Origin of the sequence: Pseudomonas fluorescens (assembly GCF_902497995.1) — a bacterium.
GTDB lineage: Bacteria > Pseudomonadota > Gammaproteobacteria > Pseudomonadales > Pseudomonadaceae > Aquipseudomonas > Aquipseudomonas fluorescens_BK.
Genome location: NZ_CABVII010000003.1, coordinates 173,015 through 284,614, shown reverse-complemented (window position 1 = coordinate 284,614; position 111,600 = coordinate 173,015). Strand labels below are relative to the sequence as shown.

Genomic DNA, 111,600 nt, shown 5'->3' with positions numbered 1-111,600 from the left:
TCGGCGGTGGCGGTTTTCAGGGCGGTGAAGCCGGTGCGGGAGCCGTGAGCCGCGATGTCCACCGCCACCCGACGCCCCTGAACGGTTTCGCCGACCACACGCAGTTCGTTGGTTTTGTTCGGGACTTCGCGGTGAACCTTGTGCAAACCCTGCTCGCGCATCAAGCCTTCGACCAGTGCCGGGCCCAGTGCTGCGCCGATCGTATTGGAACCCTGGATGCGCAGCACCGAACCCTGGTCGGGTATCGGCAGATCACCGGCCGACGCCGCCAGCGGCAGGCTCGCGCAGAGCACCCACAGGAACAACACGCGCAGCGTCATGCCGGCACCCTACAAGACAAGGAAAGTGCCGGGAGAATAAGTCAGTGAGGTGTCCGAAAGATGACAGATCAAAAAATCGCAACCTGCGCCGTGCCCCATCAATGACGCGTAGAATTGCCGCTTGAAGCAGAATTGAGGTTGCAGTGGTGGATTTACAGCGGGGCTTCGTCCTGACCCGGCATTGGCGCGACACACCGGCCGGTACGGAAGTCGAGTTCTGGCTGGCGACCGATACCGGTCCCCAGCGTATCCGCCTGCCGTATCAACCCTCGGTGGCGTTCATCCCGGCGGCCCAGCGCGAGCAGGCCGAGGCGCTGTTGCGCGGCGAAAAAAACGTCGAACTGCGACCCCTGGCCTTGCAGGATTTCGAGCATCGCCCGGTGCTCGGTCTGTATTGCCGGCAGCATGGGCAGCTGATGCGCCTGGAAACCGCGTTGCGCAAGGCCGGCGTCGATGTGTTCGAAGCCGACGTGCGCCCGCCGGAGCGCTACATGATGGAGCGGTTCATCACGGCGCCGGTGGTCTTTGGCGGCACGCCCAATGCCGAGGGCCTGCTGCTCGACGCGCAGATGAAACCCGACCCGGACTACCGACCCAGGCTCAGGCTGGTGTCCCTGGACATCGAAACCACCGCCCGCGGCGAGTTGTATTCCATCGCCCTGGAAGGCTGTGGCGAGCGTCAGGTCTATATGTTAGGCCCGCCCCACGGCGGCGACCGCGAGGTGGATTTCCAGCTCGAATACTGTGACTCGCGAACCCTGCTGCTGAAAAAACTCAACGAATGGTTCGCCCGCCATGATCCCGACGCGATCATCGGCTGGAACCTCGTGCAGTTCGACCTGCGCGTGCTGCACGAGCACGCCCGGCGCCTGGCGGTGCCATTGAAACTGGGGCGTGGCGGCGAGGAAATGCAGTGGCGCGAACACGGCAGCCGCAACCATTACTTCGCCTCGGCCGCCGGGCGATTGATCATCGATGGCATCGAATCCCTGCGCTCGGCGACCTGGAACTTTGCGTCATTCAGCCTGGAAAACGTCGCGCAAACCCTGCTCGGCGAAGGCAAGGCGATCAGCACGCCGTATCAGCGCATGGACGAAATCAACCGCATGTTCGCCGAGGACAAACCGGCCCTGGCCACGTACAACCTCAAGGACTGCGAACTGGTGACGCGGATCTTCGCCAGGACCGAACTGCTGACCTTCCTGTTGGAACGGGCCAGCGTCACCGGTTTGCCGGCGGATCGCAGCGGTGGCTCCGTGGCGGCGTTCACCCACCTGTACATGCCGCTGATGCATCGCCAGGGGTTCGTCGCGCCGAACCTTGGGACCAAGCCTGCGCAGGCCAGTCCCGGCGGTTTCGTCATGGATTCGCAACCGGGGTTGTACGAGTCGGTGCTGGTGCTGGACTATAAAAGCCTGTATCCGTCGATCATCCGTACCTTCCTCATCGACCCGGTGGGCCTGATCGAGGGCCTCAAGCATCCCGCCGACAGCGAGTCGGTGCCGGGCTTTCGCGGCGCCCGTTTTTCCAGAACCCGGCATTGCCTGCCAGCGATCGTCGCCCGCGTCGCCGAAGGCCGGGAAACCGCCAAGCGCGAACACAACGCGCCGCTGTCCCAGGCCTTGAAGATCATCATGAACGCCTTCTACGGCGTGCTCGGTTCCAGTGGTTGCCGCTTCTTCGATACGCGCCTGGCGTCGTCCATCACCCTGCGCGGCCACGAAATCATGCTGCGCACCCGAAAGCTGATCGAAGCCCAGGGCCACACGGTGATCTACGGCGACACCGACTCGACCTTCGTCTGGCTGCGCCGCGCCCACGGTCAGCAGGAAGCGGCGCAGATCGGCCACGCCCTGGTGGACCACGTCAACCAGTGGTGGCGCGAACATGTGCGGCAGCAATTCGGGCTGGAAAGTGCCCTGGAGTTGCAGTTCGAAACCCACTACAAACGCTTTCTGATGCCGACCATTCGCGGCGCCGAGGAGGGCAGCAAGAAGCGTTATGCCGGGCTGGTGACCCGCGCCGACGGCAGCGACGAAATGGTCTACAAGGGCCTGGAAACCGTGCGCACCGACTGGTCGCCGCTGGCCCGGCAATTCCAGCAGGAGCTGTACCTGCGCATCTTCAATCGCCAGCCGTATCAGGATTACGTGCGCGACTACGTGCGCAAGACCCTGGCCGGTGAGTTCGATGACCGGCTGATCTACCGCAAGCGCCTGCGTCGCACCCTCGACGACTACCAACGCAACGTGCCGCCCCATGTCCGCGCGGCGCGTATCGCCGACGACTATAACGACCGTCAGGGCCGGCCGCGGCAGTACCAGAACGGGGGCTGGATCAGCTACGTGATCAGCGTCGCCGGGCCCGAGCCGCTGGAGATCCGCAGCGCACCCATCGATTACGACCACTACGTCACCCGGCAATTGCAACCGGTGGCGGATGCGATCCTGCCCTTCGTCGACGACGACTTCTCGACCTTGATTGGCGGGCAATTAGGCCTGTTTTGAGTCCAGCAGCGTTAACGTCCACTCATCAGGAATGCCGTGGAAATACCGATCCAGTGCCCGGCTGAACAGATCGTCTTCGGTATCGACCTGGGCGAACAGGGTCATCGAGGAGTGAAACTTGAGGTCGTCGGGATGGCCGAAAATCGCCGCAATCGGGCGCTGCTCGATGTCCATGACCCATTGCGTGCAGTTACGCAGTCGAGCGCTCAACACCGGGTGCTCGAGGTAGGCCAACGCTTCCGCTGCGGATCGAATCGCGAAATGACGGGACATCTCACTGTCGCCAAGTCCCGTGAATTGCGGAAAGATGAACCACATCCAGTGACTGCGCTTGCGGCCAGCCATCAGCTCATCCTGAACCCGTTCGAACACCGGGTTCTGCGCCTGAATGAAGCGTTGCAGGTCGAACCTGTCGAGTGGATCGGTGCTTCTCATGCGCAAACCCTCTGACACAACCGCGACGGCTCAGACCATGGCCAATCGCTGCTTTCGTTGCGGCGCGTGAAACGCGTGGTCCAGCGCCTCCAGGTCCCCCGCTTCAAGCCGCAGTTGCGCGGCTTGTGCATTCAGTTGCACATGTTCGGGGCTGACCGCCTTGGGGATGGCGATCACACCGTCCTGGCGCAGAATCCATGCCAGCGCGATTTGGGCCGGCGTCGCGTCGTGACGGGCGGCAACGTGCATGAGCGCCGGGTGGGCCAGCATCTCCCCACCCTGGCCGATTGGACAGTAGGCCATGACGGGCAGGCGATGCTGCTGGCACCAGGGCAGCAGATCGAATTCTATGCCGCGCTCTTCCAGATTGTAGAGCACTTGATTAGTGGCGCAGGCCGGCGCGGCCAGCTCGTGCAGATCATCCAGGTCGCAATTGGACACGCCCCAGCGACCGATCTTGCCGGCCTCGCGCAGGCGTTCGAAGGCCTCGACGGTTTCCTCCAGGGGATACTGGCCGCGCCAGTGCAGCAGGTACAGATCAATGTAGTCGGTGCCCAGCCGTTGCAGACTGCGCTCGCACGCCTGGGGGATGCCGTTGCGGCTGGCGTTGTGCGGGTACACCTTGCTGACCAGAAACACCTGGTCGCGCCTGCCCGTGATGGCTTCGCCCACCACTTGCTCGGCACCGCCTTCGCCGTACATTTCAGCGGTGTCGATCAGGGTCATGCCCAACTCGATGCCCTGGCGCAACGCCGCCACCTCCTGGCTGCGCCGCGAAGGATCCTCCCCCATGCGCCAGGTGCCTTGGCCGATGACCGGTACGTTGACGCCTGCCAGATCGAGGGTGCGCATGCACATCTCCTTTTTTTCGATCGATGGGTACTCTTCGGTTGGCAGCACAACAGCGCGGTGGTTCCGTCAAAAAATCAAAAGATCGCAGCCAGTTTATCCGGCATATCGCGGTGTACGCTGCCCTTGCTTCGGGCGGCGTTCCGACGAAGGACGTGAACGATAACGCGTGCTGCCAGAAAGACGCGCCCCTGTAGGCGTACGGCGCGAGCTGCCGCAGGCTGCGATCTTTTGATTCACCTGTCCATCGAACAGCGTTTACGGACCATCGGTACTGCACTTTTTCCGGATTCCCGGCTCTATCCATGGCCAGCCTGCGGCGATCCCCACCGCAAGCCCATGTCCAAGTCCAAGCACCCATGGTTCCAGTGTTACCCCTCATCACGCTGCACATCCGCCGGAACAGCCTGCTGCTGGCCTGTGTGTCGATGCTCTGCTTCTCCGGATGCAGCCAGCAACAGGGCGGCGACATCATCGACCAGTTCCGCGAAGGCAAACCCCAGGAATTCCTCCAGACCAGCGTCGACCGCATGGCCACCCTGGCGATGCGCGACAACCTCGACAGCCTCTACCTGCTCATGAGCAAGCTCTACCTGCGCAACCCCGAGGAGTTGAAAAAGTCCGGCTTCCTCGACGCCCGCACCGCCGGGCAGCAAGTGCGCATGGCCATCGAAATGCAACAGCCGCTACCGACCCTGGGCGGCAAAAAAGACCTGGCGGCACTGAGCTTCGCCATGAGCCCTGAATTCCTCGGCGACCGGGTCGGTGCCTTCATCTATGCCATCGGCAGCATGCTGGTGACCGCCCACGGCAATCGTCTCGAGTTCTACATGACCGATGCGATCAACCCGACCTTCGTCAACAACGCCGCGCGCAACATCGAGAAAGCCACCTGGATCCTCAGTCAGCGGCAGAACAAGCAGGGCGAGCCCTTGCTGTTTTCCAACGAGATCTCGGAGGAGGGCAGCAACCTGAGTTTTGCCGTGGAATTCGGCAAGATCGTCGCGCGCCTGGACCTGTTGACCCAGATGCTCGACGAGCGCTACCGGCGGATCGGCCTGAATTACGCCCAGAGCCTGCTGTTCCTCAATTTCCTGCCCGTACAGTGAGTGGCTGCTTGCACCGATAGCTCAACCCCCCCCATGACCTGTAGGAGCCAGGCTTGCCGGCGAACCAGGCGCCGCGGTGTATCTGTTGCTCCGCGTTATCGTTCTTCGCGAGCAAGCTTCGCTCCTACAGGGATGTCAGCGCACATCGGCATAACGATAGACCTCATCGATATAACTGGTTATAAGAAAAATCGCTATGCTGCGGGCCAGTTTATTCATGCGATTTTTGTGGGCGTGTTAATGGAATTCGTTAACTTCGGGTTGGTGGTCGCAGGTTTAGTGGTGGGTTTCATCGTCGGCATGACCGGCGTGGGCGGCGGCTCATTGATGACGCCGATCCTGCTGTGGTTCGGGGTCAATCCGGCGACGGCGGTGGGCACGGATCTCCTGTACGCCGCCATTACCAAATCCAGCGGCGTTCTGGTTCATAAAAAGAACAACAACATCGATTGGTCAATCACCGGCTGGCTGACCCTCGGCAGTGTGCCGGCGGTGCTGATGACGCTGTGGTTCCTGAGCACCCTGCAGACATCCCCCGATGCCATGAACGCCGTGATCAAACAGGCCTTGGGCTTTGTCCTGTTTGCCACCGCGCTGGCGATTTTCTTCAAGAAGCGCTTGCTCGATTTCGCCCACAAACGCGCCGGCGGCAACTACAACCCCAGTGGCCCGCGCCTGAACGGGCTGACCGTGCTGACTGGCCTGGTGCTCGGCACCATGGTCGCCCTGACCTCCATCGGTGCCGGCGCCCTGGGAACCGTAGCCCTGTTCATTCTTTATCCCATGCTGCCAACCCGCCGCCTGGTAGGCACGGAAATCGCCCACGCCGTACCCCTGACCCTGGTCGCCGGCCTCGGTCACGCGAGTATGGGCAACATGGATTGGCACGTACTGGGCTACTTGCTGGTCGGTTCGCTGCCAGGCATTTACCTGGGCAGTCACCTGACTGGCCGCATCTCCGACGAAATGTTGCGTCCTTGCCTGGCGACGATGCTGGCGCTGATCGGCTACAAACTGGCGTTCTGATGTTCGCCGCAGGCTTCATTCACTCGCGGGTGAAAATCTCCAGCAGGTGCCCGTCCGGGTCATCGAAGTAAACCCGCCGGCCACCGCCATGATCATTGATCTCGTCCGGTCGCTGCTTGCCGGGATCAGCCCACCAGGGTTGCTTTCGCCCTTGCAGACGGGCGAAGGCCGCATCGAACTCCTCGTCACCGAGCAAAAACGCATAGTGCTGAGAAGCGATCGGCGGGTCGTTGTTGTAGAAATCCAGCGACACGCCGTTGTCGAGTTTAACGACCAGCATCGGCCCGAAGGGTTCAGGGGCGGGCAGGCCGAGGATGTCTGCCAGGTAGTTGGCCGACGTCTGCTTGTCGCGGCACCAGACGATGGTGTGGTTCAGCTGAGCGCTCATGGCAGGGGCCCTCGCGGCGTTTCAGGTGTCGAGTACTGAACCATGAGATTAGTCCAGCCTGTTGCGCAATGACTGCCCTGACCTAAGCTTGGGGCAGGGCGAAACATAATTGCGAAGCGTCCCCGGAACGAACGCCGCGATGCGCAATCATTAGAGCGTGGATATCAAAAGGAGATGCGCATGCTCATCAGGTCATTGACCCTGGCTACCCTGCTGGCTTTCGCCGGTACCTTGTTCGCCGCCGATGGCGACTCACCGCTGGACATGGACAAGGGCAGGGCCCGGCCGTTGATCGTCATCGCTCCGAGTACGGTCGATCCCGCGTGGGTCAGCTTGAAAAAGGCACTGGATGAGCCGGCCAACCGCAAGGGTTTCGACGATCGCAACATGGTCCTGTATACCGTGCTCAATCTGATGGGCCAGCGCGAGGGCAAAGACCTGGGGCCACAAGAAACGGCGGCATTGATCCGTTCGCTCAAATTGGGCGCCGGCGCGAAGACCAAGGTGATTCTGGTCGGCAAGGACGGCGAAAAGAAACTGGAACAGTCGGATGCGGTCGACCTGCAGGCGATTTTCAAAACCATCGATGAATTGCCGGCGACAGAGAAAGAGGCAACGGTGCCGACGCCACCGCCACCGGTGACCGAACCCGCCCCGGCCAAGGGCGCCAAGGCGACAAAACCGAGCAAACCGGCCAAACCCGCCAAGCCGCCAGAAATGCCGGACGATTGAATCCGCGCAGAAACTTTATGGCAAATGAATTCCCTGTGGGAGCGAGCCTGCTCGCGAAAGCGGCGTGTTAGTCATTCCCGATTACGGATTGATCCGATGCCGTTTAGTTACAACGGTTTCGGTCACATCACAACGGCTAACAATAAAAGTAGTTGCAGTGTATGCCCATGAAAATGAGGCAGGGCAAGGGCCTTCAATTGCGTCGGAAATTTCCTGCAAACCCTGGCGCATTCCATGAACTGGTGCTCTGGGGGCCGTGGCGATAACCTTCTCCAGCCGCTGCAAAATCAGCGGCCGGATGTGGAAGTCCGAGCTTCAAGAAAGAGAAAGCAGCGTCCATGAAACGCATGTCGGCATTTTTTATGTCAACATTGCCGGCTTATGGCGGCTGTGCGCGGGGCACTTTCAAGTGCACCGGGTTTTTCTCTTTTCCTGGTCTTCCACACCTGCGTACAGCTGCCACCCTCATGTGGAAGTGAGTTGGGTAGTCCCCTAGAACTTAAAGAGAAGTTTCATTCAATGAAGACAGACAAACCAAATACCTTAGAAATTCCGTCCGATTCCGATCCCGTCGACCCCGTCCCACTTTCCAACATCACCGAACCCGCCATCAGCGCTCGCCTGCGTAACCCCAATCACGCCGACCCGGTCAGCCACATCTTCACCATCGTCCCCGGCGTCGATACTGCAACACTGCTGTGCCACGCCTGCGAAACCCTCGCGTCGCTGAACGTCCTCGTCACGGACCTGGCTTGCAAACTGGAAAGCTCCAACCGCAACGTGGCGCTGTCGATTCAGCAATTGGCTGTCGTGGGCGAGTTATTGGTGAATCGGGCACTGGACAATATCGATCCACCCGAAGGCGCGGCGGCTGTTTAGTCAACAGGCGCACCAATGAAAATGGGCGACCTCAAGGGGTCGCCCATTTTGATGACTGCTACAGGTCGGGGTTTTGAGCTACTTGCTCAGTGCGCTCAATACCCTATGCGCCACTTTCACCCGCTCCGCGTTCGGATAGTTCTTGTTGGCCAGAATCACGATGCCGATATCCTTCGAGGGCACATACGCGACATAGGCACCGAAGCCACCCGTTGAGCCGGTTTTATTGACCAGCACAGCGTCCGGTTGAGGTTGCAGCGGATTCAGCAACTGGACGCTGTGAGCTTCCATCGCCATCTGCGTCGAGTTGCCGTCGAGCAACTGATCGAGCGTGACCGGGTAGCTGTAAAGTTCCCAGCCCAATCCCTGGGTCATGTCACCGACTTTGTAATAACCCGTGTGCGTGGTGGCGATTGCCCGTTGCAGCGGCGCTTCAAGCCCTGCCGGTTTCATGTTCACCTGAACATAGCGAAGCAGATCCGCCGCGCTGGTTTTCACCCCATACGCCTCCGAATCCAGCGCCCCCGGCCCGACCCGCACCGGTTTGTCTTCCTTGTCATACCCCTGGGCATAAAGCCCCATCTGATCCAGCGGTACCTTGAGGTAGGTGTTCTTCAGCCCGAGTTTCGGCAGCAGGGTTTTTTCCATCACCTCATCAAACGGCGCGCCCAGGCTTTTGGCCGCAAGATAGCCAAACAGCCCCAGGCTCGGGTTCGAATACTGCCGATGGCTACCGGCGGTGTAGGTCGGTTTCCATTGTTTGAAATAGCCGAGCATCTTGTCCGGCGCATCGGCCTCGTCGGGGAATTGCAGCGGCAGTCCACCGGCGGTGTAGGTGCCGAGTTGTAATACGCTGATGTGATCGAGCGCACTGCCGCGCAGCGCTGGCAGAACGTTGCTGGCCTTGTCTGACAGGGACAGTTTGCCTGTCGCCTGGGCGTAGGCGGCGAGGGTGGCAGTGAAGGTTTTACTCACCGAACCGATCTCGAACAGGGTGTCTTCGGTGACGGCTTTGCCGTTTTCCTTCGAGGCCACGCCGTAGTTAAAGTAATGCGCCTGGCCGTTGGCGGTGATCGCGACTGCGACACCGGGGATCTGTTGTTGCTGCATCACCGGTTCGATGGCGGTGTTCACGATGGATTCGATGCGGTTGTCAGCCATGCAGTGACCGGCGCCGAGGAAAAGTACGAAAGCACTGTAGGACGTGAGCTTGTGCAGATTTTTTTTAAGCATGACTGAGACGCTTTCCATGAGTTTCAATGATGTTAACCGCTTCTCTGCGAGCGGCTTTTGAATTCGAGCCACAGATGGGTGGGCCCAGTTTATGTAGAGTGGCCAGGGTCGGCAACCGAGCATGATTCGGGCGAGTGATTAGAAAAATGGGGATTGGGCATGATCCGGCCGTGTTCAAGGATTGGCTGTTACAAGCGGCCCAAGATGAACTGGCGTGAATCCGGATCCTGTGGGAGCGGGCTTGCTCGCGAATGCGGCCTGACATTCACCGATGATGTCGACTGACACTCCGCTTTCGCGAGCAAGCCCGCTCACAGGGCTTGTGGTGTTTTTGGATCGTTAGCGCACCAGGCTCGGCCGCTTGTTATCGAACGTCCAGCCCGGAATCAAAAACTGCATCGCCACGCTGTCATCCCGCGCGCCCAGCCCCATGCCTTTGTACAGCTCATGGGCCTTGGCCAGTTGATCCATATCCAGCTCAACCCCCAGCCCCGGTTTCTTCGGCACCTGCACGCAACCGTCGACGATTTGCAGCGGGGCCTTCGTCAGGCGCTGGCCGTCCTGCCAGATCCAGTGGGTGTCGATCGCGGTAATCTCACCCGGCGCGGCCGCGGCAACATGGGTGAACATCGCCAGGGAAATATCGAAATGGTTGTTGGAGTGCGAGCCCCAGGTCAGGCCCCACTCATGGCACATCTGCGCCACGCGAACCGAGCCTTGCATGGTCCAGAAATGCGGGTCGGCCAAGGGGATGTCCACCGATTGCAGCTGGATCGCATGGCCCATTTCCCGCCAGTCGGTGGCGATCATGTTGGTGGCGGTTTTCAGGCCGGTGGCGCGGCGGAATTCGGCCATGACTTCGCGGCCCGAATAACCATTTTCTGCGCCACAAGGGTCTTCGGCATAGGCGAGGACGTGATGCTGATCCCGGCACAGACGGATCGCTTCTTTCAGCGACCAGGCGCCGTTCGGATCGAGAGTGATGCGCGCATCGGGGAAGCGTTCCGCCAGGGCGGTCACCGCTTCGATTTCTGCATCGCCGCTGAGCACGCCGCCCTTGAGCTTGAAGTCCTTGAAGCCATAGCGGGCGTGGGCGGCTTCGGCCAGGCGCACCACGGAATCGGCGCTCATGGCGGGCTCGTGGCGCACGCGGAACCAGTCGTTGTCGGCATCCGGTTCGCTGCGGTAGGCGAGGTCGGTCTGGTGGCGATCACCGACATAAAACAGATAGCCGAGCATCTTCACTTCGTCGCGCTGCTGGCCTTCGCCGAGCAGGGCCGCGACCGGCACGTCCAGATGCTGACCCAATAGATCCAGCAGCGCTGCTTCCAGGCCGGTGACCGCGTGAATGGTGATGCGCAGGTCGAACGTCTGCAGGCCCCGGCCGCCGGCATCACGGTCGGCGAAGGTCTGGCGCACCTGATTGAGGATTTTCTGATACGTACCGATCGGGCTGCCAACCACCAGGCTGCGCGCGTCTTCGAGGGTCTGGCGAATGCGCTCGCCCCCCGGCACTTCACCGACGCCGGTGTGGCCGGCGTTGTCCTTGAGAATGACGATGTTGCGGGTGAAAAACGGCCCGTGGGCGCCACTCAGGTTGAGCAACATGCCATCGTGCCCGGCCACTGGAACCACCTGCATGCTGGTGATGATCGGGGCTTTGGCGCTGTCTTGTGCGTTCATTGTCTTGTCCTTAACCAGGATTCAGGCGTGGTTGGAAGCGGGTGTGCCCACTGCGACGGCAGGTGCGGATTTGGGTGTATTACGTGCGGCAAAGACGATGATCGCGGCGATGATCGATGTGGCGGCTAAACCGTAGAGTCCGCCCTGAATCGACCCGGTGTGTTCTTCCAGCAGGCCGAACGTGGTCGGTGCCACGAAACCACCGAGGTTGCCCACCGAGTTGATCAGCGCGATGACGCCCGCAGCGATGCGTGCATCCAGGTACGCCTGGGGAATCGGCCAGAACAGCGACGAAGCCGATTTGAAACCCAGCGCAGCAAAGCAGATCGCAACGAAAGCGAAGATCGGCCCGCCGGTGGTGGACATGAACATCCCGGCCGCAGCGACCAGCAGGGCGGCAGCCACCCAGGCTTGCTGATGTTTCCATTTGGCCGACAGCGAAGCGAAGGCGTACATGCCGACGATCGACAGCAACCAGGGGATCGAGTTGAACAGCCCGACCTGAATGTCGCTGAGGTCGCCCATCTTCTTGATGATGCTCGGCAGCCAGAAGGTCGCGGCATAGATGGTCAGCTGGATGAAGAAGTAGATCAGGCAGAACAGGATGATCTGGCGATCCTTGAGCAGCTTGCCCAGGGATGGCTTGATCGGCGTCGCCGCTTCGCGGGCCAGTTGTTCGTCGTCGATGGCCTTGACCAGCGCGTCCTGCTCGGGGCGGGTCAGCCATTTGGCATCGTGGGGTCTGGAATCGAGCCAGAACCACACGAACACGCACAGGCAGACCGAAAACATGCCTTCGATGAAGTACATCCATTGCCAGCCGTGCAGGCCCAAACCGTTGATCTGCAGGAGCAACCCGGACAGCGGGCCGGAGATCAGCGAAGCGATCGCGGAACCGCTGAGGAAGATCGCAATGGCCTTGCCGCGCTCGACACCGGGCAACCAGCGCGTGAAGTAGTAGATCACCCCGGGAAAGAACCCCGCTTCAGCCACCCCCAGCAGGAATCGCAGGATGTAGAAGTGGGTTTCGTTCTGGATGAAGGCCATGCAGGTAGCCACGATGCCCCAGGTCAGCATGATGCGGGTCAGCCAGATTCGCGCGCCGACTTTTTGCAGGAGGATGTTGGAGGGCACTTCGAACAACGCGTAACCGATGAAGAACAGACCGGCACCCAGGCCATAGGCGGCAGCACCGATCCCCAGGTCATGTTCCATGTGGGCGCGGACGAAGCCGATGTTCACGCGGTCAATGTAATTGACGATGAACATGATCACGAACAGCGGCAGCACGTGCCGTTTCACTTTTGAGATGGCGGACTTCAGGACCGAATCGGCGCCGTCGTGCATCCCGGGTATGGATGTACTCATTTGTTTTCTCCCACTGATTATTTTTATGCGGGGTGTGACTGGGTGTTGCTGTGTTGATAGACATCATACAAATAGATTTTTTTATCCTGCAAGCGCAAAAACTCGATTAAACGGCTATTTTGCCTGGGGCGATGATGATTTGGCTGTTCCGGCTGACTTGGTCTGTGTTTGCGCTTTTTCATAAAGTTGTTGAGTGTTGTCATACAAGTTAAGCGCTTTTTCTGAAGATTCCACTTCACCAGGGTGCTACGATCCCCTTAGCCCCGCTTTCGGATAACCGCCATGCACGAAGACCTCGACGCGCCTGCGCGCAAGCGCACGCACAATCTGGCCCATGACCTGGTCGCCAAGCTGACCCAGGGCATCCTGCTCGGTCAGATGTTGCCCGGGGACAAGCTGCCGTCGGAGAACACCATTGTTCAGGAGCACGGGGTCAGTCGCACCGTGGTGCGCGAGGCCATCTCGAAGTTGCAGGCGTCCGGGCTGGTGGAAACCCGCCACGGCATCGGCACCTTCGTGCTGGAGCGTGCGCCGGACCAGGGGCTGCGACTGAATGTCGACACCGCGCTGGGGGTGCGCGGCATTCTGGAATTGCGCATGGGCCTGGAAACCCAGGCGGCTGCGCTGGCCGCTGTCCGACGCACTGATCGGCAAGTGGCGCAGATGCGTGAAGCACTGGACGATTATCAAAACCTGCTCGCCAACAACGACAGCTGCGTCGAAGCCGACAAACGCTTTCATCTGCTGATCGCCGAAGCCACCGGCAATCTGTGCTTCAGCGAAATCATGCAGCAGCTGGGCCGCGCGATGATTCCCCGGACCCGGGTCAACGCCGCCGAACGCGGCGCGGCGGATTTGAGCAAGCTCGGACAGCTGGCCAACCTTGAGCACGAGGCGATACTCAACGCCATCAAGCGCCAGGACCCGGATGCGGCGCGGGCAGCGATGTGGCTGCACCTGACCAATAGCCGCGACCGGTTTCTGGCGGATCGCGGATAACCGTCTGTCTACTCGACAGCACCTCGGTCATGGCATTGCTTCCAACCAATACGGCCCAGATTTGCTGGACCTCACCTGTGAGGTGCGTCATGGCTAATGAATCAACATTCCAGGGGGGAACACCCAATACCGACCCCACCAGGCCCATGCCCGGTACCGATGAGCCCGACATGGACCAGGATGCACCACCCGGCATGGACCCGACCCGGGACCCGACCGGCTCGGACACTGATCGACCTGAAGACTGGATGGATCCGACAGCGGGGGAAGAGGTGCCTCCGGCGGATGAGCCCACTCCGCTGTCCGATGACAGGCGATAACCGGAACCCGGCCAGTGTGCCGGGTTTTTTGTCTACGGCGGGTCAACCGCGTCATCGTTCTTCTCGGGCAAGCCTCGCCCCTACAGGGTTTGTGTCGACCGCATTACTTGGATTAACACAAACCCTGTAGGAGCGAGGCTTGCCCGCGAAGGCGTCAGATGCATCACCACTACTTAGCGATCAAACACTGGCCCCTTGAATCACCACTACCCGCCGCTCCAGATTCAACGCCAGCACACTGACCAGCACAATCGCCGAACCGACAACCACCATCAATGTGGGCTGCTCCGCCAACGCAAAAGACGCAATGCCCATGGCCGTCGGTGGAATCAGATACAGCGTCATCGTCGCCCGGCTCAAATCCACATGAGCCAACACATACGCCCAGGCCAGATACGCCAGAGCACTCGGAAACACGCTCAATCCGATCACCGCCCACTGCACATCAACCGGTGCCGCGGCCACCTGGCTCGCCAACCCCGGCAGATAAACCAGCAGCAACAACGTCCCGAACCAAACCGTGTAACACACCAGCGTCAACCCGTCGTAGCGCCGGGCATGGTACTTCTGCAACGCAAAGTAAAAGCTCCAGGACAGCGCCGCCAGCAGGATCAGCAAACCGTGGCTATCCATGCTGCCCAGTCCGTTGTCGCCTGCGACCACAATCACCACGCCGAGCAAACCCAGAACGACACAGCCCCAGCGCCAGACCGTCACCCGGTCCTTGAACACGAAGCGCGCCAGGAGCGTGCTGAACAGGGGCGTCGATTGCGCCAACACACTGGACGCGCCGGCGCTGACACCCTGCTGGCCGAAATTCAACGCGACGTGATGCAGGCTCACCGCAAAAAAACCGAGGACAACCAACAGCGGCAGATCGCGAAGGCTCGGCAGGCTGATGCCTCTGATCATCGCGACTGCGCCCATGAACACCGATGCCAGCAAAAACCGCAGCAATGCCAGGTGGCCAGGATCATAGGCTTGCAAGCCGATGTGAATACCGGTCGGGGAATACCCCCAGCAGGCGATGACAAACACCATCGCCAGGACAATTTTGACGGGGGAAGGGGAAACAGCTGTGAGCGCTGGCATGGTCGGACACCTGGGGGCATATGCACCGAGTATCGGAATCCGGATCATTCGCCACAACTGACTTATACTGAGTCAACTGTTCACTTTTGGTGATGTATGGAGCTGGCGCAGATTCGCATGTTCAAGACCGTCGCCGACGTCGGCAGCATTGCCCGCGCTGCCGAGCTGTTGCATTGCGTGCCGTCGAATATCACGGCACGGATCAAGGCGCTGGAGGCGGAGCTGGGTGTCGCGCTGTTTCTGCGTGAGGGCCGAGGGTTGCGAATCAGCCCCTCGGGACAGACCTTCCTCGCCTATGCCGCGAAGATTCTCGCGCTCACGGCTGAGGCCAAGCGGGCGCTCGATCCCGCCGCGGAGCCGTCCGGTCCATTGCGCATCGGTGCCATCGAGTCCTCGGCCACAGGGCGCTTGCCGCGCTTGCTGGCCAAATTCCACAAGCGTTTCCCGAAGGTGGCGCTGGAACTGACCACCGGCCCCTGGAGCCAGCTGCTCGATGACACCTTCAACCATCGGCTTGACGGCGCGATAGTTGCCGTAGATGTCGAACGCTCGCAACTCAAGCGCACGCCGATGTACCGCGAGGAGTTGCTGCTGATTGCGTCGACGTCCCTGGGGCCGGTGCGTGATATCGCCGATTTGCAGGACAAGACCGTGTTCATGTGGCCACAAGGCTGCCCTTACCGGGCGGCACTGGAGCATTGGTTGTTACGTCAGGGGCAGGCGTTGCCGATCGTCAGCCTGGCCAGTTACGGCGCGATCGTCGGCTGCGTCAGCGCTGGGGCCGGCGTGGCGCTGGTGCCTAAAGGCGTTTTCGATCAATTCGCCAAAGGCGCCGGTTGCGCGGGCTATGAATTCCCCGACCTGACGGCCATCGACAACCTGTTTTACTGGCATGAAAACGCCGGGGTTCACCCGGCGCGAGAGGCGTTTGTGGCGATGTTGCGCGAGGAGTTCGCCTGAATCTTGGGAGCGGGCTTGCCCGCGATGGCGATGTATCGGCCAGCATAGATGTTGAATGTGACGACCCCATCGCGGGCAAGCCCGCTCCCACAGGGGTGTGCGTTTTTGATCATCACGACATACGAGGGTAATCGCTGCCCGCAGGGCTCATTGATCCGGATCTATGCTTGATGAACAAACGGATGGCACTCGCGCGAACCGTGGCGGACTAAGCATCAGGACGCGCCATTGTTTCCCTGCTGACTGACATGGATCGGACATGAACGAAGAGACTCTGCAAAACAAATCACTGGTGATCCTGTTGGGCCTGGTCACCGCCGCCTTCATCTGGATTTTGCTGCCGTTCTACGCTGCGGTGTTCTGGGCAGTCATCCTTGGCATCCTCTTCGCCCCGCTGCAGCGTCGACTGCAACTGAAGTTCGGCTGGCAACGCAACCTGACGGCGCTGCTGACCCTGGGCATCTGCCTGGTGATCGCGATTCTGCCGGTGATCATCCTGGGTTTCCTGCTGGTTCAAGAAGGGGCCGCGGTCTACAAGAGCATCGAAAGCGGCGAGCTGGACATCGCCGGGTACGTGACGCATTTCAAACACAGCCTGCCGCCGTACTTCCAGCACTTGCTCGATCGGTTCGGGGTAGGCGAGTTAGAGGGGCTGCGAGAGAAAATCATCAAGAGTGCGGTGACAGGCAATGAATTTATCGCCGCCCAGGCGTTCAGTTTCGGTCAGGGCACTTTCGATTTTCTGGTGAGTTTTTTCATCATGCTCTACCTGCTGTTTTTCTTCCTGCGCGACGGTGCCGAACTGGCACGCAAGGTTCGCGCTGCCGTACCGCTGCAGGAGCACCAGAAACGTCGTTTGCAACTCAAGTTCAACCGCGTGGTGCGGGCGACAGTGAAGGGCAACCTGCTGGTGGCGATTACGCAGGGTGCATTGGGTGGTTTGATTTTCTGGTTTCTGGACATCCCGAGCGCGTTGCTGTGGGCGGTGCTGATGGCATTCCTGTCGCTGTTGCCAGCGGTAGGCGCGGGGATCGTCTGGGCGCCGGTGGCGGCCTTTTTCCTGTTCACCGGGGCGATCTGGCAGGGCGTGGTGTTGGGCCTGTTCGGGATCTTCGTGATCGGCCTGGTGGATAACGTGCTGCGACCGATTCTGGTGGGCAAGGATACGAAGATGCCGGACTATCTGATTCTGATCTCGACCCTTGGCGGCCTGGCGATCTTCGGCCTCAATGGCTTCGTTATCGGACCGCTGATCGCCGCGCTGTTCATGTCCAGCTGGGCCATCTTCATCGAAACCAAGCCACGGGTGCAGTTGCCTTAGGCGCTGAGCTGACCCTGGCCGATGCGTTGCGACAGTGCCCGGGCGGCCGGCAACGAAGTCAGCGGCCCACTGATCGGTTCGCCGTCCCGCACCAGGTACCAACAGGCGAGCAATCCCAGCGCTCTGAGCGGTGCGGGAACGGCGCTGCCGATAACGGACATGATCTGAACCTGAGACATAAGTACCTCCATCAATCTATGGAGCTACCTTACGGACTCGCCGCCGGAACGGACAATCAACGCTTTCGATAGTCGTCATTGATGCCAATGAGTCTGGCGTTCAGTCTGCGATCCACTGCGTTACCAGCGGCCATAACCGTGGGGATGGCCGTAGTAGCCGCGCGGGGGGCCGTAGTAGCCACGGGGCGGACCGTAATAAACCGGTGGCGGGCCGTAGTAGACCGGTTGTTGCACGTAGACCGGTGCCGGCTGGTAATAAACCGGAGGAGGTTGTTGCATGTACACCGGTTGTGGCTGAACGTAAACCGGCTGCTGCACATAGACCGGCCGGTTGCTGTTGATGATGGCCGAACCGACGATGGCCGAGCCGACGATCGCACCGAATACCGCCGGACCCTGCCAACCGTGACCGCCGCCAGCCTCTGCTGGCCCTGCGATGGCAAAGGCACCGATCAGCAAGGCCACTGTGGTGATTTTACGGATCATGATAATTCCTCGGCTCTTCGACCCGGCGCCTGGCTCTGCAATAGACCCAAGGATTGTCGCGGGGATACTTCTAAGACAGCGTTTTTTTGCAAATCAGCACAGCCGTTGGGTAAATTTTGTGTAAGGTCTGTACCGGCTTTCTTGCCGTCGTGCGCTGCCATCGGCAGGTACGCGAATATGATCGATCGGACCGGGTGGAATGGCTAATCCCGTCCATCCGATAGTGCTATTGAAGGAGATTCACATGCAGATGAACCCCAACAAAGACACCCAGCTGTGCATGTCCCTCTCCGGGCGCCCTGGAAACTTTGGCCTGCGATTCCACAATCATCTGTACGAACAATTGGGCCTGAACTTTTACTACAAGGCCTTCAGCAGTCAGGACCTGCCAGGTGCCATCGCTGGCATTCGCGCCCTGGGGATTCGTGGCTGCGGCGTTTCGATGCCGTTCAAGGAGGCCTGCATTGCGCTGGTCGATGAGCTGGACGCGTCGGCGGCGGCCATTCAATCGATCAACACCCTCGTCAACAGCAATGGCCATCTCAAGGCCTACAACACCGATTACCTCGCCATCGCTCAACTGCTGGAAACCCACCAGGTGCCCAAGGACTCCATCTTCGCCCTGCGCGGTAGCGGTGGTATGGCCAAGGCGGTGGCCAGCGCTTTACGCGATGGCGGTTATAAAAATGGTCTGATCGTCGCCCGTAACGAGCGCGCCGGGCGTGCCCTGGCCGATTCGCTGGGCTATGAGTGGCAAGCTGAACTCGGCGCGCGACGTCCGCAAATGCTGATCAATGTCACGCCGATCGGCATGACCGGGGGGCCGGAAGCCGATCAACTGGCGTTCGACGCCGACACCATTGCCGCTGCGCAGATTGTGTTCGATGTGGTGGCGATTCCCTCGGAAACCCCGCTGATCGTGCGCGGTCGTGCCGAAGGCAAGCGGGTGATTACCGGGCTGGAAGTGATTGCGATCCAGGCGCTGGAGCAGTTTGTGCTGTACACCGGCGTGCGGCCGACCGAGGAGCAGTTTCACAAAGCGGTGGAGTTTGCCCGCAGCTGAGCCTTCGAGTTATCTGTTGGCTGTACCGGCCCCATCGCGGGCAAGCCTCGCTCCTACAGGGTTCTGCGCCGATTACACAATTTGTGTGCGACGCCGATCCCCTGTGGGAGCGGGCTTGCTCGCGAAGGCGGTATGTCAGTCGACACCATGTTGAATGTCAGTCCGCATTCGCGAGCAAGCCCGCTCCCACATTTTGATCTTTGTTGTCGGGTTATTCGAGCCGTGCCAGGCGCTCTTCCAGCGCCGCAATCCGCGCTTCGAGTTCTTCGATCCGCTCCAGCGATACGCCATTGCTGGCACCACGTTCCACCGGATTATTCCGCGCAGCCAGAATCACCTCAATATCCGCCGGATCCCCCAGCGCGTGCATGTAGCGGTCTTCACGCTGCCCGGCCTGGCGTGGAATCAGCAGCGCCAGGCCGCGGGCAATCAACCGTTCCAGCTGATGCACCACCTGCTCGGCGTCTTCGAATTCATGCATGCGCCCGCTGCGGGTCAGCAGTTCATTGACCGTTTGCGGGCCGCGCAGGAACAGCAAGCCGGTCAGAATGACCTGGGCCGGCACCAGTTCCAGCGCCTTGTCGACCCTGTGCTCCCAGCGATCGGCCCGGCTGCCCATCACCAGTTTGGTAAAACCGCGGCCTTCAAGGGCGCGCAGGCTCTGGCCGACCTGGCCCTGGGTGAGGTTCATCACCGGTTCGCGGCTGGTTTTCTGGTTGCAGGCGATCACCAGGGCATTGAGGGTCAGCGGATAGGTTTCCGGGCTGGTGGCCTGTTTCTCGATCAGCGAACCCAGAATGCGGATTTCCGTGCTGTTGAGGCGCGGCTCGTCGATAGTGGTTTCTTGCTCAGTGCTCATCGCGCTTTTCCCTAGGCAGTCGAAGCATGCAGTCGAAGCGGCCTAGCGTAATCCTTGCTGGATAAAAGACAAGTCGCAGGAGCGTCGCGCATGGCTATAATCGGCCCACATTTACCTCCTGTCACAACACGAGACTGCCATGACCATTTCCCTGTACGACGCTTCCGTTCCGGTTTTCAAGCAAATGCTCAGCGCCCTGAGCGATGTGCTGAGCAAGGCTGAAGCCCACGCCACCGCGAAAAACATCGATCCGAACGCATTGCTGCAAGCCCGCCTGTACCCGGACATGTTCCCGCTGGTGCGCCAGGTGCAGATCGCCGTCGATTTCGCCAAGGGCGTTTCCTCGCGTCTGGCCGAGATCGAAGTGCCGAAGTACGACGACACCGAAACCACCTTCGCCGAACTGCAAGCGCTGATCGCCAAGGTCCTGGCCTACATCGGCGAGATCAAGCCCGAGCAGATCGCCGGCAAGGAAGGCATCGAGATCGTCACGCGTCCAGGCACGCCAAAAGAAAAGCGCTTCACCGGCCAGGCTTACCTGCTGAGCTACGGTCTGCCGCAATTCTTCTTCCACGTCACCACCACCTACGCCTTGTTGCGTCATAACGGTGTCGAAGTGGGCAAACGCGATTACATGGGCGCGTTCTAACCCCCCCCGTGCGCCTTTGTAGGAGCCAGGCTTGCCGGCGAAGGCGTATTCAAGATCGCCTTCGCTGTAGGAGCCAGGCTTGCCGGCGAAGGCGTATTCAAGATCGCCTTTGCTGTAGGAGCCAGGCTTGCCGGCGAAGGCGTATTCAAGATCGCCTTCGCTGTAGGAGCCAGGCTTGCCGGCGAAGGCGTGTTCAAGGACGCCTTCGCTGTAGGAGCCAGGCTTGCCGGCGAAGGCGTATTCAAGATCGCCTTCGCTGTAGGAGCCAGGCTTGCCGGCGAAGGCGTATTCAAGATCGCCTTCGCTGTAGGAGCCAGGCTTGCCGGCGAAGGCGTATTCAAGATCGCCTTCGCTGTAGGAGCCAGGCTTGCCGGCGAAGGCGTATTCAAAATCGCCTTCGCCGGCAAGCCTGGCTCCTACAGGGCATTGCGTGTTATGCCAGGCGTTGTGCTTTCTCTTCTTCCCCCAGGCATGCGGCGGCCGTGAACAGCACGTCGGTAGACGAATTCAGCGCCGTTTCCGCCGAATCCTGCAACACCCCGATAATGAAACCGACCGCCACCACCTGCATCGCGATTTCACTCGGGATGCCAAACAAACTGCACGCCAGTGGTATCAGCAACAACGAACCGCCGGCCACGCCCGAAGCGCCACAGGCACAGATCGCCGCGACCACGCTCAGCAGGATGGCGGTCGGAATATCGACCGCAATACCCAGGGTATGCACGGCCGCCAGGGTCAGCACGGTAATGGTGATCGCTGCGCCCGCCATGTTGATGGTGGCACCGAGCGGAATCGAGACCGAGTAGGTGTCTTCATGCAGGCCCAGGCGCTTGCTCAACTCAAGGTTGACCGGAATGTTCGCCGCCGAGCTGCGAGTGAAAAACGCGGTGATGCCACTTTCGCGAAGGCACATGATCACCAGCGGATACGGGTTGCGACGCAACTTCCAGAACACGATCGCCGGGTTCATCACCAGCGCCACGAACAGCATGCAACCCAGCAATACCGCCAGCAGATGCAGGTAACCGATCAGGGCACCGAAGCCGGACGTGGCGAGGGTCGAGGCCACCAGGCCAAAAATCCCCAGCGGCGCAAAACGAATCACCAGGCGCACGATCAGGGTCACGCCGTTGGACAGATCACCGAGTACCTCGCGAGTGGTGTCACCGGCATGGCGAATGGCCACGCCCATGCCGATCGCCCAGGCCAGAATGCCGATGAAATTGGCGTTGATCAGGGCGCTGACCGGATTATCGACCACGCTCAGCAACAGGCTCTGCAGTACTTCGCTGATGCCGCCCGGTGCAGTCACCGCGACGTCGTGGGAGGACAGCACCAGGCTCGACGGGAACATCATGCTGGCAACGACCGCGACCACCGCGGCGGCGAAGGTGCCCAGCAGGTACAGAAACAGAATCGGCCGGATATGGGTTTCCTGGCCGTGCTTATGGTTGGCGATCGACGCCATGACCAGCACGAACACCAGGATCGGTGCGACGGCTTTCAGGGCCGAGACGAAGACTTTGCCGATGAACGCGGTGGACTTCGCCACGTCAGGCGCAACCAGCGCCAGGACAATCCCGGCGATCAGGCCGATGATGATTTGCGTGACCAGGCTCAAGCGATTCAAACGGTGCAATAGCGAAGGGGTTGAAGCGGTCATAAAAACGGCATCTCTGATTTTATTAGGTGCGGGGTAGCGCGACATCAATGCCAATCGCTGGCAGATGAACAGGGTACGTATCGCGGGGCGCGGACTTTATCACAGCGTCGTCCTGATCCTTCAGACCTGTGACGATCTGCCGCCCGCGTGTTACACGAGAAAAGCAGGTTCGTGCAACCGCGCCCGGAAGCACTCTGCTAAGATTGCCCATCCTCATTTTCATGTTCTGCCAGCGAGCCTTCGGGCTGTCGCTGGTGTCGTCGTTTCCTGGAGTTCTGCATGCTGTTACCCATCCTTCTGTTGTCCGCCGCCGGTTTCACGGTGCTGACCACGGAATTCGTCATCGTCGGCCTGTTGCCGGCGATCGCCCGAGACCTTGACGTCAGCATCCCGCAAGCGGGTTTGCTGGTGACCTTGTTCGCCTTTACCGTCGCCGCCTTCGGACCGTTCCTGACCGCGTACTTCGCCAGGTTCGAGCGACGCAAGCTGTTCATTTCGGTGCTGATCATGTTCGGCCTGGCCAACACCCTGGCGGCGTTTGCCCCGAACATCTGGGTGATGGCCATCGCCCGCTTGATTCCCGCGCTCGGCTTGCCGGTGTTCTGGGCCCTGGCCAGTGAGACGGCGGTGGATATCGTCGGCCCGGACTTCGCCGGTCGCGCCATCGCCAAGATCGGTTTCGGGATTGTCTGCGCCACGGTGTTCGGCATTCCGGTGGGCACGCTGATTTCCGACGCGTTCGGTTGGCGCAGTGCCTTCGGCATTCTGGCGGTGATCGCCTTTGCCAAGGCGCTGCTGCTGTTCATCTACCTGCCGACAACCAACCTGCATCAGCATCAAGTGAGCTTTCGCTCGCAATTCAAGATCCTGCGCAGCCCGCTGATGATCGGCCATGTACTGCTGTCGATCCTGGTGTTCAGCGGCATGTTCACCGCCTACACCTACCTGGCGGACATCCTTGAGCGCCTGGCCGGTTTCAACGGCACAGTGGTCGGCTGGTGCCTGATGGGCTTCGGCGCGATGGGGCTGATCGGCAACTCGCTGGGTGGCCGCGCGGTGGATCGTCACCCGCTGATCGCTTCGGTGACGTTTTGCGCGTTCATGATTGCCGGCATGGTGGCGTTGGTGCCGAACATTCACTCGCCGCTGGGGCTGGCGGCGGCGATGGCGATCTGGGGCGTGACCCAGGCGGCGATGTTCCTGGTCAGCCACGTGCGTTTGATGAAGGCGGCACCTGAAGCGCCGGCCTTTGCCGCGTCGCTGAACATTGCCGGCGCCAATCTCGGGATCGGCCTGGGCGCCATGGTCGGTGGCCGGGTGATCGACAGCGTTGGCCTGCAAGGCCTGGGTTTTGTGGCGGCCGCTTTTATCCTGGTCTCGATCCTGTTGGCCATGGCGCTGATGACCTTCAAACCCCGGGAAGTCTGCGCCTGACGCTTCACAGCTCGGTGAACAGTGCGCGCCTCGCACCTTCGGTAATGGCGACAATGCCGGGGTGCTTGACCTTGCGTTCCACGGAAATGGCGTAGAACGACTCGGTGACCGCGTTGGTCTGGCCAATCGACTCCACGCCGTATTGTCGTTTGACCTCGTCGGCAATCACGCTCGGACCGATGAAAATCCCGCTGCCGGATTGACCGAAAGCCTGCATCAAGGCGCTGTCGTCAAACTCGCCGACTATGCGTGGCTGGATCTGCTGCTCGGCAAACCAGCGCTGCAAACGACTGCGCACCACGGTTTCCGGCCCGGGAATCAGCAGCGGTGCGCCATGCAGGCTGCGCGGAAAGTCCTGGCCGTACTGCGCGGCCAGTGAGGGGGTGGCAAAGAAGCTGATCCCGCATTCGCCGAGCTTCTGGCTGTAGCCCTTGATGTCCAGGTGCGAGGGCATCGGGCTGTCGGAGATCACCAGGTCCAGGCGCTGGATCGCCAGGTCGGCCAGCAGCCGCTCAAGCTTGTCTTCACGGCAGGTGATGCGCAGCGGTTCGTTCAACTCCATGGTCGGCGCGATCAGCCGATAGACGATGGATTTGGGCACCACGTCCGCTACGCCGACCCGAAACAGAATCTGCTGCTCGTTGGGCTGCGCCCGCAACATCAATTCCAGTTCACCGCCCAGCTGGAACATTTGCTCGGCGTAGGGCAGGGCCTGACGCCCGGCCTCCGTGAGCTCAAGCTGGCGGCCAACCCGGCGAAACAACTCGATGCCATAGGTTTGTTCGAGCAGGGAGATCTGCCCGCTGATGGTCTGCGGGGTCAGATTCAACTGCTCGCAGGCGCGCACGATGCTGCCAGTCTTGGCCACCACCCAGAAGTAGTGCAGCTGTCGGTAATTCATCATTCTGTTTATTTCCCGCCTAATACACATCACCTGTAGGAGCGAGCGATGCGGCGATCCGACTTGCCCGCGAAGAACGATAACGCGGTCATTCAGGAAGACCGCATTATCGTTCTTCGCGGGCAAGCCTCGCTCCTACAGGTCCACACCCACATCCATTTATTCGAATTTCGATTATGGATTCGTAAAAACCGAAGTATAGCCGGTAAAAATACGAATTTTCCTGAAGTGTCTGTCTCCTTAGAATGTCCCGCTATCGACGGGAGGCCTTTTCGGCTCTGTCTGTTCTATCGAGGAAACATCATGAATTTCAAAACCACGGCGTTGCTGATCACGTCGTTACTGCTATTGGCCGGTTGCGACCAGGCCGAGAAAAGCGCTCAGCAACTGATGGGCAAGGCTGCCGAAAGCGCGAAACAAGCGATCGACGATACGCACAAAGCTGCCGAACAAGCGATAAGCGACGCCACCGGCGGGCTGATCAGCAAGAAAGAATCATCGGACGAAGACAAACGGGACACCGAGTCTTCATCCCAGGAAATCTAAACCGTCTTAAACGAGTCAGGACTGACCCATGGAATACCTTTTAGAACTTGCTGTAAGCCCCACCGCCTGGGTCGCCCTGGCCACGTTGATCGTGATGGAAATCGTGCTCGGCATCGATAACCTGATCTTCATCTCGATCCTGACCAATAAATTGCCCGAGCAGCATCGGCAGAAGGCGCGGCGCATCGGTATCGGCATGGCGCTGATCCTGCGACTGGCGCTGTTGAGCACCATCGCGTTCATCGTCCAGTTGACCGAGCCGGTGATCGATCTCCTCGGCCACGCGTTCTCCTGGAAAGACATGATCCTGATCGCCGGTGGCCTGTTCCTGTTGTGGAAGGCGACCACCGAAATCCATCACAGCATGGACCCGGCGCCGGAAGATCCGAAGTCGGCGACCTCGACCGTGACCCTGGGCTTTGCGGCCGCGATCGGTCAGATCCTGATGCTGGACATGGTGTTCTCCATCGACAGCATCATCACCGCGGTCGGCATGACCGAGCATTTGCCGATCATGATCATTGCGGTGGTGGTGTCGGTACTGGTGATGTTGCTGGCGGCTGACCCGTTGGCCAGGTTCATTAACGACAACCCGACCGTGGTGATGCTGGCGCTGGGCTTCCTGATCATGATCGGCATGACCCTGATCGCCGAAGGCTTTGGCGCCCATGTACCGAAAGGCTACGTCTACGCGGCGATGGCGTTCTCGGCCACGATCGAGGGCCTGAACATGATGTCCCGGCGGGCGAAGCAGAAGCGGATTGCCGCTCAAGCCTAACCTGCACTAAACGAAACGGCCGCCCGGACTCGAAAGAATCCGGACGGCCGTTTTTGGTTTATGCGACTGAAAAGCGCCGGTCAATGCGCGGTGACGTGGCGGGTAGCCGGTTTATCGGTGGCCGCCGGCGACGCCGGTTGCACAGGGGGGTGATGGTGCCGGCGGGTAATACGCAAGACGCCCCACAACATGGCGGCGGCCACGGCCAGCCAGCCTGCGATCAGCATCACTACGGTCATTGTCAGGCTCATCAGTGCTCCTCCTTGCCCCTGCTGCGGGCACACTCTCTGCCAATGACAGTCTAGCCGCTATCGTGTTTCAGGCTATTGACCAATGGTCGGCTGTCACCAACGAGCTCGCTCTATCGAATGCAACCAACTGCCGGTGAAGGCTATACCGTTGCGGCCTGGCGTCCTATGATCGACGGCCAAGCCGGGAGCGCGTACGCCTGGCGCCTGAACAAGTGAGCGATGATGGTGCGGGTATTTTCTCGAATTCTTTGTGCCGCGTTGATGGTCGGCGTGCTGACTGCCATGGCTGGCTGCGCGGGTAGCGTTGCGCCCGAAATCAAGCGCCTGCCGGAACGGGTCGAGCTCAGCGGTACGTTCTACCGAGGGCAGGACAATCAGAGCGGCCCCCAGGTCCTGGCCAGCCTGTTGTCCCAGCAGGGCATCGTGATTACCCCGGGGCTGCTCGACAAGCCCCTGCATTTGCCGGGTGCCGAAGCCCAGTTGCAGCAGAATATGCTGAACCTCGCCCGCGAGTACGGCATGCTCGTCTATCCCCTGGACGCCAACCTGCCTGCGCTGCTGGCCCAGGTTGCGGCCGGTTATCCGGTGATGGTGCGCTTCACCGAAGGCTCGGCGTTCTGGGCTGGGCCGCGTTACGCCATTCTTGCCGGGTACAACCGTGAGAAACAGACCGTGCTGCTGCGTGCCGGGATGAATCGCCGGACGCTGATGAGCTTCAGTTCATTTGAGTCTGCGTTCAAGGACGCCGGGGGGTGGGCGGTGCTGATCCAGAAACCGGACCAGCTTGCGGCCAACGTCGATCGGCAGCGCTGGCTGAAGGCGGCGAGCGATCTGGCGCAGGCAGGCCAGGAGCAGGCGGCAACCCGGGCGAAGAAGGCCCTGTCTGCACAGTAGAGCTCCGTTCGTCATCTGCAGGGCACTGTCGCCCGCGATTGGCCTCTGAGATATCAGGGGCCGGACTTTTCCGGGCCAGTCCTTCTCTTCAGGACACATCCAAGGAGGCGCCGATGGCACATTCCAGTACTGGCGATGGCCCGCACTCGTCAGAGCATTCCTCCGGCGATGAGCTGGACTTCGACCCCGATTCGCCGGACCTCGCCGATCCACAGATCGATCCCATCGGCCCGGCCAAGGCGCCAAGGGACGTGAAGCCGGGCGATGACGACAAGGCGCCGGCGAAGCCCTACGATCCTCTCGCCAATCTGAAACCCTGAGCCCCAACGAGGTGCGTATGTCTACCGATTCGAGTTTCAATGACAAACGTCCGGACAGCGTTCCAACCACCCCCGAAGCGGACATCGATCCGGTGATGGATCCGAATAGCCCGTTGCGGGATCCATTGGCCAGGCCTGTGGTGGCGCCAATGGGGCATCCGCAAGGTCCCAGAGATCCGAGCGCAGGAGATGGCATCCCGGACGACGACCAGATGCCACTGCCCAATGATTAACCGCTAACTGTAGGAGCGAGGCTTGCCCGCGAAGAACGATGACGCGCAGTGCCTGAACGACCGCAGCGCCTGGTTCGCGGGCAAGCCTCGCTCCTACAGCGAAGAACGATGACGCGCAGTGCCTGAACGACCTTAGCGTCTGGTTCGCGGGCAAGTCGCACCGCTCGCTCCTACAGGGGGTAGGAGCAGCAGGTTTCGTCTTACTTCGACGCTTCCACCACACCACTTTGCCGACTCTTGAGGTTTTTGTCGGATTTGTACTGCAGCGCTACCGACGGGACGTCGGCCCCCTTGCCGGTTTCGACCCAGTTGCGAATACGGCTGGCATCGGCGAAGTGGGTGTATTTGCCGAAGGCATCGAGAATGACCAGCGCCACCTGGCGATTACCCATACTGGTAACCAGCACCAGACAATGTCCAGCCTCGTTGGTGAAACCGGTTTTCGTCAGTCTGATGTCCCAGTTCGGCTTTCTGACCAAATGGTCCGTGTTACGAAAACCCAGGCTATAGTTGGGTTTGCGGAACGAGACGGTCTTTTCCTTGGTGGTGCTCAATTCGGTCAGTAACGGATACTTGTGTGCAGCCACCAGCAGCTTGCTCAAGTCGCGGGCGGTGGACACGTTACGAGGGGACAGGCCGGTCGGCTCGACGAAGTGGGTGCTGGTCATGCCCAGCGCGCGGGCCTTGGCGTTCATGGCGGCAATGAACGCCACATAGCCGCCCGGATAGTGATGGGCGAGGCTGGCGGCGGCGCGGTTTTCCGAAGACATCAGGGCAATCAGCAGCATTTCCCGACGCGGCAATTCGCTCTTGAGCTTGACCCGGGAGAACACGCCTTTCATTTCCGGCGTGTCGCTGATGTTGATGGACAGGTATTCATCCATGTTCTGCCGGGCTTCGACCACGACCAGCCCGGTCATCAGCTTGCTGACGGAAGCGATCGGGACGACCACGTCAGGATTGCTGGCATAGATGATCTTGTTGGTCTGCATATCCATCAGCAAGGCGCTGCCGGACGCGATCTTCAGTTGCTTCGTATCCCGGGGCGCCGAGGTGGTTTCGGCAGCGTTGGTTATTGGCGTGATGAAAGCCCCTGTAACAGCAAAAAACAGGCTCAGGAGGGAAAGACGGATTTTCACGCTGGCAGACTCATGGAAGTGTTGATAAGCCGTTATGTAACGGGCTGTTTCGTAAAAAAGCGCGGTATTCTGGAGTATGGCTGAATAACTGTCGATGGTTGTTCAAGGATGGGGGCAAAGTCCTTGGGAACATGAAAAAAAAGCTAATTTCCGGCGGGTGGTCGGGGTTTTTTTTTGTGGGCGAAAAGGACCCTGCCATTTGGCGTAAAAGGTGTAGGGGGGTAGGGGGGTAGGGGTACATATCCGTTGCTGCGGTAACGGCCACTTAGGGTTTCGCCCTTACGGCGAGGCACTTTTTTCAAACGCCAAAAAAGTACCCAAAAAGGCTCGCCCCGGCGTCCGGCCCCTCGCTAGGGCTCGGCGTTCCTTCGCTCCGGTGTCCATCCGGGGACACTGCCCGCAGGTTGGCTTCGCGACGACCTACATGCAGCGTGTTCGACTGCGTCGAACGGCGCTGCGCGCCACTCCCCGGATGAACACCTCCACTCAGCCTCCCGAAGGGGCGGGTGGATCAAGATCAAAATCCAAAGCCAAAGCCAAAGCCAAAGCAACGGCAACAGCTACGGCAAAATCAACAGCTTCGCGAGCAAGCCCGCTCCCACATTAATGGATCGGCATACGGCTTTCGCTTTTCACCACTCAATAGGCCGAGCGTTAGCTCGCCTGCAGCTTTTGATCTTGAGGCACCGCCCCCTCGAGAGGCCGAGTGGAGGTTCTGCGCAGTGGGCAACCCGGCATGGATGCCGGGTTAGCCGCCGCCGGCCATGGATGGCCGATGGCGGCGGGCCCACGGAGCAGGACCGGAGCGAGGGCATGCCGAGCCTAGGCGAGGCACCGAACGAAAGGGGCAAGAGCGTTTGGTTACTTGGCGCTTTTCCAAGTGACCCGCTGTAAGAGCGGAACCGTCAGCGGCCGTGACCGCAGCAACGGATATGTACTCGACTTAAGCATTTCAGCCGTGACCGCAGCAACGGATATGTACACGATCAACAAAAGGCGCTGACGCCCATAACCAGGATCAGCCGTGCAACGTTTCCGCCGCATACAACGTATTTTCCAGCAGACACGCACGCGTCATCGGCCCAACGCCACCCGGAACCGGCGTGATCCAGCCAGCACGGGGCAGGGCGGTTTCGTAGGTCACATCACCGACCAGCTTGCCGTCTTCCTGGCGGTTGATGCCGACGTCGATCACGATCGCGCCTTGCTTGATCCACTCGCCCTTCACCAGCCCCGGCTTGCCAGCCGCAACCACGACCAGGTCTGCACGACCGACGTGGCCCGCCAGGTCCTTGGTGAAGCGGTGGGTGACGGTCACGGTGCAGCCGGCCAGCAACAATTCCATCGCCATCGGGCGGCCAACGATGTTGGAGGCGCCGACAATCACCGCGTCCATCCCGTAAAGATCGGCACCGGTGCTTTCCAGCAACGTCATGATGCCTTTAGGGGTGCAGGGACGCAGCAGCGGAATACGCTGGGCCAGGCGACCGACGTTATAAGGGTGGAAACCGTCGACGTCTTTGTCCGGACGGATGCGCTCCAGCAATCGGGAGGCGTCCAGGTGTTCAGGTAAAGGCAGCTGAAGCAGAACGCCGTCGATTGCCGGGTCGTCGTTCAGACGATCGATCAGATCGGTCAGGGCTTCTTGAGTGGTTTCAGAAGGCAGGTCATAAGCTTGGGACAGGAAGCCGACCTCTTCACAGTCTTTACGCTTGTGCGAGACATAAACCTGAGAGGCAGGATCGCTGCCGACCAGGATCACCGCGAGGCCGGGCGTGCGCAGGCCTTGCAGGCGACGCTCGGTGACGCGTTGGGCGATCTGCTGGCGCAGGCTGGCGGCGATCGATTTGCCGTCGATTAGTTGTGCAGTCATTGCGCGTGATTAACCATCGAGAGGGGAAAAAAAGAGAGCGCATTCTCGCATGTCATGAGGTGAGGGCAAAGGCGCTTGGTCTGCAAATTCCCCTAACCCCTTTAATTAAATGAATTTTTTTTAAAAAAGAGTTGACGACCTTCAGGCTCACCTATAACATTCGTCGCACTTGTCGGGCACAGCCTAGCACTGGTTAAGAAGGTTGAGCGGAGTTGATGTTTGATTCGGCGAGACTGAAAGCACTTAGTTTGTAATCGTCCAAGAATACAGATTAACAAGGCGCCCGTAGCTCAGCTGGATAGAGCATCCGCCTTCTAAGCGGATGGTCGCAGGTTCGAGTCCTGCCGGGTGCGCCATTAGGCAGCTTTGGCACAAGTAACGCAACATGGCAATATGGTGGGCGTAGCTCAGTTGGTAGAGCACGGGATTGTGACTCCCGTTGTCGAGGGTTCGATCCCCTTCGTCCACCCCATATTTAGAAAGGCGCCAGATTAACAATCTGGCGCCTTTGCTTTAAAAGCTTGAAACGCGGATGTGGTGGAATTGGTAGACACACTGGATTTAGGTTCCAGCGCCGCAAGGTGTGAGAGTTCGAGTCTCTCCGTCCGCACCATACAAGTCGCTATTTAATAGCAGAAAACGGCGCAGCACCTGAAAAGGGCTGCGCCGTTTTTGTTTTACAGGTCGGAATTTTCAAGGCAACCGCGGGTTCCGGGTTGAGAGGGCAGGTCGGCTCGTCGCATTTTTGTTTCTCGATGATGCCGATTCGCCCGCTGTCAGGGGTACATGGCCGCATCTTCCTATATATAGAAGGGCTGCTGCAGAGCCTTGGCCCGATTGACTGTATTTGCTAACAGGGCGAGGCATAACCGTTTGTCCCCGCCTATAAATTGCCTGCTGCTTTTTTACCCGTTTTCAGTAGGGTGACTTCTTGAGTTTGACCCACTAGAATGCATGCCCTTGATTCTGGGGTCGGAAACGGCCGGCTAACGTCTGTGCAACGAGGAATATCCATGCAAGTTTCTGTTGAAAATACTTCTGCTCTTGAGCGCCGCATGAGCATCACCGTGCCGGCTGAGCGCATCGAGACTCAGGTCAACAAGCGTCTGCAGCAGACTGCCCAAAAGGCCAAGATCGCTGGTTTCCGTCCAGGCAAAGTGCCAATGAGCGAAATCAAGCGTCGTTTCGGTGCCGATGCGCGCCAGGAAGCGGTAGGCGACGTGATCCAGTCTTCGTTCTACGAAGCGGTTGTCGAGCAAAAGCTGAACCCGGCTGGCGCGCCTTCGATCGAGCCTAAATCGATCGAAGCGGGCAAGGACCTGGAGTACGTCGCGGTATTCGAAGTGTTCCCTGAGTTCACCGTTGCCGGCTTCGAAGGTATCGCTGTCGAGCGCCTGAGCGCTGATGTGGCCGATGCCGATCTGGACAAGATGCTGGACGTGCTGCGCAAGCAGAACACCCGTTTCGAAGTGACCGATCGCGCCGCTCAAAACGAAGACCAGCTGAACATCGATTTCGTCGGCAAGGTCGACGGTGAAGTGTTTGCCGGCGGTTCCGCCAAGGGCACTCAGCTGGTACTGGGTTCCGGCCGCATGATCCCTGGCTTCGAAGACGGCCTGGTTGGCGCCAAGGCTGGCGAAGAGCGCGTGCTGAACCTGACCTTCCCCGAGGACTATCAGAACCTCGAGCTGGCTGGCAAAGCCGCTGAGTTCACCGTGACCGTGAACACTGTTTCCGAGCCGAAACTGCCTGAGCTGAGCGAAGAGTTCTTCGCACAATTCGGCATCAAGGAAACCGGTCTGGAAGGCTTCCGCACCGAAGTTCGCAAGAACATGGAGCGCGAACTGCGTCAGGCCATCAAGTCCAAGGTCAAGAACCAGGTCATGGACGGTCTGCTGGAAACCAACCCGATCGAAGTGCCAAAGGCGCTGCTGTCCAACGAAGTCGACCGTCTGCGCGTGCAGGCTGTTCAACAGTTCGGCGGCAACATCAAGCCTGACCAGCTGCCGGCCGAGCTGTTCGAAGAACAAGCCAAGCGCCGCGTTGTCCTGGGCCTGATCGTGGCTGAAGTGGTCAAGCAATTCGACCTCAAGCCTGACGAAGCCCGCGTTCGCGAAATGATCCAGGAAATGGCTTCGGCCTACCAGGAGCCAGAGCAGGTTGTGTCCTGGTACTACAAGAACGACCAGCAGCTGAACGAAGTTCGTTCGGTTGTGCTGGAAGAACAAGTTGTGGATACTGTTCTGCAGAAAGCTAGCGTGACCGATAAATCGGTCTCTTACGAAGAAGCGGTCAAGCCGGTAGAAGCTCCACAAGCCGACTGATTGATTTTGCGTTAGAAGTACACACCATAAGCCAGCTCTCGAGCTGGCTTATGCGTATTCAAGACAAAACTATTTGGGAGCGACTGCAGAGCATGTTCCGTAATTCTTATATTCAGCAGAACTCTGATATCCAGGCCGCAGGCGGCCTGGTCCCGATGGTTGTCGAGCAGTCCGCTCGTGGCGAGCGCGCCTACGACATTTACTCGCGCCTGCTCAAGGAGCGAGTGATCTTCCTGGTTGGCCCGGTAGAGGACTACATGGCCAACCTGATCTGTGCGCAGCTGCTGTTCCTTGAAGCGGAAAACCCGGACAAGGACATCCATCTCTACATCAACTCCCCGGGCGGTTCGGTGACGGCGGGCATGTCGATCTACGACACCATGCAGTTCATCAAGCCGAACGTGTCGACCACCTGTATCGGCCAGGCGTGCAGCATGGGCGCGTTTCTGCTGACGGCCGGTGCCCCCGGCAAGCGTTACTGCCTGCCGAACTCGCGTGTGATGATTCACCAGCCACTGGGCGGTTTCCAGGGCCAGGCGTCGGATATCGAAATCCATGCCAAGGAAATCCTCTTCATTCGTGAGCGTCTCAACACGCTGATGGCCAAGCATAGTGGACACACGCTTGAAGAAATCGAGCGCGACACCAACCGCGACAACTTCATGAGTGCAGAAGCCGCGCGTGAATACGGGTTGATCGATCAGGTGATCGACCAGCGCCCCGCTTAATAAGCAGCTCAAAATAGGGTCGGTCGGCTTGTCTGACCGCCAGCGGGCTTGAAAAAGCCCGCAATAGCCTTCATCTTGTGTTGCAAGCCTATCGGATTTGGATCGAACGAATGACTGACACCCGCAACGGCGAGGACAACGGCAAATTGCTTTATTGCTCCTTCTGCGGCAAAAGCCAGCATGAAGTGCGCAAATTGATTGCCGGTCCCTCGGTCTTCATTTGCGACGAGTGCGTCGACCTGTGCAATGACATCATCCGCGAGGAGGTGCAGGAAGCCCAGGCCGAGAGCAGCGCGCATAAATTGCCTTCGCCTAAAGAAATCAGCGGCATCCTTGATCAGTACGTGATTGGTCAGGAACGTGCGAAAAAGGTTCTGGCCGTAGCGGTGTACAACCACTACAAGCGCCTGAACCAGCGCGACAAGAAGAATGACGACGTCGAACTCGGCAAAAGCAACATCTTGCTGATCGGCCCGACAGGCTCGGGTAAAACCCTGCTTGCCGAAACACTGGCCCGCTTGCTGAACGTTCCGTTCACCATCGCCGACGCAACCACCCTCACCGAGGCGGGTTATGTGGGTGAAGACGTCGAGAACATCATTCAGAAGCTGCTGCAGAAGTGCGATTACGACGTGGAAAAAGCCCAGATGGGCATTGTCTACATCGATGAGATCGACAAGATCTCGCGCAAGTCTGACAACCCGTCGATCACCCGGGACGTTTCCGGTGAAGGCGTGCAGCAGGCCCTGCTCAAGTTGATCGAAGGCACGGTCGCTTCCGTTCCGCCTCAAGGTGGTCGCAAGCATCCGCAGCAGGAATTCCTTCAGGTCGACACCCGTAACATCCTGTTCATCTGCGGTGGTGCGTTCTCCGGTCTGGAAAAGGTCATTCAAAACCGTTCCACCAAGGGCGGCATCGGTTTCAACGCGGAAGTGCGCAGCAAGGAAGAAGGCAAGAAAGTCGGTGAATCCCTGCGTGAAGTCGAACCTGATGATCTGGTCAAGTTCGGTCTGATCCCGGAGTTCGTCGGTCGTCTGCCGGTCCTGGCCACCCTGGACGAGCTTGATGAAGCTGCCTTGATGCAGATTCTCACCGAGCCAAAAAATGCGCTGACCAAGCAGTATGCCAAGCTGTTCGAGATGGAAGGCGTGGACCTGGAATTCCGGGCCGACGCGCTGAAATCGGTCGCCAAACGTGCCCTGGAACGCAAGACCGGTGCCCGTGGCCTGCGTTCGATCCTCGAAGGTGTATTGCTCGACACCATGTACGAAATCCCCTCGCAGTCCGAGGTGAGTAAAGTCGTGATCGACGAAAGCGTTATAGAAGGCAAGTCCAAGCCACTGTATATCTACGAAAACAGTGAGCCGGCTGCCAAGGCAGTGCCAGACGCCTAAGCGTCACGCCGCTGGAACAAAGAAGGGGCCTTCGGGCCCCTTTGCTATTGTGGCTAGGCCGCAATCTTTTAAGCCGCGCTTTTATCCGCTTGTTTTTTTCCAGACGAGCCCCCATCTTGGTTTCAAGCTTACTTCCATCTGTTTACGGCCTTACGGCCGCCGTAGAGGCGAAATCATGAAGACGACCATCGAATTGCCTCTCCTGCCATTGCGTGATGTTGTGGTTTATCCGCACATGGTTATCCCGCTGTTCGTGGGGCGCGAGAAATCCATCGAAGCCCTCGAGGCAGCGATGACCGGCGACAAGCAGATCCTTCTGCTGGCTCAGAGAAACCCTGCTGACGACGATCCCGGTGAAGATGCACTCTATCGCGTAGGTACGATTGCGACCGTTCTGCAGCTGCTCAAGCTGCCTGATGGCACGGTCAAGGTCCTGGTCGAAGGTGAGCAGCGGGGCGCCGTGGAGCGCTTCAGCGAAGTGGACGGCCACTGCCGCGCCGAAGTCTCGCTGATCGACGAAACCGACGCGCCCGAGCGCGAGTCGGAAGTGTTTGTCCGCAGCCTGCTGGCTCAATTCGAACAATATGTACAGCTGGGCAAGAAAGTCCCCGCTGAAGTCCTGTCGTCGCTCAACAGTATCGACGAGCCAGGCCGCCTGGTCGACACCATGGCCGCGCACATGGCCCTGAAGATCGAGCAGAAGCAGGAAATCCTCGAAATCATCGATTTGTCGGCCCGGGTCGAGCACGTCCTGGCGTTGCTGGATGCCGAAATCGATCTGCTGCAAGTCGAAAAACGCATTCGCGGTCGCGTCAAGAAACAAATGGAGCGCAGCCAGCGCGAGTACTACCTGAATGAGCAGATGAAGGCTATTCAGAAAGAGCTCGGCGACAGCGACGAAGGCCACAACGAAGTCGAGGAGCTGAAAAAGCGCATCGATGCCGCCGGTCTGCCCAAAGATGCCCTGGCCAAGGCCCAGGCTGAACTGAACAAGCTGAAACAAATGTCGCCAATGTCCGCGGAAGCGACCGTGGTACGTTCGTACATCGACTGGCTGGTCCAGGTGCCGTGGAAGGCCCAGAGCAAGGTGCGTCTGGACCTGGCCCGCGCCGAAGACATTCTCGACGCCGACCATTACGGTCTGGAAGAAGTCAAAGAGCGGATCCTCGAATACCTCGCCGTGCAAAAGCGCGTGAAGAAGATTCGCGGCCCGGTGTTGTGCCTGGTCGGTCCTCCTGGCGTGGGTAAAACCTCGCTGGCGGAGTCGATCGCCCACGCCACCAACCGCAAGTTCGTGCGCATGGCCCTCGGCGGTGTACGCGATGAAGCGGAAATTCGTGGTCATCGCCGTACTTACATCGGTTCGATGCCAGGAAGATTGATTCAAAAGATGACGAAAGTGGGGGTGCGCAACCCGCTGTTCCTGCTCGATGAAATCGACAAGATGGGCAGCGACATGCGTGGCGATCCGGCCTCGGCGTTGCTGGAAGTGCTCGATCCCGAGCAGAACCACAACTTCAACGATCACTATCTGGAAGTCGACTACGACCTGTCCGATGTGATGTTCCTGTGCACCTCCAACTCCATGAACATTCCGCCGGCGCTGCTGGACCGGATGGAAGTGATTCGTCTGCCGGGCTACACCGAAGACGAGAAGATCAACATCGCCGTCAAATACCTTTCGCCGAAGCAGATCACGGCCAACGGCTTGAAGAAAGGCGAGCTGGAATTCGACGCCGAAGCGATCCGCGACATCATCCGCTACTACACCCGCGAAGCCGGTGTCCGCGGGCTGGAACGCCAGATTGCCAAGGTTTGCCGCAAGGCGGTCAAAGAGCACGCGCTGGAAAAACGCTTCTCGGTGAAAGTCACTGCCGACATGCTCGAACATTTCCTGGGCGTGCGTAAATTCCGCTACGGCCTGGCCGAATCCCAGGATCAGATCGGTCAGGTCACCGGCCTGGCGTGGACTCAGGTGGGCGGCGAATTGCTGACCATCGAAGCCGCTGTCGTTCCCGGCAAGGGCCAACTGATCAAGACCGGTTCCCTGGGTGACGTGATGGTCGAATCGATCACCGCTGCCTTGACCGTGGTCCGCAGCCGCGCGAAGAGCCTGGGGATTCCCCTGGACTTCCACGAGAAGCGCGACACGCACATCCATATGCCGGAAGGGGCGACCCCGAAGGATGGCCCTAGCGCCGGTGTAGGCATGTGCACGGCCCTGGTCTCGGCATTAACCGGCATTCCGGTACGTGCGGACGTCGCCATGACCGGTGAAATCACCCTGCGTGGCCAGGTGTTGGCGATTGGCGGCCTGAAAGAAAAACTGCTCGCGGCTCACCGTGGCGGAATCAAGACGGTGATCATTCCTGAAGAGAACGTACGCGATCTGAAGGAAATTCCGGACAATATCAAAGCAGATCTTCAGATTAAACCGGTTAAATGGATTGACGAGGTCCTGCAAATTGCGCTGCAATACGCGCCGGAGCCCTTGCCTGATGTGGCTCCGGAGATAGTTGCAAAGGATGAAAAACGCGAGTCTGACTCTAAGGAAAGAATTAGCACGCATTAGTACGCATTTGCCTGGGGGGCTTGTTGACGCTTTTTAGAGCCCTTGTTATAAAGCGGCTCTTCAGTGTCTGCAGGCCATTCAGCACTCGTTTTTTGCTTTCACCAAAAACTTAGAATCATACTCAAATAGATATAAGGGGACTTAGAGTGAACAAGTCGGAACTGATTGATGCTATCGCTGCATCCGCTGATATCCCGAAAGCTGCTGCTGGCCGTGCGCTGGACGCTGTAATCGAATCCGTCACTGGCGCTCTCAAGGCTGGCGACTCTGTTGTTCTGGTGGGTTTCGGTACGTTCTCCGTCACCGATCGTCCAGCTCGCATTGGTCGTAACCCACAGACCGGTAAGACGCTGGAAATCGCAGCCGCCAAAAAACCAGGTTTCAAAGCCGGCAAAGCACTGAAAGAAGCTGTCAACTAAGTTCGATTCAGGTTTTTGCCTATCCGGGTCGGGGTCATGCCTGACCTGGCAGCGGAGCGGTAGTCCAGTCGGCGAGTCGCCGTGCCGAGACACCGAGGGTCGCACGTTCGAGCCCTCGATCCGCTCCGCCAGTTACGAGAAGGCGCATCCTCGGATGCGCCTTTCTTCTATCCGGACTCTACCCACGCTCCACGGTTGCCTAATTTTGAAGTTCAACCGTTTCTGGGGGACGCATGCTGCAGAATATCAGGGACAATTCACAAGGCTGGATTGCCAAGACCATTATCGGGGTCATCGTTGTACTGATGGCGTTCACCGGTGTCGAGGCCATTTTCCAGGCCACGACCAACAGCCAGAACGCGGCCAAGGTCAATGGTGAAAAAATCACTCAAAACGAGCTGAGCCAGGCGGTCGATATGCAACGCCGTCAACTCATGCAACAGCTGGGCAAGGACTTCGATGCTTCCTTGCTCGACGAAAAAATGTTGCGCGATTCGGCCCTCAAAGGCTTGATCGATCGCAAACTGCTGCTCCAGGGCGCAGAAAAATCCGACTTCGCTTTTTCCGAAGCAGCCTTGGACCAGGTGATCCTGCAAACGCCTGAATTCCAGGTGGACGGCACGTTCAGCGCCGAGCGTTTCGACCAGGTCATTCGTCAACTCGGCTACAGCCGCCTGCAATTCCGCCAGATGCTGGCTCAGGAAATGCTGATCGGTCAGCTGCGCGCCGGTCTGGCAGGCAGCGGTTTCGTCACCGACGCACAGGTGCTGGCCTTCGCCCGTCTGGAAAAACAGACCCGCGATTTCGCTTCCCTGAACGTCAAGGTCGACCCGGCAGCTGTGAAGCTGACCGACGAGGAGGTCAAGGCCTACTACGACGAACACGCCAAGGAATTCATGACGCCGGACCAGGTGGTCATCGATTACCTCGAATTGAAGAAGTCGTCCTTCTTTGATCAGGTCAGCGTCAAGGACGAAGACCTGCAATCGGCGTATCAGAAAGAAACCGCGAACCTGTCCGAACAGCGTCGGGCCGCGCATATTCTGATCGAAGTGAACGACAAGGTGACCGAGGCGCAAGCCAAGGCGAAGATCGAAGAGGTCCAGGCACGTCTGGCCAAGGGCGAGGCATTCGAGGCACTGGCCAAGGAATTCTCCCAGGACCCGGGTTCGGCCAATACCGGCGGTGACCTTGGCTTCGCAGGTCCTGGTGTCTACGATCCAGCCTTTGAAACAGCGCTGTATGCGTTGGCCAAGGATCAGGTTTCGGAGCCGGTTCGCACCGACTTCGGTTTCCACCTGATCAAGTTGCTGGGCGTCGAAGCGCCGCAAGTGCCAACCTTCGCCAGCCTGAAAGACAAGCTGACCCGCGAGCTGAAAACCCAGCAGGTCGAACAGCGTTTCGTCGAAGCCACCAAGCAACTGGAAGACTCGGCGTTCGAATCCTCCGACCTGGCCCAGCCGGCGCAAGACTTGAAGCTGACCGTGCACACCTCCAAGCCGTTCGGCCGTGATGGCGGCGAAGGTGTGGCGGCCAACCGTGCCGTGATCACCGCTGCATTCAGTCCTGAAGTGCTGGATGAGGGTGCCAACAGCACTGCCATCGAGCTCGATCCGGAAACCGTGATCGTGCTGCGCGCCAAGGAGCACCTCAAGCCTGCGCAACTGCCGCTCGAGAGCGTGTCTGCCGCGATTCGTGGGCAATTGGCCAGGGAGCACGCCAGTGCTGCCGCCAAGACCAGGGCCGATGAGTTGATCGCCAGCCTGCGCGACGGCAAGACCCCGCTGGACCAGGCCATCGATGGTCAGGACTGGAAAGTCACCGACGCAGCCACTCGCGCTCAGGAAGGGATCGACCCGACTGTGCTGCAAGCGCTATTCCGCATGCCTAAACCCGCCGCGAAGGACAAACCGACCTTCAACAGCGTGACCCTGGCCGATGGCAGCCTGGTGATCGTGCGTCTGAACGGCGTGAACGAAGCGGCGGCGCCGACCGATGAAGAGAAGGCTCAATACCGTCGCTTCCTCGCCTCGCGCATTGGTCAGCAAGACTTTTCGGCTTACCGCAAGCAGCTGGAAGCCGAAGCGGACATCGAGCGGTTCTGATGCCTGATTGAGGTTTGCGCGACACAAGACCCCGGCCCAAAAGGCCGGGGTTTTTTGTTGGCAGGATCAAAAGATCGCAGCCTCGCTTCGCTCGACAGCTCCTGCAGGGGGACTTTCCTGTTTATAAACGGTCAGTAGTCGTGTATCTGTTTTAAGACACTAATCGGTGCCACCCTAAGCATCGATCTGTTGCACAATACGCCCCGGACCGTTTCTTCAGGATGTTCAATGTCTAAATCAATTCCCATGCAGATCGTCGGGCTGGCTCTGGTATTGGCCGCCGTTGCCGGCTGCTCGTCGGAAAAGGCCGCCATCTACGAGCATGAGAACTTCGACGACTCCGGTACCTTTTCCCGCAATTACCCGGTGACCGATGCGCAGACCTGCGAGGCCGCCCGTCGGGCGCTACTCAGCCAGGGCTACATCATCACCAGCAGCGATCCGAAACTGATCAGTGGCCACAAGAGCTTCCAGCAGACCGGCGATACCCACATGGAGATCAGCTTCAGTGTGGTCTGCGCCGATGACGGCACCGAGGGGCATCATGCAACCATGTTCGCCAACGCCCTGCAGGACCGCTATGCTCTGAAGAAGACCAACAACTCCGCCAGCCTCGGCGTGGGTGTGTTGGGCTCGGTATCGATGCCGATCGGCTCGTCCGACGACTCGATGGTCAAGGTCGCCAGCGAAACCGTCTCCTCGGCCAAGTTCTACGAGCGTTTCTTCGCCCTGGTCGAGCTGTTCCTGCCGCCGGAAGCGAAAAAAGCCGCGCACATCAAGGAAAAGCCGAAGACCGACCTGGGCGTGCCTGAAGCCAAGGCCGCACCGGCTCAATTCGCGCCGACGCCTGCAGCGACGCCTGCACCGGCGGCAGCGCCTGCTCCCGCTCCGGCCCAGGAGCCCGTGCAGCAACCGGCACCGGCACCGGCGGTCTCGGAGCCGGTGGCACCGCCGCCTGAAACAGCTCCGATCACCCCGGCCGAGAACAGCGAGCCGGCCACCTCCACCGAAACGGTCACCCCGCCGGCGGACTCCAGCCTGCCGCCACCGACCGAGCCGATTCCGGCCATGCCGGTCACTGCCCGGTAATCGGGGGCTGACGTTCCGGGATCGGGCCACACGGCGGCGATCCCGGAACACCTTCATCCTTGATCCGCGTCAACTCCGGTCACCGTTCTGTGGCCAGTATCGAAAAAATCCTGTGATAAATTCCTGATCTACTGCTACGTTTTATCAAGTAGCCGCGTAGCGTCTTGCCTGCGTCATTTTTCTTTCACACGGGCACTTTATGCTCAAGGCGCAGGTCGCTTATTCAGGCATTTTTTCAAACGAACCGTGGGGGAATCAAAATGGACGATTATCAAGAAGAACTGCTCGAGTATCAGGCGTTCGAACTCGACCCGCTGGAACCCGCCGAAGACGCTACCGAACTGTAGGTGTCAGGCGGATTGGCGATGGCTGCGGCGAAATTCGCCGGGGGTCTGGCCATTCCAGCGCTTGAAGGCCCGTTGAAAGGCTTCGGCTGAGGCAAAGCCCAGCAGGTAGGCGATTTCTCCGAATGCCAGTTCGGTGTCGCGGATATAGGTCATGGCCAGGTCGCGGCGCGTGTCGTTGAGGATCGCGCGAAATTGCGTGCCTTCCTCGGCCAGTTTGCGGCGCAAGGTCCAGGTCGGCAGCTTCAGGCGTGCCGCCACTTCTTCCAGGTCGGGTTCCCGGCCACCATTGAGCAATGGCCCCAGCAACTGAGTGATGCGTTCACGCAGGCTGCGGGTGCGTGTCAATTGCTCCAGTTCCCGTTCGCACAGTTGCAGCAAGTGGCGCCAGGTGCTCGGGCAGTGCAGCGGATTGCGCTGGGCCAGGCTGGCCAGGCTCAGGCGCAGTTGATTGTGTTCGGCACCGAACTGGATCGGACAGTCGCCCAGCACGGCATACGCCTCCCGGTAATCCGGCGCCTGGAACTCGATCTCGATGCGTTCGGCGCGCAGCGGGGCAGGGCTGACGCTGGACAGTTGCTGCAACCAGCCGGCGATGATCGAATCCACCACGAAGCGGTTGTAGGCGTTGTAAGGGCTGATGGAATAGAACCGCAGCCAGGCGCCCTGGGCGTCCTCGTGAAAGCTTGACTGGCCGCGATAGTTGGAGCCGTACAAGGCCTCGAAACGAATCAGGCAGCGCGCCGCTTCGCGCACCGTCGGCGCCTGGGCGGCGGTCACTCCGGCCAGGCCGGCCTGGCTCAGGCGACTGAGCTGGCCCATGCGCAAACCCAGTGCCGCTTCGCCGGTCAGCTGAATGGCGCTGTGGCCCAGGCGCATATAGCGCGGGATCGAGAGCCGGGCGCCCGCTTCGCCCAGGCGAGCCGCGTCGAGGCCGTATTGCTCGAGCAGTGGCAGAGGGTCTGCACCGTGGCTGTGCACGGCGTCGGCCAGGCTATGCACAAAGCCCACCGACAGATCGCCCAGGCGCATCGGCAAGGGTTTCATGCGTTATAACCAGAGGTTCAGCAGGCGCGCGCCACGGGCGTTGCCATCGGCGAAATGCTGGCCGTTGCTGCTGAGAAAGCTCTGCCCGGCGCTGCCCTGATCCCAGAACTGACCGCGCAGGAACACGCTCATACCGGCGATCGCCTGACTGCCGGGCGGTTGAGCGGTCAGCGTCAAGTGATGCCAGGCCTGGCCTTCGCTGAGTTCCCCGGGCTTGATGCTGACGGAGCCGGGCGTCGACAAGCCTTTGTAGCCGCGCCACGGCTTGTCCCAGGTGCCGTGCCCGGTCACGAAGGCCGGCACCGCGACGAACTTCGCGCCCTGATCGTCAAGCTTGCGGTAGTTGTCCGGGTACCAGCTGTCGCTGCCGATCAGCACCCCCAGGCGCCCGACCGGGGTATCGACGACACTGAGCTTCTGCTCGCCATTGGCCGCGATGACCTCATGTTCATCGAACACCGGGTGCATCTGGCGCTGGGGCTGGCCGATCGGCAGACCGTCACGGCCGAATACCACGCTGCTGTTATACAACGCACCGCCGCCGATTTTCAGCCTGCCCTCGATGATGCTGGGTTCGGGTAACACGATGGAGCCGGCCACCAGGGTCACGTGAAATTCTTTGGCCAGGCCACCGAACAAGGCCTGGTAGTCCTTGGCCATGCCTTTGGCTTTCATCCGCAGGTGAGCGTCGTCCAGGCGACTGTCGCCTGTGGCACCGATCAGGGCGCGGATGAACTTCAAGGGATTGCTCGCCGCCAGCCAGTTCATGGCTTCCTTGAGGGTGGTGGCCTGGTACAGCTCATCTTTCTCGCCGCTGACCATCAGCCAGGTGCCGATGTGTTCCGGCAGCACGACGATGGTTTTTTCATTCAACAGGTCCTGGTCCCGAGCCTTCTGCAAATAGGCCGCGAGCTTGCGGTGCAAACGCTCGGAGCTTTGGTAGTCGGTGGGAAACAGTTCGGGCTGGATGCCCAGCAGGTTGCCGCGATCGGCAGGCGTGCCCTGATCGACGGCGAGATCGATACGCAGGTCCGAGAGGTAGTGACCCACCGGACGATCCGCGGCCCACATGGCGTAGGTGGTCAGGGCGGCAATCAATGCCATGGAGAAGGTCAGGTACAGAAGTTTGCGCATGGGAAAACAGTCAACAGCCGTGTGCAGGATTCGCTGACTAGGGTAGGGCCCATGCCGGTGCTTGCCAAGGGGCGCTGCGCATTTGGATCAATAAGTTGTCAGTTACGGTCATTGAGCGACCGGTGGAGTGCTCATAGTCTGTGGCACATGACAGAGGGGTGCCATAGAGCACCCACACTTTTTCCGTGATCGCTCGTTGTGGAGTTACCGATGGCCGCCGCTCATTACCCGCACCTGTTGGCCCCGCTGGACCTGGGTTTTACCACGTTGCGCAACCGCACCCTGATGGGCTCGATGCACACCGGTCTTGAGGAGAAGCCCGGCGGTTTCGAGCGCATGGCCGCGTACTTCGCCGAGCGTGCCCGGGGCGGCGTGGGCCTGATGGTCACAGGCGGTATTGGCCCGAACGAGGAGGGCGGGGTGTATTCCGGCGCGGCCAGGCTGACCACCGAGGAAGAAGCGCTCAAACACCGGATCGTGACCCGCGCGGTGCACGAGGCGGGCGGCAAGATCTGCATGCAGATCCTCCACGCCGGTCGATATGCCTATAGCCCGAAACAGGTCGCGCCGAGTGCGATCCAGGCGCCGATCAACCCGTTCAAGCCCAAAGAGCTGGATGAGGAGGGCATCGAGAAACAGATCAGTGATTTCGTCAGCTGTTCGACCCTGGCGCAAAAGGCCGAGTACGACGGTGTCGAGATCATGGGCTCCGAAGGTTACTTCATTAACCAGTTCCTCGCCGCTCACACCAACCACCGCACCGACCGTTGGGGCGGCAGCTACGAAAACCGCATGCGCCTGCCGGTAGAGATCGTGCGTCGGGTGCGCGAAGCGGTCGGCCCGAACTTCATCATTATCTTCCGCCTGTCGATGCTCGACCTGGTCGAGGGCGGCAGCACCTGGGAAGAAATCGTGCAGTTGGCCAAGGCCATCGAGCAGGCCGGTGCGACGATCATCAACACCGGCATCGGCTGGCACGAAGCGCGGATTCCGACCATCGCCACCAAAGTACCGCGCGGTGCCTTCAGTAAAGTCACGGCCAAGCTGCGCGGTTCGGTGAAGATTCCGCTGATCACCACCAACCGCATCAACACCCCGGAAGTCGCCGAGCAGATCCTGGCTGAAGGCGATGCCGACATGGTCTCCATGGCGCGGCCATTCCTCGCCGACCCGGACTTCGTCAACAAGGCCGCGGCTGGCCGTGGCGATGAAATCAACACCTGCATCGGTTGCAACCAGGCCTGCCTCGATCACACCTTCGGCGGCAAGTTGACCAGCTGCCTGGTGAACCCGCGGGCCTGCCATGAGACCGAACTCAATTACCTGCCGGTGCAGCAGATCAAGAAAATCGCCGTGGTCGGTGCCGGCCCCGCCGGTCTGTCCGCGGCGACCGTGGCCGCCGAGCGTGGCCATCAGGTGACGCTGTTTGATTCGGCCAGTGAAATCGGTGGCCAGTTCAACATTGCCAAGCGTGTGCCGGGAAAGGAAGAGTTCTTTGAAACCCTGCGCTATTTCAATCGCAAGCTGCAGACCACCAACGTCGAGGTTTGTCTGAACACCCGGGTCGATGTGGCGCAGTTGCTGGCAGGCGGTTACGACGAGATCATCCTCGCCACCGGCATCGCCCCGAGAACCCCGGCGATTCCTGGCGTGGAGAACGCCAAGGTGCTGAGCTACCTGGACGTGATCCTCGAGCGCAAACCGGTGGGCAAGCGTGTCGCAGTGATCGGCGCGGGGGGGATCGGTTTCGACGTGTCGGAGTTCCTGGTTCACCAGGGCGTGGCCACCAGCCAGGACCGTGAAGCGTTCTGGAAGGAGTGGGGCATCGATACGCACCTTGCAGCCCGGGGCGGCGTGGCCGGCATCAAGGCCGAGCCCCATGCACCGGCCCGTGATGTGTTCCTGCTGCAACGCAAGAAATCCAAGGTCGGCGACGGGCTGGGCAAGACCACTGGCTGGATTCACCGCACGGGGCTGAAGAACAAACAGGTGCAGATGCTCAACAGCGTCGAGTACCTGAAGATCGATGACCAAGGCTTGCACATCCGCATCGGCGAAACCGGCGAGCCGCAAGTGTTGCCGGTGGATAACATCGTGATCTGCGCCGGTCAGGATCCGCTGCGTGAATTGCATGACGGTCTGGTGGCGGCGGGGCAGAACGTGCATTTGATCGGCGGCGCGGATGTGGCGGCGGAGCTGGATGCGAAGCGGGCGATCAATCAGGGGTCGCGGTTGGCTGCGCAGTTGTAGTTCGCAGGTCAAGCGTGCCAATGGCCTTCGCGGGCAAGCCCACACATTTGATCTGCGGCGTTACATGGATCCAGTGTGGGACACTGGATCCGTGCCGTTCACAAATCCCCTGTGGGAGCGAGCTTGCTCGCGAAGGCGGCCTATGAGCGACTAGAATGCTGGCTCTTTCCACGCACAATCAGGCGCCGATGCTTTCTTCTCCTGCCCACTGGCAACCCGAAGCTCCCCTCGAACCTCTTCATCTTGATTGGCTAAGCCGATCAGGCATCGAAGTCGCCATCCTGCGCCTGGACCAGATCGACCCGCTGATCAGCGGCAACAAGTGGTTCAAACTCATCGAACACCTCAAAGCCGCAGACCTGGCCGGGGCCAAGGGCATCATCAGCCTCGGGGGGGCCCACTCCAATCACCTGCATGCCCTGGCCGCCGCCGGCAAACGCTTCGGTTTCCCCACGGTCGGTCTGCTGCGCGGTCATCCCCAAGACACCCCCACGGTGCAGGATCTGCAGGCGTTCGGCATGCCGTTGCACTGGTTGGGTTATGGCGGTTATCGCGGGCGGCACGAACCCGGTTTCTGGCAGCCGTGGCAGGCACAGTATCCGGATCTGCAGCCGGTGCCGGAAGGTGGCGGCGGTTTGCCGGGAGCCAAGGGCTGCATGCAGCTGAAAACCATGGTCAGCGAGCAGTTGAACGGTCTGGGCTGGAGCGACTACGACGGCTGGTGGCTGGCCTGCGGTACCGGCACGACCCTGGCCGGCCTGGTGCTGGCCGAGGCGGGTGAGCATCCGGTGTACGGCGCCTTGGCGGTGCCCGACGATCATGGCGTGGCGCAGCAGGTCGAGCGGATTGTGCAGGAAGCGGGTTGGGTCGACGACCCTGCGTATGAACTGATCGACGCCTGCCGTGGCGGCTTTGCCAAAGTCGATCCACTGTTACTCGAATTCATCGAGCGGACCGAACTGGCCAGTGGCATTCCCCTCGAACCGTTGTACACCGGTAAAGCGCTGCTGGCGCTCAAGCAGCAAGTCGAGGCGGGCAGATTTGCCCGGGGTACGCGCCTGATCTTCATCCACACCGGCGGCTTGCAGGGCCGCCGGGGGTTCACGCCACAGCACTGATAGACACCGCAATCCCTGTAGGAGCGAGGCTTGCCCGCGAAGGCGGTGTGTCAGGCAACAATCACGTGACTGACATACCGCCTTCGCGGGCAAGCCTCGCTCCTACAGGGGGCAGGCGGTGAATCAGCTGGTTTGCGGCATTTCACCCTTGGCCAGACGCTGGTTGATGTCGGCGATCACTTCCGGCAAGTCGGTGATGGTGTCGATCATGTAGTGCGGGCGCGAACCTTCGAACATCCCGTGGATGCGCTTGCGCTCGCTGTCCAGTTTATCGCTGCCGAGGGCGCGATAGCCTTCGTAGTCCAGGCCCAGCGCGTTGCCCGAGCAAATCAGCGCCACGGTCCACATGCCGGCGCGACGGCCTTCAAGAATGCCCGGCACGGTGTCGTCGATCTTCACGCAGGCCGCGACGTCATCGATGCCGAGGGCGATCACATTGGCCAGGGCCTGGGCTGGCCATGGGCGGCCGTTGGGGACTTCGTCGGTGGCGACCACGTGATCGGCGACGTAACCGTTGGTGGCGGCCAGTTCGACCACCTTGTCCATGACCTGCTTCGGGTAGCCGGAGCAAGAGCCGATCTTGATGCCTTGCTGGCGCAGGTTGGCGATGGTGTCCAGAGCGCCGGGAATCAGCGCCGAGTGCTCGGCGATTTTCTCGATCTGCAAGGGCATGAAACGTTGGTAGATAGCGGTGACGTCATCATCGGTCGGCGTGCGGCCGAACACGGTGCGATAACGTTCGGCCACTTGCGGCTGATCGCACAAGGTCCGGATGTGGTCCCATTTGCCCATGCCCATAGGCCCGCGGGCTTCTTCGATGGAGACCTGGACGTCGAACTCGGCGAAGGCCTCGACGAAAATCTGGGTGGGGGCGAAGGAGCCGAAGTCGACCACGGTGCCGGCCCAGTCGAGAATGGCGGCCTGGAGTTTGGTTGGGTTTGTATAGTTCATGTGATGATTGCCTTTGTAGGAGCGAGGCTTGCCCGCGAAGAACGATGACGGGGATTGACTGATAGACCGCGTCGCCTGTGTTCGCGGGCAAGCCTCGCTCCTACAGGGACGGCGGTGTCTGTTGGGTTAGATTTCCAGTACTTCCATCTCGCGCAGCACCTCGGCCACCGCCGCCACGGCCGCGTGCATCTCGGCCTGGTTGACGTGGCCGATGCAGCCGACGCGGAAGGTTTCGACCTGGGTCAATTTGCCGGGGTAGAGGATGAAACCCTTGGCCTTGACCCGCTCATAGAACTCCTTGAACTGATAGCGCGGGTCTTTCGGCGCGTGGAAGGTGACGATGATCGGCGCCTGGATCGCTGCGGGCAGGAAGCTGCGCAGCCCCAGTTCGGCCATGTCATCGAGCAGCACTTTGCAATTGTTGGCGTAGCGCTGATGTCGGGCGGGCAACCCCCCTTCTTCGTTGTATTGCAGCAGGGCTTCGTGCAGCGCGGCGACCACATGGGTTGGCGGGGTGAAGCGCCACTGGCCGGTCTTGGCCATGTAGCTGTGCTGGTCGAACAAGTCCATCGCCAGTGAGTTCGAATTGCCGGCGGCATTGGCCAGGGCTTCCTTGCGAGCGAAGACGAAGCCCATGCCCGGTACGCCTTCCAGGCATTTGCCCGAGGCGGCGATCAGCGCGTCGAACGGCACCTGTTGCGCGTCGATCGGCAGCGCGCCAAAGGAGCTCATGGCGTCGATGATCAGGCGTTTGCCGTGTTGCGCGATGACCTGGGCAATGTCCGGCAGCGGGTTGAGGATGCCGGTGCTGGTTTCGCAGTGAATCAGTGCCACGTGCGTGATGTCGGGGTCGGCGCGCAGCAGGCGGTCGACGTCGGCGGCGGTGGTCGGTTCGTCTTCGGCGGTTTCAAAGGTGCTGAAGGTGCGGCCGAGTACTTCGCAGATTTTCGCCAGGCGTTTGCCGTAGGCGCCGTTGATCAGCACCAGGACTTTGCCGTTCCGGGGCACCAGCGTGCCGATCGCCGCTTCGACCGCGAAGGTGCCGCTGCCTTGCAGGGGCACGCAGTGGTGGCTGGCGCCGCCGTTGAGGATCGCCAGCAGTTGTTCGCAGAGGCTGGCGGTCAGCTGATTGAAACGGTCATCCCATGAACCCCAGTCGACCATCATCGCCTGACGGGTGCGGGCCGAAGTCGTCAACGGGCCGGGGGTGAGCAGGATGGGTTCGGCGGTACTCATTCTCGTGTCCTCGCAATCGATGGGGTCAAGCTACGGGGTCTAAATTGCAATTTGCCGAGCTATCAATCAAATTGTTTGTTGTTATGCCAGCCATCAGTGAGGGTTATTCATGAACCTGTTCCAGCTCCGCGCGTTCGATGCCGTCGCCCGCGAGGGCAGTTTCACCCGGGCCGCCGCGCGGCTGTTCATCAGCCAACCGGCGGTCACCGGGCACATCAAGGCACTGGAGGAGCACTACCAGATCACCTTGTTGCGCCGCACCGCCCGACGAGTGGAGTTGACGGAGGAGGGCACCAAACTGGCCGCGATCACCCGGGCCATGTTCGGCCTCGCGGAAGAAGCGCAGGTGATGCTCGAAGCCAACCGGCAGCTGCTCACCGGGCGCCTGGAAGTGGCGGCGGATGGGCCGCACATGGTCATGCCGATGCTGGCCAGCCTGCGAGCGCGTTATCCGGGGGTCACCGTGAACCTGCGGCTGGGCAATGCCCAGGAAACCCTGGCGGCATTGCTGTCGGAACATGCCGATGTGGCGGTGCTGACCGAGGTCGACCCGCGCAAGGGCTTGCATCTGCAGGCCTTGAGCGAATCACGGATCTGCGCGCTGGTGCCCGACGGTCACCCTTGGGCGCAGATGTCCAAGGGCATACAGCTCAAGGCGCTGGACCAGGTGATCATGGTGTTGCGCGAGCCGAGTTCGATTACCCGGCGCACCTTTGATGAGGCTTGCGCCCAGGCAAAGGTCAATCCACGGGTATTGCTGGAGCTGGACAGTCGCGAGGCGGTGACCGAGGCCGTTGCCGCGGAACTGGGGGTCGGCGTGGTGTCGTCGGTGGAAGTCAGTCACGACCCGCGGGTGGTGGCGGTGCCAATCATCGGCGAGGGGCTGGTGAATCGGCACATGATGGGGTGCATGGAGCGGCGGCGGGATTTGCGCCTGATCCAGGCGTTTTTCGGGTTGGCGCCTGTCAAATAGACCGCGGCGTGGCCTTCGCGGGCAAGCCTCGCTCCTACAGGACCCAGGGTGGCCGCAGATCATGTGCCCGACGCAAACCCCGTAGGAGCGAGGCTTGCCCGCGAAGAGGCCGGACCTGCCTACACCAGACTCTCGCGCACCATCTCCAGAAACGTCGCCACCACCCGCCGCGAACTCTGCTCGCGCAAGCACACCAATGTCTCGGTCAATCGCCGTGTGCAATCGGTAATCGGCAACGCACACACCCGCGAATCCGCGCCGAACTCGGCCGCCGACACCACGCCCACCCCAATCCCCACCACCACCGCCTCACGCGCCGCTTCCCGACCCTCGACCTCAATCGCCGGCCGAATGCGAAACCCGGCCCGGGCCATTTCCTCTTCCAGGGTCTGGCGCGTCACCGAGCCGGTTTCCCGCAGCACCAGCGGCGTGTCGTCCAGGTCCGCCAGGCAGATGGACTCGCGGTCAGCCCACGGATGATGGCGTGAAACAAACGCCACCATCGGGTCATTGCGCAGCGGCAACGAGATCAGCCGTTCGTCGCTGACATCACGTCCCAGCAACGCCAGGTCAGCCTGATAGTTGAACAGGCGAAACAGCGATTCATCGGTATTGCCGGTTTCGATTTTCACGCTGATGCCGGGGTAGCGCTCGCAGAAGCGGGCGATCTGTGGCAGCACATGCACCGGCGCGTCCACCGCCAGAATCAGGCTGCCGGTCTGCAGCGCCTGGGAGGCCTGCAGCAACTCCTGGGCCTCGGCCTCGATGACGAACAGGCGCTGAGTGACGCTCAACAGGCGCTCGCCCAGGTCGGTCAGGCGTACCGAGCGCTTGTTGCGGTGGAACAACAACACGCCAAAGCGCTCTTCGAGTTTGCGCACTTGGTCGGAAATCGCCGGCTGCGTGAGAAACAGCCGCTCGGCGGCTCGGGTGAAGCTTCCGTGGACGGCCACGGCGTGGAAGGCTTTGAGCTGGGCGTGGGAAACCGACATCGAAACCTCCAGTAACAAGCTGAGCTTATATTTGAAATACGATAAATCGATTTCACTTATTAATCAGTAATTGTTTTTATCGACCTCAGCCCCGCTGACTGCTCAGTCGACCAGCAGCCGTGGCCATGAGCCTGCGCGTGCAATAGCAGGACTCATCTGACCGGTATCGCCTCAGGGAAGCAGCGATATCGCAGTGCAAAACAATAAAAAAACAGGCGTTTTCTTCCAATTCTGCCGGCACACTCACACCCTGAGGTCAGAACCACAATGAACAACCCTATCGGCACCATCAAACGTTGGCGCGTGCAGATCTTCGCGATCACCTGGCTCGCTTACGCTGCCTTCTATTTCACCCGCAAAGCCTTTTCCGTGGCCAAACTGGGGATCGCCGAAGACCCCAGCTTCACCCTCGACAAAATGGCCATGGCCAACCTCGACGCCATCTACCTGGCTGCTTATGCCATCGGGCAATTCACCTGGGGCATCCTCGCCGACCGCTTCGGCCCAAGGGTCGTGGTGCTGGGTGGCTTGGTGATTTCCGCCGCCGCGGCGCTGGTGATGGGCAGCTTCGCCACCTTGCCGATCTTCGCCACCTGCATGTTGATCCAGGGCCTGGCGCAGTCCACGGGATGGTCGGGATTGTGCAAGAACATCGGCAGCTTTTTCCCCGCCGAACAGCGCGGGCGGGTGCTGGGGCTATGGAGTTCCTGCTACGCCTTCGGCGGTCTGGTGGCCTCGCCGTTCGCCGGCTGGTGGGCCTACACCCTGATCGGTACCTGGCACGCGGCGTTCATTTCCAGCGCGGCGGTGGTCGGCCTGGTGGCGTTGCTGTTCTTCATTTTCCAGCGCAACAAACCCGAGGACGTCGGTCTGCCGGCGGTGGAACCAGAGCCCGAATTGACTGCCGACGAGGCTTACGCGCAAAGCAAGATCAGCGTCCTGGAACCGCTGCGGGAAATCCTGCGCAACCGCACGGTGCTGGTGTTGGGGCTGGCGTACTTTCTGCTGAAACCGGCGCGCTACGCGATCCTGCTCTGGGGACCGGTGATCGTCTTCGAGCAGATGCCCTCGGTGGGCAAAGTCGGCGCGGCGATCATTCCTACCGCGTTCGAACTGGCCGGGTTGCTCGGGCCGATCCTGCTCGGTCTGGCCTCCGACAAACTGTTCGGCGCCCGGCGCATGCCGGCCTGCGTGATCAGTCTGCTGGTGCTGACCGTGTCCCTGGCGCTGTTCATGGGCGCACTGCACACCGGCAGCGTGATGCTGGTGGTTGCCCTGCTGTTTGTCATGGGCCTGACCCTGTACGGACCGGACTCCATGATCAGCGGCGCGGCCGCCATCGATTTCGGCACCGCCAAGGCGGGCGCGACGGCCGCCGGATTCGTCAACGGTTGCGGCTCGGTCGGGGCGATTCTCGGTGGATTGCTGCCGGGCTACTTCGATTCCGTGACCGTATTCATCGTCTTCGCCGGCTGCGCGATGTTCTCCGCGCTGGTGTTGATCCCGCACTGGAACAGCCGCCCGGCTGCCCTGCTTGCCGAAAGCGTATCCGTGCCGAATCGGCCGATGAGCGTAAAACCCCTGCGTACTTAAGGATTGACCCATGAGACCTTTCTGGCTGGAACAGGCGCTGGCGGCCGAGTCCTGCGCGCCGTGCGAACCCTTGGCGGGTGCCACCCGCACCGATGTCTGCATTGTCGGCGGTGGCTACACCGGATTGTGGACCGCAATCATGCTCAAGGAACAGAACCCCGAACTCGACGTGTTGCTGATCGAGGCGGACATTTGTGGGGCGGGCGCCAGTGGTCGCAATGGTGGCTGTGCGCTGTCGTGGTCGGCGAAATATTTCACCCTGCAACGGTTGTTCGGTGTCGAAGAAGCGGTGCGCCTGGTCAAGGAGTCCGAGCGCAGCATCTACGCCATCGGCACGTTCTGCGACCAGTACGGCGTGGATGCCGACTACCGCCTCGATGGCACGCTCTACACCGCCACCAACCGTGCCCAATGCGGTTCGACCGACGCGGTGATCGCGGCACTGGAGCGCAACGGCATCAACTCGTTCACCCAGCGACCGGTGGCGGATGTGCAACGCATGGCCGGTTCCGGCAAACACCTGGAGGGCTGGTTTTCTCCGGCTGCGGCCAGCGTGCAGCCGGGCAAACTGGTGCGCGGCTTGCGTCGGGTCGCCTTGCAACTGGGGGTGAGAATTCACGAGCACACCGCCATGACCGGGCTGCAGGAGGGCCGCCCGGCGACGATTCAAACCGCCAACGGCAGCATCCGCGCCGACCGGGTGGTGCTGGCGATGAACGCCTGGATGGCCCGGGCATTCCCGCAATTCGAGCGCAGTGTGGCGATTGTTTCCAGCGACATGGCGATTACCGAGCCACGGCCGGACCTGCTCGACGAGATCGGTTTGACCAGCGGGGTCACGGTGCTCGATTCGCGGATTTTCGTGCACTACTACCACAACACGCCGGACGGCCGGATCATGCTCGGCAAGGGCGGCAATACTTTTGCCTATGGCGGACGGATGTTGCCGGTGTTCGATCAGCCATCGCCCTATGCCGGTCTGTTGAGGCACAGCCTGAGCGAGTTCTTTCCGGCGTTTGCCAAGGTGAACGTCGAGGCGACCTGGAACGGTCCCTCGGATCGCTCGGTGACAGGCTTGCCGTTCTTCGGCCAGATGAGCGCCAGCGGCAACCTGTTCTACGGTTTCGGTTATTCCGGCAGCGGGGTCGGCCCCTGTCATATGGGCGGGCAGATTCTCGCCTCGATGGTCCAGGGCCTGGACAATGCCTGGACCCGTTCGCCGCTGGTCAACGGTCCTTTGGGCTTTTTTCCGCCGGAGCCGATCCGTTACTTAGGCTCACTGCTGGTGCGCAACGCGATCCGGCGCAAGGAGCGCGCCGAGGATCACGGGCGGCGGCCACGGCATCTGGACGTGCGCCTGGCGAAGTTCGCCGCAGCGGCGGGCAAGGCCGACAAGGGCTGAGAGCGTCAGGGCGTGAGGTCCGAGCGATTCAGCAGCCAGTCCAGCAGCAAGCGAGTGTCGCTGCGAGGTTCACGGGGGCGGGCAGGTTCAGGCGTGTGAATCTGCCCCAGGCCGACACACAGCACCGGACGGTCCGGATCGCTGTCGAGAAAGCTGATCAACACCTCGCTGCCAGCCTTTGGCAGTCTGCCGGGATCGATCCAGCCCTCCGGCGTTGTAACGGCGAGCGGCAGCCAGAGGCCGCCGGACTCATCCGGATCGGCGTGCGTCGTTGGCCACAGCCTGACCTGCATTCGGCCGCGATCGTCCAGCTCGGGCGGTTGCCCGAGCTGGCCAAGCACCCGGGCTGGCTGATAGCCCGGAATGCTCGGCCTGGCCTGCTTGAGCGCCGGGCGGAATTCCGTTGACCAGGGAATGGCGCTGAACCGATTGCGATACATCAGGGCACTGCTGTCCCGGGCCGGAGTCGAAGGCTGTCGCCCCTGGTGGCGGGTCTCGGTGAGCAGCCATTGATCGTTGAAACAGGAGAGCGGATGCGCGGTCACCTGGACGATCCGCGCGCTGCGCATGGCACCGTGGTTGCTTTGGCCATGGACCTGCTGCTGCAGGCAGCGCAGGCGCTGCAACTGTCGGCGGCTGCGTTGCTCCTGGCCGGGATCGGGCCTGGCCATTCCCGGCGCAGTCTTGCCTAAGGCATGGTTGGCCGCGCCATCGCCGGCATTCTGCGCGCCACGGTTGCTGGCATCCCTTCGCGGGTGCGAGGGCAGGGCGTCATGGCGCTGAAACAACTCACTGATCGCCGGCCGCGTATTGTCCAGCGGGGCGTCAGCCTGGAAAGGCGTCAGCAGCGGCTCCTGGGGGAAACTCAGGCTGTCGTCGGCCAACACCAGCACATGCCCGTCGCGGTGATGGTCGAAGTGATAGTGAATGCCTTCTTCCTCGCACAGGCGCTGCAGCAACGCCAGGTCGCTCTCCTCGTACTGGATGCAAAACGGTCGCAGCGGATAGTGCCCGTTCGCCAGTTCAAAACGATAGCTGCCAGCGGGCAGGTCATGGTCCTCCAGTAGCTGGCGCAGGATCATCGGCACGCTGAGGTCATGGAAGACCCGGCGGCGGCTGTTGCGGTCCAGTGCCTGCAGGTAGGGCACCATCACCATTTTGTAACCGACCCGTTGCGCACCGCGGTATTCGTGACTGGCGCTGTGGAGGATGCCGTGAAAACCCTGGCCATGCCCCAGGCTGAGGAACGACGGCTGTTGCAACAACTGGTCGAAGGGCATGGCCGGCGGCAGGCCGATCACCTCGACCTCGAATCGATAGGGCTGGTTGAGGGCTTCATGCCCGCTGAACTGCACCACCTGAAAACTCAAATCGTCCTCGAGCAGTGTCAGGGTGAAGGGGCTTTCCTTGTCGTTGAGCATCGAATGCGCTTCTGCCATGGAATACAGGCAAAGAGGGTACGAAACCATGGCCCTTATAGTCACCGCAAATCGACGATTCAGAAACGCCCTACAACCAGCGGTGAAGATGTCGATTCATGACCCGATCGAGCGGGTGGATTTTTTGGTCGATTGCCAACTTTAGGCCGTATAAACTTGCGCAAAGCGTCGGCCAATAGATGTTTCGGCGCCACAGATAAGAGAGTGAGTAATGGGCGCACAGTGGAAGGTTAAACACAAAGAAGCGGCATCTAACGCCAAGGGCAAGATCTTCGGCAAACTGGTGAAAGAAATCACCATTGCCGCGCGTAACGGTGCCGATGTAGCGACCAACGCGCACCTGCGGCTGGTGGTCGAGCAGGCGAAAAAGGCTTCGATGCCCCGGGAAACCCTGGAACGTGCGATCAAGAAAGGCTCGGGCCAGCTGGGCGAGACCGTGCAATACCATCGCGTGACCTACGAAGGCTTCGCACCGCATCAGGTGCCGCTGATCGTTGAATGCGTGACCGACAACATCAACCGCACCGTCGCTGAAATCCGCGTCGCGTTCCGCAAGGGCCAGCTCGGCGCTTCCGGTTCGGTGGCCTGGGATTTCAACCATGTCGGCATGATCGAGGCATCCCCGGACACCCCGGACGCCGATCCGGAAATGGCAGCCATCGAAGCCGGCGCCCAGGATTTCGAGCCGGGTGAAGACGGCGCGACCCTGTTCCTGACCGAGCCTGCGGACCTCGATGCGGTACAGAAAGCACTGCCGGAACAAGGCTTCACGGTGTTGTCGGCCAAGCTGGGCTACCAGCCGAAGAACCCGGTCAGCGGCCTGAGCGACGAGCAGATGGCTGAAGTCGAGGCGTTCCTCGAAGGCCTGGATAACCATGATGATGTGCAGGACATGTTTGTCGGGTTGGCGGGTTGATCTGTACTTTCATTGATAGCGATGTTGTCTGGCAGGCCCTCTTCGCGAGCAAGCTCGCTCCCACAGTTGACCGAGTCGGCAGGACGAACGCGGACTAATGTGGGAGCGGGCTTGCTCGCGAACGACCGCGCAGCGGTCACCCACTCTTCAACTCCCGCACAATCTCGTCGAACCCCGGCCGCGCCAGCACCTGCGGCTGACAGCAACGCCGCTGCAAATCCTCCAACCGCCCACGCCCCTCATCGCTCAACCCCGCATCAACCCGCTCCAGCAGCTCCCCCAGCAGAACCCCGAACGCTCGCACCTCGATCCGTTGCAATGCGCGGCTTTCAAAGGTGTCCGCGGTGGCATGAAAGGACGCTGCACCAAAGTCCCCCAGCAGGCAATCACCTTGCTCGTTCCACAGAATATTGTGGCCATAGAGGTCGCCGTGGGTGATGCCCTGGCGGTGCAGATGTTCGGCCGCTCGCGCGATACCGCTGGCGATCCGCAAGGCCACGCCAGCGCTGAACCGGGTCTCGTTGGCGTAGACGTCCCGGCTGCAGGACGCCAGGCTCGGCAGCCCGGCCAGGTTGCGGTAAGCCGGATCGATCAGCTCCATCACCAGCCCGGCCTGCGCTTGCGGATGCCCGACGATCCGCCCTTCGATCCGGATCAGGTGGGGGTGCAGGCCTGCGGTGATGCACGCGTTCATCTCATGCAACGGCGAGCCATCGCTGGTCATTTCGCCCTTGTAGAGTTTGACCGCGACCTGGGTGGCCGGTTGCCCCGGCTGTTCCCATGCGGCCCGGTGAATCACCCCCGAAGCACCTTCGCCCAGTTGCAGCTCCGGGCGCAGTTGCGACCAGGGGATGCTCGCGGTCGCTTCAAGGGCGCCCGCATCGGCTTCGGTTTCCAGCGGGTTACCGGCGTAGGCCAGCCAGGCCAGGCTCGGCAGGGTCAGCAACCACTCGGGAAGTTCGGTCAGCCGGTTGGCGGCGATGCGGATCAGCTCGAGTCGATGACAATGACCCAGGCTGTCGGGCAAACGCTGCAAGCGGTTGCCGGCCAGCATCAGTTTTTGCAGGTGCGGGCGTTCACCCAACTCGGTCGGCAGCTCGCTGATGTGGTTGTCGGTCAGGATCAGCCAACGCAATAACGGTGGCAGGGCGGCACCTGGCACTGTTTCGATGTGATTGGCCTTGAAGCCGACCATGGTCAGCGCGGCGCATTGGCCGAGGCAGGCGGGGAGTTCGGTGAACAGATTGTCCGAGCAGAACAGCACCCGCAAACGGCTGAGCCGGTGCAAGTCGTCCGGCAAATGGGTCAAGGCGTTGCCGCTGAGGTTGAGCACCTCCAGGGAGTCCGCCAGGTCGAAGATTTCCCGGGGAAACTCCGTCAGGCCGCAGGCGAGATCGAGGCGGGTGACGCCCGACAGTTGGCCGGCGCGCAGTTGGGCAAGGGTGTCCATGTGCAGATTCGCTATTGATCGAGGGGAGGGCTCGGCGCCCTGGGAATGGGCGCCATGATAGCTGCAAAAATGTGACGCCATTGTGGGAGCGGGCTTGCTCGCGAAGAGGCCAGCGGCCTCGCTGAAGATCAACCTTTGCGAACCCGCAAACTGCGCCACAACGCTCCAACCATCAACACACTCACCAGCGCCCAACCCCAGGCCTGCTGGTTCTGCAGCCCCTCCTGATACAACTGCGGTGCAATCCCGGCGCCGATGATGAAGGTCAGCAGGGCAATCTCCCGACGCGGCACGCTCACCGGGCGGCACAGGTAAACCAGTGCTGGCAGGATAAAAGCCACACTCGGGAAGCTGCGATAGCGCGGATCGAACACCAGTTCCAGCATCGTCACCGCCGCGGCGAACCCTGCTGCTGCCAGCCACCAGCCAGCCCGACGTTCCAGAACATGGAATGCCCGCCCACGCCAACCGGTACGTGCGCTCAAGGTCAGTGCCGCATGGGCCAGCACCAGCAGGTTCAGTGCCGTCAGCAACCCGACCCACAACCACTCACTGGCAAAACGGGTAGTGACACGGGCCAGGTCACCCCAGGCGCCGATCGAGCAGGCGGCCAGTGCACCGAGCAGTGGCAGAACCAGCGCCGCGCGCGTGCTGCGTACACGACCGCCGAGGATCAGCGTGCCGAGGAAGATCAAGCCGCCGACCGCCAGCCACTGTGACCAGTACGGTACGTTCGACACCGGACCTGCCAGCACGCCCTTGTCCTGGCGATCGGCATCGAACAGCCCCCAGTACCCGCCGACCGCACCTTCGCTCGCGCGTTTCCACGGTTGGTCGAAGGCTTCGATCAGGTTGTAATGCCAGCCTTGCTGCTCGGCCATGATGACAAAACCGCGAATGAACCTGGCTTCATTGGCCCGGCTTGGCAGGGCGGTTTCGCGCTGACGGCCTTCGCTCGGCCAGCCGGTTTCGCCAATCATCACGTCCTTGGGTGCGAACCTGTTGCCGAATACCTGACGCACTTCGGCCACATGCTGCAGGGCAGCGTCGATGTTCGACGGATCATCTTCCCAGTACGGCAGCAAATGGATGGTCAGGAAATCCACTGCCGGCGCGACTTCCGGGTGCTTGAGCCAGAACTCCCAGACGTCGGCATAAGTGACAGGCTGTTTGACCTGGCTTTTGACTTTATTAATCAGCCTGGCCAGTTGCGCTCCGGTGATTTCCTTGCGCAACAAGGCTTCGTTGCCGACGATCACCGACGTCACCACGTCCGCGTTGGCGTTGGCCGAGGCGATCAGCAGGTCGACCTCTTTCTCGGTGTCCACCGGGTTGCTGTTGACCCAGGCACCGATCATCAACTTCAGACCGTGCTTGCGCGCCAGATCGGGTAGGGCTTCAAGACCGGTCATGGAATAGGTGCGAATGCATTCGAAGCTTTTGGCCAGCAGCGCGAGATCGGCGTCCATGCGCTCGGGGCGTAACTTGAATGGCACATCGAACGGCGACTGGTCCTTGTCGAACGGGGTGTAGGAGGCACATTGCAGCTTGTGCGTCGCGCTGGCCACGTCCGGCAGAATCACGGGTTTGCCGAGGCCGTACCAGAAGCCACCCAGGGCAAAAAGCCCCAGCAGGCAGGCAAACAGATAAGCAAAAAAAGGAAAGCGCGATGTCGCGGGCATGGTCAGGCCGTCTGGGAGCAAAGCCGCGCATATTACCTGCATTTGCCGCGTGCCTGGTGGCTTGCATGATTTTGACATGCAAAGTTCGGGCGGATTGGCCGGCGGACTTTCGGTGGTCTGGATTAATGGCTTTCTGATGTCGTTTCTCGATGCCTTGAGGTCGCTGGCAGAGCAGGTCGCTGTTGTCGTCAGGTTGATTATCGAGGCGTCAGTGCTCTCATGGAAAAATCGCGCTGATGTTCGAACGAGTTTGCGGTGGGGCGTGATGGGGCGCTGCGCACCATAACAATACGTTGACGCGACTCGGCATCCGTCGAGCGCAGCACTTTCGGGGAAGTAACGATGAAGATGCGACGACTTTTAGGCGCAAGTGCCGCTCTGGCGCTTGCGATCGGCTCCACCCAGGCGTTGGCTGCGAAGGGAGCCGTGACCATCGGTTACGTCGACGGCTGGTCCGATAGCGTTGCGACCACCCATGTGGCAGCCGAAGTGATCAAGCAGAAACTCGATTACGACGTGAAGTTGCAAGCGGTCGCCACCGGGATCATGTGGCAGGGTGTCGCCACAGGCAAACTCGACGCCATGCTCTCAGCCTGGCTGCCGGTGACTCACGGCGATTACTGGACCAAAAACAAGGATCAGGTGGTCGACTACGGCCCGAACTTCAAGGACGCCAGGATCGGCTTGATCGTGCCGGAGTATGTCAAAGCCAAGTCGCTTGAAGATCTGAAAACCGACGACAGCTTCAAAAAACGCATTGTTGGCATCGACGCCGGTTCGGGCGTGATGCTCAAGACCGAGCAAGCGATCAAGGACTACGATCTGACCGGGTATCAGCTCAAGGCCAGTTCCGGCGCCGGCATGATTGCCGAACTGACCCGTGCCGAGAAGAAACAGGAATCCATTGCCGTCACGGGTTGGGTGCCGCACTGGATGTTCGCCAAGTGGAAACTGCGCTTCCTGGACGACCCGAAAGGCGTTTATGGCGCGGCTGAGACCGTGAACAGCATCGGCAGCAAGGGCCTGGAAGCCAAGGCACCGGAAGTGGCCAAGTTCCTGAAGAACTTCCAGTGGGCATCGAAAGACGAAATCGGCGAAGTGATGCTGGCGATTCAGGAAGGTGCCAAGCCTGAAGTTGCCGCGAAGGACTGGGTGGCCAAGCACCCGGAACGCGTTGCGGACTGGACCAAATGATTTGAGCTGACCCGTCTGGTCGGCACCTCCCAGGGCCGTTCGGCATTTATGCCGAGCGGCCTTTGCTTTTCCATGTGGGAGCGGGCTTGCTCGCGAAGGCGTTGTGTCAGTCAACATAGATATCGACTGACACAACGCCTTCGCGAGCAAGCCCGCTCCCACATTGTTAAATGCATGCTGGAAAATGGCGATTCCGTCATGTCGTTCTAATACTAAGGTCGTCTGGAACCTGTTCCGCAGCCGCATAGAGTGGATGACGTTGCAACTTCATCTGTGCTGCGAGGATAAAAACAATGAACGACAGCATTTACCTCTCGATTCAAAACAGCCCGCGCTTCAAGGAGCTGGTTAGCAAGCGAGAAAGGTTCGCCTGGATTCTTTCGGCGATCATGCTTGGGCTTTACTCCGGATTCATCCTATTGATTGCTTACGGGCCACATATCCTGGGCGCGAAAATCAGTCCTGAATCGTCGATTACCTGGGGCATACCCATTGGTGTCGGGCTGATTCTCTCGGCCTTTATCCTGACGGCTATCTACGTACGACGCGCCAATGGCGAATTCGACGACCTGAACAATGCGATTCTCAAGGAGGCTCAGCGATGATCCGGCGTCTAATGGCTCTATTGAGCATCGCAGCCTTTGCACCTGGCGCCTGGGCGGCTGAAGCACTGACCGGCGAAGTGCACAAACAACCGCTCAACGTGTCCGCGATCCTGATGTTCGTGGCGTTCGTCGGCTTGACCCTGTGCATTACCTACTGGGCCTCCAAGCGCAACAATTCGGCGGCCGACTACTATGCGGCGGGCGGCAAGATCACCGGCTTCCAGAACGGCCTGGCGATTGCCGGTGACTACATGTCCGCGGCGTCCTTCCTGGGTATTTCCGCCCTGGTGTTCACCTCCGGCTACGACGGCCTGATCTACTCGATCGGCTTCCTGGTGGGCTGGCCGATCATTCTGTTCCTGATCGCCGAACGCCTGCGTAACCTGGGTAAATACACCTTTGCCGACGTGGCCTCCTATCGCCTCGGGCAAACCCAGATCCGCACGTTGTCCGCTTGCGGTTCGCTGGTGGTGGTAGCGTTCTACCTGATCGCGCAGATGGTCGGTGCCGGCAAGCTGATTCAGCTGCTGTTCGGTCTCGACTATTACGTCGCGGTGATCCTGGTCGGTATCCTGATGTGCATGTATGTGTTGTTCGGCGGCATGCTGGCGACCACTTGGGTGCAGATCATCAAGGCCGTGCTATTGCTGTCCGGTGCCTCGTTCATGGCGCTGATGGTAATGAAGCACGTCAACTTCGACTTCAGCGCGCTGTTCTCCGAGGCGATCAAGGTTCACCCTAAAGGTGAGGCAATCATGAGCCCGGGCGGTCTGGTGAAAGACCCGATCTCCGCGTTCTCCCTTGGCCTGGCACTGATGTTCGGTACCGCTGGCCTGCCGCATATCCTGATGCGCTTCTTCACCGTGAGTGACGCGAAAGAAGCTCGCAAGAGTGTGCTGTATGCAACCGGGTTCATTGGTTATTTCTACATTCTTACCTTCATCATCGGCTTTGGCGCCATCCTGCTGGTCAGCACCAACCCGGCCTTTAAAGATGCGGCTGGCGCGCTGTTGGGCGGCAACAACATGGCGGCGGTACACCTGGCCAATGCGGTGGGTGGCAGTATTTTCCTGGGCTTTATCTCGGCGGTAGCGTTCGCGACCATTCTGGCAGTCGTTGCCGGCCTGACGCTGGCCGGTGCCACGGCGGTGTCCCACGACCTTTACGCCAGTGTGATCAAGAAGGGCAAAGCCAACGACAAGGATGAGATCCGCGTCTCGAAAATCACCACCATCTGCCTGGGTGTGCTGGCGATCGGTCTGGGTATCCTGTTCGAAAGCCAGAACATCGCATTCATGGTGGGCCTGGCGTTCTCGATCGCGGCGAGCTGTAACTTCCCGGTGCTGTTGCTTTCCATGTACTGGAAGAAGCTGACCACACGTGGTGCGATGATCGGTGGCTGGTTGGGTCTGGTGAGTGCTGTTGGCTTGATGGTGCTTGGGCCGACCATTTGGGTGCAGATTCTGCATCACGAGAAGGCGATCTTCCCGTATGAGTACCCGGCGCTGTTCTCCATGGCCATTGCATTTATCGGGATCTGGTTCTTCTCGATCACGGACAAGTCTACGGCCGGGGTCAAGGAGCGGGCGCTGTTCTTCCCGCAGTTTGTTCGTTCGCAGACGGGGTTGGGGGCGAGTGGGGCGGTTGCTCACTAAGGCTTCGGGTTTCTATATATAAGCGGAGCTGGACGAAATGCCCTGGTCGAGAGATCGGGGCATTTTTTTATGGGCGGTTATCGTCCGCTATGGGGTCATGACTTGCCCGCGATAATGGCCTGGCGCCGACCAACATTTTGCGGGTTTACCTGATCCATTGTGGGAGCGGGCTTGCTCGCGAAGGCGGCCTGGCAGGCGACCCTTTTCTTTCAGGTGTACATATCCATTCCTGCGGCAACGGCCACTTAGGGTTTCGCCCTTACGGCGACTCACTTTTTTTTCAAACGCCAAAAAAAAGTAAGCAAAAAAAGGCTCGCCCCAAGCGTCCGGCCCCTCGCTAAGGCTCGGCGTTCCTTCGCTCCGGTATTCATCCGGGGACACTGCCCGCAGGTTGGCTTCGCGACGACCTACATGCAGCGTGTTCGACTGCGTCGAACGGCGCTGCGCGCCACTCCCCGGATGAACACCTCCACTCAGCCTCCCGACGGGGCGGGTGGATAAAGATCAAGATCAAAAGCCACAGCCACAGCCACAGCCACAGCCACAGCAAAGCCACAGCAACGGCAACGGCAACGGCAACGGCAAAATCAACAGCTTCGCGAGCAAGCCCGCTCCCACAATGGATCGGCGTACCCCTTTGCTTTTCACCACTCAACAGGCCGAGCGTTAGCTCGCCTGCAGCTTTTGATCTTGACGCACCGCCCCCTCGAGAGGCCGAGTGGAGGTTCTGCGTAGTGGGCAACCCGGCATGGATGCCGGGTTAGCCGCGCACGGCCATGGATGGCCGATCGCGGCGGGCCCACGGAGCAGGACCGGAACGAGGGCATGCCGAGCCTAGGCGAGGCACCGAACGACAGGGGCAAGAGCGCTTGGTTACTTGGCGCTTTTCCAAGTGACCCGCTGTAAGAGCGGAACCGTCAGCGGCCGTTACCGCAGAAACGGATATGTACACGACCAAAGCGCCCGGTCGGCCCACAGGCCGCCGCGCATTAAAAAAGAGCCACAAACAAAAACGGCCCCTATAAAAATAGAGGCCGTTTCCGGTACAACTCAAGACTTTATCGCAAGACAGGTCTTATTTACGGTCTTCCAGATCGGGAATGTCACGCGACTCGTAGCCGGTGTACAACTGCCGCGGACGGCCGATCTTGTACGGACTGGAGAGCATTTCTTTCCAGTGGGAGATCCAGCCGACGGTCCGCGCCAGGGCGAAGATCACGGTGAACATGCTGGTTGGAATGCCGATCGCCTTGAGGATGATCCCCGAGTAGAAGTCGACGTTCGGGTACAGCGAGCGTTCGATGAAGTACGGGTCGGTCAGGGCGATCTCTTCCAGGCGCATGGCCAGTTCGAGTTGCGGATCGTTGGTGATGCCCAGCTCCTTCAGCACTTCGTCGCAGGTCTGCTTCATCACGGTGGCGCGTGGGTCGCGGTTTTTGTAAACCCGGTGACCGAAGCCCATCAGCTTGAACGGATCGTTCTTGTCCTTGGCCTTGGCGATGTACTGGTCGATGTTCGAGACATCGCCAATTTCGTCAAGCATGGACAGAACGGCTTCGTTCGCGCCGCCGTGGGCAGGGCCCCACAGTGCAGCGATACCGGCGGCGATACAGGCGAACGGGTTGGCACCCGACGAACCGGCCAGGCGTACGGTGGAGGTCGAAGCGTTCTGCTCGTGGTCGGCATGGAGGATGAAGATCTTGTCCATTGCCTTGGCGAGTACCGGGCTGATCGGTTTGATCTCGCACGGGGTGTTGAACATCATGTGCAGGAAGTTTTCCGCGTACGTCAGGTCGTTGCGCGGGTACATCATGGGTTGGCCCATGGAGTACTTGTAAACCATCGCAGCCAGGGTCGGCATCTTGGCAACCAGGCGGACCGCGGAGATTTCGCGATGCTGCGGGTTTTTGATGTCCAGGGAGTCGTGGTAGAACGCCGAGAGGGCGCCGACTACACCGCACATGACGGCCATCGGGTGGGCGTCGCGACGGAAGCCGTTGAAGAACGTCTTCAGCTGCTCGTGAACCATGGTGTGGTTCTTCACGGTGCTGACGAACTGGGCCTTCTGTTCTGCAGTCGGCAACTCGCCGTTGAGCAGCAGATAGCAGGTTTCCAGGTAATCCGACTTTTCAGCCAGCTGTTCGATCGGGTAGCCGCGGTGCAACAGAATGCCGTTGTCGCCGTCGATATAGGTGATCTTCGACTCGCAGGATGCGGTCGACATGAAACCAGGGTCAAAGGTGAAACGGCCCGTGGCCGTCAGGGCCCGAACATCGATAACATCGGGACCAACGGTGCCGGTTAAAATGGGCAGCTCGACGGGGGCTGCGCCCTCGATGATCAACTGCGCTTTTTTGTCAGCCATGTGGCCTCCTATTTATGCTTGAAATCATCAGACAGACCCCCCACGCAGGGCCCGCACCACTATAGTGAGATAAATTCGAATGTCAATTTGCCTAAAGTCTTGCGCCAGAACGCTTTAACCGGACTTTTTCCTCGAAATTGACTGCCGTTTACGCCTTTTATCCCACTTGTGCAATGCGCTATTAGGGGAGGGTGTACGCGTTGTCATTAGTAGCCTAACTGTCTATACTCGGCCACCGACCGCCAAGGGCTTTTGGGCTTGCGTTATTGGGGGTCGCCTCCCTGGGTGGTGGTTACCTGACCAGTGCACTCCCCAACAACTTTGCCCTGATTGTTAGGGGCTCTTCAGTGTGAAAAAAAAGCCGTGAAAAGCCAACGACCTGTAAACCTAGACCTAAGGACCATCAAACTCCCAGTCACTGCTTACACGTCCATTCTTCACCGTATTTCCGGTGTCATCCTCTTCGTGTGCCTTGCCATCATGCTTTATGCATTGGATAAGTCGCTGAGCTCCGAGGAAGGCTTCGGTCAGGTGAAAGCGTGTCTGACCAGTCCGCTAGCCAAGCTAGTGATTTGGGGCATCCTGTCCGCCTTGCTGTATCACCTGGTAGCCGGTGTGCGCCATTTGATCATGGACATGGGCATCGGTGAGACGCTGGAAGGCGGCAAGCTGGGCTCGAAAATCGTTATTGCCGTTTCCGTGGTGGTAATCGTTCTGGCAGGAGTTTGGATATGGTAACTAACGTCACGAACCTGTCGCGTTCGGGCCTCTATGACTGGATGGCGCAACGTGTGTCTGCGGTCGTTCTCGCGGCTTACTTCATTTTCCTGATCGGATACGTCGTCGCCCATCCGGGCCTCGAGTACGCCCAATGGCATGAACTGTTCGCCAATAACTGGATGCGTATCTTCAGTCTGCTGTCCCTCGTTGCCCTCGGCGCTCACGCCTGGGTCGGCATGTGGACCATCGCGACCGACTACCTGACGCCGATGGCGCTGGGCAAGTCCGCGACTGCGGTACGTTTCCTTTTCCAGGCAGTATGCGGCGTTGCGATGTTCGCTTACTTCGTCTGGGGTGTGCAGATTCTCTGGGGTATCTGATTCATGGCTAACATTCCAACGATTTCTTTCGACGCCATCATTATTGGTGGTGGCGGTGCCGGCATGCGCGCAGCGCTGCAACTGGCGCAAGGCGGTCACAAGACTGCCGTGATCACCAAGGTGTTCCCGACCCGTTCGCACACTGTTTCCGCTCAGGGTGGCATTACCTGCGCCATCGCTTCGGCTGATCCGAACGACGACTGGCGCTGGCACATGTACGATACCGTCAAGGGTTCCGACTACATCGGTGACCAGGACGCTATCGAATACATGTGTCAGGAAGGCCCGGCTGCGGTGTACGAGCTGGACCACATGGGTATGCCGTTCTCCCGTACCGAACAAGGTCGTATCTACCAGCGTCCATTCGGCGGTCAGTCCAAGGATTACGGTAAAGGCGGGCAGGCTGCCCGTACTTGCGCCGCTTCTGACCGTACCGGTCACGCGCTGTTGCATACCCTTTATCAGGGCAACCTGAAAGCCGGCACCGTGTTCCTGAACGAGTACTACGCTGTCGATCTGGTGAAAAACCAGGACGGCGCATTCGTCGGCGTGATCGCCATCTGCATCGAAACCGGTGAAACCAGCTACATCCGCGCCAAGGCCACCGTTCTGGCTACTGGCGGTGCCGGTCGTATCTACTCTTCCACCACCAACGCCTTGATCAACACCGGTGACGGCGTCGGCATGGCTCTGCGTGCTGGCGTGCCGGTGCAAGACATCGAAATGTGGCAGTTCCACCCGACCGGCATCGCCGGCGCCGGTGTACTGGTGACTGAAGGTTGCCGTGGTGAAGGTGGTTACCTCATCAACAAGCACGGCGAGCGTTTCATGGAGCGTTATGCTCCGAACGCCAAAGACCTTGCCGGTCGTGACGTCGTTGCCCGTTCGATGGTTAAAGAGATCATCGCCGGCAACGGTTGCGGTCCGAATGGCGACCACGTATTGCTCAAGCTCGACCACCTGGGCGAGGAAGTGCTGCACAGCCGTCTGCCAGGCATCTGCGAACTGTCCAAGACGTTTGCTCATGTTGATCCGGTTGTTGCTCCGGTTCCGGTCGTTCCGACTTGCCACTATATGATGGGCGGCGTTCCGACCAACATTCATGGTCAGGCAATCACCCAGGATGCCGAAGGCGTCGACACCATCATTCCTGGCCTGTTCGCAGTGGGCGAAGTGGCTTGCGTATCGGTTCACGGTGCCAACCGTCTGGGCGGCAACTCGTTGCTCGACCTGGTTGTGTTCGGTCGTGCTGCCGGTCTGCACCTGGAAAAAGCGCTGACCGACGGTATCGAATACGACGACGCCACCGACGCCAACATTGAAACGGCCCTGGCGCGTCTGTCCGCCCTGAACGAGCGTACCGATGGCGAAGACGTGGCAACCCTGCGTCGCGAGCTGCAAAGCTGCATGCAGAACTACTTCGGTGTATTCCGTACCGGCGAATACATGCAGAAGGGTATTGCCCAGCTGGCTGACCTGCGCGTGCGTATCGCCAACGTCAAGATCACCGATAAGTCGCAGGCGTTCAATACTGCACGTATCGAAGCGCTGGAACTGCAGAACCTGCTGGAAGTGGCCGAAGCCACTGCCATCGCTGCAGAGATCCGCAAAGAGTCCCGCGGCGCTCACGCCCGTGAAGACTTCGAAGACCGCGACGATGAAAACTGGCTGTGCCACACACTGTACTTCCCGGGTGACAAGCGCGTAACCAAGCGTGCCGTGAACTTCTCGCCGAAGACTGTTCCGACTTTTGAACCTAAGATTCGGACTTATTAAGGGTGGCCGCCATGTTGAAAGTCAGCGTTTATCGTTACAACCCTGATCAGGACGCCGCGCCGTTCATGCAGGAATTCCAGGTCGATACCGGTGGTAAAGACCTGATGGTGCTGGACGTGCTGGCCCTGATCAAAGAGCAGGACGAAGGTTTCTCCTATCGTCGCTCTTGCCGTGAAGGTGTTTGCGGTTCCGACGGCATGAATATCAACGGCAAAAACGGTCTGGCGTGCGTCACGCCGCTGTCCGCTGTCGTAAAAGGTAACAAGTTGGTTGTTCGTCCGCTGCCAGGTTTGCCGGTCATTCGTGACCTGGTCGTCGATATGAGCATCTTCTACAAGCAATACGAGAAGGTTAAGCCATTCCTGCAGAACGACACGCCGGCTCCGGCCATCGAGCGTCTGCAGTCCCCTGAAGAGCGTGAAAAGCTCGACGGTCTGTACGAGTGCATCCTGTGCGCTTGCTGCTCGACCTCCTGCCCGTCCTTCTGGTGGAACCCGGACAAGTTCCTGGGTCCGGCTGCTCTGCTGCAAGCTTATCGCTTCCTGGCAGACAGCCGTGACACCAAGACTGCCGAGCGTCTGGCTTCGCTGGATGACCCGTTCAGCGTATTCCGCTGCCGCGGGATCATGAACTGCGTCAACGTTTGTCCGAAAGGCCTGAACCCGACTAAGGCCATCGGTCACATTCGTAACATGCTTCTGCAAAGCGGCGTGTGATTCAGCTGTTGTACCCGTAGGACCGCTATACCCGTAGATGCTACGGCGCAGGCTTCAACCGGCGCCGTAGTTTTAACCTGAGCAGCAGCTTAAAAGGCTGCGGCTCTTATTTTGAAGAAATGAGACAAGCAGGGGCATCCGGGCTGGTACCCGGACTATCAGCGTGATCCTAGTGGCTTGTTTTGGTCGCTGCATTCGGACTTCTGCAAGTTTGCTCGGTGTCGACGCCGGTGGTGTTCCCCTAACCGAGGGTGACCAAGCATGCAAGAAAGCGTGATGCAGCGCATGTGGAACAGCGCCTACCTATCCGGTAGTAACGCTGCCTATGTGGAAGAGCTCTACGAGCTCTACCTGCACGACCCTAACGCTGTGCCAGAAGAGTGGCGCACCTATTTTCAGAAGTTGCCTGCCGACGGCAACACTGTCACCGATGTTTCGCACTCCACGATTCGCGATCATTTCGTCTTGCTGGCAAAGAACCAGCGCCGCGTACAACCGGTTTCCGCCGGCAGCGTGAGCAGTGAGCACGAGAAGAAGCAAGTTGAAGTGCTGCGATTGATCCAGGCCTACCGTATGCGTGGCCACCAGGCAGCCCAGCTTGACCCGCTGGGGCTGTGGCGGCGTCCTGCACCTGCAGACCTGTCGATCAATCATTACGGCTTGACCAATGCCGATCTTGATACGATCTTCCGTGCCGGCGACCTGTTCATTGGCAAAGAGGAGGCGAGCCTACGCGAAATTCACGAAGCGTTGCAGCAGACATATTGCCGCACCATCGGCGCTGAATTTACGCACATCACCGATTCCGAGCAGCGCCAGTGGTTCCAGCAGCGTCTGGAAAGCGTGCGTGGCCGTCCGACGTACTCCGCCGACATCAAGGGCCACCTGCTCGAGCGCGTGACCGCTGGCGAAGGCCTGGAAAAATACCTGGGCACCAAGTACCCGGGCACCAAGCGTTTCGGCCTGGAAGGCGGCGAGAGCCTGATTCCGATGCTCGACGAACTGATCCAGCGTTCCGGTTCCTACGGCACCAAGGAAATCGTCATCGGCATGGCCCACCGTGGTCGTCTGAACGTGCTGGTCAATACCTTCGGCAAGAACCCGCGCGAGCTGTTCGACGAGTTCGAAGGCAAGAAGAAGGTCGAGCTGGGTTCCGGTGACGTTAAATATCACCAGGGCTTCTCGTCCAACGTCATGACCACCGGCGGTGAAGTTCACCTCGCGATGGCCTTCAACCCGTCCCACCTGGAAATCGTCTCTCCAGTGGTCGAGGGTTCGGTTCGCGCCCGTCAGGATCGTCGTAACGACCCGACCGGCGAGAAGGTTCTGCCGATCTCCATCCACGGTGACGCTGCATTCGCAGGTCAGGGCGTGGTGATGGAAACCTTCCAGATGTCGCAGACCCGCGGTTTCAAGACCGGCGGCACCGTGCACATCGTGATCAACAACCAGGTCGGTTTCACCATCAGCAATCCGCTGGACTCGCGCTCCACCGAGTACGCGACCGACGTTGCGAAAATGATCCAGGCGCCGATCCTCCATGTGAATGGCGATGATCCGGAAGCCGTATTGTTCGTGACCCAGCTGGCCATCGACTACCGCATGCAGTTCAAGCGTGACGTGGTGATCGACCTGGTCTGCTACCGTCGTCGTGGCCACAACGAGGCCGACGAGCCAAGCGGCACCCAGCCGATGATGTATCAGCAGATCACCAAACAGCGCACCACCCGTGAGCTGTATGCCGATCGTCTGACCCAGGCCGGCGTGCTGGACGCAGAGCGTGTTCAGGCGAAAGTCGACGAATACCGCAACGCGCTGGACAACGGCCTGCATGTTGTAAAAAGCCTGGTCAAAGAGCCGAACAAAGAGTTGTTCGTGGACTGGCGTCCGTATCTGGGCCACGCCTGGACTGCGCGTCACGACACGCGTTTCGATCTGAAAACCTTGCAGGAACTGTCCGCCAAGCTGCTGGAAATTCCGGAAGGCTTCGTGGTTCAGCGCCAGGTCTCGAAAATCTACGAAGACCGTCAGAAGATGCAAGCCGGCGGCCTGCCGATCAACTGGGGTTACGCCGAAACCATGGCGTACGCGACCCTGGCGTTCGAAGGTCACCCGATTCGCATGACGGGTCAGGACATCGGTCGCGGTACGTTCTCGCACCGTCACGCTGTCTTGCACAACCAGAAAGACGCGGGCACCTACATCCCGCTGCAAAACCTGTACAAGGGCCAGCCACGTTTCGACCTGTACGATTCGTTCCTGTCCGAAGAAGCCGTGCTGGCGTTCGAATACGGTTACTCGACCACCACGCCTGAAGCGCTGGTGATCTGGGAAGCCCAGTTCGGCGACTTCGCCAACGGTGCCCAGGTGGTGATCGACCAGTTCATCACCAGTGGCGAGCACAAGTGGGGCCGTCTCTGCGGTCTGACCATGCTGCTGCCGCATGGTTATGAAGGTCAGGGTCCGGAGCACTCGTCTGCACGTCTGGAGCGTTACCTGCAGCTGTGCGCCGAGCACAACATTCAGGTAGCCGTACCGACTACGCCGGCTCAGATCTACCACTTGCTGCGTCGCCAGGTGATTCGCCCGCTGCGCAAGCCATTGATCGTCCTGACACCGAAGTCGCTGCTGCGTCATAAACTGGCCATCTCGACCCTGGAAGATCTGGCCGAAGGTTCGTTCCAGACTGTTATCCCGGAAATCGATGTTCAAGACCCGAAAAAGGTCGAGCGCGTTGTTCTGTGTAGCGGCAAGGTCTACTACGACCTGCTGGAAAAACGCCGTGCCGAAGGTCGTGACGACATCGCCGTCGTGCGTATCGAGCAGCTGTACCCATTCCCTGAGGACGACTTGAAAGAAGTCCTGGCTCCCTACACCAACGTCAAGCATGCCGTTTGGTGCCAGGAAGAGCCGATGAACCAGGGTGCGTGGTACTGCAGCCAACACCACATGCGTCGCAGCATCAGCAACCTCGACAAGTCTCTCGTACTCGAGTACGCGGGCCGTGAGGCTTCTGCTGCACCTGCATGCGGTTACGCATCGATGCACGCCGAGCAGCAGGAACAACTGCTGCAAGACGCCTTTACTGTTTAACGCCTTCGCGCACCTGAAACCGAATTTAAGGACCCACAGATAATGGCTATCGAAATCAAAGCCCCCACTTTCCCGGAATCGGTTGCCGATGGCACCGTTGCCACCTGGCACAAACAGCCGGGCGACGCCGTCAAGCGCGACGACCTGATCGTCGACATCGAAACCGACAAAGTCGTACTGGAAGTGTTGGCTACCGCTGACGGCGTGCTGGGCGCTATCGTCAAGAACGAAGGCGAGACCGTTCTGTCCGACGAAGTGCTGGGCTCCATCGAAGCGGGCGGCGCTGCTGCCGCTCCAGCCGCTGCCGCTGCTCCGGCCGCTGCACAGGCTGCTGCTCCTGCCGCCGAAGGCGAAGACGATCCTGTCGCTGCACCGGCTGCTCGCAAGCTGGCTGAAGAAAACGGTATCAACATCGCTTCCGTTGCCGGCACTGGCAAAGGCGGTCGTGTGACCAAGGAAGACGTGGTTGCAGCTGTTGCCGCCAAGAAAGCCGCTCCGGCTGCCGCGCCTGCCAAGGCTGCTGCACCCGCTGCCGCTGCTCCGGTTTTCGCCGCTGGCGATCGCATCGAGAAGCGTGTACCGATGACCCGCGTGCGGGCCACTGTTGCCAAGCGTCTGGTTGAAGCTCAATCGAACATGGCGATGCTGACCACTTTCAACGAAGTCGACATGACCGAAGTCATGGCGTTGCGTTCGAAGTACAAGGATCTCTTTGAGAAGAGCCACAATGGTGTGCGCCTGGGCTTCATGTCGTTCTTCGTCAAGGCTGCCACCGAAGCGCTGAAACGCTTCCCGGCCGTCAACGCGTCGATCGACGGTGCCGATATCGTTTATCACGGCTACGCTGACGTCGGTGTTGCTGTTTCCAGCGACCGCGGCCTGGTTGTACCGGTTCTGCGTAACGCCGAACTGATGAGCCTGGCTGAAATCGAAGGCGGCATCGCCACCTTCGGCAAGAAAGCCCGTGACGGCAAACTGTCGATGGACGAGATGACTGGTGGCACGTTCACCATCACCAACGGTGGTACCTTCGGTTCGATGATGTCGACGCCGATCGTCAACCCGCCGCAAGCGGCCATCCTGGGCATGCACAACATTCTGCAGCGTCCTATGGCGATCAACGGTCAGGTGGTTATCCGTCCGATGATGTACCTGGCGCTGTCCTACGATCACCGTCTGATCGATGGCAAAGAAGCTGTGACCTTCCTGGTTACCATCAAGAACCTGCTGGAAGACCCGGCTCGTTTGCTGCTGGATATCTGATAGAAGCAGCTGCAGGCTTCAAGTGACAGGCTGCAGGAAAGTGCAGCCTGGCTTGAAGCTTGTGGCTCGAAGCTTTTCGCTAAAGAGGATCTTTTGAATGTCGCAGAAATTTGACGTAGTAGTGATCGGTGCAGGCCCTGGCGGTTACGTGGCTGCCATCAAGGCCGCGCAGCTTGGCCTTTCCACGGCCTGCATCGAGAAATACACCGACAAGGAAGGCAAACTGGCTCTGGGCGGTACTTGCCTGAACGTCGGCTGCATTCCTTCCAAGGCCCTGCTGGACAGCTCGTGGAAATTCCACGAAGCCCAGGACGGTTTCGCGATCCACGGTATCAACCATGCCGGCGTGACCATGGACGTGCCAGCGATGGTCGGCCGCAAGGCCAATATCGTCAAAGGCCTGACTTCCGGCGTTGCGACCCTGTTCAAAGCCAACGGTGTGACCTCCATCCAGGGTCACGGCAAGCTGCTGGCCGGCAAGAAAGTCGAAGTTACCAAACCTGACGGTTCGGTAGAAATCATCGAAGCCGAAAACGTGATTCTGGCTCCAGGCTCGCGTCCGATCGACATTCCACCGGCTCCGGTCGACCAGAATGTGATCGTCGATTCGACGGGCGCGCTGGAATTCCAATCCGTACCAAAACGTCTGGGCGTGATCGGCGCAGGCGTGATCGGTCTGGAGCTGGGTTCGGTCTGGTCCCGTCTGGGCGCAGAAGTCACCGTTCTCGAAGCGCTGGACACCTTCCTGATGGCCGCTGACGCTGCCGTTTCCAAGGAAGCGCTGAAAACCCTGACCAAACAGGGTCTGGACATCAAGCTGGGCGCTCGCGTCACCGGTTCCAAAGTGAACGGCGACGAAGTCGTGGTGAACTACACCGACTCCAAGGGCGAACAGAACATCACGTTCGACAAGCTGATCGTAGCCGTTGGTCGCCGTCCGGTGACCACTGATCTGCTGTCCGCTGATTGCGGCGTGACCCTGGACGAGCGCGGTTTCGTGCACGTTGACGATCACTGCGCCACCACCGTACCGGGCGTTTACGCGATCGGCGACGTGGTTCGCGGCATGATGCTGGCTCACAAGGCCTCGGAAGAGGGCATCATGGTCGTCGAGCGCATCAAGGGCCACAAGGCCCAGATGAACTATGACTTGATCCCTTCGGTTATTTATACTCACCCGGAAATCGCATGGGTCGGTAAAACCGAGCAGACCTTGAAAGCGGAAGGCGTTGAAGTTAACGTCGGCACTTTCCCGTTCGCAGCCAGTGGCCGTGCCATGGCAGCCAACGACACCGGCGGTTTCGTCAAAGTCATTGCCGATGCCAAGACTGACCGCGTATTGGGCGTCCACGTGATTGGCCCGAGCGCTGCAGAACTGGTTCAGCAGGGCGCGATCGGTATGGAGTTCGGCACAAGCGCTGAAGACCTGGGCATGATGGTTTTCTCCCATCCGACCCTGTCCGAAGCCTTGCACGAAGCAGCTCTGGCAGTGAATGGCGGCGCCATTCACATCGCCAACCGCAAGAAGCGTTAAGACAATAAGAAACCACGGCGGTATGGCCCGTCGTGAGCCTTGCAAGCAAGGCTCACCGCGGAATATCCGCTGGACGCAGTCTTGCGTAGCCCAGCTACGCAAGCAGCAGTCACAGGTGGTGCGGCACTTGAACGAGTGCAGCACCGAATGCGCAGTACCTAACGAAGACGGTAATAAGCATGAATCTTCACGAGTATCAGGGTAAGCAGCTGTTCGCTGAATACGGCCTGCCAGTATCCCAGGGTTTCGCCGTAGACACCCCGGAAGCAGCAGCAGAAGCGTGCGACAAGATCGGCGGGACCGAATGGGTTGTCAAAGCCCAGGTTCACGCAGGTGGTCGCGGTAAAGCGGGCGGCGTCAAGCTGGTTCGCAGCAAAGAAGACGCCAAGGCATTCGCTCAACAGTGGTTGGGCAAGCGTCTGGTGACTTACCAGACTGATGCCAATGGTCAGCCAGTCACCAAGATCCTGGTTGAATCGTGCACTGATATCGCTAAAGAGCTGTACCTGGGCGCTGTCGTTGACCGTTCGAGCCGTCGTATCGTGTTCATGGCTTCCACCGAAGGTGGCGTGGACATCGAGAAAATCGCTCACGACACCCCTGAGAAAATCCTCAAGGCCACGATCGATCCACTGGTTGGCGCTCAGCCATTCCAGGGTCGCGAGCTGGCATTCCAGCTGGGTCTGGAAGGCAAGCAAGTTGCCCAGTTCGCCAAGATCTTCGTCGGTCTGGCCAAGCTGTTCAAGGATCACGACCTGGCCCTGCTGGAAGTGAACCCGCTGGTGATCAAGGCTGACGGCGATCTGCATTGCCTCGACGCCAAGATCAACATCGACGCCAACGCCATGTACCGTCAGCCTAAGCTGAAGACTTTCCACGATCCGTCGCAAGACGATCCGCGCGAAGCGCACGCTGCCAAGTTCGAACTGAACTACGTAGCGCTGGAAGGCAACATCGGTTGCATGGTCAACGGTGCTGGCCTGGCCATGGGTACCATGGACATCGTCAACCTGCATGGCGGCAAACCAGCCAACTTCCTCGACGTGGGCGGCGGTGCTACCAAAGAACGCGTTACCGAAGCGTTCAAGATCATCCTGTCCGACACTAACGTCGCTGCAGTATTGGTCAACATCTTCGGCGGCATCGTTCGTTGCGACATGATTGCCGAAGGCATCATCGGCGCTGTGAAAGAAGTCGGCGTGAAAATCCCGGTTGTTGTTCGCCTTGAAGGCAACAACGCTGAGCTGGGCGCTAAAGTACTGGCAGAAAGCGGTTTGAACATCATCGCTGCTACCAGCCTGACCGACGCTGCTCAACAAGTTGTCAAAGCTGCGGAGGGCAAATAATGAGCGTCCTGATCAATAAAGACACCAAAGTTATCTGCCAGGGTATTACCGGTTCGCAAGGTAGTTTCCACACCCAGCAAGCCATCGAATACGGCACCAAGATGGTCGGTGGCGTAACTCCTGGTAAAGGCGGCACCGAGCACCTGGGTCTGCCAGTGTTCAACACCGTGAAAGATGCTGTAGCTGCCACTGGCGCCACCGCCAGCGTGATCTACGTTCCAGCTCCTTTCTGCAAGGACTCCATCCTGGAAGCAGCATTCGGCGGCATCAAGCTGATCGTTTGCATCACTGAAGGCATTCCTACCCTGGACATGCTGGACGCTAAAGTTAAGTGCGACGAGCTGGGTGTTACCCTGATCGGCCCTAACTGCCCAGGCGTGATCACTCCAGGCGAATGCAAGATCGGCATCATGCCAGGTCACATTCACTTGCCAGGCAAGGTCGGTATCGTTTCCCGTTCCGGCACCCTGACCTACGAAGCTGTGAAGCAGACCACTGACGCCGGTTTCGGTCAGTCGACTTGCGTCGGCATCGGCGGTGACCCGATCCCGGGTTCGAACTTCATCGACATCCTGAAGCTGTTCCAGGAAGACCCGAAGACCGAAGCGATCGTGATGATCGGCGAGATCGGCGGTTCGGCTGAAGAAGAAGCGGCGGCCTACATCAAGGCAAACGTGACCAAGCCGGTTGTTTCCTACATCGCTGGTGTGACTGCCCCTGCGGGCAAGCGCATGGGCCATGCTGGCGCAATCATCTCTGGCGGCAAAGGCACTGCAGACGAGAAGTTTGCTGCCCTGGAAGACGCAGGCGTGAAAACCGTGCGTTCGCTGGCAGACATCGGCAAGGCTTTGTCCGAGCTGACCGGTTGGGCGATCAAGTAAGCCTCGCGCTTAGCTTGTAGCTCTGCTGACAAAGGCCACCTTCGGGTGGCCTTTGTCGTTCTGAAGATCAAAAGATCGTCCGAACGCGGCCCGGGCCTTCGGACGATCTTTTGATCTTTGCTGTTTTGGATGAAACTCAGATTTGTGTGCGGTCAGTCATGGCCCCTTCGCGGGCAAGCCCGCTCCCACAGGGATAGTGGTGAACCTGTGGGAGCGGGCTTGCCCGCGATAGCGGACTTACAGGCGACAACCAATTACATGCAAAAACGCGACACAGAAACGTCGCGTATCGGATAGTTCGCCCCGTAACAGTGCGTTTGTCGGGCAAATTCGTTAGGCTAGCAGCCATTTTTGCGTCCGCGGCCCACAAGGTAGCAACGCGCTAAACGGGTTGGTCCTATACGGGCCGACAGCATTTCCCTCACCCATAAGGGAAATCCCTCTCTAAATTCCGATTCAGTAGTGTGGTATTTCCTTAATGAAAGTGTTGAAAGGCCAGGACATCCTGGCACTTGGATTCATGACCTTTGCCCTGTTTGTCGGGGCTGGCAACATCATCTTCCCGCCTATCGTCGGCTTGCAGGCCGGACCTCATGTCTGGCTGGCGGCGCTGGGCTTTCTGATCACCGCAGTCGGTCTGCCGGTGATCACAGTGGTAGCCCTGGCCAAAGTCGGCGGCGCCATGGATGCCTTGAGCAGCCCGATCGGTAAAGTCGCCGGGGGCCTGTTGGCCGCTGCGTGCTACCTCGCCGTCGGCCCGCTGTTCGCGACGCCGCGCACCGCGACCGTGTCCTTCGAAGTCGGCCTGGCACCGCTGACCGGCGAAAGCCCGCTGGCACTGTTCCTCTATAGCTCGGTGTACTTCCTGCTGGTGTTCTTCATCTCGCTCTATCCGGGCCGTCTGCTGGATACTGTGGGACGTTTCCTCGCACCACTGAAGATCATCGCCCTGGCTGTTCTCGGCATCGCCGCGTTTGCATTGCCGGCCGGCGACATCGGCGTGGGCACCCCCGAGTACGTGGCGGCACCGTTCTCTCAAGGCTTCATCAATGGTTACCTGACCATGGATACCCTGGGCGCACTGGTCTTCGGCATTGTCATCGTCAACGCCATCCGCTCCCGTGGTGTCGAGTCGCCGGCGCTGATCACCCGTTACGCGATCATTGCCGGGCTGATTGCCGGCGTGGGTCTGGCCCTGGTCTACGTCAGCCTGTTCCGTCTCGGTTCGGGCAGCCACGAAGTCGCCGCCAGTGCCACCAATGGCGCGACGGTATTGCACGCTTACGTGCAGCACACCTTCGGCTCCCTGGGCAGCGGCTTCCTGGCGGTATTGATCTCCCTGGCCTGTCTGGTCACGGCGGTTGGCCTGACCTGTGCCTGCGCTGAATACTTCAGCCGTGTGCTGCCACTGTCCTACAAGACACTGGTGATCATCCTCGCCGCGTTTTCCCTGCTGGTGTCCAACCTGGGCCTCACCAACCTGATTGCGTTCTCGATCCCGGTACTGACCGCGATTTACCCGCCGTGCATCGCCCTGGTGGCCCTGAGCTTCTGCAAGGACTTCTGGCATGAGCAGGGCCGTATTGTAGGCCCGGTGATGCTGGTGTCCTTCATCTTCGGCCTGATTGATGCACTCAAAGGTGCCGGTCTGGCGGACTGGCTGCCGACGCAGCTGGCTAACCTGCCGTTGAGCGAGCAAGGTCTGGCGTGGCTGGTACCGTCGGTCATGACGCTGGCGATTGCGGTGGTTTGTGATCGTCTGCTGGGCAAGCGCGAAGAAGCGCTGGCTTAAGCCGCTGCAAGGGCCGTCACAAGCGGGCCTGTAACAGCAGAAACAGAAATGCCCCGTATCAATCGATACGGGGCATTTTTTTTGGACTCGATACAGTGTCTTTTTCCTTGAGCTAACGTCGAAGCACTACCTGTAGGAGCGAGGCTTGCCCGCGAAGGCGGTATAACATTCGACTAAGTTATCGACTGACACACCGCCTTCGCGGGCAAGCCTCGCTCCTACAGGTTTCATCATCGCCAACGTCTCACAAGGACCTGCATGTCGTTCATCCAAGCCAATCTGATCCACATTCTCGCCGCCATCTGGTTCGTCATCTGCTGGGGCGGCTACACCCGCTATGCGACGTGGAAAGCCCGCGACACCGCGTGCCTGGCCAGCGTCCTGCACCTGTATCGCGAAGACTGGATGCGCCGCATGCTGCTGCGCGATAACCGCATCGCCGACGCCAGTGTGATCGGCAACCTGGAGCGCAACGCCTCGTTCTTCGCTTCCAGCACACTGATTATTCTGGCCGGCATTCTCACGGTACTGGGTGCTTCCGAAAGGGCCGTGTCGTTGCTGGCGGATATCCCGATGGTGCAGCAGGCGTCCCAAGGCATGTCGGAAATCAAGTTGTTGTGCCTGGCGCTGGTTTTTGTCTATGCGTTCTTTACCTTCAGCTGGTGCATGCGTCAGTACAATTTCGCGGCGATCCTGGTGGGTTCGGCACCGATGGTCGGTGAACGGCATGTTTCCGAACTGGAGCGCAAGGCCTTTGCCGCCCGCGCAGCCCGTGTGATTTCCATGGCCGCCAACCAGTTCAACTTCGGCCTGCGCTCCTATTACTTCGGCATGACCATGCTGGCCTGGTTCGTCAGTCCCTGGCTGTTCATGTTGATGAGTACCGGCGTGGTCTTGGTGCTCTATCGCCGGGAGTTTCACTCCGACGTTCTCGACGTGATGGTCTATACCCCTACAGAGGCACCCTTGCCCGAGGCGAATAAAGAGGTCGCTTGATGAGTATTCCGTTCTGGTGTGTGTTTATCAGTGCCTTGCTGATTTATGTGGCTCGCATACCGGTGGCCAAGGCCATGAAAGAGCAGGGCGGTTACGATAATCACCTGCCGCGCCAGCAGCAGGCGCAACTCACTGGCTTCGGTGCCCGGGCGCTGGCGGCGCATCAGAACTGTATCGAGGCATTCATCTTGTTTGCGGTGGGGGTGTTGATGGCGCACACCACGCAGACGGCGGGGTGGCTTATCGATTCGCTGGCAATCATCTTTGTGATTACGCGCATCATCTACTTGCTGTGTTATTGGACGGACTTGGCCTGGCAGCGCAGTCTGGTGTGGTTTTTAGGCTTAGTCTGTTCGTTGTTGCTGATGATGAGTCCGACTTTTAGAACGATTTTGCTCTAGCGCTGCACTGCAGGCCAAAAAAAACCCGCACTTGGCGGGTTTTCTTTTTCTGCATGAAAAAACGATTTATTGCTTCTTGGCAGCTTCGTCTTGTGCAGCTTCGTTCGATTCAGCCTGAGCTTTGGCAGCTTCGGCGTTTTCTTTCGCAGCGTCGTTCACTTTATCCTGAGCTTTGTTCATGTCTTGCTGGGCTTGCTCAGCATGTTGGTTTGCATCTTGAGCTTTGTCCTCGGATTTTTTATCGCAAGCAGCGAGACCGAGGGAAGCGGTCAACATCAAGGCAATAGCTAAAGTCTTACGCATGGGGTGTTTCTCCTTATGGAAAATATCTACTGGCCTTTCGAACACGGTTCTCAGCGTTAAGTTCCTCAATTCATACAGATATATAAGATTATTCCGGCGGGAACTTTTACTCAAAGCGCCTAGTGCGATCTCAGGACACTAATAAGAGTTTTTATCAAATGGCCGAAAACCCCGTTTTTGAGCGTGCGACACGATTCCTGTCGGCGCTGCGACATTGTCAGGTACTGGGGCTGCGGGTTCACAGCGCCAGTCATGAAGGGCTCACCGTGATTTTGCCGTACAGCCCGCAAATCGTCGGCAATCCGCAAACCGGCATCATCCATGGCGGGGCACTGACGTCGCTGATGGACACCGCCTGCGGCATGTCCACCCTCTGCGTGTTGCCCGAGTTCGAAGTGTGTCCGACCCTGGACCTGCGCATCGATTATATGCACGCCGCCGAACCGCACAAAGATGTCTATGGATTCGCCCAGTGCTACCGGGTCACCACCGATGTGATCTTCGCGCGCGGCTTTGCCTACCAGGATGACCCCGAGCAACCCATCGCCCATGTAGTCGGCACCTTCATGCGCATGGGTAAAGCCATCAAGGGCACCAAAGGTTTTGCCGGTGTGATCGCCGCAGGTGCGAAATGACTGACAACTTCAAAGAACAACTGCAACAGGCCCACGAGCAAGGGGACTACGCCTCGCTGCTGCACCTGATTCCCTATGCCAAACTGATCGGCGTCGAGTGTTCGCGCGTGGGGGATGAGTTGCTGTTTCGCTTGCCGGCCAATAAAGACAACATTGGCAACCCGCTGCTGCCGGCGATTCATGGCGGCGTGATTGCCGGGTTCATGGAGTTGGCCGCGGCGCTGCACCTGCTGGTTTTCACCGGATCACCCGGCGTGCCGAAAATCATCGACTTCTCCCTCGACTACCTGCGCGCAGGGCAATTTCGTGACACCTGGGCCCGATGCCAGGTTTGTCGCCAGGGACGGCGCGTCGCCAACGTAGCGATTACGGCCTGGCAAAGTACCGAGTCCGAGCCGATTGCCACGGCCCGGGCCCATTTCAAAATCGAAGAGCCCTTGAAATCCTGATCTGAGCCCCCAACTTTGATGACAACCCGCCGCCGACCATCAAGGTCGCGGCTTATGCCATCTGATTGGAGTTTGATGACCATGAGTGTGGAAACTCAAAAGGAAACCCTGGGCTTCCAGACCGAGGTGAAGCAGCTGCTGCACCTCATGATCCATTCGCTGTATTCCAACAAGGAAATTTTCCTTCGCGAATTGATCTCGAACGCCTCTGACGCTGTAGATAAATTACGCTTCGAAGCCTTGGCCAAGCCTGATCTGCTGGAAGGCGGCGCCGAGCTGAAGATCCGTGTGAGCTTCAACAAGGACGCTAAAACCGTCACCCTCGAAGACAACGGCATCGGCATGAGCCGCGAAGACGCGATTACCCATCTGGGGACTATCGCCAAGTCCGGCACCGCCGATTTCATGAAGCACCTGTCTGGCGATCAGAAGAAAGATTCGCACCTGATCGGTCAGTTCGGGGTGGGTTTCTACTCTGCATTCATCGTTGCCGACAAAGTCGACGTGTTCAGCCGCCGTGCCGGTGCTGCTGCCAGCGAAGGCGTGCACTGGTCGTCCAAGGGTGAAGGCGACTTTGAAGTCGCTACCGTTGAGAAAGCCGAGCGCGGCACCCGAATCGTCCTGCACCTGAAGTCTGGTGAAGACGAATTCGCCGATGGCTGGCGTCTGCGCAACATCATCAAGAAGTACTCCGATCACATCGCGTTGCCGATCGAGTTGCCGAAAGAAGCGGCAGCTGTTGAAGGCGAAGAGCAACCGGCCGTTGAATGGGAAACCGTCAACCGCGCCAGCGCCCTGTGGACCCGTCCGCGTACCGAGATCAAGGACGAGGAATACCAGGAGTTCTACAAGCACGTCGCCCACGATTTCGAGAACCCGCTGAGCTGGAGCCACAACAAGGTCGAAGGCAAGCTGGAATACAGCTCGCTGCTCTACGTGCCGGCCCGTGCTCCGTTCGACCTGTACCAGCGTGAAGCCCCTAAAGGCCTGAAGCTGTACGTGCAGCGCGTGTTCGTCATGGATCAGGCCGAGTCGTTCCTGCCGCTGTACCTGCGCTTCATCAAGGGCGTGGTCGATTCCAATGACCTGTCGCTGAACGTGTCGCGGGAAATCCTGCAGAAAGACCCGATCATCGACTCCATGAAGTCGGCGCTGACCAAGCGTGTGCTCGACATGCTGGAAAAACTGGCGAAGAACGACCCTGAGCAATACAAGAGCTTCTGGAAAAACTTCGGCCAGGTCATGAAAGAAGGCCCGGCAGAAGACTTCGCCAACAAAGAGAAAATCGCCGGCCTGCTGCGTTTCGCCTCCACTCAGGGCGAAGAAGGCGAGCAAGTGGTTTCCCTGGCCGAGTACCTGGCGCGCGCCAAGGAAGGCCAGGACAAGATCTACTACCTGACCGGCGAAACCTACGCGCAGGTCAAAAACAGCCCGCATCTGGAAGTCTTCCGCAAGAAAGGCATCGAAGTGTTGCTGCTGACCGATCGCATCGACGAGTGGCTGATGAGCTACCTCAGCGATTTCGACGGCAAGAGCTTTGTCGACGTGGCGCGCGGTGACCTGGACCTGGGTAACCTGGACTCGGAAGAGGACAAGAAAGCCGCGGAAGAAGTCGCCAAGTCCAAAGAAGGCCTGGTTGAGCGTCTGAAAACGGCACTGGGCGATTCGGTGGCCGAAGTGCGGGTTTCCCACCGTCTGACCGATTCTCCGGCAATCCTGGCCATCGGCGAGCAGGACCTGGGCATGCAAATGCGTCAGATCCTGGAAGCCAGCGGTCAGAAGGTTCCGGAGTCGAAGCCGATCTTCGAATTCAACCCGGCTCACCCGCTGATCGAGAAACTCGACAACGAGCAGAGCGACGAGCGCTTTGGCGACCTGTCGCACATTCTCTTCGATCAGGCGGCCCTGGCGGCCGGCGACAGCTTGAAAGACCCGGCCGCGTATGTGCGCCGCCTGAACAAGCTGCTGGTTGAACTGTCGGTTTAACGGCGTTGCACAAAAAAACCCGCTTCGGCGGGTTTTTTTATTCTGGGGCTTTTGTAGCCCTGATAGGCGTGATGTTAGTGCCGGCCCCTTCGCGAGCAAGCCCGCTCCCACAGTGGATCGGCGTCGACCGTAAACTTTGCGTACGACCTCGATCAAATGTGGGAGCGGGCTTGCTCGCGAAGACAATCTAATAGGCGACTCAGGACTTAAGGCAACTCAATCCGCTCACTTTCCCCCGGCACCGTCGGCCAATCCCCGGCCTCCCAGCGTCGCCGCGCTTCATCGATCACCGCCGGGTCACTCGCCACAAAATTCCAGTTGATCCGCCGCGGCCCATCCAGTGGCGCACCGCCGAACAGCACGGCATGGCAGTCGCTCTCGGCAAACAGCGTCATCTCTTCCCCCGCAGGCAACACCGCCAGCGTATGCGGTTCCAGTAGCTCGCCATTGAGCTGCGCCTCGCCACTCAACACATACAACGCCCGCTCTTCATGCTCGGTGGGGATGAGCAGCGTGGTGGCCGTCAGCAGGTTCAATTCGGCATACAGCGTAGGAGAAAGCACCGGCACCGGCGATTCCAGGCAAAAGCCTGATCCGGCAATCATCCGGATCTTCACGCCAAGGTTATCGCTGACCGGCAGTGTGGCCGCCGGATGGTGGCTGTAGTGCCCCGGGCCTTGTTCATGCTCCTTGGGTGACGCCAGCCAGATTTGCAGGCCGTGCATCCTGAATCCGCTGTCCTTCAACGCCTGCGGTGTGCGCTCGACGTGGGCGATCGCGCTGCCCGCCGTCATCCAGCTGACATCCCCGGCCTCGACCACCTGATCGGAGCCGAGGCTGTCCTTGTGCTGGATTTGCCCTTCGAACAAGTAGGTCAGGGTGGACAGGCCGATATGCGGATGCTGCCGGATATTCATGCCATGGCCTGCCGGGTAACGGGTTTCCAGCATGTGGTCGAAAAACACGAAGGGCCCGACACTGCGGCATTTGGCTGACGGCAAAGGGCGAAGAATCGGTTGGCCTTCGACATCTTCGGCGCGGGGGCGGATCACAAGCAGAGTGTTCATGGTGCATTCCAGGCTGAGCGGGTGACGCGTGGAGCATAACCCGCTTGCGCAGCCCTTGCCGCTATTGGCTGAACGCACCTTCGGACAGATGGGTTTCGATGCTGACCTCAGTGCTGGTCATCAGCTTGTGTACCGGGCAGCGGTCGGCTACGCGGTGCAGTTCGTCGCGCTGGGCGTCGGTGAGCACGCCCTTGAGGGTCAGTTTGACGTGCAGGGCATATTTGCCTTTCTGCTCTTCGCTATTATCGCGTTTGACCTCGACCGAGACACCGGTCAGCGGGATGTCTTTCTTTTTGGCGTACATCTTCAAGGTAACGGCTTTGCAGGCACCGAGGGCGGCGTCGAAGTAGTCATGGGGCTCTGGGGCAGTGCCTTCGCCGCCGATATCTTTGGGTACATCGGCAAACAATTCGTGCTCATCGATCTGGATGCTGTGACGAAAACCTTCGGCGGAAACGGTATTGACGGTAACAGTCATGGGAAACCTCGCAGGTAAGGAAAAGTCATTCAGTCAGAAAAGACCTTGAAGTTATAGAGCATTCCTACACGTTCGCGTTCCACTTTCGTGCCCTGATGAACCCTGGACCTTGCGCTGGGGTCTACGCTGTTCCTACGTTCTGGAGATCGCCCGTGCCTCTGTTCCGCTACAGCGTTGCCTGCCTGTTGGTCTTTGCCTGCCACGTTGCCAGCGCCCGGGAATATGCCTACAGCGATGCGCACCTGCATTACGTGGATTTTTTTCAGGAAACGGCGGGCATGCCGAAATTGCTCAAGGCCATGGCCGACAATCGCATCGAGCATGTGATGATTTCAGGCGTTCCAGTGGCCAAGAAATGGCACGAAGACGAACCCAAGCGTCCACGTTATTACGCCGGCGATGACGCCGATGCTTACTGGTACAGCGCCACCGATGTCATCGTCGCCGCCGCCGTGAACTCGTTGCACCCCGGCCAGCGCCAGAATTTTCACCCGTTCCTGTCAGGTTTCAATCCCAACGACAAGAACTCCGTGGCGCATATCCAGCGCATGCTCGATCTCAATCCCGGTCTATGGCAGGGCATAGGCGAAGTCTTTACCCGCCACGATGACTTGACTGCGCTGACATCCGGCGACACACCGCGGGCGAATAACGAGGCCATGACGCGGATCTATCACCTCGCCGCCGAAAACGATCTGCCGGTCATGCTGCATTCCAACATCACCTCCAAGCGTGAAAAAAATCCACTGTACCTGGCGGAAGTCGAGGAGCCGCTGCGCAATCATCCGCATACCCGGTTCATCTGGGCCCATGCCGGCACCAGCGCGGAAATTCATCGGCACCAGATCCAGCTGGATTTTCTGTTGCCTACTTTGGCGCGCATGCTTGAGGCTTACCCCAACCTGTTCGTCGACCTGTCCTGGAGCATGCTGACGCCTTATCTGCTGGATGGGCAGGGCAAGCCTCGAAGCGAGTGGTTGAAACTGGTGGAGCGCTTCCCGGAGCGCTTCATGCTCGGCTCTGATGTCGTGGGGCGTTTCAACAAGCTCGGTGAGGAAATGCACAGCTTTGATCCGTTTCTCGACGCCTTGCCGGAAGATGTCGCCAGAAAAGTCGCACGAGACAACTTTCTCTCGATCCTGCCCCGTTCCTTGTAGGAGCCAGGCTTGCCGGCGAAGGCGTTCTTGAGGACGCCTTCGCCGGCAAGCCTGGCTCCTACAGGGGACGGATTACAAATGTGGCTATTTGCCGGACACAAAAAAAGCCCCGCATTGTGCGGGGCCCTTTCGTATCGATCCGGATCAGCTGCCTTTGACAGCCTTGCCGTTGACCGTACCGTCCAGGAGCATGATGTTGTACTCCTTGCCGTCAGTCTCGACCTGTTGCAGGCGGACCAGCAGGTAATCCCAGTCCTTGGCGAACCACAGCACGGTGATGCGTTTGCTTTGCGTCGGATCGCGCACGCGTTCGACCTTGATCGCATCGATCTGGCCGGCCTTGGTGTCGACTTTTTCCGAACCCAGCACGCGGAAGTCATAGGTATCGACTTCGCCATCATCGACGACCTGATAGCTCATGCTTTTCTTGCCGGCGGCCACGTCATGCTGCAGGGCCAGCTGATAAGTGGATTTGTCGACCATGCCGCGGTTGAGCGGGAGCTTGACCGGGTCGCCGCGATCGGTGCCGGTGACCATCTTGTTGGTCCAGTCGAAGTCCAGGTCAGCCTTCTTGGCTTTGCCCAGGCCACCCCGTTCGAAATGGTAGGACTGGGGCAGCAAGGTGTCCTTGTCCAGGGTCAGGGTGCTTTCTTCGGTCAGGCTGGCGATCATCATCGAGGCCTTGAAGCTGAGCTTCCAGGCGCCGTTGGCCTGCTTGGTCAGGCTGCGTTCGGCGGTGCCGCTCATCGGCAGCTGCTTCCAGTCGGCGGTATAGCTGGCGGAGAACGGTTGAAGTTCTGCAGCCTGCGCAAAAGGCAGGGCGAGCAGAGCGCAAGCGAGGAGCAGGGCGCGACGCATAAAATCTCCTAGGTTCGAATCAAGTGGCCGCTGGCGGCGAGTAGCTTTCCATCCAGTAAAGCACCTTGCTCGCCGAGGGATAAACGACCTTCGGCAAACCAGCGTACAGCCATCGGGTAGATCAGGTGTTCCTGGCTATGGACTCGCTGCGCCAGACTCTGCTGCGAATCCTGCAACTCTACCGGTATTACTGCCTGTACGACCAGTGGTCCGCCATCGAGTTCCTCGGTGACAAAGTGCACGGAGCAGCCGTGTTCGGTGTCACCGGCCTCCAGCGCGCGCTGGTGAGTGTGTAACCCTTTGTATTTGGGCAGCAGCGAGGGATGAATGTTGAGCAGGCGACCCTGGTAGTGGCGCACGAAGCCGGCGCTGAGAATGCGCATGAAGCCGGCCAGTACCACGAGCTTGGGGTTGAAGGCGTCGATCAGTTCGATCATCGCGGCATCGAAGGCCTCGCGGCCTTCGAAAGCCTTGTGATCCAGGAAGCGGGTGTCGATACCCGCGTCCCTGGCGCGTTGCAGGCCGTAGGCGTCGGCGCGGTTGGAAATCACCGCAGCGATGCGGGCCGGGCTGTCGCCGGTCCGCGTGCTGTCGATCAAGGCCTGCAAGTTACTGCCGGTGCCGGATAACAGCACCACCACATCACAGGTCTGGGACATCAATGAGCCTTGAGGTTTTTCAGTTCGACCTGAGCCGCGCCTTCGGCAGCGATGGCGATCTGACCGATGACCCAGGGCTGCTCGCCCGCTTCGCGCAGGACGTTCAGGGCGGTTTCAACGTGCTCCTGGCCAACGCAGATCACCATGCCCACGCCGCAGTTCAGCACGCGGTGCATCTCGTTTTCGTCAACGTTGCCTTGCTCTTGCAGCCAGTCGAATACGGCCGGACGCGTCCAGCTTGCGACGTCAACCACCGCTTGTGCGCCTTTTGGCAGCACGCGCGGGATGTTGTCCAGCAGACCGCCGCCGGTGATGTGGGCCATGGCCTTGACGGCGCCGGTGTCCTTGATCAGCTTGAGCAGCGGCTTCACGTAGATGCGGGTCGGGGCCATCAGCAGGTCAGTCAGCGGCTTGCCGTCGAGCTGGATGTTTTCGATGTCGGCACCTGCCACTTCGATGATCTTGCGGATCAACGAGTAGCCGTTGGAGTGCGGACCGGAAGACGGCAGGGCGAGCAGGGCATCGCCGGCAGCGACCTTGGAACCGTCGATGATTTCGGATTTTTCCACGACGCCGACGCAGAAACCGGCCAGGTCGTAGTCTTCGCCTTCGTACATGCCAGGCATTTCAGCGGTTTCGCCGCCGACCAGGGAGCAGCCGGACAGTTCGCAGCCGGCGCCGATGCCGGTCACGACCTGGGTCGCGGTTTCGACGTTGAGCTTGCCGGTGGCATAGTAGTCGAGGAAGAACAGCGGCTCGGCGCCGCAGACCACCAGGTCGTTGACGCACATGGCCACCAGGTCGATGCCGATGCTGTCGTGCTTGTTCAGGTTCAGTGCCAGGCGCAGCTTGGTGCCGACGCCGTCGGTGCCGGAAACCAGCACAGGCTGCTTGTAGCCGGCCGGGATTTCGCAGAGGGCGCCAAAACCGCCCAGGCCGCCCATGACTTCCGGGCGCGCAGTGCGCTTGGCGACGCTCTTGATGCGTTCGACCAATGCTTCACCGGCGTCGATGTCTACACCGGCGTCCTTGTAGCTCAGGGAGGGTTGCTTGCTCATGATCCAGGCCTTTAGGGGGGATTCAGGGGTAACGACCGAGTCCAGTGGGACCACTGAAATTGACGAAGGCGATTGCCGAGCGCATGTTTCAGGGGGTCCGGCTGTTGCCGGTCTGCGAAGGCGCGCGATTTTATCAGGCTTGAGGGGCAGCGGCCATCCTCAGGCCGACAGCAGGGGCATATCGGTTGAAAAAAACTGTAATTGCCCGGGTTGGTGCAATCGAGCATGGCTGTATAAGGTAGCGCTATTAACCGTCTATCGTTATGGCAGTGCAAAAAACTACCCGGGTCGTGTGAATGTTTTGCATCGGGAGAGGGTCACAGCCTTGCTCGATTGCCTTCATGCGGTCTGTTCCAGCCGCTCTTGTCGTCAGGAATCTTAAATGCGTTTTTTCAAATTGCTGTTTGTGGGCGGTTTATCGTTGGTCAGCCTCGCCAGTCAGGCCGAAACCGTCAAAGGCCTTTATCAAGTACGCGAGCCTGTCAATAGCCAGGCGCCCGAGGCGCGCGAGCAAGCCACCCTGCGAGCGCTGGATACGCTGGTGCTGCGGCTGACCGGTGATCCCAGGGCGGCGCAAAGTCCGGGGTTGGCCGCACTGCGCAAGGATCCGCAACAGATCATCAGTCAATACGGTTTTGATGCCGGCCCACCGGAAGTACTGAAGGTCGATTTCGACCCGGCCACCACGCAGCAGGCGTTGCGCCGTGCCGGGTTGTCTCTCTGGGGCGCGAACCGACCGTCGATCCTGGGCTGGTGGTTGAACGATGCCACCGAGGGTTCGAACCTGGTGGGCGATGGTCAGGCCAGCGCGACGCCATTGCGCCGCGCGGCACAACACCGTGGTTTGCCATTGCGCTTGCCGCTGGCGGACCTGAATGAGCAGATCGTTGCCACCGCGCCGAATCTGGAAGGCGCGGATCCGGCGCCGTTGCGCGACGCTTCGGACCGTTACAATGCCGATGCCTTGCTGGCAGTGCATGCCCGTGAAGAAGGGGGGCAGTGGCAAGCCAAGTGGCGCTTGTGGCTGGGCGATCAGAAAGAGGCCGGCAGTGTGCAGGGCGCGGATCAGGCCGCCGTGGCCGATGCGGTCATGTTGGCGGTCAGCGAGCGTCTGGCGCCGCGGTTCGTGGTCAAGCCGGGTGCTTCGGGTGAACAATTGCTGGAAGTGCAGGGCATGAACCTGGAGCGCTATGCGGCCCTGGGGCGTTTGCTCGAACCTTTTGGTGCGCGTCTGCAAAGCGTCGACGGCGACCGGATTGTGTATCGGGTCAATGGCAGCGCCGAACAGTTGAAGGCGCAGTTGTCCCTGGCCAGGTTGCAGGAAGTTCCGGCCGGTGAGGCGCCAGCCCCGGCGACCCCTGCCCAGCCCGCGGCTGGTGGCTCGGTACCTGCCGTTGCGCCAGCCCCGAAACCGACACCGCAGTTGCGTTTCCGTTGGTAAGTATTTCTTTCCTTATATAGAAGCTGGAGTGGTTCATGGCCGATACGCGGCGTTGGTTCTGGTTGGGTGGGGTGATCCTGCTCTGCGCGTTTGTCTGGCTGTTGCATCCAATCCTCACGCCATTTCTGGTGGCGCTGCTGCTGGCCTATCTATTCGACCCTCTGGTGGATCGGCTGGAGAAAGCCGGCCTGTCACGGACCTGGGGCGTGATCGCGGTGTTTGCGCTGTTTACCCTGATCTTCACCACCTTGCTGTTGGTGTTGGTGCCGATGCTCGCCAAGCAGTTGTTTCGCTTGTACGAACTGACGCCGCAGATGCTCGACTGGTTGCAGCACAGTGCGCTGCCCTGGGCGCAATCGAAATTTGGCCTGTCGGATGGTTTCTGGAAATTCGACAAGCTCAAGGCCGCGATCAGCGAGCACATGGGCCAGACCACTGACATTGTCGGTGTGGTGTTGAGTCAGGCGACGGCTTCCGGGCTGGCATTGATCGCTTTGCTGGCCAATCTGGTGCTGATCCCGGTGGTGATGTTCTACCTGTTGCGGGACTGGGACCTGATGATGGCCAAGATCCGCAGCTTGCTGCCCCGTGATCGCGAAGCGCGTGTGGTGACGCTGGCCGGTGAATGCCATGAAGTGCTGGGTGCATTCGTGCGCGGGCAGTTGCTGGTGATGGTAGCGCTGGGTGTGATCTATGCGGCGGGCTTGATGCTGATCGGGCTGGAGCTGGGGCTGCTGATCGGGCTGATCGCCGGCCTGGCGGCGATCGTGCCGTACATGGGGTTTGTCATCGGGATCGGTGCGGCATTGGTTGCCGGCCTGTTCCAGTTCGGTGGCGACTTGTATCCCATGGTCGGCATCGTCGCGGTGTTCATGGTCGGCCAGGCGCTGGAAGGTATGGTGCTGACGCCGCTGCTGGTGGGGGACCGGATCGGTCTGCACCCGGTGGCGGTGATCTTCGCGATTCTGGCTGGCGGCGAGCTGTTCGGTTTTACCGGCGTGTTGCTGGCGTTGCCGGTGGCGGCGGTGATCATGGTGCTGCTGCGTCATGTGCACGATTTGTATAAGGATTCTGGTATGTACAGTGGCGTCGACGGACCTGAGCTCTAAGGTGGGCTTGTGGTGTGTCCCGGGCGGCCTGGTTCATGGCCAGGTTGGCCTGCCTCCTTTGCATGGTTGTCGCCCGTAGCGCCAAAGAAACTGCCATAAAACCAGTGCATTAACGCAAACCTTTGATTTTGCTTGTGGTCTGTCGCATTGTGCGGTCAGCTTCACGGGTATAAACTTCGCAAACTTTACACAGAGGCCACTAACGGTTCCCCTGGAACTGTTCAGTCAGCATGAAACCGATTCAGCTGCCCCTAGGTGTGCGTCTGCGTGATGACGCCACCTTTATCAATTACTACCCAGGCGCCAATGCCGCTGCACTCGGCTATGTCGAGCGGCTATGCGAAGCCGACGCCGGCTGGACCGAAAGCCTGATTTATCTCTGGGGCAAGGACGGTGTAGGGCGTACGCATCTGTTGCAGGCGGCCTGCCTGCGTTTCGAGCAGCTGGGGGAGCCGGCGGTGTATCTGCCGTTGGCCGAGCTGCTGGATCGTGGCATCGAAATCCTCGACAACCTCGAACAATACGAGCTGGTCTGCCTGGATGACCTGCAGGCGGTCGCCGGGCGTGCGGATTGGGAGGAGGCGCTGTTCCATCTGTTCAACCGTCTGCGTGACAGTGGTCGGCGCCTGTTGATCGCCGCATCGACGTCCCCGCGTGAGCTGCCGGTCAAGCTGGCGGATCTCAAGTCCCGCCTGACCCTGGCGCTGATCTTCCAGATGCGCCCGCTCTCCGACGAAGACAAATTGCGCGCCTTGCAACTGCGCGCTTCCCGTCGCGGCTTGCACCTCACCGACGAAGTCGGGCATTTCATCCTGACCCGTGGTACTCGCAGCATGAGTGCGCTTTTCGAGTTGCTTGAGCGCCTCGACCAGGCGTCTCTTCAAGCTCAGCGCAAGTTGACGATCCCGTTCCTCAAAGAAACCTTGGGCTGGTGAAGCTCGTGTCTGACGCAGGTTTCGGCAGTTTTCAGACGCCAAAAATCTGCCTTCCTGCAGGTCTGCAGGCTGCGCGACGACTCAATGGGGCTTAAGCGCTTAGATGTAATCGCGAAGTCGGGAAGTCACATGCAGATCGATTGAATTTGCAAATAAGCATGATTACGGGCATAGTCGCGGCCTCTTTTATAACCATCAGCCACGGTCGTGCCCATGCTAAAGCGCTTCGCACCCCTCGTGCCTCTCGCACTTGTCACCCTTTTGTTCGGTTGCGCTGCTCATTCTCCAGTGCCCCAGCAAGAGCAACAACACCAGGTTACACATTCAGTTAACGGCCAATCGTCTTCCGTTCTGCTCCAGGAAGCCATTGAGCAAGAGGCGGCCACCGATAAAGAGCTGGCAAGCTTCGCCAATGGCAAGTCGTACCAGCTTCCGGTTCTGGCCGACAGCATCCTCGAACGTGGCATGTCCCTGATCGGCACCCGTTACCGTTTCGGCGGCACCTCCGAAGCCGGCTTCGATTGCAGCGGTTTCATCGGTTATCTGTTTCGTGAAGAGGCCGGCATGAGCCTGCCGCGCTCCACCCGCGAAATGATCAACGTGGACGCCCCGCTGGTGACTCGCAGCGATCTGAAGCCAGGTGACCTGTTGTTCTTCGCCACCAACGGTCGTCGTGGGCGCGTCAGTCACGCCGGGATCTACCTGGGCGACAACCAGTTCATCCATTCCAGCAGCCGCCGTAGCGGTGGTGTGCGGATCGACAATCTGGGTGACAGCTACTGGAGCAAGAGCTTCATCGAAGCCAAGCGCGCACTCGCCATGGCGCCGGATTCGGTCCCGGCGATCGTCACGGCACGTAAATAAGCGGACATTTTGTAAGGTGAACTTAAAGTCTTACTTGAAGTTTGCCGTGTAGCAGCTAAAATTCTGATCTATTATTGATGGCAAACCGCCTGCGTCCTGCGCAGGCGGTTTTCTTTTCTGCCCTGTCGGTGGAAAAAGCCGCAGCCAGATCAGGGTTTCTGCTTATGACAATGTCAGCCCGCTTCGCAATCCTGTTCTTCGCCGCGCTGCTCAGCGCCTGCGCCAGTCGCACACCGCCCCCTGCGCCGGTGGTTCGCGCGCCGCTGGTTTTCGGTCCCTCCCAAGCCTTTTCTCCCGCCGTTGAAGACGTACTGTTTCGTGCGCTCGGCCTCGTTGGCACGCCCTATCGCTGGGGGGGCAACACGCCGGACTCGGGGTTTGATTGCAGCGGGTTGATCGGCTACGTCTACCGGGATGTGGCCGGTATTTCCTTGCCGCGCACTACTCGCGAGATGATCGGTATGCAAGCGGCCAGTATCGGCAAGGAAGGCCTGCAAACCGGCGACCTGATTTTCTTCGCCACCAATGGCGGCTCCCAGGTCAGCCACGCCGGGATCTATGTCGGTGAAGGTCGCTTCGTCCATGCACCGGCCACTGGCGGTACGGTGAAGCTCGACAGCTTGTCCAAGGCTTATTGGCAGAAAGCCTACCTGAGCGCCAAGCGTGTGCTACAACCGGAGCATCTGGCACACAACCCATAGATTGCAGAGTTTGGTCATGACCGCTCGCACGCTCAATCTCGATGATTCCCTGTATCAGTACCTGCTCGATGTCTCCCTCAGGGAGACGCCGCTGCTCAAGCGCTTGCGCGACGAAACCCAGGCGCTGCCCATGGCGCGTTGGCAGGTGGCGCCGGAGCAGGGGCAGTTCCTCGCGTTGCTGGTGAAACTCACCGGCGCCAGGCGTGTGCTGGAAGTCGGCACGTTCACCGGTTACAGCGCCTTGTGCATGGCGGCGGCGTTGCCGGATGACGGTTCGCTGATCTGCTGTGATATTCCTGGAGATTACAACGCTATCGCGCGCCGTTACTGGCAGGAAGCGGGGCTGGCGGGGCGGATTGATCTGCGCCTGGCACCCGCGCTGGAAACCCTGGCCCAGCTGGATCGGCCAGGACAGTTCGACCTGATTTTCATCGATGCCGACAAGGCCAATTACCCGAGCTATCTGGAGCATGCGCTGCGCTTGTTGCGGGTCGGTGGTCTGGCTGTGTTCGATAACACGCTGTGGAGCGGGCGGGTGCTGGAGGAAAATTCCGACAGCGCAGACACCCGAGCCATCCAGGCGCTCAATTTGGCCTTGAAGGATGACTTGCGGGTGGATCTGTCGTTGTTGCCGTTGAGGGATGGGTTGACCTTGTGCCGCAAACTGTAGGAGCGAGGCTTGCCCGCGAAAGCGGTGTGTCAGATAAATCGCCTTCGCGGGCAAGCCTCGCTCCTACAGTTTGCGGGGTCTAGCCGCCGGTACCCGCCACACCTTGTTCCCCACATCATCCGCCATCAGCAAACCTCCCTGTCGATCAATCACCACCTCCGCCGGACGGCCCATGGCTTTTTCGCCGCCGGTGAGGAGCCTGGTGAGCACATCAACCGGTTGCCCGACCGGTTTGCCCGCGCTCAATGGCACGAAAATCACTGGGTAGCCACTGTGCGGGTCGCGGTTCCACGAGCCGTGCTGGCCGATGAATGCGCGCTCCTTGAACTGCGTCGACAGGGTGTTGCCTTCTGCAATTGACGCTCCACCCCCAACCCTCTAACCTTCGCGGCTTGTTTCAGGTGCTCTGTGGCCATGGCCGACAGAGTGAAACAGGGAAGTCGGTGAGTGATTGTCTTCGAACGACGAAGAGTCATGATCCCGACGCTGCCCCCGCAACGGTAAATGAGTGAAGACTGCGCCTTGAGCCACTGTGTCGAAAGCCGGCATGGGAAGGCGCGCAGTCAGGCCAGCGCCGCTCATGAGCCCGGAGACCGGCCTGATCCATCCAGCGGCATCACGGTGGGCGATGCCAGGCTTTTTGCCGTCTGTTCTTGTGCCTGCCCGCCGTTATTCAGCCTCAACGGAGAGCTCCCCCCATGACTGATACTCCCGATCGTGATGAACGTCACCTGGCGCGCATGCTGCGCAAAAAAGCCGTGATCGATGAACGCATCGCCAATTCCCCGAACGAATGCGGCCTGCTGCTGGTGCTGACCGGCAACGGCAAAGGCAAGAGCAGCTCGGCCTTTGGCATGCTCGCCCGATCCCTGGGGCATGGCATGCAGTGTGGCGTGGTGCAGTTCATCAAGGGCCGCAACAGCACCGGCGAAGAATTGTTCTTTCGCCGTTTTCCAGAGCAGGTGCGGTTTCATGTGATGGGCGAGGGCTTCACCTGGGAAACCCAGGACCGCCAGCGTGATATCGCTGCCGCCGAAGCCGCCTGGGCAGTGTCCCGCGAGCTGCTGAGGGATCCGTCCATCGGTCTGGTGGTGCTTGATGAGTTGAACATCGCCCTCAAACACGGTTATCTCGACCTCGATCAGGTGCTCAGCGACTTGCAGGCGCGTCCGCCGATGCAGCATGTGGTGGTCACCGGTCGCGGCGCCAAGCCGGAAATGATCGAGCTGGCCGACACCGTCACGGAAATGGGCGTGATCAAGCACGCGTTCCAGGCCGGTATCAAAGCGCAAAAAGGCGTCGAATTGTGAGTCAGCCACGTCATTGCCCCGCGGTATTGATTGCCGCGCCGGCCTCCGGTCAGGGCAAGACCACCGTCACCGCCGCGTTGGCCCGGTTGCATCGCAATCAAGGGCGCAAGGTGCGGGTCTTCAAGTGCGGGCCGGACTTCCTCGACCCGATGATTCTCGAGCGCGCCAGCGGTGCGCCGGTCTATCAACTGGACATGTGGATGGTCGGCGAGCAGGAAAGTCGTCGACTGTTGTGGGAAGCCGCCGCTGATGCCGACCTGATCCTGATCGAAGGGGTCATGGGGCTGTTCGACGGTACGCCGTCCAGCGCCGACCTGGCGCGGCACTTCGGGGTGCCGGTGCTGGGTGTGATCGACGGCACTGCCATGGCCCAGACCTTTGGCGCACTGGCCCTGGGCCTGGCGCGTTATCAGCCGGACTTGCCGTTTGCCGGCGTGTTGGCCAATCGCGTCGGCACCTTGCGTCATGCGCAATTGCTCGAAGGCAGCCTGACGGAAGGCTTGCGCTGGTATGGCGCCTTGTCCCGGGAAACCGGGATCGAATTGCCGAGCCGTCACCTGGGGCTGGTTCAGGCCAGCGAGCTGAACGACCTTGATCTGCGCCTCGACGCCGCGGCCGATGCCTTGGCCAGCAGTTGCGAGGTGGCGTTGCCACCGGCAGTGGCATTCGCTGCCCCCGATGTGATCGCTGCCGAGCCTTTGTTGGCCGGCGTGCGGATTGCCGTGGCCCGTGATGAAGCTTTTGCCTTCACCTACGGCGCGAGCCTGGATCTGCTGCAAGCGATGGGCGCCGAGTTGCTGTTTTTCTCGCCGATCCGTGATGCCGGATTGCCCCAGGCGGACAGTCTCTACCTGCCGGGCGGTTATCCGGAATTGCACCATGTGGCGCTGTCGCAGAACACATCGATGCTCGATGCGATTCGCGCGCATCATGCGGCGGGCAAACCGTTGTTGGCCGAGTGTGGCGGCATGCTTTATCTGCTTGATTCGTTGACCGATGTCGAGGGCACCCGGGCTGAACTGGTCGGCTTGCTGGCTGGGGATGCGGTGATGCAGAAGCGTCTGGCTGCGTTGGCCCTGCAAGCGGTTGAACTGCCGGAGGGTTTGTTGCGTGGGCATACCTATCATCATTCGCTGACCAGTACCGGGCTTGAGCCGATTGCCCGTGGGTTGAGCCCGAATGGCGGGCGTGGGGCGGAGGTGGTTTATCGTCAGGGGCGGATGACGGCCTCTTATGTGCATTTTTATTTTCCGTCCAATCCGACTGCTATAGCCGCACTGTTCGCGCCTGACCTTGAGGACGCCTTCGCGAGCAAGCCCGCTCCCACATTTGCAAGTGTGTTGCCTGACGAAACGCGGTCAACGGTGGGAGCGGGCTTGCTCGCGAAGAGGCCATGACGGACAACGCATTCAGCCAGGTCGAACGCCAAGCGGTTTACCGTGCGATCGCCGAACGCCGCGACATGCGCCACTTCAGCGGTGGCACCGTCGAGCCCGAATTACTGCGGCGCCTGCTCGAAGCCGCACACCAGGCCCCGAGCGTGGGCCTGATGCAGCCCTGGCGCTTCCTGCGCATCAGCGACCGCACCCTGCGCGGCAAGATTCAACAGCTGGTGGAAGAAGAACGCATCCGCACCGCCGAAGCCCTCGGCGAGCGCAGCGACGAATTCATGAAGCTCAAGGTCGAAGGCATCAACGACTGCGCCGAAGTGCTGGTCGCCGCCCTGATGGACGATCGCGATCGGCATATCTTCGGCCGCCGTACCTTGCCGGAAATGGACATGGCCTCCTTGTCCTGCGCGATCCAGAACCTGTGGCTGGCATCCCGTGCCGAGGGGCTGGGCATGGGCTGGGTCTCTGTGTTCGAGCCGCAAGCCCTGGCCGACTTGCTGCAAATGCCCGTTGGCGCCAAGCCGTTGGCCGTGCTCTGCCTGGGCCCGGTCCAGGCGTTTTATCCAGCGCCGATGCTAGTCCTGGAAGGCTGGGCCCAAACGCGTGCGCTTAGCGAATTGCTGTATGAAAATTATTGGGGAGTGAGTCAATGAGTGTGGCGTTATTGAGTGTCGCCGCGGTGGCGCTGGATGCGCTGCTGGGTGAACCCAGGCGCTGGCATCCGCTGGTGGCGTTCGGCCGTTTTGCCGACCGCATCGAGCAACGTTTCAACAGCGAAGGTCGCGGCTGGCGCAGTCACGGCGTCACCGCCTGGGTGCTCGCGGTCGTGCCGCTGACCTTGCTGGCCACGGCTTTTTCCTGGGCGCCTTATGTCGGCTGGATCGTCGAAATCCTCGCGCTCTATTGCGCCCTCGGCCTGCGCAGCCTGGGTGAACACGTCGAGCCAGTGGCCAAGGCCCTGCGCAGCGATGATCTGGAGCAAGCGCGCACACGTGTCAGCTATCTGGTCAGCCGCCAGACCAGCGAACTGGATAAAACCGAAGTCGCCCGTGCCGCCACCGAATCGGTGCTGGAGAACGGCAGCGATGCGGTATTTGCCGCGCTGTTCTGGTTCGCCGTGGCGGGGGCGCCCGGTGTGGTGCTCTATCGCCTGAGCAACACCCTCGATGCCATGTGGGGTTACCGTAACGAGCGCTTCGAACGTTTCGGCTGGGCCGCGGCCAAGATCGACGACGTGCTCAACTACATTCCCGCACGTCTGGTGGCGTTGACCTACGCGCTGCTGGGCAAGACCCGCCTGGCGTTGAAATGCTGGCGCACCCAGGGCCCGACCTGGGACAGCCCGAATGCCGGGCCGGTGATGGCCGCCGGTGCCGGTGCCCTCGGCGTCGAGTTGGGCGGGGCGGCGATTTATCACGGTGAACTGCATCAGCGCCCGCCACTGGGTGAAGGCCCGCCGGCGGATGCCGACTCCATCGACCGTGGCTGGCAGTTGGTCAAGCGCGGGGTATGGTTATGGTTGCTGATCCTTTGCGTGGGGGCTGAATTCTATGCTTGAGCACGGAGGTCGATTGCGCAAGGCGGCGCTCGAACACAGCATCGCCGAAGCTGACTGGCTAGACCTGTCCAGCGGCCTCGCACCCTGGCCGTTTGCGGTGCCGGATGTGCCGTTGCGCGCCTGGGCGCGATTGCCGGAAACCGATGACGGTCTGGAGCAGGCGGCCTGTGACTACTACGGCGCCGCACAAGTGCTGCCGGTGGCCGGTTCGCAAATGGCGATCCAGCTGTTGCCGCGTTTGCGTCGCATCGGCAAGGTCGGCGTGCTCTCGCCCTGTTACGCCGAGCACGCCGAAGCATGGCGCCGCAGCGGCTATATCGTGCGTGAGGTGCTGGAGCAGGAAGTCGACTTCTTTCTCGACAGCCTCGACGTGCTGGTGGTGGTCAACCCGAACAATCCCACCGGCTTGAGCCTGACCCCCAGTCGCCTGCTCGACTGGCATTCGAAACTGGCTCGGCGCGGCGGCTGGCTGGTGGTGGACGAGGCGTTCATGGACAACACGCCGCAGCTGAGCCTGGCGCCTTTTGCCCATCAGGTCGGGTTGATCGTGCTGCGCTCCTTCGGCAAGTTTTTTGGTCTGGCCGGTGTGCGCCTGGGGTTTGTGCTGGCCGAGCGCAAGCTGCTCAAATTGCTGGCCGAACAGGTGGGGCCGTGGGCGGTCAGCGGGCCTACCCGGGTCGTGGGGCAGGCCTGCCTGCTGGACGCCGAAGGGCACGCTCGCCAACGCCAGCGCACCGAAGCGGCCAGCGAGCGTCTCGGACGATTGCTGGCACAACAGGGTTTCGCCCCCCAGGGCGGCTGCGCCCTGTTTCAATGGCTGATCACCGAGCGCGCCGAAGCCCTGCATGAATTCATGGCCCGGCGCGGCATTCTGCTGCGCTTGTTCACGCACAACAGCAGCCTGCGATTCGGCTTGCCCGCCGATGAAGCCGACTGGACACGTCTCGCGCAAGCGTTCGAAGCCTATGCCAAGGAAAGCCAATGACAACGTTGATGGTGCAAGGCACCACGTCGGACGCCGGTAAAAGCACGCTGGTGACGGCGCTCTGTCGCTGGGTCACCCGGCAGGGCGTCAGCGTCGTGCCGTTCAAGCCACAGAACATGGCGCTCAACAGCGCCGTGACCGCCGATGGCGGCGAAATCGGTCGCGCGCAAGCGGTGCAGGCCCAGGCGGCCAACCTTGAACCGCACACCGACATGAACCCGGTGCTGCTCAAACCCAACAGCGATACCGGCGCCCAGGTGATCATTCATGGTCGCGCCGTCACGACCATGAATGCGGTTGCCTATCACGACTATAAAACCATCGCCATGCAAGCGGTGCTGGCGTCCCATGACCGGCTGAGCGCGGCTTATCCGGTGGTCATGGTCGAAGGCGCGGGCTCGCCGGCCGAGATCAATCTGCGCGCCGGCGACATCGCCAACATGGGGTTTGCCGAGGCGGTGGACTGCCCGGTGGTGCTGATCGCCGACATCAATCGCGGCGGTGTATTCGCCCATCTGGTGGGCACTCTGGAGTTGCTGTCGCCGAGCGAGCAGGCACGGGTCAAGGGTTTCATCATCAACCGCTTTCGCGGCGACATCGCTTTACTGCAGCCGGGGCTGGATTGGCTGGAGGCGCGCACCGGCAAACCGGTGATCGGCGTCTTGCCCTATGTGATAGACCTGCACCTGGAAGCCGAGGACGGTATCGATCAGCGCCAGACTGACAAGGCGGACCAGGTGCTCAAAGTGCTGGTGCCGGTGCTGCCGCGGATCAGCAACCATACCGACTTCGACCCGCTGCGCCTGCACCCGCAAGTGGACCTGCAATTCATCGGCCCCGGTCAGGCTATCCCGCCAGCCGACCTGATCATTCTTCCCGGTTCGAAAAGCGTGCGCAGCGATCTCGCGTATCTGCGGGCCAATGGCTGGGACAGCGCCATCAGTCGTCATCTGCGCTATGGGGGAAAAGTGCTGGGCATCTGTGGTGGCCTGCAGATGCTCGGCGAGCAGGTGCATGACCCGCTGGGCCTCGAAGGTGCGCCTGGGTCGAGCGCCGGTCTGGGGTGGCTGGCGTTCCACACGCAGCTTGAACAAGAGAAGCAGCTGCGTAATGTTCGTGGGCGTCTGGCGCTGGAAGATGCGCCGGTCACTGGCTATGAAATCCATGCTGGGGTGACCACCGGGCCGGCGCTGGAAAACGCAGCCGTGCAGCTCGACGATGGTCGTTGCGATGGTGCGCAAAGTATTGATGGACAGATTTTCGGCACCTACCTGCATGGCCTGTTCGAATCGCCGGCGGCCTGCAGTGCGTTGTTGCGTTGGGCGGGATTGCAGGAGGTCCAGGACGTGGATTATCACGGGTTGCGCGAGCGGGATATCGAGCGGCTGGCGGATCTGGTGGAGAAGCATCTGGATACCCGACTGCTGCGTGAACTCTGTGGTTTTTGAGGTGTCTGTGCCGGCCCCTTCGCGAGCAAGCCCGCTCCCACATTTGATCGGCGTCGAACACTCATTTTATGTGCGCTGGAGATCTAATGTGGGAGCGGGCTTGCTCGCGAAGGCGGCAGTCGCCTCACTGAAGATTTTAAGGAATGAACCATGCTGCAACTGATCCTCGGCGGCGCCCGCTCCGGCAAAAGTCGCCTGGCCGAAAAACTCGCCTCCGACAGTGGTCTGGCAGTGACCTACATCGCCACCAGCCAACCCCTGGACGGAGAAATGAACGACCGGGTCGCCCATCATCGGGCCCGTCGTCCGGCCGAATGGTCGTTGATCGAAGAACCCGTTGAACTGGCCCGCGTCCTGCGCGAAACCGCCAGCGTCGATCGTTGCCTGTTGGTGGACTGCCTGACCCTGTGGCTGACCAACCTGCTGATGTTCGACGACGCCGAGCGTTTGACGGCCGAACGCGAAGCCCTGCTCGATTGCCTGGCATCGCTGCCGGGCGAGATCATTTTTGTCAGCAACGAAACCGGAATGGGTGTCGTGCCGCTGGGCGAATTGACTCGCCGCTATGTCGATGAAGCCGGTTGGCTGCATCAAGCCTTGGCCGAGCGCTGTCAGCGCGTCGTCCTGACCGTCGCCGGCCTGCCCCTGACTTTGAAAGGAACTGCGTAATGACTCAAGCCTGGTGGCTGAACCCGTGCAAGCCGATCGACGCTCAAGCGCTCGAGCAGGCCCGGATGCGGCAACAGCAGTTGACCAAACCTGCCGGCTCCCTCGGTCGTCTCGAGTCGGTGGCGGTGCAATTGGCCGGTCTGCAGGGACGGCTGAAGCCGAGTCTGGATCAGCTGTGGATCGCGATATTCGCCGGTGACCATGGCGTGGTCGCCGAAGGTGTGTCGGCGTTTCCCCAGGAAGTCACCGGGCAGATGCTGCACAACTTCGTCAGCGGCGGTGCGGCGATCAGCGTGTTGGCGCGGCAACTGGGGGCATCCCTTGAAGTGATCGATCTCGGCACCGTGACGCCGTCGTTGAGTCTGCCGGGCGTACGTCACCTCGACCTCGGCCCGGGCACCGCCAATTTCGTGGAAGGCCCGGCCATGACTCAAGCCCAGGGCGAACTCGCCTTGCAGGCCGGCCGCGACAGCGTGCAGCGTGCCATCGCGGCGGGCGCACAGTTGTTCATCGGTGGTGAAATGGGCATTGGCAACACCACCGCGGCCAGCGCCTTGGCCTGCGCCTTGCTCGATTGCCCGGTGCTGCATCTGGCCGGACCGGGCACCGGACTCGACGCGGCGGGCGTCAGCCATAAGGCACAGGTCATCGAACGCGCGTTGGCGTTGCACGGCGCTGAGCGTGGCGATGTGCTGCAAACCCTGTTCAACCTCGGCGGTTTTGAAATCGCCGCGCTGGTCGGCGCGTATCTGGCGTGTGCCCAGGAAGGTGTGGCGGTGCTGGTGGACGGGTTCATTTGCAGTGTTGCCGCGTTGGTCGCGGTGCGCTTGAACCCGGATTGCCGCGAATGGCTGTTGTTCGGCCATCGCGGTGCCGAGCCGGGTCATCGCCATGTGTTGGAAACCCTGAACGCCGAACCCCTGCTGGACCTGGGGCTGCGCCTGGGTGAAGGCAGTGGCGCCGCGTTGGCGGTGCCGTTGCTGCGTCTGGCCTGCGATCTTCACGGGCAGATGGCGACCTTCGCCGAAGCCGCGGTGGCGGATCGTCCGGCATGACCTTGCACCTTGATCTCTTGCGCCACGGCGAAACCGAACTCGGCGGTGGCCTGCGCGGCAGCCTTGACGATGCGCTGACCGATAAAGGCTGGGCGCAGATGCGCGCGGCGGTCGTCGAGCAAGGGCCTTGGGATCGCGTGGTCAGCTCACCTTTGCAACGTTGTTCACGGTTCGCCGAAGAGCTCGGAGCGCAACTGGGGTTGCCCGTGCAATTGGATAAGGATCTTCAGGAGTTGCATTTCGGGGCCTGGGAGGGGCAGAGCGCCGCGGCGCTGATGGAGACCGATGCGGCAGCGTTGGGTTTGTTCTGGGCCGATCCCTATTCGTTTACGCCGCCTGAGGGTGAGCGGGTCGAGGATTTTTCCACGCGGGTGTTCGCCGCGGTCGGGCGTTTGCAGGCGACCTGCGCGGGTCAGCGGGTATTGCTGATCAGCCATGGCGGTGTGATGCGTTTGTTACTGGCCCAGGCGCGGGGATTGCCCCGTGAACAGTTGCTCAATGTTGAAGTCGGCCATGGTGCGCTGTTTTCCTTGAGCGTCGAAACCGGCGTCATCCTGACAGAAGCGAACTGAACATGCTGCCGTTCTGGATCGCCCTGCAATTCCTCAGCAGTCTGCCGATTCGTCTGCCGGGCATGCCGGCACCACGGGAGCTCGGTCGATCGCTGCTGTTTTATCCGCTGGTCGGTTTACTGTTCGGTGTGATTCTGTGGGCACTGAACGGGTTGTTGCTCGGCACGCCGTTGTTGCTGCACGCGGCGCTGTTGCTGACGGTGTGGGTGTTGCTCAGCGGTGCGTTGCACCTCGACGGTCTGGCCGACAGCGCCGACGCCTGGCTCGGCGGGTTTGGCGACCGTGAGCGCACGCTGACGATCATGAAAGACCCGCGCAGCGGGCCGATCGCGGTGGTGACGCTGGTGCTGGTGCTGCTGCTCAAATTCGCCGCGTTGCTGGCGTTGATCGAGCAGCCACACAGTGTTGTGCTAATCATCGTTCCATTGATTGGCCGTGGCGCGATGCTGGGGTTGTTCCTGACCACACCTTATGTGCGTCCCGGTGGATTGGGGCAGGCGCTGGCCGATCATCTGCCGCGTCGGGCGGGCAAGCAGGTATTGGCGGTCAGCGGGTTGGCCTGTGTGCTGGTGGCGGGTCTCAGTGGGGTTTTGGCCGTTGTGCTGGCAGCGCTGGTATTTGCCTGGTTGCGGCACGCGATGCTGCGGCGATTGGGCGGGACGACGGGCGATACGGCCGGGGCGCTGCTGGAGTTGCTGGAAATGATAGTCATCGTAGGCCTCGCATTGTTCCTGTAGGAGCGAGCGGGCGGCGATCCGACTTGCCCGCGAACCAGGCGCTGCGGTGCACCTGTTGCACCGCGTTATCGTTCTTCGCCTGTAGGAGCGAGGCTTGCCCGCGAACCAGGCGCTGCGATGCACCTGTTGCACCGCGTTATCGTTCTTCGCCTGTAGGAGCGAGGCTTGCCCGCGAACCAGGCGCTGCGATGCATCTGTCCACCGCGTTATCGTTCTTCGCCGGCAAGCCTGGCTCCTACAGACGGGGTGATGTCTTAAAAAATTTGCTTTCATTTAACCACGGGTATATACACGCACCATGCTCGACTCTCAATGTTTATGCATCAACCTGCGTCGCGCCGCCCGTGGCGTCAGCAGGCACTACGACGGCGCTCTCGATGGCTTCGGGATCAACGTCGCCCAGTATTCTCTGCTGTGCAATCTGCAGCGTCTGGATCAACCGAGTATTTCCACCCTGGCCGAGGCCATGGGGCTGGACCGCAGCACCCTGGGGCGAAATCTGCGGGTGCTGGAGGGTGAAGGGCTGGTCATGCTGGTCGAAGGCGCAGACATGCGTAATCGTATCGTCAAGCTCACCGAGGCCGGCGCGGAACGCCTGAAGGCGGCCTTGCCGGCCTGGGAGGCAGCGCAACAGCGCCTGGTCGATCGATTGGGCGCCGAAAAACGCGAAACCTTGTTGAAGCTGTTGGACGAACTGGCTTGAAGCCGGTTTTTCCGATTTTAAGCGGGTATATACCCGCAACTGGAGAACAAGAATGACATCGATGTGGCGTACGTGCGGATGGGTGCTGTTGGGGAGTGCGCTGATTCTTGCGTTGTCTCTGGGCGTGCGGCATGGCTTCGGGCTGTTTCTGGCGCCGATGAGTGCCGAGTTCGGCTGGGGGCGTGAGACCTTTGCCTTCGCCATCGCCTTGCAGAACCTGATCTGGGGGCTGGCGCAGCCCTTCACCGGCGCATTGGCCGATCGCTACGGCGCGGCGAAAGTGGTCGCGATCGGTGGCGTTCTGTACGCCTTGGGTCTGGTGTGCATGGGCCTGTCCGACTCGGCCGTGACCTTGTCGCTGAGTGCCGGTCTGTTGATCGGTATCGGCCTGTCGGGCACCTCGTTCTCGGTGATCCTCGGCGTGGTGGGGCGCGCGGTGCCCCCGGAGAAGCGCAGCATGGGCATGGGCATCGCCAGTGCCGCCGGTTCTTTCGGCCAGTTCGCCATGTTGCCCGGCACGCTGGGCTTGATCGGCTGGCTTGGCTGGTCCGCGGCATTGCTCGTTCTAGGCCTGTTGGTGGCCCTGATCGTGCCGCTGGTCAGCATGCTCAAGGACAAACCCTTGCCGGTCCTCGGCCATGAACAAACCCTGTCCGAAGCACTGCACGAAGCCTGCTCCCATTCGGGGTTCTGGCTGCTGGCGTTCGGCTTTTTTGTCTGCGGCTTCCAGGTGGTGTTCATCGGCGTGCACTTGCCGGCTTATCTGGTGGACCAGCATCTGCCCGCCACCGTCGGTACTACGGTGCTGGCGCTGATCGGGCTGTTCAATATCTTCGGTACGTACACGGCGGGCTGGCTCGGCGGGCGGATGTCCAAGCCGCGCTTGCTCACCGGTCTGTACCTGCTGCGGGCGGTGGTGATCGGGTTGTTCCTGTGGGCGCCGGTGACGACGGCCAGCGCCTATCTGTTTGGCATGGCGATGGGTTTCCTGTGGCTGTCGACCGTGCCCTTGACCAACGGTACGGTCGCGACCTTGTTCGGCGTACGAAACCTGTCCATGCTCGGCGGGATTGTGTTCCTGTTCCACCAGCTCGGATCGTTCCTCGGCGGCTGGTTGGGCGGGGTGGTGTATGACCGGACCGGGAGTTACGACTTGATCTGGCAGGTAGCGATTCTCTTGAGCGTGATGGCCGCCGCCCTGAACTGGCCGGTGCGTGAGCAGCCGGTGGCGCGGCTGCAGACCCGGATGAGTGCAATATGAACAGTCTCTGGCCGCGGATTGTCATTACGGCTGTCTGCGCCTTTCTGCTGGCCCTGGCGTGGTGGGGCTGGCATCAGGGCGGGCTGGCCTTGATGCAGTTGGGCATGGGTGCTTGCTAGCAGGCGGTGAGGACGAGTAACTTCGTTTCTGACGACTTATCAAGGATGCACCGACATGCTGATGCGTTGGCTTGCTATTCCCGCGTTAGTGATAGCGTTTACCGGATTGGCTCAAGCGGCAGAGTGCCCCGAACTGTTGCAAGGTTCGTTGCCCAAATTGCGCGCCAAGGAATCCATCGACCTGTGCCAGCGCTTTGCCGGCAAACCGCTGGTGGTGGTCAACACGGCCAGCTTCTGTGGCTTCGCCCCGCAGTTCAAAAGCCTTGAAGCGCTGAATCAGCGTTACAAGGATCAAGGGCTGGAGGTGATCGGGGTTCCATCCCATGACTTCAAGCAGGAGTCGAAGGATGGTGCCGAGACCGCCAAGGTCTGTTACGCGAATTACGGCGTGACCTTCACCATGACCGAACCGCAGAAGGTCCGAGGTGACGACGCCACCCACCTGTTCAAGGTCCTGGCCAGGCAGAGCAGTGCGCCGAAGTGGAATTTCTACAAATACGTGGTCGATCGCCAGGGCAAGGTGATCGCCGATTTCTCCAGCCTGACCAAACCCGATGATCCCGAATTCATCGAGGCCGTGGAGAAAGCCCTGGCTTCGCAACCCTGATCACCGCCCCCCCTGTAGGAGCTGGCTTGCCAGCGAAAGCGGTGTATCAGTCACCATTAATGTTGGATGGAATATCGCCTTCGCTGGCAAGCCAGCTCCCACAGGGGGGCGATCGCCGTCCAATAAAAAGCCCCGCCTCTGTACAAGAGTGCGGGGCTTTTTCAATTCCGCTGGCGAGGTGATCAAGCTCGCCGTGAATCATCAGAAGCGGTAGGTCGCGCCTACACCGAAACCATTCGCATAGTTTTCGTACTTGGCGTCGTAGACCTGGCGGCCGTTGTTGTCGTTGATCTTGACCGACTCTTCATGCAGGTACGAATACGCCACATCGATGGTCAGGTCGTCGGTCGGGCTCCAGCCAGCACCGAGGCTGAAGATTGTGCGATCGCCAGTCGGGATGCGTGGGGAGCGGTTTTCGTTGTTGGTCGGCGCCTGGTCAACGGACAGACCGGTACGCAGTACCCATTGCTTGTTCAACTGGTAGGACGCGCCAATAGCGTGAGCCCAGGTGTCGTGCCAGTTCTGCTCTTCGGTGATGGTGCCGAAGCCGCGTGCGGCCAGAGCGGCAGGAACGCCTTCGTTCTCGACGGAGATTTCTTTCAGGCGACTCCAGCGAGTCCAGGTGCTGCCTGCGTAGAGAGTCCACTGGCTGTCCAGTTTGTGGGTAACCGAGAAGTCGACCGATTCAGGCGTGGTGATGTCCAGCGAAGCGTCGAACTTCTGGTTCGGGTTCTGACCCAGGGCGCCGAGGAGGCCGTAGTTGACCTTGGTATCACCCTCAATCTTGTACTTCACTTTCGAGTGGTAGGTCAGGCCGACGCTGGTGCTGTCGGTGGCTTGAACCAGGATACCAACGTTGTAGCCCAGAGCAGTATCGTCACCCTTGATCTTGACTTCGCCATCCGGCGCGCGCGGGTCGAGCGACAGGTTCGATTCCAGCTTGCCGTCGATGCGGTTGATGGTCGGGCCGAAACCGATGGAAACCTTGTCGTTGAAGGCGTAGCTGACGGTTGGCTGGATGGTGACGATCTTGACTTCGCTCTTGCTGCCGAAGTAACGGCCGGCAAAGCCGTTCTCGTAATCGGTCACCAGGCCGAATGGAGCGTACACGCCGATGCCGAATGCCCACTGGTCATCGATTGGCTTCACGTAGTAGCCCATGGGCACGCCCATGAAAGGGACCATGTCACCTTTGTTGGTGCCACCATTCGGACGGGAGCTGGCATCACTGATGTCAGTGTGTGCATCGATAAATGCAACACCGCCGGTCACTTGTTCGCGTTTGAGGCGAGACATGCCGGCAGGGTTGCCAAAAATGGTGCTTGCGTCATCGGCAGAGGAAGATCGCCCGGCAAAACCTGTGCCCATCCCGCTAATGCTTTGTTCGTTGAGGGCGAAGCCACTTGCGAAGATCTGGGTGGATGCCAAGGCAACGGCGAGGCTGATGGTGGTTTTGAGCATTACTTTTTTCATTATTAGAACTCCTGGTGATCACCGGGGCGAAAATTACCAAGATTTTCGTTCGGGCGCTATAGCCTGTAACGCTTGATTTAGAGCGGTTTTGTAGGACAATCCGACCAGATTCGCGACATGTTGCACGATCTTGCGAAAAGGGTGGATCAGCAGGCGACCTGATTCAGCGGTGAAACACAGGTTTGCCAGGCGAAGGTGAAGTCTCGCAGGCGTCCTTGGGGGTGGAAGGTCTGGCGCCAGATGCGCGCCAATCCCATCAAGTCGTCTGCGGCTTCGGGGAGGGGGGTATTCTGTTCTTCTACCAGCAGCCAGGCGATGGCGGTGGCGTAACGCAGGTTGACGGTTAATTCGAGGTGCGGGCTGCTGAGGAATGCATGCTGGCTGGCCAGGCCGCGAACCAGGCTGGCACGTTCCGGGTCCAGCGCCAGGTAGTGGTCCCAGAGCGCCTGGTGGCGGGGTTCGGCGATTCGGTACAGGCCGTGTCCACGGCGGTCATGCAGGGCGGAACCAAGGGCAGACTGGCTGGCGGCGATGCCCAGCAGCAGGGATTCGGCAGTTGCGCTATGGCGCCCGAGGTAAATCAAGGTCGGACGGATCACATAACGGCACAGTTCGCTGGCAGCGATACCCATAACACCCTCGAAACGTGAAGTAGTCGGCGAGTTCTGAAGGGGGCCCTTGGCAGCAGTGGATCGGTTCAGGCTCGCCGGAAGCGGATCTAGCCGCTTGAGTTGAAGTGTAGTGTCATATTCGCGCCGTAAAGGACTGTTTTTAAAATATTTCCGGCTACGAGTTATAATCGTTATATCGGTTAGTGCTTAGGCATCGGGCAACTGAATGAGAAACATCGGGCAATAAAAAGCCCCGCTTTTTGAGCAGGGCTTTTGTGGTTTTCAGGCTTTTCTGGCGTATCAGGCAACCAGTGCCTGACGGGTACGCTCGATCACGGCCTGCAGCGGCTCGGCGCTGGAGTATTGATCGGGGTACAGGCGTTCGCTGTGACGGGCGATGCCGTGTTCGTTGACCAGGGTAAAGCTGAAGCAGCCTTTGCGAGCGGCCATGATCAGGCAGTTCATCGGTGCAAAAGCGTTGGTCAGGGTGCGGATGGCATCCTGGGTATGGATTTGAGTAGACATAGTCATTGGGTGTTCCTACAAGCGACACGGATAAGAGCCGTGCAAAATTAAAACGTTCCAGTGACGACGACCACCATTGGTCGAACGAAGAACCCGACTGGAACAAAGCAGCCAGTTTGAAGCGCTGATAATTGGCGCGCTTGGGCTGGCAGGTAGGTACTTAGGAGGGCAGGCAACACATCAAGGGCAAAGGTTCTGGGCCCGGGGTGAAGATCCTGATCAATTTGCAGGCTGGTTCGGTCAGAGTAAGTGAGCTTTGCAACACCCTTTGCTTTCGATTCAAAGGCTGTGTTGGCGCAAGGATTACCTGGAAACCATCGAGGTGGTCGATCCCGCTTTTTCGGTAGAAGCTTCCTTGGGGAAGGCTGACCGGGGGGAGTTGTTCGACCAGAATTGACTTTCAGCTTGGTACTAACGCCGCGGATAGTAACGGAATGGATTGGCAAAGGGAAGCTTCTTTGCAAAAAAGATGCCCGCCTTCGCCCTTTCCGCCATGGGGGGCGGGCGTCGTGAGAAGCTCAAAACCGGCGACCTCGCTCGGTAATAGCACAGATTCCGACAATCGGTCGCCGACGTTTGTCGAGTTCGCCCTGGCCTGGATCACGGATTTGCCAAGGTTTATCCCCAGGACTGACACGAAAATATTCCGAAAAAACGCACCGATATAACCGCCTGAAAGGGACTTGTACACATTAGTTGCGCGGGCTGTCACCCCGCTGTCATCTTGCCTTCAATCGCAGTGGGTGCCTGTAACCGAAATTTAAGTCAATGAAAAACATCGCTTTTTTTTACTGGTGAAAAAATCGTCAGTTTGACTGCGAGCCCCATTCCATAGGGCTTTGCGAGAGTTCAAGAGCGGTTGTCCACTGAGTTATCCACAGCTTCTGTGGATTGTCCCGAGCGCTTGCTCTAGGACGGGCGTGCCCGGTTTTTTTAAGGCTTTACCTGTAGGAAAAAAAGAGTAGAGTGGCGCGCCTTCCGATCTGTCCCACAGTGTTTTATGAAGTTTCGCTCAGTATCAATCTCAGTCACTTCCACCCCCGCCAGTGTTGCCCCGCCCAAGCGTTTTTCGATGCGTGTGGCCGAGTGGTTGCTGGACAGCCCGCGCCTGGGTGAAAACACCAATGTCAAACACTTCGCCGGACGTTTGCTCAAGCAACCGGCCCGTGAAGGCGTCGTCGCCGCGCAAAGTCGTCTCGGTCAGCTGATGTGCCGCGAGTGCGGCAATGCCCGGGACCGCCGGATCGGTCAGGACCTGCTGCGCCAGGCTGCGCGGGCAGGGGATCGACGCGCCCAGCAGGAACTGGGTCTGATCGAAGACTGAGCTGTCCAAGACCTGACGCCTTGGTTAACCTTCAAGTTTTATCGAATGGGCAGGAGTGGCTATGGCTATGGACTTGACCAGCGCATTGCTCGGTCTGGCGGGTGCTGCGCTGCCGTTGCTGGTATTGGCCTGGCAATTACAGCGCCGGGCGAGCGCGATGCAGTCAGAGGTAGCGCTGCTGGAAGAGCGCCTGACCACGGCCCATCTGGCCCAGGATGGATTGAACGCCCAACTCGAAGCCTGCCGCGATGAAATCGCCGATCTGGGTCAGGCCAACACTGCCCGGCAAGCTGACCTGGCCGCCGTGCGCCGTGAAGTCGAATTGCTGCAGATCGAGCGCGATGACGCTCGCGATGCCGCCCACGCCTGGAATCTGGAGCGCGCCGGCAAAGAAGCCGAGTTGCGTCGTCTGGACGCCCAGACCGCCTCGCTCAACGCCGAGCTGCGTGAGCAGCAGGAAAGCCATCAGCAGCGTCTCAGCGACCTGCAAGGCTCGCGAGACGAGCTGCGCGCAC

At 60.1% G+C, this 111,600-nt stretch carries 106 protein-coding genes, 3 tRNA genes, 1 pseudogene and 1 riboswitch (2 of these 111 only partly in view); of the genes and pseudogenes, 75 read left to right on the top strand and 35 right to left on the bottom strand.

From position 1 onward, the window contains the following. Positions 1-320 carry the start of a substrate-binding domain-containing protein gene (locus F8N80_RS05240; RefSeq protein ID WP_150783363.1) on the bottom strand. 1,021 nt of this gene lie to the left of the window's left edge, so only the first 320 of its 1,341 coding nucleotides appear in the window; the start codon lies at positions 318-320; the stop codon falls past the left edge of the window. Positions 321-466: 146 nt separating this feature from the next. Here F8N80_RS05240 and F8N80_RS05235 point away from each other — a divergent pair, with 146 nt between their 5' ends. Further along, positions 467-2,827 (top strand): DNA polymerase II, encoded by a 2,361-nt coding sequence (locus F8N80_RS05235; RefSeq protein ID WP_191632858.1) that lies wholly within the window; start codon positions 467-469, stop codon positions 2,825-2,827. Here F8N80_RS05235 and F8N80_RS05230 read toward each other — a convergent pair. Both F8N80_RS05230 and F8N80_RS05225 read right to left on the bottom strand, forming a co-directional pair. Beyond that, positions 2,813-3,262: a DUF1810 domain-containing protein gene (locus F8N80_RS05230; protein ID WP_150747980.1), complete on the bottom strand. Its 450-nt coding sequence runs from the start codon at positions 3,260-3,262 to the stop codon at positions 2,813-2,815. The genes F8N80_RS05235 and F8N80_RS05230 overlap by 15 nt on opposite strands. A gap of 30 nt (positions 3,263-3,292) precedes the next feature. Next, positions 3,293-4,114, bottom strand: coding sequence for an aldo/keto reductase (locus F8N80_RS05225; protein ID WP_150783361.1), 822 nt, complete (start codon positions 4,112-4,114; stop codon positions 3,293-3,295). Between the two features lie 356 nt (positions 4,115-4,470). Between F8N80_RS05225 and F8N80_RS05220 the strand changes: the two genes are divergently transcribed. After that, positions 4,471-5,220, top strand: a complete 750-nt coding sequence (locus F8N80_RS05220; protein WP_150747983.1) for a hypothetical protein — start codon at positions 4,471-4,473, stop codon at positions 5,218-5,220. Between the two features lie 240 nt (positions 5,221-5,460). Continuing rightward, positions 5,461-6,246, top strand: coding sequence for a sulfite exporter TauE/SafE family protein (locus F8N80_RS05210; RefSeq protein ID WP_064676642.1), 786 nt, complete (start codon positions 5,461-5,463; stop codon positions 6,244-6,246). A 19-nt stretch (positions 6,247-6,265) separates the two neighbouring features. On the opposite strand, the gene F8N80_RS05205 is transcribed toward F8N80_RS05210, so the two are convergent. Continuing rightward, positions 6,266-6,634 (bottom strand): VOC family protein, encoded by a 369-nt coding sequence (locus F8N80_RS05205; protein ID WP_150747984.1) that lies wholly within the window; start codon positions 6,632-6,634, stop codon positions 6,266-6,268. A gap of 180 nt (positions 6,635-6,814) precedes the next feature. Between F8N80_RS05205 and F8N80_RS05200 the strand changes: the two genes are divergently transcribed. Beyond that, entirely contained in the window at positions 6,815-7,366 is a 552-nt protein-coding gene (locus F8N80_RS05200) for a DUF4174 domain-containing protein (protein WP_150783360.1), read from the top strand. A 519-nt stretch (positions 7,367-7,885) separates the two neighbouring features. After that, positions 7,886-8,245, top strand: coding sequence for a DUF6124 family protein (locus tag F8N80_RS05195; RefSeq protein ID WP_150783359.1), 360 nt, complete (start codon positions 7,886-7,888; stop codon positions 8,243-8,245). Positions 8,246-8,323: 78 nt separating this feature from the next. On the opposite strand, the gene ampC is transcribed toward F8N80_RS05195, so the two are convergent. The 3 genes from ampC to F8N80_RS05175 form a co-directional block, all read right to left on the bottom strand. Next, a complete protein-coding gene (gene ampC / locus F8N80_RS05190; protein WP_224790637.1) occupies positions 8,324-9,478 on the bottom strand; it encodes a class C beta-lactamase in 1,155 nt (384 codons plus the stop codon). A gap of 339 nt (positions 9,479-9,817) precedes the next feature. Continuing rightward, positions 9,818-11,161: a glucarate dehydratase gene (gene gudD / locus F8N80_RS05180; RefSeq protein ID WP_150783357.1), complete on the bottom strand. Its 1,344-nt coding sequence runs from the start codon at positions 11,159-11,161 to the stop codon at positions 9,818-9,820. A 21-nt stretch (positions 11,162-11,182) separates the two neighbouring features. After that, positions 11,183-12,529, bottom strand: coding sequence for an MFS transporter (locus tag F8N80_RS05175; protein ID WP_150783356.1), 1,347 nt, complete (start codon positions 12,527-12,529; stop codon positions 11,183-11,185). A gap of 282 nt (positions 12,530-12,811) precedes the next feature. On the opposite strand from F8N80_RS05175, the gene F8N80_RS05170 reads away from it, so the two are divergent. Then, the gene (locus tag F8N80_RS05170) at positions 12,812-13,528 is read left to right on the top strand and encodes a FadR/GntR family transcriptional regulator (protein WP_150783355.1); all 717 of its coding nucleotides are present in this window, start codon (positions 12,812-12,814) and stop codon (positions 13,526-13,528) included. A gap of 89 nt (positions 13,529-13,617) precedes the next feature. After that, positions 13,618-13,848: a hypothetical protein gene (locus tag F8N80_RS05165; protein WP_150747996.1), complete on the top strand. Its 231-nt coding sequence runs from the start codon at positions 13,618-13,620 to the stop codon at positions 13,846-13,848. Between the two features lie 180 nt (positions 13,849-14,028). Here F8N80_RS05165 and F8N80_RS05160 read toward each other — a convergent pair whose 3' ends face one another. Then, positions 14,029-14,940 carry a DMT family transporter gene (locus F8N80_RS05160; protein ID WP_150747997.1) on the bottom strand — a complete coding sequence of 304 codons (912 nt, stop codon included), beginning with the start codon at positions 14,938-14,940 and terminating at the stop codon, positions 14,029-14,031. A 96-nt stretch (positions 14,941-15,036) separates the two neighbouring features. On the opposite strand from F8N80_RS05160, the gene F8N80_RS05155 reads away from it, so the two are divergent. Further along, positions 15,037-15,900, top strand: coding sequence for a LysR substrate-binding domain-containing protein (locus tag F8N80_RS05155; RefSeq protein WP_150783354.1), 864 nt, complete (start codon positions 15,037-15,039; stop codon positions 15,898-15,900). A 259-nt stretch (positions 15,901-16,159) separates the two neighbouring features. Next, positions 16,160-17,221: an AI-2E family transporter gene (locus F8N80_RS05150; protein ID WP_150747999.1), complete on the top strand. Its 1,062-nt coding sequence runs from the start codon at positions 16,160-16,162 to the stop codon at positions 17,219-17,221. On the opposite strand, the gene F8N80_RS05145 is transcribed toward F8N80_RS05150, so the two are convergent. Further along, positions 17,218-17,400, bottom strand: a complete 183-nt coding sequence (locus F8N80_RS05145; protein WP_150748000.1) for a hypothetical protein — start codon at positions 17,398-17,400, stop codon at positions 17,218-17,220. The two genes, F8N80_RS05150 and F8N80_RS05145, sit on opposite strands and share 4 nt — an antisense overlap. Positions 17,401-17,520: 120 nt before the next feature. After that, positions 17,521-17,886 (bottom strand): hypothetical protein, encoded by a 366-nt coding sequence (locus tag F8N80_RS05140; RefSeq protein WP_150783353.1) that lies wholly within the window; start codon positions 17,884-17,886, stop codon positions 17,521-17,523. 244 nt (positions 17,887-18,130) lie between these two features. On the opposite strand from F8N80_RS05140, the gene F8N80_RS05135 reads away from it, so the two are divergent. Further along, positions 18,131-18,949: a shikimate 5-dehydrogenase gene (locus tag F8N80_RS05135; RefSeq protein ID WP_150783352.1), complete on the top strand. Its 819-nt coding sequence runs from the start codon at positions 18,131-18,133 to the stop codon at positions 18,947-18,949. Between the two features lie 211 nt (positions 18,950-19,160). Here F8N80_RS05135 and F8N80_RS05130 read toward each other — a convergent pair whose 3' ends face one another. After that, entirely contained in the window at positions 19,161-19,808 is a 648-nt protein-coding gene (locus tag F8N80_RS05130; RefSeq protein ID WP_150748003.1) for a YceH family protein, read from the bottom strand. Positions 19,809-19,947: 139 nt separating this feature from the next. Here F8N80_RS05130 and F8N80_RS05125 point away from each other — a divergent pair, with 139 nt between their 5' ends. Both F8N80_RS05125 and F8N80_RS05120 read left to right on the top strand, forming a co-directional pair. After that, on the top strand, positions 19,948-20,457 hold the full coding sequence (locus tag F8N80_RS05125) for a DUF1993 domain-containing protein (RefSeq protein WP_150748004.1): 510 nt from the start codon (positions 19,948-19,950) through the stop codon (positions 20,455-20,457). Between the two features lie 189 nt (positions 20,458-20,646). Further along, the gene (locus F8N80_RS05120) at positions 20,647-20,943 is read left to right on the top strand and encodes a hypothetical protein (protein WP_150783351.1); all 297 of its coding nucleotides are present in this window, start codon (positions 20,647-20,649) and stop codon (positions 20,941-20,943) included. Here F8N80_RS05120 and sstT read toward each other — a convergent pair. Continuing rightward, a complete protein-coding gene (sstT, locus tag F8N80_RS05115; protein ID WP_150783350.1) occupies positions 20,891-22,123 on the bottom strand; it encodes a serine/threonine transporter SstT in 1,233 nt (410 codons plus the stop codon). The two genes, F8N80_RS05120 and sstT, sit on opposite strands and share 53 nt — an antisense overlap. A gap of 279 nt (positions 22,124-22,402) precedes the next feature. Between sstT and F8N80_RS05110 the strand changes: the two genes are divergently transcribed. Then, positions 22,403-23,557 carry an MFS transporter gene (locus F8N80_RS05110; RefSeq protein ID WP_150783349.1) on the top strand — a complete coding sequence of 385 codons (1,155 nt, stop codon included), beginning with the start codon at positions 22,403-22,405 and terminating at the stop codon, positions 23,555-23,557. 4 nt (positions 23,558-23,561) lie between these two features. Here the strand turns inward: F8N80_RS05110 and nhaR are convergent, their stop codons facing one another. After that, the gene (gene nhaR, locus F8N80_RS05105) at positions 23,562-24,461 is read right to left on the bottom strand and encodes a transcriptional activator NhaR (protein WP_150783348.1); all 900 of its coding nucleotides are present in this window, start codon (positions 24,459-24,461) and stop codon (positions 23,562-23,564) included. Between the two features lie 300 nt (positions 24,462-24,761). On the opposite strand from nhaR, the gene F8N80_RS05100 reads away from it, so the two are divergent. Beyond that, entirely contained in the window at positions 24,762-25,004 is a 243-nt protein-coding gene (locus F8N80_RS05100; protein WP_150783395.1) for a hypothetical protein, read from the top strand. A gap of 28 nt (positions 25,005-25,032) precedes the next feature. Further along, a complete protein-coding gene (locus tag F8N80_RS05095) occupies positions 25,033-25,782 on the top strand; it encodes a TerC family protein (protein WP_150783347.1) in 750 nt (249 codons plus the stop codon). A gap of 80 nt (positions 25,783-25,862) precedes the next feature. Here F8N80_RS05095 and F8N80_RS31110 read toward each other — a convergent pair whose 3' ends face one another. Next, entirely contained in the window at positions 25,863-26,033 is a 171-nt protein-coding gene (locus F8N80_RS31110; protein WP_191632857.1) for a hypothetical protein, read from the bottom strand. 222 nt (positions 26,034-26,255) lie between these two features. On the opposite strand from F8N80_RS31110, the gene F8N80_RS05090 reads away from it, so the two are divergent. The 3 genes from F8N80_RS05090 (at position 26,256) to F8N80_RS05080 (ending at position 27,480) form a co-directional block, all read left to right on the top strand. Then, positions 26,256-26,927, top strand: a complete 672-nt coding sequence (locus F8N80_RS05090; protein ID WP_150748014.1) for a peptidase C39 family protein — start codon at positions 26,256-26,258, stop codon at positions 26,925-26,927. A 113-nt stretch (positions 26,928-27,040) separates the two neighbouring features. Further along, the gene (locus F8N80_RS05085; protein WP_150748010.1) at positions 27,041-27,247 is read left to right on the top strand and encodes a DUF6021 family protein; all 207 of its coding nucleotides are present in this window, start codon (positions 27,041-27,043) and stop codon (positions 27,245-27,247) included. Positions 27,248-27,264: 17 nt separating this feature from the next. Next, positions 27,265-27,480, top strand: a complete 216-nt coding sequence (locus F8N80_RS05080) for a hypothetical protein (RefSeq protein ID WP_150783346.1) — start codon at positions 27,265-27,267, stop codon at positions 27,478-27,480. Positions 27,481-27,680: 200 nt separating this feature from the next. Here F8N80_RS05080 and pbpG read toward each other — a convergent pair whose 3' ends face one another. Together pbpG and folD are read right to left on the bottom strand one after the other, a co-directional pair. Beyond that, positions 27,681-28,619, bottom strand: coding sequence for a D-alanyl-D-alanine endopeptidase (pbpG, locus tag F8N80_RS05070; RefSeq protein ID WP_150748012.1), 939 nt, complete (start codon positions 28,617-28,619; stop codon positions 27,681-27,683). A 1,018-nt stretch (positions 28,620-29,637) separates the two neighbouring features. Beyond that, on the bottom strand, positions 29,638-30,492 hold the full coding sequence (gene folD, locus F8N80_RS05065) for a bifunctional methylenetetrahydrofolate dehydrogenase/methenyltetrahydrofolate cyclohydrolase FolD (RefSeq protein ID WP_150749060.1): 855 nt from the start codon (positions 30,490-30,492) through the stop codon (positions 29,638-29,640). A 279-nt stretch (positions 30,493-30,771) separates the two neighbouring features. Here folD and F8N80_RS05060 point away from each other — a divergent pair. From F8N80_RS05060 to F8N80_RS05015, 10 genes are all read left to right on the top strand, one after another. Next, positions 30,772-30,848, top strand: a tRNA-Arg gene (locus F8N80_RS05060). Between the two features lie 40 nt (positions 30,849-30,888). Then, positions 30,889-30,964, top strand: a tRNA-His gene (locus F8N80_RS05055). Between the two features lie 56 nt (positions 30,965-31,020). Next, positions 31,021-31,105, top strand: a tRNA-Leu gene (locus F8N80_RS05050). A 400-nt stretch (positions 31,106-31,505) separates the two neighbouring features. Next, positions 31,506-32,816, top strand: a complete 1,311-nt coding sequence (gene tig, locus F8N80_RS05045; protein ID WP_150749059.1) for a trigger factor — start codon at positions 31,506-31,508, stop codon at positions 32,814-32,816. Positions 32,817-32,908: 92 nt separating this feature from the next. Continuing rightward, a complete protein-coding gene (gene clpP, locus F8N80_RS05040) occupies positions 32,909-33,544 on the top strand; it encodes an ATP-dependent Clp endopeptidase proteolytic subunit ClpP (RefSeq protein ID WP_150749058.1) in 636 nt (211 codons plus the stop codon). Positions 33,545-33,654: 110 nt separating this feature from the next. Beyond that, positions 33,655-34,938 carry an ATP-dependent Clp protease ATP-binding subunit ClpX gene (clpX, locus tag F8N80_RS05035; protein ID WP_150749057.1) on the top strand — a complete coding sequence of 428 codons (1,284 nt, stop codon included), beginning with the start codon at positions 33,655-33,657 and terminating at the stop codon, positions 34,936-34,938. Between the two features lie 175 nt (positions 34,939-35,113). Further along, positions 35,114-37,510, top strand: a complete 2,397-nt coding sequence (gene lon / locus F8N80_RS05030; protein WP_150749056.1) for an endopeptidase La — start codon at positions 35,114-35,116, stop codon at positions 37,508-37,510. Positions 37,511-37,656: 146 nt separating this feature from the next. After that, positions 37,657-37,929: an HU family DNA-binding protein gene (locus tag F8N80_RS05025; protein ID WP_002552737.1), complete on the top strand. Its 273-nt coding sequence runs from the start codon at positions 37,657-37,659 to the stop codon at positions 37,927-37,929. 233 nt (positions 37,930-38,162) lie between these two features. Continuing rightward, on the top strand, positions 38,163-40,034 hold the full coding sequence (locus F8N80_RS05020; RefSeq protein ID WP_150783345.1) for a SurA N-terminal domain-containing protein: 1,872 nt from the start codon (positions 38,163-38,165) through the stop codon (positions 40,032-40,034). Between the two features lie 228 nt (positions 40,035-40,262). Continuing rightward, positions 40,263-41,123, top strand: a complete 861-nt coding sequence (locus F8N80_RS05015) for a DUF2242 domain-containing protein (protein WP_150783344.1) — start codon at positions 40,263-40,265, stop codon at positions 41,121-41,123. A 350-nt stretch (positions 41,124-41,473) separates the two neighbouring features. Here F8N80_RS05015 and F8N80_RS05005 read toward each other — a convergent pair whose 3' ends face one another. Then, the gene (locus tag F8N80_RS05005; RefSeq protein WP_150783342.1) at positions 41,474-42,514 is read right to left on the bottom strand and encodes an AraC family transcriptional regulator; all 1,041 of its coding nucleotides are present in this window, start codon (positions 42,512-42,514) and stop codon (positions 41,474-41,476) included. Between the two features lie 3 nt (positions 42,515-42,517). After that, positions 42,518-43,648, bottom strand: a complete 1,131-nt coding sequence (locus F8N80_RS05000; RefSeq protein ID WP_150783341.1) for a carbon-nitrogen hydrolase family protein — start codon at positions 43,646-43,648, stop codon at positions 42,518-42,520. A gap of 210 nt (positions 43,649-43,858) precedes the next feature. Here F8N80_RS05000 and F8N80_RS04995 point away from each other — a divergent pair, with 210 nt between their 5' ends. Continuing rightward, positions 43,859-45,898: an NADPH-dependent 2,4-dienoyl-CoA reductase gene (locus tag F8N80_RS04995; protein WP_150783340.1), complete on the top strand. Its 2,040-nt coding sequence runs from the start codon at positions 43,859-43,861 to the stop codon at positions 45,896-45,898. A 188-nt stretch (positions 45,899-46,086) separates the two neighbouring features. Next, positions 46,087-47,016 carry a 1-aminocyclopropane-1-carboxylate deaminase/D-cysteine desulfhydrase gene (locus tag F8N80_RS04990; protein WP_150783394.1) on the top strand — a complete coding sequence of 310 codons (930 nt, stop codon included), beginning with the start codon at positions 46,087-46,089 and terminating at the stop codon, positions 47,014-47,016. A gap of 123 nt (positions 47,017-47,139) precedes the next feature. On the opposite strand, the gene phnX is transcribed toward F8N80_RS04990, so the two are convergent. Both phnX and F8N80_RS04980 read right to left on the bottom strand, forming a co-directional pair. After that, entirely contained in the window at positions 47,140-47,967 is an 828-nt protein-coding gene (phnX, locus tag F8N80_RS04985; RefSeq protein WP_150746760.1) for a phosphonoacetaldehyde hydrolase, read from the bottom strand. 126 nt (positions 47,968-48,093) lie between these two features. Further along, positions 48,094-49,203, bottom strand: a complete 1,110-nt coding sequence (locus tag F8N80_RS04980; RefSeq protein WP_150783339.1) for a 2-aminoethylphosphonate--pyruvate transaminase — start codon at positions 49,201-49,203, stop codon at positions 48,094-48,096. A 109-nt stretch (positions 49,204-49,312) separates the two neighbouring features. On the opposite strand from F8N80_RS04980, the gene F8N80_RS04975 reads away from it, so the two are divergent. Continuing rightward, complete coding sequence (locus tag F8N80_RS04975; RefSeq protein WP_150746762.1) at positions 49,313-50,176, top strand: LysR substrate-binding domain-containing protein; 864 nt, start codon at positions 49,313-49,315, stop codon at positions 50,174-50,176. A 119-nt stretch (positions 50,177-50,295) separates the two neighbouring features. Here the strand turns inward: F8N80_RS04975 and F8N80_RS04970 are convergent, their stop codons facing one another. Continuing rightward, a complete protein-coding gene (locus F8N80_RS04970; protein WP_150746763.1) occupies positions 50,296-51,168 on the bottom strand; it encodes a LysR family transcriptional regulator in 873 nt (290 codons plus the stop codon). A 267-nt stretch (positions 51,169-51,435) separates the two neighbouring features. On the opposite strand from F8N80_RS04970, the gene F8N80_RS04965 reads away from it, so the two are divergent. Both F8N80_RS04965 and F8N80_RS04960 read left to right on the top strand, forming a co-directional pair. After that, a complete protein-coding gene (locus tag F8N80_RS04965; protein ID WP_150783338.1) occupies positions 51,436-52,761 on the top strand; it encodes an MFS transporter in 1,326 nt (441 codons plus the stop codon). Positions 52,762-52,771: 10 nt separating this feature from the next. Further along, entirely contained in the window at positions 52,772-54,163 is a 1,392-nt protein-coding gene (locus F8N80_RS04960; RefSeq protein ID WP_150783337.1) for an FAD-dependent oxidoreductase, read from the top strand. Between the two features lie 5 nt (positions 54,164-54,168). Here F8N80_RS04960 and F8N80_RS04955 read toward each other — a convergent pair whose 3' ends face one another. After that, positions 54,169-55,584, bottom strand: a complete 1,416-nt coding sequence (locus F8N80_RS04955; protein ID WP_150746766.1) for a type VI secretion system Vgr family protein — start codon at positions 55,582-55,584, stop codon at positions 54,169-54,171. Positions 55,585-55,813: 229 nt separating this feature from the next. Between F8N80_RS04955 and F8N80_RS04950 the strand changes: the two genes are divergently transcribed. Beyond that, the gene (locus F8N80_RS04950; protein WP_150746767.1) at positions 55,814-56,518 is read left to right on the top strand and encodes a YebC/PmpR family DNA-binding transcriptional regulator; all 705 of its coding nucleotides are present in this window, start codon (positions 55,814-55,816) and stop codon (positions 56,516-56,518) included. Positions 56,519-56,654: 136 nt separating this feature from the next. Here the strand turns inward: F8N80_RS04950 and F8N80_RS04945 are convergent, their stop codons facing one another. Together F8N80_RS04945 and F8N80_RS04940 are read right to left on the bottom strand one after the other, a co-directional pair. Then, positions 56,655-57,968 carry a protein kinase gene (locus F8N80_RS04945; protein WP_150746768.1) on the bottom strand — a complete coding sequence of 438 codons (1,314 nt, stop codon included), beginning with the start codon at positions 57,966-57,968 and terminating at the stop codon, positions 56,655-56,657. Positions 57,969-58,096: 128 nt separating this feature from the next. Beyond that, positions 58,097-59,692, bottom strand: a complete 1,596-nt coding sequence (locus F8N80_RS04940; RefSeq protein ID WP_150746769.1) for a glycoside hydrolase family 17 protein — start codon at positions 59,690-59,692, stop codon at positions 58,097-58,099. Positions 59,693-59,992: 300 nt separating this feature from the next. Between F8N80_RS04940 and F8N80_RS04930 the strand changes: the two genes are divergently transcribed. From F8N80_RS04930 to F8N80_RS04920, 3 genes are all read left to right on the top strand, one after another. After that, positions 59,993-60,844, top strand: coding sequence for a glycine betaine ABC transporter substrate-binding protein (locus tag F8N80_RS04930; RefSeq protein WP_150746771.1), 852 nt, complete (start codon positions 59,993-59,995; stop codon positions 60,842-60,844). A gap of 293 nt (positions 60,845-61,137) precedes the next feature. Then, positions 61,138-61,449, top strand: coding sequence for a DUF485 domain-containing protein (locus F8N80_RS04925; RefSeq protein WP_150746772.1), 312 nt, complete (start codon positions 61,138-61,140; stop codon positions 61,447-61,449). Then, positions 61,446-63,104 (top strand): cation acetate symporter, encoded by a 1,659-nt coding sequence (locus tag F8N80_RS04920; RefSeq protein WP_150783336.1) that lies wholly within the window; start codon positions 61,446-61,448, stop codon positions 63,102-63,104. The genes F8N80_RS04925 and F8N80_RS04920 overlap by 4 nt, the downstream gene beginning before the upstream one ends. Before the next feature lie 1,075 nt (positions 63,105-64,179). On the opposite strand, the gene gltA is transcribed toward F8N80_RS04920, so the two are convergent. After that, positions 64,180-65,469: a citrate synthase gene (gene gltA, locus F8N80_RS04910; protein WP_150746774.1), complete on the bottom strand. Its 1,290-nt coding sequence runs from the start codon at positions 65,467-65,469 to the stop codon at positions 64,180-64,182. A 363-nt stretch (positions 65,470-65,832) separates the two neighbouring features. On the opposite strand from gltA, the gene sdhC reads away from it, so the two are divergent. The 12 genes from sdhC to F8N80_RS04845 all read left to right on the top strand — a co-directional run bounded on the left by sdhC (position 65,833) and on the right by F8N80_RS04845 (position 80,367). Continuing rightward, positions 65,833-66,207 carry a succinate dehydrogenase, cytochrome b556 subunit gene (gene sdhC / locus F8N80_RS04905; protein WP_016773673.1) on the top strand — a complete coding sequence of 125 codons (375 nt, stop codon included), beginning with the start codon at positions 65,833-65,835 and terminating at the stop codon, positions 66,205-66,207. Beyond that, complete coding sequence (sdhD, locus tag F8N80_RS04900) at positions 66,201-66,569, top strand: succinate dehydrogenase, hydrophobic membrane anchor protein (RefSeq protein WP_150746775.1); 369 nt, start codon at positions 66,201-66,203, stop codon at positions 66,567-66,569. Before sdhC ends, sdhD begins: the two co-directional genes overlap by 7 nt. 3 nt (positions 66,570-66,572) lie before the next feature. After that, positions 66,573-68,345: a succinate dehydrogenase flavoprotein subunit gene (sdhA, locus tag F8N80_RS04895; RefSeq protein ID WP_150746776.1), complete on the top strand. Its 1,773-nt coding sequence runs from the start codon at positions 66,573-66,575 to the stop codon at positions 68,343-68,345. An 11-nt stretch (positions 68,346-68,356) separates the two neighbouring features. Beyond that, positions 68,357-69,061, top strand: coding sequence for a succinate dehydrogenase iron-sulfur subunit (locus F8N80_RS04890; RefSeq protein ID WP_150746777.1), 705 nt, complete (start codon positions 68,357-68,359; stop codon positions 69,059-69,061). 261 nt (positions 69,062-69,322) lie between these two features. Continuing rightward, entirely contained in the window at positions 69,323-72,154 is a 2,832-nt protein-coding gene (locus F8N80_RS04885; RefSeq protein WP_150746778.1) for a 2-oxoglutarate dehydrogenase E1 component, read from the top strand. Between the two features lie 42 nt (positions 72,155-72,196). Further along, on the top strand, positions 72,197-73,417 hold the full coding sequence (odhB, locus tag F8N80_RS04880) for a 2-oxoglutarate dehydrogenase complex dihydrolipoyllysine-residue succinyltransferase (RefSeq protein ID WP_128870178.1): 1,221 nt from the start codon (positions 72,197-72,199) through the stop codon (positions 73,415-73,417). A 97-nt stretch (positions 73,418-73,514) separates the two neighbouring features. Next, positions 73,515-74,951 (top strand): dihydrolipoyl dehydrogenase, encoded by a 1,437-nt coding sequence (lpdA, locus tag F8N80_RS04875; RefSeq protein WP_150746779.1) that lies wholly within the window; start codon positions 73,515-73,517, stop codon positions 74,949-74,951. Positions 74,952-75,130: 179 nt separating this feature from the next. Continuing rightward, positions 75,131-76,297: an ADP-forming succinate--CoA ligase subunit beta gene (sucC, locus tag F8N80_RS04870; RefSeq protein ID WP_008148602.1), complete on the top strand. Its 1,167-nt coding sequence runs from the start codon at positions 75,131-75,133 to the stop codon at positions 76,295-76,297. Further along, entirely contained in the window at positions 76,297-77,178 is an 882-nt protein-coding gene (gene sucD / locus F8N80_RS04865) for a succinate--CoA ligase subunit alpha (RefSeq protein WP_007945144.1), read from the top strand. Before sucC ends, sucD begins: the two co-directional genes overlap by 1 nt. 478 nt (positions 77,179-77,656) lie before the next feature. Then, positions 77,657-78,970: a branched-chain amino acid transport system II carrier protein gene (brnQ, locus tag F8N80_RS04860; RefSeq protein ID WP_150783334.1), complete on the top strand. Its 1,314-nt coding sequence runs from the start codon at positions 77,657-77,659 to the stop codon at positions 78,968-78,970. 258 nt (positions 78,971-79,228) lie between these two features. After that, positions 79,229-79,966: a DUF599 domain-containing protein gene (locus F8N80_RS04850; RefSeq protein WP_150746781.1), complete on the top strand. Its 738-nt coding sequence runs from the start codon at positions 79,229-79,231 to the stop codon at positions 79,964-79,966. Further along, positions 79,966-80,367: an MAPEG family protein gene (locus F8N80_RS04845; protein ID WP_150746782.1), complete on the top strand. Its 402-nt coding sequence runs from the start codon at positions 79,966-79,968 to the stop codon at positions 80,365-80,367. The genes F8N80_RS04850 and F8N80_RS04845 overlap by 1 nt, the downstream gene beginning before the upstream one ends. Positions 80,368-80,433: 66 nt before the next feature. On the opposite strand, the gene F8N80_RS04840 is transcribed toward F8N80_RS04845, so the two are convergent. Beyond that, positions 80,434-80,670, bottom strand: coding sequence for a hypothetical protein (locus F8N80_RS04840; protein WP_150746783.1), 237 nt, complete (start codon positions 80,668-80,670; stop codon positions 80,434-80,436). A 158-nt stretch (positions 80,671-80,828) separates the two neighbouring features. Here F8N80_RS04840 and F8N80_RS04835 point away from each other — a divergent pair, with 158 nt between their 5' ends. The 3 genes from F8N80_RS04835 to htpG all read left to right on the top strand — a co-directional run bounded on the left by F8N80_RS04835 (position 80,829) and on the right by htpG (position 83,740). Further along, a complete protein-coding gene (locus F8N80_RS04835; RefSeq protein WP_150746784.1) occupies positions 80,829-81,305 on the top strand; it encodes a PaaI family thioesterase in 477 nt (158 codons plus the stop codon). Then, positions 81,302-81,754 (top strand): PaaI family thioesterase, encoded by a 453-nt coding sequence (locus F8N80_RS04830; RefSeq protein ID WP_150783333.1) that lies wholly within the window; start codon positions 81,302-81,304, stop codon positions 81,752-81,754. The genes F8N80_RS04835 and F8N80_RS04830 overlap by 4 nt, the downstream gene beginning before the upstream one ends. A gap of 81 nt (positions 81,755-81,835) precedes the next feature. Then, positions 81,836-83,740 carry a molecular chaperone HtpG gene (gene htpG / locus F8N80_RS04825; RefSeq protein ID WP_150783332.1) on the top strand — a complete coding sequence of 635 codons (1,905 nt, stop codon included), beginning with the start codon at positions 81,836-81,838 and terminating at the stop codon, positions 83,738-83,740. A 206-nt stretch (positions 83,741-83,946) separates the two neighbouring features. On the opposite strand, the gene F8N80_RS04820 is transcribed toward htpG, so the two are convergent. Together F8N80_RS04820 and F8N80_RS04815 are read right to left on the bottom strand one after the other, a co-directional pair. Beyond that, positions 83,947-84,807 carry a pirin family protein gene (locus F8N80_RS04820; protein ID WP_150783331.1) on the bottom strand — a complete coding sequence of 287 codons (861 nt, stop codon included), beginning with the start codon at positions 84,805-84,807 and terminating at the stop codon, positions 83,947-83,949. A 61-nt stretch (positions 84,808-84,868) separates the two neighbouring features. Beyond that, the gene (locus F8N80_RS04815) at positions 84,869-85,285 is read right to left on the bottom strand and encodes an OsmC family protein (RefSeq protein ID WP_150746788.1); all 417 of its coding nucleotides are present in this window, start codon (positions 85,283-85,285) and stop codon (positions 84,869-84,871) included. A 152-nt stretch (positions 85,286-85,437) separates the two neighbouring features. Between F8N80_RS04815 and F8N80_RS04810 the strand changes: the two genes are divergently transcribed. Beyond that, complete coding sequence (locus F8N80_RS04810; protein ID WP_150783330.1) at positions 85,438-86,442, top strand: amidohydrolase family protein; 1,005 nt, start codon at positions 85,438-85,440, stop codon at positions 86,440-86,442. A gap of 144 nt (positions 86,443-86,586) precedes the next feature. On the opposite strand, the gene F8N80_RS04805 is transcribed toward F8N80_RS04810, so the two are convergent. Genes F8N80_RS04805 through purM form a run of 3 tightly spaced genes read right to left on the bottom strand, consistent with a single transcriptional unit; the run spans position 86,587 to position 89,017 of the window. Further along, entirely contained in the window at positions 86,587-87,300 is a 714-nt protein-coding gene (locus F8N80_RS04805; protein ID WP_150746790.1) for a DUF3108 domain-containing protein, read from the bottom strand. A gap of 8 nt (positions 87,301-87,308) precedes the next feature. Then, positions 87,309-87,959: a phosphoribosylglycinamide formyltransferase gene (purN, locus tag F8N80_RS04800; RefSeq protein ID WP_150783329.1), complete on the bottom strand. Its 651-nt coding sequence runs from the start codon at positions 87,957-87,959 to the stop codon at positions 87,309-87,311. Continuing rightward, positions 87,959-89,017 (bottom strand): phosphoribosylformylglycinamidine cyclo-ligase, encoded by a 1,059-nt coding sequence (purM, locus tag F8N80_RS04795; RefSeq protein WP_150783328.1) that lies wholly within the window; start codon positions 89,015-89,017, stop codon positions 87,959-87,961. The genes purN and purM overlap by 1 nt, the downstream gene beginning before the upstream one ends. A 382-nt stretch (positions 89,018-89,399) precedes the next feature. Here purM and F8N80_RS04790 point away from each other — a divergent pair, with 382 nt between their 5' ends. From F8N80_RS04790 to F8N80_RS04765, 6 genes are all read left to right on the top strand, one after another. Further along, positions 89,400-90,458 carry a DUF2066 domain-containing protein gene (locus F8N80_RS04790; protein ID WP_150746793.1) on the top strand — a complete coding sequence of 353 codons (1,059 nt, stop codon included), beginning with the start codon at positions 89,400-89,402 and terminating at the stop codon, positions 90,456-90,458. Between the two features lie 35 nt (positions 90,459-90,493). Beyond that, positions 90,494-91,567, top strand: a complete 1,074-nt coding sequence (locus F8N80_RS04785) for an AI-2E family transporter (protein ID WP_150746794.1) — start codon at positions 90,494-90,496, stop codon at positions 91,565-91,567. A 230-nt stretch (positions 91,568-91,797) separates the two neighbouring features. After that, positions 91,798-92,502: a DnaA regulatory inactivator Hda gene (gene hda / locus F8N80_RS04780; RefSeq protein WP_008033543.1), complete on the top strand. Its 705-nt coding sequence runs from the start codon at positions 91,798-91,800 to the stop codon at positions 92,500-92,502. Between the two features lie 213 nt (positions 92,503-92,715). Further along, positions 92,716-93,366 (top strand): C40 family peptidase, encoded by a 651-nt coding sequence (locus tag F8N80_RS04775; RefSeq protein ID WP_150783327.1) that lies wholly within the window; start codon positions 92,716-92,718, stop codon positions 93,364-93,366. A 164-nt stretch (positions 93,367-93,530) separates the two neighbouring features. Further along, on the top strand, positions 93,531-94,067 hold the full coding sequence (locus tag F8N80_RS04770) for a C40 family peptidase (protein WP_150783326.1): 537 nt from the start codon (positions 93,531-93,533) through the stop codon (positions 94,065-94,067). Positions 94,068-94,083: 16 nt separating this feature from the next. Beyond that, positions 94,084-94,737, top strand: a complete 654-nt coding sequence (locus F8N80_RS04765; protein ID WP_150783325.1) for an O-methyltransferase — start codon at positions 94,084-94,086, stop codon at positions 94,735-94,737. Between the two features lie 63 nt (positions 94,738-94,800). On the opposite strand, the pseudogene F8N80_RS31405 reads toward F8N80_RS04765, so the two are convergent. Further along, positions 94,801-95,103: pseudogene (locus F8N80_RS31405) on the bottom strand (sorbosone dehydrogenase family protein); the annotation flags it as partial. 16 nt (positions 95,104-95,119) lie between these two features. Further along, a riboswitch (cobalamin riboswitch) is annotated at positions 95,120-95,353 on the top strand. A gap of 82 nt (positions 95,354-95,435) precedes the next feature. Between F8N80_RS31405 and cobO the strand changes: the two are divergent. The 14 genes from cobO to F8N80_RS04695 all read left to right on the top strand — a co-directional run bounded on the left by cobO (position 95,436) and on the right by F8N80_RS04695 (position 107,152). Next, positions 95,436-96,047 carry a cob(I)yrinic acid a,c-diamide adenosyltransferase gene (gene cobO / locus F8N80_RS04755; protein WP_150783324.1) on the top strand — a complete coding sequence of 204 codons (612 nt, stop codon included), beginning with the start codon at positions 95,436-95,438 and terminating at the stop codon, positions 96,045-96,047. After that, a complete protein-coding gene (locus tag F8N80_RS04750; RefSeq protein WP_150783323.1) occupies positions 96,044-97,444 on the top strand; it encodes a cobyrinate a,c-diamide synthase in 1,401 nt (466 codons plus the stop codon). Before cobO ends, F8N80_RS04750 begins: the two co-directional genes overlap by 4 nt. Beyond that, positions 97,441-98,091 carry a 5,6-dimethylbenzimidazole synthase gene (gene bluB / locus F8N80_RS04745; RefSeq protein ID WP_150783322.1) on the top strand — a complete coding sequence of 217 codons (651 nt, stop codon included), beginning with the start codon at positions 97,441-97,443 and terminating at the stop codon, positions 98,089-98,091. The genes F8N80_RS04750 and bluB overlap by 4 nt, the downstream gene beginning before the upstream one ends. Then, complete coding sequence (gene cbiB, locus F8N80_RS04740) at positions 98,088-98,996, top strand: adenosylcobinamide-phosphate synthase CbiB (protein WP_150783321.1); 909 nt, start codon at positions 98,088-98,090, stop codon at positions 98,994-98,996. The genes bluB and cbiB overlap by 4 nt, the downstream gene beginning before the upstream one ends. After that, positions 98,989-99,981 carry a threonine-phosphate decarboxylase CobD gene (cobD, locus tag F8N80_RS04735; RefSeq protein ID WP_150783320.1) on the top strand — a complete coding sequence of 331 codons (993 nt, stop codon included), beginning with the start codon at positions 98,989-98,991 and terminating at the stop codon, positions 99,979-99,981. Before cbiB ends, cobD begins: the two co-directional genes overlap by 8 nt. Beyond that, positions 99,978-101,429 carry a cobyric acid synthase gene (locus tag F8N80_RS04730; protein WP_150783319.1) on the top strand — a complete coding sequence of 484 codons (1,452 nt, stop codon included), beginning with the start codon at positions 99,978-99,980 and terminating at the stop codon, positions 101,427-101,429. The genes cobD and F8N80_RS04730 overlap by 4 nt, the downstream gene beginning before the upstream one ends. 150 nt (positions 101,430-101,579) lie before the next feature. Next, positions 101,580-102,098, top strand: a complete 519-nt coding sequence (gene cobU / locus F8N80_RS04725) for a bifunctional adenosylcobinamide kinase/adenosylcobinamide-phosphate guanylyltransferase (RefSeq protein ID WP_150783318.1) — start codon at positions 101,580-101,582, stop codon at positions 102,096-102,098. Continuing rightward, entirely contained in the window at positions 102,098-103,153 is a 1,056-nt protein-coding gene (gene cobT / locus F8N80_RS04720; RefSeq protein WP_150783317.1) for a nicotinate-nucleotide--dimethylbenzimidazole phosphoribosyltransferase, read from the top strand. The genes cobU and cobT overlap by 1 nt, the downstream gene beginning before the upstream one ends. After that, positions 103,150-103,725 (top strand): alpha-ribazole phosphatase family protein, encoded by a 576-nt coding sequence (gene cobC, locus F8N80_RS04715; protein WP_150783316.1) that lies wholly within the window; start codon positions 103,150-103,152, stop codon positions 103,723-103,725. The genes cobT and cobC overlap by 4 nt, the downstream gene beginning before the upstream one ends. A gap of 2 nt (positions 103,726-103,727) precedes the next feature. After that, the gene (locus F8N80_RS04710) at positions 103,728-104,462 is read left to right on the top strand and encodes an adenosylcobinamide-GDP ribazoletransferase (RefSeq protein ID WP_150746806.1); all 735 of its coding nucleotides are present in this window, start codon (positions 103,728-103,730) and stop codon (positions 104,460-104,462) included. A gap of 298 nt (positions 104,463-104,760) precedes the next feature. Then, complete coding sequence (locus F8N80_RS04705; RefSeq protein WP_150746807.1) at positions 104,761-105,165, top strand: MarR family winged helix-turn-helix transcriptional regulator; 405 nt, start codon at positions 104,761-104,763, stop codon at positions 105,163-105,165. Positions 105,166-105,217: 52 nt separating this feature from the next. Then, a complete protein-coding gene (locus tag F8N80_RS04700; protein ID WP_150746808.1) occupies positions 105,218-106,426 on the top strand; it encodes an MFS transporter in 1,209 nt (402 codons plus the stop codon). Further along, positions 106,423-106,545, top strand: coding sequence for a hypothetical protein (locus F8N80_RS31895; protein ID WP_263596681.1), 123 nt, complete (start codon positions 106,423-106,425; stop codon positions 106,543-106,545). Before F8N80_RS04700 ends, F8N80_RS31895 begins: the two co-directional genes overlap by 4 nt. A 55-nt stretch (positions 106,546-106,600) precedes the next feature. After that, positions 106,601-107,152 (top strand): glutathione peroxidase, encoded by a 552-nt coding sequence (locus tag F8N80_RS04695; protein ID WP_150783315.1) that lies wholly within the window; start codon positions 106,601-106,603, stop codon positions 107,150-107,152. Between the two features lie 201 nt (positions 107,153-107,353). Here the strand turns inward: F8N80_RS04695 and F8N80_RS04690 are convergent, their stop codons facing one another. From F8N80_RS04690 to F8N80_RS04680, 3 genes are all read right to left on the bottom strand, one after another. Continuing rightward, positions 107,354-108,625, bottom strand: a complete 1,272-nt coding sequence (locus F8N80_RS04690) for an OmpP1/FadL family transporter (RefSeq protein WP_150748977.1) — start codon at positions 108,623-108,625, stop codon at positions 107,354-107,356. Between the two features lie 146 nt (positions 108,626-108,771). Next, complete coding sequence (locus tag F8N80_RS04685) at positions 108,772-109,257, bottom strand: hypothetical protein (RefSeq protein WP_150748978.1); 486 nt, start codon at positions 109,255-109,257, stop codon at positions 108,772-108,774. 279 nt (positions 109,258-109,536) lie between these two features. Beyond that, positions 109,537-109,761 carry a hypothetical protein gene (locus F8N80_RS04680; RefSeq protein ID WP_007898912.1) on the bottom strand — a complete coding sequence of 75 codons (225 nt, stop codon included), beginning with the start codon at positions 109,759-109,761 and terminating at the stop codon, positions 109,537-109,539. A 1,000-nt stretch (positions 109,762-110,761) separates the two neighbouring features. Here F8N80_RS04680 and F8N80_RS04670 point away from each other — a divergent pair. Beyond that, positions 110,762-111,085 (top strand): sel1 repeat family protein, encoded by a 324-nt coding sequence (locus tag F8N80_RS04670; RefSeq protein WP_150748979.1) that lies wholly within the window; start codon positions 110,762-110,764, stop codon positions 111,083-111,085. Between the two features lie 175 nt (positions 111,086-111,260). Further along, a protein-coding gene (gene rmuC, locus F8N80_RS04665) for a DNA recombination protein RmuC (protein ID WP_191632861.1) crosses the window boundary here: on the top strand, positions 111,261-111,600 show its start. Its footprint extends 1,025 nt past the window's final position; the window shows 340 of its 1,365 coding nt (coding positions 1-340); the start codon lies at positions 111,261-111,263; the stop codon falls past the right edge of the window.

What these genes read in the sequence shown, in the direction of transcription:
- F8N80_RS04955 (WP_150746766.1), bottom strand. Translation starts at nt 55,584, where the DNA reads ATGCTCAACGACAAGGAAAGCCCCTTCACCCTGACACTGCTCGAGGAC.
- phnX (WP_150746760.1), bottom strand. Translation starts at nt 47,967, where the DNA reads ATGAACTATACAAACCCAACCAAACTCCAGGCCGCCATTCTCGACTGG.
- F8N80_RS05015 (WP_150783344.1), top strand. Translation starts at nt 40,263, where the DNA reads ATGTCTAAATCAATTCCCATGCAGATCGTCGGGCTGGCTCTGGTATTG.
- F8N80_RS05145 (WP_150748000.1), bottom strand. Translation starts at nt 17,400, where the DNA reads ATGTCTCAGGTTCAGATCATGTCCGTTATCGGCAGCGCCGTTCCCGCA.
- F8N80_RS04940 (WP_150746769.1), bottom strand. Translation starts at nt 59,692, where the DNA reads ATGCAGGTAATATGCGCGGCTTTGCTCCCAGACGGCCTGACCATGCCC.
- F8N80_RS05150 (WP_150747999.1), top strand. Translation starts at nt 16,160, where the DNA reads ATGAACGAAGAGACTCTGCAAAACAAATCACTGGTGATCCTGTTGGGC.
- F8N80_RS04995 (WP_150783340.1), top strand. Translation starts at nt 43,859, where the DNA reads ATGGCCGCCGCTCATTACCCGCACCTGTTGGCCCCGCTGGACCTGGGT.
- F8N80_RS04770 (WP_150783326.1), top strand. Translation starts at nt 93,531, where the DNA reads ATGACAATGTCAGCCCGCTTCGCAATCCTGTTCTTCGCCGCGCTGCTC.
- folD (WP_150749060.1), bottom strand. Translation starts at nt 30,492, where the DNA reads ATGACTGCACAACTAATCGACGGCAAATCGATCGCCGCCAGCCTGCGC.
- sucC (WP_008148602.1), top strand. Translation starts at nt 75,131, where the DNA reads ATGAATCTTCACGAGTATCAGGGTAAGCAGCTGTTCGCTGAATACGGC.
- F8N80_RS04980 (WP_150783339.1), bottom strand. Translation starts at nt 49,203, where the DNA reads ATGAGTACCGCCGAACCCATCCTGCTCACCCCCGGCCCGTTGACGACT.
- cobT (WP_150783317.1), top strand. Translation starts at nt 102,098, where the DNA reads ATGACTCAAGCCTGGTGGCTGAACCCGTGCAAGCCGATCGACGCTCAA.
- F8N80_RS04765 (WP_150783325.1), top strand. Translation starts at nt 94,084, where the DNA reads ATGACCGCTCGCACGCTCAATCTCGATGATTCCCTGTATCAGTACCTG.
- F8N80_RS04950 (WP_150746767.1), top strand. Translation starts at nt 55,814, where the DNA reads ATGGGCGCACAGTGGAAGGTTAAACACAAAGAAGCGGCATCTAACGCC.
- F8N80_RS05020 (WP_150783345.1), top strand. Translation starts at nt 38,163, where the DNA reads ATGCTGCAGAATATCAGGGACAATTCACAAGGCTGGATTGCCAAGACC.
- nhaR (WP_150783348.1), bottom strand. Translation starts at nt 24,461, where the DNA reads ATGATGAATTACCGACAGCTGCACTACTTCTGGGTGGTGGCCAAGACT.
- F8N80_RS05220 (WP_150747983.1), top strand. Translation starts at nt 4,471, where the DNA reads ATGGTTCCAGTGTTACCCCTCATCACGCTGCACATCCGCCGGAACAGC.
- F8N80_RS05100 (WP_150783395.1), top strand. Translation starts at nt 24,762, where the DNA reads ATGAATTTCAAAACCACGGCGTTGCTGATCACGTCGTTACTGCTATTG.
- F8N80_RS05005 (WP_150783342.1), bottom strand. Translation starts at nt 42,514, where the DNA reads ATGAAACCCTTGCCGATGCGCCTGGGCGATCTGTCGGTGGGCTTTGTG.
- F8N80_RS04820 (WP_150783331.1), bottom strand. Translation starts at nt 84,807, where the DNA reads ATGAACACTCTGCTTGTGATCCGCCCCCGCGCCGAAGATGTCGAAGGC.
- F8N80_RS04885 (WP_150746778.1), top strand. Translation starts at nt 69,323, where the DNA reads ATGCAAGAAAGCGTGATGCAGCGCATGTGGAACAGCGCCTACCTATCC.
- odhB (WP_128870178.1), top strand. Translation starts at nt 72,197, where the DNA reads ATGGCTATCGAAATCAAAGCCCCCACTTTCCCGGAATCGGTTGCCGAT.
- F8N80_RS04965 (WP_150783338.1), top strand. Translation starts at nt 51,436, where the DNA reads ATGAACAACCCTATCGGCACCATCAAACGTTGGCGCGTGCAGATCTTC.
- hda (WP_008033543.1), top strand. Translation starts at nt 91,798, where the DNA reads ATGAAACCGATTCAGCTGCCCCTAGGTGTGCGTCTGCGTGATGACGCC.
- cobD (WP_150783320.1), top strand. Translation starts at nt 98,989, where the DNA reads ATGCTTGAGCACGGAGGTCGATTGCGCAAGGCGGCGCTCGAACACAGC.
- brnQ (WP_150783334.1), top strand. Translation starts at nt 77,657, where the DNA reads ATGAAAGTGTTGAAAGGCCAGGACATCCTGGCACTTGGATTCATGACC.
- F8N80_RS05110 (WP_150783349.1), top strand. Translation starts at nt 22,403, where the DNA reads ATGCTGTTACCCATCCTTCTGTTGTCCGCCGCCGGTTTCACGGTGCTG.
- F8N80_RS05160 (WP_150747997.1), bottom strand. Translation starts at nt 14,940, where the DNA reads ATGCCAGCGCTCACAGCTGTTTCCCCTTCCCCCGTCAAAATTGTCCTG.
- F8N80_RS04700 (WP_150746808.1), top strand. Translation starts at nt 105,218, where the DNA reads ATGACATCGATGTGGCGTACGTGCGGATGGGTGCTGTTGGGGAGTGCG.
- cbiB (WP_150783321.1), top strand. Translation starts at nt 98,088, where the DNA reads ATGAGTGTGGCGTTATTGAGTGTCGCCGCGGTGGCGCTGGATGCGCTG.
- sdhA (WP_150746776.1), top strand. Translation starts at nt 66,573, where the DNA reads ATGGCTAACATTCCAACGATTTCTTTCGACGCCATCATTATTGGTGGT.
- F8N80_RS04850 (WP_150746781.1), top strand. Translation starts at nt 79,229, where the DNA reads ATGTCGTTCATCCAAGCCAATCTGATCCACATTCTCGCCGCCATCTGG.
- tig (WP_150749059.1), top strand. Translation starts at nt 31,506, where the DNA reads ATGCAAGTTTCTGTTGAAAATACTTCTGCTCTTGAGCGCCGCATGAGC.
- F8N80_RS04690 (WP_150748977.1), bottom strand. Translation starts at nt 108,625, where the DNA reads ATGAAAAAAGTAATGCTCAAAACCACCATCAGCCTCGCCGTTGCCTTG.
- F8N80_RS04830 (WP_150783333.1), top strand. Translation starts at nt 81,302, where the DNA reads ATGACTGACAACTTCAAAGAACAACTGCAACAGGCCCACGAGCAAGGG.
- F8N80_RS04670 (WP_150748979.1), top strand. Translation starts at nt 110,762, where the DNA reads ATGAAGTTTCGCTCAGTATCAATCTCAGTCACTTCCACCCCCGCCAGT.
- F8N80_RS05175 (WP_150783356.1), bottom strand. Translation starts at nt 12,529, where the DNA reads ATGAGTACATCCATACCCGGGATGCACGACGGCGCCGATTCGGTCCTG.
- purN (WP_150783329.1), bottom strand. Translation starts at nt 87,959, where the DNA reads ATGTCCCAGACCTGTGATGTGGTGGTGCTGTTATCCGGCACCGGCAGT.
- F8N80_RS04815 (WP_150746788.1), bottom strand. Translation starts at nt 85,285, where the DNA reads ATGACTGTTACCGTCAATACCGTTTCCGCCGAAGGTTTTCGTCACAGC.
- F8N80_RS04705 (WP_150746807.1), top strand. Translation starts at nt 104,761, where the DNA reads ATGCTCGACTCTCAATGTTTATGCATCAACCTGCGTCGCGCCGCCCGT.
- F8N80_RS04695 (WP_150783315.1), top strand. Translation starts at nt 106,601, where the DNA reads ATGCTGATGCGTTGGCTTGCTATTCCCGCGTTAGTGATAGCGTTTACC.
- F8N80_RS05195 (WP_150783359.1), top strand. Translation starts at nt 7,886, where the DNA reads ATGAAGACAGACAAACCAAATACCTTAGAAATTCCGTCCGATTCCGAT.
- F8N80_RS04925 (WP_150746772.1), top strand. Translation starts at nt 61,138, where the DNA reads ATGAACGACAGCATTTACCTCTCGATTCAAAACAGCCCGCGCTTCAAG.
- F8N80_RS05155 (WP_150783354.1), top strand. Translation starts at nt 15,037, where the DNA reads ATGGAGCTGGCGCAGATTCGCATGTTCAAGACCGTCGCCGACGTCGGC.
- F8N80_RS04805 (WP_150746790.1), bottom strand. Translation starts at nt 87,300, where the DNA reads ATGCGTCGCGCCCTGCTCCTCGCTTGCGCTCTGCTCGCCCTGCCTTTT.
- F8N80_RS31110 (WP_191632857.1), bottom strand. Translation starts at nt 26,033, where the DNA reads ATGAGCCTGACAATGACCGTAGTGATGCTGATCGCAGGCTGGCTGGCC.
- F8N80_RS05200 (WP_150783360.1), top strand. Translation starts at nt 6,815, where the DNA reads ATGCTCATCAGGTCATTGACCCTGGCTACCCTGCTGGCTTTCGCCGGT.
- F8N80_RS04775 (WP_150783327.1), top strand. Translation starts at nt 92,716, where the DNA reads ATGCTAAAGCGCTTCGCACCCCTCGTGCCTCTCGCACTTGTCACCCTT.
- F8N80_RS05135 (WP_150783352.1), top strand. Translation starts at nt 18,131, where the DNA reads ATGCAGATGAACCCCAACAAAGACACCCAGCTGTGCATGTCCCTCTCC.
- cobO (WP_150783324.1), top strand. Translation starts at nt 95,436, where the DNA reads ATGACTGATACTCCCGATCGTGATGAACGTCACCTGGCGCGCATGCTG.
- F8N80_RS04920 (WP_150783336.1), top strand. Translation starts at nt 61,446, where the DNA reads ATGATCCGGCGTCTAATGGCTCTATTGAGCATCGCAGCCTTTGCACCT.
- gltA (WP_150746774.1), bottom strand. Translation starts at nt 65,469, where the DNA reads ATGGCTGACAAAAAAGCGCAGTTGATCATCGAGGGCGCAGCCCCCGTC.
- F8N80_RS04730 (WP_150783319.1), top strand. Translation starts at nt 99,978, where the DNA reads ATGACAACGTTGATGGTGCAAGGCACCACGTCGGACGCCGGTAAAAGC.
- F8N80_RS05080 (WP_150783346.1), top strand. Translation starts at nt 27,265, where the DNA reads ATGTCTACCGATTCGAGTTTCAATGACAAACGTCCGGACAGCGTTCCA.
- F8N80_RS05000 (WP_150783341.1), bottom strand. Translation starts at nt 43,648, where the DNA reads ATGCGCAAACTTCTGTACCTGACCTTCTCCATGGCATTGATTGCCGCC.
- F8N80_RS04835 (WP_150746784.1), top strand. Translation starts at nt 80,829, where the DNA reads ATGGCCGAAAACCCCGTTTTTGAGCGTGCGACACGATTCCTGTCGGCG.
- F8N80_RS04990 (WP_150783394.1), top strand. Translation starts at nt 46,087, where the DNA reads ATGCTTTCTTCTCCTGCCCACTGGCAACCCGAAGCTCCCCTCGAACCT.
- F8N80_RS05210 (WP_064676642.1), top strand. Translation starts at nt 5,461, where the DNA reads ATGGAATTCGTTAACTTCGGGTTGGTGGTCGCAGGTTTAGTGGTGGGT.
- F8N80_RS05130 (WP_150748003.1), bottom strand. Translation starts at nt 19,808, where the DNA reads ATGAGCACTGAGCAAGAAACCACTATCGACGAGCCGCGCCTCAACAGC.
- F8N80_RS05170 (WP_150783355.1), top strand. Translation starts at nt 12,812, where the DNA reads ATGCACGAAGACCTCGACGCGCCTGCGCGCAAGCGCACGCACAATCTG.
- lpdA (WP_150746779.1), top strand. Translation starts at nt 73,515, where the DNA reads ATGTCGCAGAAATTTGACGTAGTAGTGATCGGTGCAGGCCCTGGCGGT.
- purM (WP_150783328.1), bottom strand. Translation starts at nt 89,017, where the DNA reads ATGAGCAAGCAACCCTCCCTGAGCTACAAGGACGCCGGTGTAGACATC.
- sdhD (WP_150746775.1), top strand. Translation starts at nt 66,201, where the DNA reads ATGGTAACTAACGTCACGAACCTGTCGCGTTCGGGCCTCTATGACTGG.
- F8N80_RS04945 (WP_150746768.1), bottom strand. Translation starts at nt 57,968, where the DNA reads ATGGACACCCTTGCCCAACTGCGCGCCGGCCAACTGTCGGGCGTCACC.
- F8N80_RS05125 (WP_150748004.1), top strand. Translation starts at nt 19,948, where the DNA reads ATGACCATTTCCCTGTACGACGCTTCCGTTCCGGTTTTCAAGCAAATG.
- F8N80_RS04960 (WP_150783337.1), top strand. Translation starts at nt 52,772, where the DNA reads ATGAGACCTTTCTGGCTGGAACAGGCGCTGGCGGCCGAGTCCTGCGCG.
- F8N80_RS04975 (WP_150746762.1), top strand. Translation starts at nt 49,313, where the DNA reads ATGAACCTGTTCCAGCTCCGCGCGTTCGATGCCGTCGCCCGCGAGGGC.
- clpP (WP_150749058.1), top strand. Translation starts at nt 32,909, where the DNA reads ATGTTCCGTAATTCTTATATTCAGCAGAACTCTGATATCCAGGCCGCA.
- F8N80_RS04930 (WP_150746771.1), top strand. Translation starts at nt 59,993, where the DNA reads ATGAAGATGCGACGACTTTTAGGCGCAAGTGCCGCTCTGGCGCTTGCG.
- cobC (WP_150783316.1), top strand. Translation starts at nt 103,150, where the DNA reads ATGACCTTGCACCTTGATCTCTTGCGCCACGGCGAAACCGAACTCGGC.
- gudD (WP_150783357.1), bottom strand. Translation starts at nt 11,161, where the DNA reads ATGAACGCACAAGACAGCGCCAAAGCCCCGATCATCACCAGCATGCAG.
- F8N80_RS04685 (WP_150748978.1), bottom strand. Translation starts at nt 109,257, where the DNA reads ATGGGTATCGCTGCCAGCGAACTGTGCCGTTATGTGATCCGTCCGACC.
- F8N80_RS04680 (WP_007898912.1), bottom strand. Translation starts at nt 109,761, where the DNA reads ATGTCTACTCAAATCCATACCCAGGATGCCATCCGCACCCTGACCAAC.
- F8N80_RS31895 (WP_263596681.1), top strand. Translation starts at nt 106,423, where the DNA reads ATGAACAGTCTCTGGCCGCGGATTGTCATTACGGCTGTCTGCGCCTTT.
- bluB (WP_150783322.1), top strand. Translation starts at nt 97,441, where the DNA reads ATGACGGACAACGCATTCAGCCAGGTCGAACGCCAAGCGGTTTACCGT.
- F8N80_RS05090 (WP_150748014.1), top strand. Translation starts at nt 26,256, where the DNA reads ATGGTGCGGGTATTTTCTCGAATTCTTTGTGCCGCGTTGATGGTCGGC.
- F8N80_RS05095 (WP_150783347.1), top strand. Translation starts at nt 25,033, where the DNA reads ATGGAATACCTTTTAGAACTTGCTGTAAGCCCCACCGCCTGGGTCGCC.
- F8N80_RS04785 (WP_150746794.1), top strand. Translation starts at nt 90,494, where the DNA reads ATGGCCGATACGCGGCGTTGGTTCTGGTTGGGTGGGGTGATCCTGCTC.
- cobU (WP_150783318.1), top strand. Translation starts at nt 101,580, where the DNA reads ATGCTGCAACTGATCCTCGGCGGCGCCCGCTCCGGCAAAAGTCGCCTG.
- lon (WP_150749056.1), top strand. Translation starts at nt 35,114, where the DNA reads ATGAAGACGACCATCGAATTGCCTCTCCTGCCATTGCGTGATGTTGTG.
- F8N80_RS04710 (WP_150746806.1), top strand. Translation starts at nt 103,728, where the DNA reads ATGCTGCCGTTCTGGATCGCCCTGCAATTCCTCAGCAGTCTGCCGATT.
- F8N80_RS04790 (WP_150746793.1), top strand. Translation starts at nt 89,400, where the DNA reads ATGCGTTTTTTCAAATTGCTGTTTGTGGGCGGTTTATCGTTGGTCAGC.
- htpG (WP_150783332.1), top strand. Translation starts at nt 81,836, where the DNA reads ATGAGTGTGGAAACTCAAAAGGAAACCCTGGGCTTCCAGACCGAGGTG.
- sstT (WP_150783350.1), bottom strand. Translation starts at nt 22,123, where the DNA reads ATGACCGCTTCAACCCCTTCGCTATTGCACCGTTTGAATCGCTTGAGC.
- F8N80_RS04970 (WP_150746763.1), bottom strand. Translation starts at nt 51,168, where the DNA reads ATGTCGGTTTCCCACGCCCAGCTCAAAGCCTTCCACGCCGTGGCCGTC.
- ampC (WP_224790637.1), bottom strand. Translation starts at nt 9,478, where the DNA reads ATGCTTAAAAAAAATCTGCACAAGCTCACGTCCTACAGTGCTTTCGTA.
- F8N80_RS05085 (WP_150748010.1), top strand. Translation starts at nt 27,041, where the DNA reads ATGGCACATTCCAGTACTGGCGATGGCCCGCACTCGTCAGAGCATTCC.
- F8N80_RS04890 (WP_150746777.1), top strand. Translation starts at nt 68,357, where the DNA reads ATGTTGAAAGTCAGCGTTTATCGTTACAACCCTGATCAGGACGCCGCG.
- F8N80_RS05140 (WP_150783353.1), bottom strand. Translation starts at nt 17,886, where the DNA reads ATGATCCGTAAAATCACCACAGTGGCCTTGCTGATCGGTGCCTTTGCC.
- F8N80_RS05225 (WP_150783361.1), bottom strand. Translation starts at nt 4,114, where the DNA reads ATGCGCACCCTCGATCTGGCAGGCGTCAACGTACCGGTCATCGGCCAA.
- F8N80_RS05230 (WP_150747980.1), bottom strand. Translation starts at nt 3,262, where the DNA reads ATGAGAAGCACCGATCCACTCGACAGGTTCGACCTGCAACGCTTCATT.
- sucD (WP_007945144.1), top strand. Translation starts at nt 76,297, where the DNA reads ATGAGCGTCCTGATCAATAAAGACACCAAAGTTATCTGCCAGGGTATT.
- F8N80_RS05205 (WP_150747984.1), bottom strand. Translation starts at nt 6,634, where the DNA reads ATGAGCGCTCAGCTGAACCACACCATCGTCTGGTGCCGCGACAAGCAG.
- F8N80_RS04845 (WP_150746782.1), top strand. Translation starts at nt 79,966, where the DNA reads ATGAGTATTCCGTTCTGGTGTGTGTTTATCAGTGCCTTGCTGATTTAT.
- F8N80_RS05165 (WP_150747996.1), top strand. Translation starts at nt 13,618, where the DNA reads ATGGCTAATGAATCAACATTCCAGGGGGGAACACCCAATACCGACCCC.
- F8N80_RS04840 (WP_150746783.1), bottom strand. Translation starts at nt 80,670, where the DNA reads ATGCGTAAGACTTTAGCTATTGCCTTGATGTTGACCGCTTCCCTCGGT.
- clpX (WP_150749057.1), top strand. Translation starts at nt 33,655, where the DNA reads ATGACTGACACCCGCAACGGCGAGGACAACGGCAAATTGCTTTATTGC.